Origin of the sequence: Bradyrhizobium liaoningense (assembly GCF_018130825.1) — a bacterium.
GTDB lineage: Bacteria > Pseudomonadota > Alphaproteobacteria > Rhizobiales > Xanthobacteraceae > Bradyrhizobium > Bradyrhizobium liaoningense_B.
Genome location: NZ_JAFCJS010000007.1, coordinates 227,803 through 341,275 on the forward strand (window position 1 = coordinate 227,803; position 113,473 = coordinate 341,275).

Below are 113,473 nucleotides of genomic sequence, written 5' to 3' on the forward strand. Positions count from 1 at the left end.
TTCCGACCAAGTTCGGCTTCGCCGTCGATGACGGCACCTCGCGCGTGCTTGCCGGCGATTCCGCGGATGTGCGGATCGAGCGCGACCGGGCCGGCGGGCTGCTGGTGCGGGCCAATGGCGCCGAGCTCGGCCGATCCGTCGCGCGCGGCGAGGCCGTGACCGCTGCGCTCGCGCTTGCAAACTGGTTCGTGATGTCAGGCGGCGCCACTGGCGGGCGAGGGCGCATGGCGGCGCATCTGGCCGCCGGCGCAATCTTGCCCAGGGCGCTGCGCGGCGAGGCCGAGCCGGCACCGATCATGGCCGCGGCGCGCCCCGGCCTCTATCCGCAGGGCGCGATGGTCGGCGTCGCGTTCGGGCAATTGCCCCATGCCACGCTCAACCAGTTTGCCGATTGTGGACATGCGCTGCGGATGACGCCGTGGCGGATGGTCTTGAGCGAAGACAAGCGCACGATGCCGACCGCGGCCGGCCTCATCACCGAGGCCTACGATCCGGCGCTACGCGTCATCGCCTGCAGCGGTGCGCCGCGCTGTCGCGAGGCCCACGCCGACACCCGCGCGCTGGCAGCCGCGCTTGCGCCGAACATCGGTGCGGCCGCGCGGCTTCACGTTTCCGGCTGCGCCAAGGGATGTGCGCATTCCGGCACTGCTGCGATCACGCTGGTCGCGACCGGCGCAGGATTCGATCTCGTGCGCGGTGGCTCGACGCGCGACGAGCCCGTTCTGCGTGGGCTTAACCGCGATGATATCGTCGGTAATCCCTCCATCCTGATGGGAGGGCATTGATGCCGCATGTTTACGAGACCGATGGCGCCGCGATCTACCGGCAGTCCTTTGCGACCATTCGCGCAGAAGCCGACCTTGCCCGCTTCACGCCCGATGAGGAGCAGGTCGTCGTGCGGATGATCCATGCCGCCGGCATGGTCGGCCTCGAAGCGCATATTCGCTTCACGCCAGGCATGGCGACCGCCGCGCGCGCCGCCCTGCAGAAGGGCGCGCCGATCCTGTGCGATGCGCGCATGGTCTCGGAAGGAATCACGCGGGCGAGACTGCCGGCGGACAATGCCGTGATCTGCACGCTCGGCGATCCCTCCGTTCCGTCGCTGGCGCAATCCATGCGCAACACCCGCTCGGCCGCGGCGCTGGAGCTGTGGCGGCCGCATCTCGATGGCGCGATTGTTGCGATCGGCAACGCACCGACAGCGCTGTTCCATCTCCTCAACATGCTGGAGGACCAAAACTGCCCGCGGCCGGCGGCGATTATCGGCTGCCCGGTCGGCTTCGTCGGTGCAGCCGAGTCCAAGGCGGCGCTGATGGCCGATCCGAAGGTCGCGACGCTGACGGTCGAGGGCCGCCTCGGCGGTTCGGCGATCACGGTGGCCGCCGTGAACGCGCTGGCGAGCCGGAGCGAATAGCGATGGGACGCATCATATGTTGCGGCCTCGGCCCCGGTGATCCCGATCTGATGAGCGTGCGCGCCGACCGCACCGTGCGCGCCGCGCAGCACGTTGCGTATTTCCGCAAGAAGGGTCGGCCTGGCCAGGCGCGCCGTATCGTCGAGGGCATGCTCGCCTCCGACGTCACCGAATATCCCATGGAATATCCGGTCACCACGGAGATTGCTTTCGACAGCCCCGAATACGTCCAGCTGCTCGCCGGCTTCTACGACGAATGGGCCGAGCGCTTGGCGCGGCTGGCGCGCGCGGTCGACGTCGTCGTGCTGTGCGAGGGCGATCCCTATTTCTACGGCTCCTTCATGCATCTGCACATGCGCCTGCAGGGGCGTGTCGAGATCGAGGTGATTGCCGGCATTCCCGGCATGGTTGGCTGCTGGAATGGCGTCGGCCAGCCGATCGCCCTCGGTGACGACGTTACGACGGTGCTGATGGGGACGCTTCCCGAAGACGACCTCGAACGCCGCATGCGCGATTCCGATGCGCTGGTCGTCATGAAGACCGGCCGCAATCTTGCGAAAGTACGCCGCGCGCTCGCATCCGCCGGTCGGCTTGAAGACGCCTGGCTGGTCGAGCGTGGCACCATGCCGGGCGAGCGCGTGGTGCGGCTCGCGGAGGTCGATGCCGCAGATTGTCCCTATTTCGCGATCGTGCTGGTGCACGGCAAGGGACGGCATCTGGACGCGGCCGAATGACGGGCACGCTGACCATTGCGGGTCTTGGCCCGGGCAGCGACGCGCTGGTAACGCCTGAGGTTTCCGCAGCGCTCGCCTCCGCGACCGATATTTTGGGCTATGCACCTTATGTCGCGCGTGTGTCACCGCGACCAGGTCTCACGCTGCACCCCTCCGACAACCGCGAAGAGCTGCAACGCGCGCGCGAGGCGTTGCGTCTGGCCGCCGAAGGCGGTCAGGTCGTCGTCGTGTCCTCCGGCGACCCCGGCGTCTTCGCCATGGCGTCCGCCGTGTTCGAGGCGCTCGAACAGGTGCCGCAATGGCAGGCGCTGCCGATCCGCGTGCTGCCGGGCATCACGGCGATGCTGGCGGCGGCTGCACGCGCGGGTGCGCCGCTCGGTCACGACTTCTGTGCGATCAATCTCTCCGACAATCTCAAGCCCTGGGCCGTGATCGAGAAACGGCTGCGGCTCGCGGCGGAAGCCGATTTTTCGATTGCGATGTACAACCCCCGTTCGGCAAACCGGCCGGAGGGTTTTGGACGTGCGCTGGCGCTACTCAAGGAAGCCGGTTGCGGCGAACGGCTCGTGATCTTCGCGCGCGCGATCAGCGCTGCCGACGAGACAATCGAGACCGTGACGCTGAACGAGGCGCGGTCCGAGATGGCCGACATGCGCACGCTGGTGATCGTCGGCAATTCGCAGACACGCCGCGTCGGCCGCTGGGTCTATGCACCGAGGCGGGTTGAATGACCGAGCCACTGCATCACTTCAGTGACGCTTTCAACGCGCGGACGCTCGGGCAGTTCTGGTCGCGAGATCATGACCACGGGCAGGCCGAGCGTACGGGCCGCGTCGATCTTGGCGCGCGCGCCGTCGCCGCCGGAATTGCGGGCGACGATCCATGCGATGCCGCGTGCGCGCATCATCTCGAGCTCGGCGTCGAACGTGAACGGCCCGCGGGACACGATCACGTCAGCCGGGAGGGGCAGGGGCGCTTCGGGAGAATCGACGAAGCGCAGCGTGTAGGCATGCTGCGGCTTGGTTGCGAACGGAGCGATATGCTGGCGACCGATGGCGAGGAAGACGTGTGCGGGCGTCTCGGGCAGCGCGGCGACCGCCGCGTCGACGTCCGCGACCTCGATCCAGTTGTCGCCTTGCGTCCTGACCCATGGCATGCGTTCGAGCGCGATCAACGGCGTATCGGCTTCGGCGCACGCCGCAACCGCATTGCGGCTCATCTCGGCAGCGAAGGGATGCGTCGCGTCGATCACGTGCGTGATGCCTTCGCGGCGGATGTAATCGGCAAGCCCGCTCGCGCCGCCAAAACCGCCGATGCGGGTCGGCAGCGGCTGGTCGGCGGGCGCGCGGGTGCGGCCGCCATAGGAGTAGACGGCATCGATGCGCGCATGCGCGATCTCCGCGGCGAGCAGGCTCGCATCGGCCGTTCCGCCCAGAATGAGGGCGCGCGTCATGGCTAATCCCTTGGCTGATCCCTGGCTGACCATCATCGGTATCGGCGAAGATGGCCTTGCCGGGCTGTCGGAAGCAAGCCGAAACGCACTTGCGAGGGCGGAAACCGTCTTCGGTGGTGAACGTCATCTCGCGCTGACAGACGTTGGCGGCCGCGGCCGTTCGTGGCCGGTGCCGTTCGATGCGGATGTCGTGCTGAGCTGCCGTGGCAGGCCGACGGTGGTGCTCGCCTCCGGTGATCCCTTCTGGCATGGCGCCGGCACGAGCCTTGCCGAGAAGCTGCAGACCGGCGAGTGGATCGCGCACTCCGCTCCGTCGACGTTTTCGCTTGCGGCCGCGCGGCTGGGCTGGCGAGTCGAATCCGCCGTTTGCCTCGGCTTGCACGCCGCGCCGTTCGAGCGTCTCGTGCCGCATCTTGCGAATGGTGCGCGCATCATTTGCCTCGTGCGCGATGGGAAAGCGGCAGGTGATCTCGCAACATGGTTGAGCGAGCGGGGATGGGGCGCCTCGTCCTTCTGGAAGCTCGCTGCGCTCGGCGGGCCGCGCGAGAGCATCAGGGAATATCGCGCCAACAGTTTTGCCGGTGGTCTCGCCGGAAACCTGGTCGCAGTCGCCGTCGAGGCGAAGGGCGCGCAGGGCGTGCCCCGCAGCTCGGGACTGTCAGACGATCTCTTCGTCCATGACGGCCAGATCACCAAGCGGCCGGTGCGCGCAATGGCGCTCTCGACGCTGGCGCCGCGCTCCGGCGAGCGATTGTGGGACATCGGCGCGGGCTCGGGTTCGATCTCGGTGGAATGGGCGCTATGCGGTGGAACGGCGACCGCCGTCGAAGCGCGAGAGGATCGCGCCGCGAATATCCGCAGGAATGCGGCAGCGTTCGGGCTGGCGCACCGGATCACTGTTGTTGAAGGGAAGGCGCCCGACGCTCTCGCGGCGCTTGACGCGCCGGACGCCGTCTTCATCGGTGGCGGTCTCGATAGCGCAATGTTCGACGCCATCTGGTCGCGGCTCGCGCCGGGCGCGCGGCTGGTCGCACATTCCGTGACGCTGGAGACGGAAGCGCTGCTCGGCGAATTGCACCAACGCCACGGCGGCGAGCTGATGCGAGTCGAGATCGCGCATGCTGCGCCGCTCGGCGGCTATCGCTCCTGGGAAGCGGCACGCCCGGTGGTGCAGTGGAGTGTAGACCGATGAAGGTCGCCGGACTCGGGTTCAAGAAGGATGTCACGCTGGCTTCGCTGCGCGAAGCGCTTCTGGCTGCCGGCGGTCCCGAAGGGCTTGCGGCAGTGGCGACCGTCAGCGACAAAGCTGATGCCGAGGCCCTGAAGCAACTCGCGCACGAATGCGGTGTGCCGATCAAGGCCGTTCCGGCCGAGACGCTGGCCGGCATCGACACGCTCACGCAATCGAAGCTCATCGCGGAGAAGTTCGGCACGGGATCAGTTGCCGAAGCTGCGGCGCTCGCCGCGGCCGGCCCTCGCGCGCGACTGATTGCGATGCGCGTGGTCTCGAGGGACCGCACGGCCACCGCCGCGATCGCGGAAGGAGACGGCCCATGACCGTGCATTTCATCGGCGCCGGGCCCGGCGCTCCCGATTTGCTGACGCTGCGCGGCCGCGACTTGATCGCGGCCTGTCCGGTCTGTCTCTATGCCGGCTCGCTGGTTCCCGAAGGCGTGCTGGCGCATTGCCCGCCCGGCGCGCGCATCGTCAACACCGCGCCGCTGTCGCTCGATGAGATCATTGCCGAGATCGCTGCCGCGCATGCGGAGGGCAAGGACGTCGCGCGGCTGCATTCCGGCGATCTCTCGATCTGGTCGGCGATGGGCGAACAACTCCGCCGCCTGCGCGCGCTCGGCATTCCCTATTCGGTGACGCCCGGCGTTCCCTCGTTCTCCGCTGCTGCGGCCGCGCTGGAAGCCGAGCTGACTTTGCCCGGCCTTGCCCAGACGGTGGTGTTGACGCGCACGCCCGGCCGCGCCAGCGCGATGCCTGAGGGCGAGAAGCTCGCCGCCTTCGCCGCGACCGGCGCGGTGCTCGCCATCCACCTCTCGATCCATCTGCTCGGCCAGGTCATCGCCGAGCTCACCCCGCATTACGGCGCGGACTGTCCCGTCGCCATCGTCTGGCGCGCGAGCTGGCCGGAGCAGCGTGTCGTGCGCGCGACGCTGGCGACGCTGAATGCCGCCGTTGGTACCGAGATGGAGCGCACCGCGCTGATCCTGGTCGGCAAGACCCTTGGCGCTGCGGATTTCGACGAGAGCCGCCTTTATGCCGCCGACTACGACCGCCGCTATCGGCCAATTGGCGCCGAGCCGCGCTTTCCGGAGGTCTCCTAATGCCGGCGGGCCTTGTCATCTCCGCGCCAGCCTCCGGCGTCGGCAAGACCACACTGACGCTGGCGCTCGCGCGCGCCTGGCGCAATCGTGGCCTCCAGGTGCAGTGCTTCAAGAGCGGGCCTGACTATATTGATCCCGCATTCCACGCGGCCGCCACGGGACGAGCCTCTGTCAACGTCGATAGCTGGGCGATGGACCGCGGAACGATCGCGCATCTCGTCAGCCGCGGCACGGATGCCGACATCGTCCTCGCCGAAGGCTCGATGGGTCTGTTCGATGGCGTGGCAGCGCGTGGCGTGTCCGGCACCGGTGCTTCGGCCGACATCGCGGAGATGCTGGGCTGGCCGGTGGTGCTGGTGATCGATCCATCGGGGCAGGCGCAGACGGCGGCTGCGATCGCCGCAGGCCTTCGCGACTATCGCCCGGGCGTGCGCCTTGCCGGCGTCGTGCTCAATCGCGTCGCCAGCCCGCGCCACGAAGACCTGGTGCGGCGTGCGCTCAACGAAGCCGGCATCGCCGTGTTCGGTGCGCTGCCGCGGCACGCGGAGATCAGCCTGCCGAAGCGGCATCTCGGCCTCGTGCAGGCGGAGGAGCAGGCCGAGATCGGCAAGCTGATCGACGAGGCCGCGCGCTTTGTCGCCGAGCACGTCGATCTCGACGCGGTGCTGCGAGCGGCCGCCGGCTGGTCGCCGCAACCTGACGCGAATGGCCTGAACGTGACGCCGCCCGGGCAGCGCATCGCGCTCGCCCGCGACGCCGCGTTTTCCTTCGTCTATCCGCACATGCTGGAAGCCTGGCGCGCGGCGGGCGCCGAAATCACGACATTCTCGCCGCTCGCCGATGAAGGCCCTGATACGAGCGCCGACGTTTGCTGGTTGCCCGGCGGCTATCCCGAGCTTCACGCAGGAAAGATCGCGGCCAATACGCGGTTTCGCACCGGCCTGCGCTCGTTCGCCGAGACGCGGCCGGTGCACGGCGAGTGCGGAGGCTATATGGTGCTGGGCGCAGGCCTCACCGACGCCGACGGTGTTCGTCATGAGATGACTGGCCTGCTTGGCCTGGAGACGAGCTTTGCCAAACGCCGCATGCATCTGGGCTATCGTCTTGCCGCCCTCGCGGCGCCTATGCCGGGGCATCAGGCGGGCGCGCGCTTGCGCGGTCATGAGTTCCACTATTCGACCATCCTTGCCCAGCCCGATACGCCGCTGGCGGTCGTGCATGATGCAACGGGCGCGGTCATCGCCGAGACCGGCTCGCAGCGCGGCCGTGCCACCGGCACCTTCTTCCATCTGATCGCGGAGGACCGGTGAGCGGTTTCGTCTCCTTCATCTCCGCCGGCCCCGGTGATCCCGAGCTCCTCACCGTGAAGGGCGCCACGCGGCTGCGCGAGGCCGACGTCGTGCTCTATGACGACCTTGCCTCCGGCGCGATCCTCGATCTCGCCCGGCCCGGCGCCAATCTCGTCGCAGTGGGGAAGCGGGCCGGGCGTCCCTCGACCAAGCAGCATCATGTCAACCGCCTCTTGGTCGACTACGCCGTCACAGGCGCGCGCGTCGTTCGCTTGAAGTCCGGCGATGCCGGCATTTTCGGCCGGCTCGAGGAGGAGATCGAGACGCTGCGCGAGGCCGGCATCGGCTACGAGATCGTTCCCGGCGTCACCTCGGCCTGCGTCGCTGCGGCGCAGGCGGGAATCCCGCTGACCCGACGGCACACCTCGCGCCGCGTGCAGTTCGTCACCGGGGCCGATGTCACCGGCGAGTTGCCGCCCAACCTGAATTGGGCGGCGCTGGCTGACCCCGAAGCGACCACCGTCGTCTATATGGGACGGCGCACCTTTCCGGCGCTTGCCGCAAAATTGATCGCCCACGGCCTCGCACCAACCACCCCGGCGCTGTTCGCCGAATCCCTCGGGCGACCCGACGAGCGGCTGGTCCGCACCACGATTGCCGAGCTTGCCGAGCAGCTTGCACGAGGCGGGGCGGCTTCGACGGCCGCCGTGATCCTGTTCGGCGCGCTGGCGGGGGAATATCCATCATGACGGCCACTGCCGCCGTTCGGCCCTTGACGCCTGCAATGCGAAAGGGGCACACAAGAGGGGCATGGTGCTCGACGCGGCGCAAAGCGCCGGAGCATAATCGGGAATGGGGATGGGCGGACCCAGTTGCGGCGCCCAAAACCCCAGCCGCCCCCGCGACTGTAAGCGGTGAGGGGCTCCGATCAGCCACTGGGCCGCAAGGTCCGGGAAGGCCGGAGAACCCCAGTGAACCGCGAGCCAGGAGACCGGCCGTGCATGTTTTGAGGCCAAGGCCGTCGGGTGTGACGGCAGGAAGGAACTGAGCCATGCATATCGAACCCGGCGTCGTGACGGGCGCCAAGCTCGTATTGAGTTACGCAACCGGCATCGCCGCAGGCGGCGTTGCCTTGAAGCTAGCGGCGGAGACCGTGCGCGAGCAGGGCATCACGTCGTTCGCGGCGCGGACGCTTGCCACCACCGGCCTCGTCTTCACCTTCTTCGAGATCCTGCCGCACTTCCCGGTCGGCGTCTCCGAGGTGCACTTCATCCTCGGCTCGACCCTATTCCTGCTGTTCGGCGCGGCGCCCGCGGCCTTCGGCCTCGCATTGGGCCTGCTGCTTCAAGGCGTGCTCTTCGAGCCGGCCGACCTGCCGCAATACGGCATGAACGTCACCACGCTTCTGGTGCCGCTGTTCGCGATCCAGGCGATCGCCACGCGGATTATTTCGCGCAACACCGCCTATGTCGATTTGAAGTATCGGCAAGCGCTGGCGCTCTCGACGACCTATCAGGCCGGCGTGATCGCCTGGGTGGCGTTCTGGGCGCTCTATGGCTCCGGCTTTGCCATGAGCAACCTCGCCAACATCGCGACCTTCGCGGCCTCCTACGCGCTCGTCATCGTGATCGAGCCGCTGGCCGATCTCGCCGTGCTGGCGCTGGCGAAGTCGCTGCGCGGTGTGACCGCGCCCGGCCTCGTCACCCCGCGCCTGCACAACGCGGCTTAAGAGACAAGGGGCGGCCGTCATGGCCGCCCCACACGCCCGATGCTCACACTCTCCCTGATAGGCATCGGTTGCGGCGATCCCGAGCAGCTCACGCGCGCCGCGATCCACGCCATCAACGCGGCCGATCTCGTCCTGATCCCGCGCAAGGGGAGCGCGAAATCCGATCTGGCCGATCTCAGGCGGACGATCTGCACTGACGTGCTCACGAACGACACGACGCGCATTGCCGAGTTCGATTTGCCGGTGCGCGACGCGACCGAAGCTGACTACCGAAAGGGCGTGGACGATTGGCACGACGCCGTGGCCGCCGCTTGGTCGCAGACGATCGCGAGCCATCTCGTCGGTGACGGCAGGGTCGCACTGCTGATCTGGGGCGATCCCTCGCTCTACGATTCTTCGCTGCGCATCGCGCGGCGGCTCAATCCCTTGCCGAAGATTGACGTCATTCCCGGCATCACCTCGATCCAGGCGCTGTGTGCGGCGCATGCGCTGCCGCTCAACGACATCGGCGAGCCGTTTCTGGTCACGACAGGCCGTCGCTTGCGCGAGGCCGGCTGGCCGCAGGGCGTCGACACGGTGGTGGTGATGCTCGACGGCGGCACCGCGTTCCAGTCGCTCGATCCGGCCGGGCTGTATATCTGGTGGGGCGCCTATCTCGGCATGCCCGACCAGATCATCATGTCCGGTCGGCTCGCAGACGTGAGCTCGCGCATCGTGACCGCGCGGCAAGAGGCGCGCGAGCGGCATGGCTGGATCATGGACAGCTACATTCTCAAGCGCAGGCCGTAAGCGAGGCAGCATGCTCCCCGACTGGGTCACCCGGAAATGCCCCGATGTCTCCGCGATCCATCGCGACGCGGCGATCGCGCGGCAGGCGCAACTGACAAAGCCGACCGGCGCGCTCGGCCGGCTCGAGCAACTCGCGATCGAGCTCGCCGGCCTGCAAGCGACCGAGCAGCCGCGCGCCGCGCGCGTGCCGATCATCATCTTCGCCGGCGATCACGGCATTGTCGCGCAGGGCGTCTCGGCCTATCCGCAAGCCGTGACCATCGCGATGATGGCGAATTTTGCCTCCGGCGGCGCTGCGATCTCGGTGCTCGCGCGCGAGCTGGGCTCGCGCCTGGAAGTCGTCGACGCCGGCACGCTGGCGCAGGAGGCGATGCCTGATATCATCACCGACAAGCCGCGCAATGGCACGCGCGATTTCAGCATCGAGGCTGCGCTCACGCCTGCAGAGCTGGCCTTCGCCTTCGAAGCCGGCCAGCGCGCGGTTGCGCGTGCCGAGGCCGGCCAGCCTGATCTCCTGATCTTCGGCGAAATGGGCATCGGCAACACCACGACATCAGCGGCGATCGCCGCGAGCCTGCTCGGGATCAGCGCCGAGGAGATCGCGGGCAGCGGCACCGGCGTCGATGCGGCCGGCCGGGCGCACAAGGCGCGCGTGATCGACGCGGCGATTGCGCGTCATGGCGTTGCGGGCGCGTCGCCCGAAACGATCCTGTGTGCCGTCGGCGGCCTCGAGATCGCGGCGATCTCGGGTGCCATCATTGCGGCCGCGCAGCGCCGCATCCCCGTGTTGATTGACGGCTTCATCGTGTCGGTCGCGGCGCTGGCGGCAGTGCGGCTCAATCCGTCGTGCCAGCCATTCCTGCTGCCCTCGCATCAATCGGCGGAGCAGGGGCATCGGCTGGTGCTGCGCGCATTGAACGTGCAGCCGCTGATCAGCCTCGATCTCAGGCTCGGGGAGGGATCGGGCGCCGCCATCGCTCTGCCGCTGGTGCGCTCGGCCTGCGCGCTCCATAACGGCATGGCGACCTTCGCGCAGGCCAATGTGCCTGACAGACCTAGCTGACCCGCTGATTGACGGACACCACCCGCCAGCCGGCCGCGAGCCGGTCGATCCGGGTCAGCGACAGCGGATCGATCACGAAGCGCAATGCCGCTTCCGGTGTGAGATCGAGCGCGATGCAGAGCGCGGCACGGATGGTGCCGGAATGCACGACGAGTGTTGCGGAGCCGGCTCCGATCCGCGACAGGCCCAGCCGGACGCGCGCGACCTGATCCCCAAAACTCTCGCCGCCCGGTGGTCTCAGGTGCGCAGGGTCGCTCCAGAATTGCGCATAGGCTTCGCCGCCGCTCGCTGCGAGCTCGTCATGTCGCCGGCCGGTCCAGTCGCCGAAATCCTGCTCGCCGAATTCACTCATCAACACCGGTTCGAGCCCCAGCGCGCGCGCTGTCTCGATCGTGCGCCGCGCAGGGCTCGCATAGCTCGCAGCATCCCGCGGCAGGCGCGGCCGCAGCGCCTCCAGTTGCGCGCGGTCGGTGAGGTCCGCCGGTGCATCGGCGGCATGGATCGTCCCTTTGACGCCGTCGACGGGTGCATGTCGGATCAGCCAGAGGAAGGTCGGGCCTTCCATACTTATCTCCAGGGAAGTTGGTCGCTGTGGCAATAACGCTGCAACTGGTACATTGACTCTGTCTTGCTGGTAATCCTAGATGCTCGCGACGGTTTCCCCGAGAGGGGATGAAAAGGGAATGCGGTGCGGGGAAATTGTCCCCAATGCCGTGGCTGCCCCCGCAACTGTGAGCGGATAATCCTTCGTCAGAAGCCACTGGGTCCTCGGTCCCGGGAAGGCGACGAAGCGGTCGTGACCCGCGAGCCAGGAGACCTGCCGTCAGCCGTGGTCACACGCGAAGATGTCGGTCGGGGAGTACAGACATTCGGCTTCATCGTAGGGCTGACAAGCCCGGGGTGAGACCTCGTTCGCTGTGACGTGCCACTGACGTCATACCGAGGTCTAGACCCGTGTCTTCCATCCGTATCGTACGACCGCGCAGCGTCCTGCTTGCCTCTGCCGCGCTCACGTCCTTTGCCGTTCTCGATGTGCCTGCTGCGCTGGCGCAGCAGGCCCGCGAAGCCCTGCCGCCGATCGAGGTATCGCCCCAATCTCGCAAGCCGGCCAAACCGGCCGCCCGGGAAGCCCAGAGCACGCGCCGCGCGGCAGCGCGCAGACCTGCGGCGGCATCGGCCGCGCCAAAACCCACCGTGCCGGCCGCAGCCGCGCAGACGCCGCTCAACACCAATGTGGTGGCGGAAAGCGCCTCGCGGCTTGGGCTGACCGTGCGGGAGATACCGGCGACCGTCGAAGTCATCTCGGCCCAGACCATGCGCGAGCAGGGCTATCGCACCGTGTCCGAGGTGGCGCAAGGAGCGGTCGGCGTGACTTCCGGCGACGCGCCGGGGGAGCCGGCGGGCTTCTCGATGCGCGGCTTCACCAACAGCCAGATCAACACGCTCTACAACGGCATCAAGATCGGCCCGCAGAACATGACCTCGCGGATCATGGACACGGCCAACCTGGAAGCCGTGGAATTCCTGAAGGGTCCGGCCTCGCTGATCTCGGGCGAGGGCGCCGCCGGCGGCGCGATCAACCTCGTCACCAAGCAACCGCACACCGGAGCGATCCGGAACGAAGCGGACGTCTCGTACGACTCCCTGAATTCGTTCCGTGCGCATTACGGCTCGGGCGGCAGCACCAACGTTCAAGGCCTCGACTACCGCTTCGACATCAGCCGCTCCTCGCTGAACGGTTTTGTCGACGACACCTATACCAAGACGCTCGACGTCTCCGGCCAGCTCAACTACCGCATCTCCGACAGCCTCAAGGTCTGGGGCGCGATCGAGTACCGCGAGGATCGCGGGAAGGCCTATTGGGGCGCGCCGCTGGTGCCGGTCGCCTTCAGCGGTTCGCACGCGACGGCAGGGATCGTCTCTGGCAATTACATCTCGAACTACAACAAAACCAATCTCGGTGCGGTCACCATCGACGATCGAACCTTCAACACCAACTACAACGTTCTCGACAACCGCAACGTGGGGCAGGAAGTCTGGCTGCGCGGCGGCTTTGAACTGAAGCTCGCGCCCGACCTGACCTTGAAGAGCCAGGCCTATGGCTACGGCGCAGAGCGCACCTGGTTCAATAACGAGGTCGAGGCATTCAACTCCGGTACGAACCTGGTCGATCGCGAGCGCTTCTATGTTGCGCATAGCCAGCGGCTGGTCGGCAACATCACCGACCTGATATGGGATGCGAACATCGCCGGCTTCGACAACCGGATGGTCACGACGCTGTCGTCGAGCTACCTCGATTTTGTCAGGCCGGGCGCCGCAAACTTCCCCGGCGACTCCGTTTCGCTGGTCCATCCTGACCGCGGCTTCTACGGCCTGCTCACGACGCAGCAGCAGACCGCGCGCATCGACAACGAGGCGCTGTCGTTCGAGGACCGGCTCAAGCTGACGCGCAGCTTCGCGCTGGTCGGCGGGCTGCGCGTCGAGCATATCGGGCTCGACCGCAACTCGACCGACGTCAACGGCCTGGTGAAGGCGGGCTTCCCGTTCACGAAAGACTGGGCGCCGGTGACGGGACGTATCGGCTACACCTGGGAGGCCGTGCCCGGCCTGACCTTCTTCAGCCAGTATGCGACCGGCGCCGACGTTTCCGCCAACAACATCTTCCTGTTGCTGCCGACCCAGCCGCTGGACCTGACGACGTCGCGCACCTACGAGACCGGCGTCAAGCATCTGTTCTGGGACAATAGGGCGGAGTGGTCGTTCTCGGCCTACGATATCCTGCGCAAGAACGTCTATGCGGCGGCCGGCGGGCAGGCGCTCAACATCGCCGGGCGGCAGGAATCGAAGGGCGTCGAGCTCGCCGCCGCGGTGCGGCCGATCGAACCTTTGCGGCTGTGGGGCAACATCGCCTATGTCGATGCGCGCTATGCCGACTACAATTTCGCCGGCGGCTCGTTCTCCGGCAACACGCCGCCGAACGTGCCGCGCATCGTCGCCAATGCCGGTGCGTCGTATCGCTTCTTCACGCCGTGGCCGGTGGAGCTCGGTATCGTCGGCCGTCACGTCGGCGATCGCTACAACACCGACGCCAACACCGTGACGATGAACGCCTATACGGTCGGCGACGTCTATGCCTTCGTCGACATCCCGAAGACCGTCTTCAATGCGGTCGACCAGGCCCGCCTGACCTTCCGGGTACGCAACTTCACCGACAAGCGCTACGCGATCTGGGGTGATCCGTTCTATCCCGACCAGATCCTCTTGGGCGCACCGCGCACCTACGAGATCTCGGCGGCGTTCAAATGGTAGGGCGCTGACCGCATGATGGGCGCGATCATCCTGCTGCATCGCTGGCTCGGGGTCGCGTTCTGTCTCCTGTTCGCGATGTGGTTCGCGACCGGAATCGTGATGCACTTCGCTCCGTTTCCGTCGCTGACGGAAGCGGAGCGGGTTGCCGGCCTGGCGCCGGTGGGGCGCGCGCAGGCGACCATGACGGTTGCCGATGCGATGACCGCGAGCGGGATCGTCGATGCTACGCGACTGCGCCTGATTCAGCGGAGCGATGGGCCGGTCTACATCGTGTCGGGGCCCTCGCGCCTCGGCGCCGTTCGCGCGACCGACGGGCAGGATGCCTCAGTGCGGTTGCCCGAGGTCGCGCTCGCCATCGCGGGTGCGCATGCGCGTCAACGCGGGCTCGATGCCGCGCATGCGGCGGTCGTTGCGCACGCCGACTACGACCAATGGAGCGTACCGAACGGCTTTGATCGACACCGGCCCTTGTTACGCGTGGCTCTCGGCGATGCGGCCGGCACGGAGGTCTACGTCTCGTCGCGCACCGGCGAGGTCGTGCTGGATACGACGCGAAGCGAGCGTGGCTGGAATCTCGCCGGCAGCGTGCTGCACTGGATCTATCCGACGATCCTGAGAAGCAATTGGAAGCTCTGGGATCGCGTAGTCTGGACGCTGTCGCTGCTGGCCCTGTTCGCAGCCTTGCTGGGTGCGGTGCTCGGGATCGTGCGTGTGAAGATGCGGGGACGCCAGCTCTCGTCGCCGTATCGCGGCTGGCACGCCCTGCATCATGTCATCGGCCTCGTGGCGACCGTCTTCGTGCTGACCTGGATCTTCAGCGGATGGCTCTCCATGGATCACGGCCGGCTGTTCTCGCGCGGACAGCTGACCTCGGCTGAAGCCGGCGTGATCAATGCTTCGCCGGACTGGACGATGGTCCCGTCACCCGATCGGAATCCCATCTCGTCCTTGACCCGCGAAGTCGAATGGTTCGCTTTCGACGGCAAGCTCTATCGACGCGAGCGGATTGATCTCGACACGCAGGTTGTGGTGCGGCCGGATGGTGCGGAGTCGCCGGTCCTCAGCGCACAGGAGATCGCGACTCTGACGATGCGGCTTGCGACGGGCTGCGACGCGCCCTCCATCCTCGCGGGTAACGACGACTATCCCGCACAGTCCGCCGTCCCCGGGGCGCCCGTCTACCGCTCGCGCTGCGGCGATGTCTGGTTCGATATCGACGCGGCCGACGGCCGTGTGCTGCAAAGGCTGGATGCCTCGCGGCGGGCCTATCGCTGGGCCTACGGCGCGCTCCACACGCTTGATTTTCCATTCCTCATGGCGCATCCGCGCCTCCGCGATATTCTGATCGTCGGCCTCTGCGCGCTCGGGCTGGTGTTCTCGATCACCGGAATTGTCATCGGCTGGCGGCGGTTGCGCCAGTCTTTCGCCGGCTAGGGACGCCCGACAAACACAAAGTGCGAAAACAACCCCATGCACAGTAGCCGGTGATAATGGAATCAACGGCTTACGCGGGCATCGCCGCGATTTGACCCGTCGGGCAAAACAGGGGTATATTGCTATTATTCCGAAATTGATGTGTTGCCCCAAAGCTACGCTGTCTACCTATGAGTCCGGCGGCACCACGTAACTGGTGACTACGTCCGCGTTGCTCCAATAGCGACCAAGTTCGTGAGGCAGCGCAGTATGTCACAATGGGCCAGAAGCAGAAGAAGACACTTCCCAAGTCACCTCAGACATCGCCCCACAACGTAGCAAGGCCGAAGGTGAACGCCCGAAAGACGAACTCATCGCGCTCGATGATCATTCGTGGGCCCATCATCCCCCAGTTTGAGTGACCGGAGACCTCAATGCTGTCGATGAAGTTGACCTGGGGCAAGCGTATGTAGGGAATGGACGGATGTGCGTTGGGATCGGAATACTCCACGCCGGTGGGGAACTCCGAGACCATAGGCCGGCAGTACCCAAATCCTCTAGTTGCTCCGTCGCGGAAATCGATACTTGCACCAACATGCGGCCCATTTCGAAGTAGAGTCTCCGCTCGTGTCGCGGCGTCTGGGGCCACGGCAAGGCAATCCAGCCGCCAATATCGGGGTAATAAGAAGGGGCAATGAACCGCGTGTGCTTTTCAGGTCGGTCTAAACCGCGTCGGGGCATCCCTAACGTCGGCACAAATTCATGCTGCATGACTTGATTGGCCGGATACGGCGTCGCCCCATCATGATCGGTCAGTACGGGCCGACCGTAAGTGAATGGATGGATCGCCTCGCTATCGTGCTGCGTCGCGGGCAGCCAGAACCGCGGCCTTTCGGCCGGCCAAAGTTCATGCGCACGGTCTTTCCCTTGCCCGAAGAGCCGATAGCGGGCGTAGCTAAAACAGACAACTCCCATTGGAATACGCGCTGCGGGTATTCCGCGGCTCTTGAGTGCCGCCGCGCCGGTCCGCGTCCAATACGAAGAACGTGTGATCAGATTGGCTTGCTCGCGACGAAATTGATCAAATCCCTTACGATCGGCGCGTTCGATCGTAGCGCCGCCAAACCTCAAGACTGATAGCGGACTGTCATACGCATCGTCCGACATATAGGCCGTGCCAAACGCCAGCGTCTCTGCATCATCAAAGACGATGACGGCCGGTAACAAGTCCTTAGCAACTCCGCCGTTCTCAGTTGTCTCACCGCGGCAGGCTTGTGGCGGAACAAGGACGAGCCCCTTGCCATCACTCATCCGCCGGCCGAACACGCTTGGCGTAACCCCAAGCTCTGACGTGCGACTACCATCCGCGTAATTGATTTGACGCCCCCCGCAAGTGACAACGATATCGAAGTCTTGCGGCTCGCCTTTATAGGTAAGCTTTACTTTCAGGCGATAGTAGGTCCCGGTTTCCTGCTGTACAGATTTTACAAAATCCCAGTTGCCGCGAAGCGCTTGGATGACCAGTGAATGCTTCGCAGCAACGATCGCCGCAACAGATGCGACCACTCCGACCAGGAACAGGAGAGCTATCTTAGCCTTCATACTCGCTTCAAGGGTTCCACTGATCACGACGGCCCAGCGTGCGACCGGGATAATCTTCTCCCCTACACGCAACACGATCGACGACCGCAACTTACGCAACCGAAGGTTAAGGCACAGTTTGCTCAAACTGCAACTTTGTTGACTTCCGCTTTGGGTCATTTTCGACGGTTTCAGCGCAGATTGTCAGCCGGCTGAGTTCCGCTTCTACCTCGTAAGCGTCCAACCGGAGCCTGTCCGGAAGCGTTGCGTCCGGCCAGACCCGTGTGATTCAAGCTTCCAAACTGAAGGTCGAATCATGCGCCACGAACTTGTCGATTATGAATGGCTTGCCATCAAGCCAACTGCGCCTCGATCTGCCGCGCCGCGCGCAGCAGCGTGCGGTCCTGACCGCGGCGGGCGATGATCTGGAGGCCGAACGGAAGCCCGTTTGCGTCGGTCCCGCAGGGGATCGAGATCGCGGGCAGGCGGGCATGATTGACGAACGGCGTGAACACGGCATGCGCACGCGGGCTCGCCGGGCGGCCGCCGATCGTGTCGGGCCCGAGCTGGGTGAACGGCCAGGCGACACAAGGGACGGTCGGCGTGAGCAGCAGGTCGACCTCGGTGAAGAAGGCCGCGAAGGCATTGGCGATCGCCGCGCTCGCGATCAACGCTCCCCCAACGTCTGTGCTCGTCCACGACAGTCCTCGCTCGATTTGCCTTGCGATGTCGGGATCGAAGATAGTCGCATCCTTGATGAAGGTGTCGCCATAGAGTGCAGCGAGGCCGGCATGCTGAAGCGGCATGATCGCCTCTTCCGTGGCGCCCGCCGGCCAGACGGGATCGCGCTGCATGATGCGCAGGCCGGCGGCGGAGAGACGGGCGATGACGGAAACGAGTCCATTGGCGACGACGTCGTCGACCGCAACGTCGAGCCCGAGGCGCGGCGAGAAGGCGATGCGAAGGCCGGCGACGTCGTCGGCCTCGCGTGAGATGACGGCCGAATCCGGGTCGCGCGGATCGATGCCGGCCATGGCCTCGAACGCCAGCGCGATGTCGGCGACATCGGCGGCGATCGGTGCGATCACGGAGAGGCCGAAGAACGGTTCGGCGAAGCCGGGCCCATAGGGGATTGCGCCGTAGGACGGCTTGAAGCCGGCGACGCCGACATGGGCCGGCGGCCTGCGGCTGGAGCCGCCGGCATCGGTGCCGATCGCGAGCGGCACGAGGCCGGCCGCAACCGCAGCGGCCGGGCCGCCCGATGAGCCGCCCGGTGTCAACGCGGGATCGAGCGGATGCCGCGTTGGTCCGAACAGCTGCGAGGTGGTGACGCCCTTGCTGGCGAATTCCGACGTCGCACCGATGCCGACGATGACAGCAGCGGCCTTGCGCAGGCGCTCGACCGCAATGGCATCGCGTGGCGCGATGAAATCGGCAAACAGGCGCGAGCCCTGCGTCACGCGCCAGCCGCCGACCCAGATGTTGTCCTTGACGATAACAGGGACGCCGGCGAGCGGCATGGTCTCGCCGGCGCGCAGGCGAGCATCGATCGCGGCGGCATCGGCGAGCGTGCGTTCGGGATCGATCGTGACGACCGCATTCAACGCCTTGGCTGCCTCGATCCGTGCGAGCGCGGCCTTTGCGGTCTCGCCGGCGCTGGTCCGTCCGGCCGCGACATCGGACGCGATCTCGCGGGCGCTATGTGCTGGCTTTGTCATGGCCTCCCCAGATCAGCGCCACTGTGCCACAGAGGGCGAGGCAAGCCAGGGCAAAGAACGCCGCGCCGAGGCCGGCCACACCATCGAAGATCGACACCAGCGCCGGCGCCGCCAGCAGGCCGGCATAGGACGCGGTCAGCACTGCGCCGGTGGTCTCGCCGATCCGGTCCTGTGGTGCCAGGCGGGCGATCTCGGCGATAAAGACGCCGTTCCAGCCCGACGCCGTCAGGCCGAACAGTGCGGCAACGATGAATTGCTCGCTGCGGCCGAGCGATGCGCCATCAAGGCCCAGCAGCGCGGCACAGAAGGCCATGCCGAGGCCGATGACGACGAGCACGGCGCGGGAGGCGTCGAGGCGCATCGCGACATAGCCCCAGCCGAGACGGCCGACCAGGCCGCCGGCCTGCGCGCAGGCGAGCGCCATGCCGGCCTCGATATGGCTGAGGCCGAGCTCGCGTGTGCCGAGCGTGACGAAGACCGTGTTGAGGGACACCTGCATCGCGCTGAACGGCATCGAGGCCAGCGCCAGCATCGCGATCCGCCGGTCCGCGGTCACCAGCGCCAGCCGGGCACGTAGATCGAGCTTGGGCGGCGGGGCGACCTTGCCGGCATAGGCCGGCCGCAACCATTCGAACATCACGATCGCGAGCAGCGCGCAGACGCCCACCAATGCATAGCACCAGGACGGCCCGAACGCGATGGCGATCGCGGGCAGGGCCAGCGAGCCGCAGACCGCGCCGATCTGGTTGCCGGTCTGGCGCACCGAGAACACGAAGGCGCGGCGCTCGGCGGTCACGAGCCGCGCCAGCAGCGCTGCGCTTGCGGGCGTCTCCGGCCCCATCGCGAGGCCGAGGCAGAGGCCCGCAGCCAGCAGGGCAGCGCTCGATCCGAGCGAAGCCAGCGCCATGCCGACGACGATGGCCGCCGCACAGAGACTTGCGATCCGCAGCGAGCCAAGGCGCGCGATGAAGCCGCCGCCCCAGAACGATGCGGGGATGCCGACCGCGAACACCGCGCAGGAGAACATCGAGAGCTGCCAGACCTCGATATGGGCGCGGGGCGCGACCACGCCGGGCGCGAACAAGGCGAGCGCGACGAGGGCCTGAAGCGCGGTCATCGCCCCCAGGGCCGGCAGCAACGCGGGTGCTGGCCGAGTGGCCGTATTTCCGTCTACCATGGCGGCGTGCTCATGGGAGGAACATTGTGGCAGGCGGCATTTCCATTCACGCGGTCGATGTGGCGAGCGGACGGCCCGCGCAGGGGCTGCGCGTCGAGATCTGGCGGATCGATCCGGATTCCCAGCGCATCGCCGACGGGCGGCTCGGTGCCAACGGCGTGCTTGATCATTCCGTTGCGCAAGGCGCGGGCGTGACGGCAGGAGAGTACGAGGTGCTGTTTCATCTCGGCGAGTTCTTTGGCGAGCAAGGCGGCTTCCTGACCGTGACGCCGTTCCGCTTCCGCATCAAGAACGTTGACGAGCATTTTCATCTGCCGCTGAAATTCACGCGCTGGGGTTATTCGCTGTTCCGCGGAGCCTAGAAAAACGTGGCGGGAAGCTTGCCTGCGGCCATCCTTCGAGACGCCCGCCTCCGGCGGGCCCTCAGGATGAGGACGGAGTACGTGGCGGTAATTCGGCAGGCAAAACTGCCGCCAAGCCTCATCCTGAGGAGACCGCGGAGCGGTCGTCTCGAAGGACGAGGCGCTTGCTCAGGCCTTACTAACTCATATGCGATAATCCTCCCCGGCGAGGCTCAGCCTATCAGCTCTTAGTTCGTCAGTCGCCGCGACAGCCCAGTGACGCGCTCCATCACCGCGACCAGCGCGACGGTGGCGATGATCAGCACGCCCGACAGCGCAGCGATGGTGACATCCAGCTTGCCTTCGAGATCCTGCCACATCCGGATCGGCAGCATGTCGGTGGCGGCATCGCGCAGGAACAGCGACACCGGCACGTTGTCGAAGGACGACATGAAGGCGATGAAGGCGCCGGCGATGATGCCGGGCCGGATCAGCGGCAGCACGATGCGTCGGAATGTGTAGAGGCGGCTCGCGCCGAGCACGGCCGAGCTTTCGAGCAGGGTCGGCTCGAGCTGGGCGAGCGCTGCGACCGTGTTGCGCACGACATAGGGTACGCAGACCACGGTGTGGCCGATCACCAGCGTCAGCGGCGATACCGGCAGGCCCACTAGCGAGAACAGCATCAGGGCAGCCAGACCGAAGGCCAGGGCCGGCAGCACCAGTGGCGACATGAAGAGGGAATCGAGCAGCCGCGCCGAAAGCGTCCGCGACCTGGAGATCGCGAGCGCCGCGGCGACGCCGAGGGTGACGGACAGGCCGGTCGCCCACAGCGCCACGATCAGGCTGTTCTTGGCCGCGAAATGCAGCTGCCAGGCATTCCAGAGCTCGGCGTACCAGCGCAGCGAATAGCCCGGCGGCGGGAAGCGCAGCGAGAAGCCGCTGGTGAAGGAGACGATGAGAACCACGAGCGACGGCGCGATGATGATGACAAGCGCGATCACCGCGATCACGGTCATCACGAGCTCGAAGCTGATGGCTTCAAGAGTGCGCTTGCGGCCGCTCATCATGCGCCTCCATAGCCGCGCGACATGCGGCCGAGCGTGGTGAAGACCGAGACGACCGCGAGCACGGCGAGCAGGAAGATGATCGAGATCGCGGCCGCAAACGGCCAGTTCTGCAAGGTCGAGGCCTGCTGGTAGAGATACATCGGCATGAACAGCATCTGCCCGCCGCCGACCAGCGACTGGGTGATGAAGGCGGTGATGGCGGCGGCATAGGTCAGCGTGCAGCCGGCAATGACGCCGGGCAGCGACAGCGGCAGCACGATCCGGAAGAAGGTGCGCCAGCTTCCGGCGCCGAGCGAGCAGGAGGCATCGTCGAGATTGGGATCGATGCGGCCGAGCGCGGTGATCAGCGGCAGCGTCATCAAGGGCATCTGCACCTGCGCCAGCGCGATCACCACGCCGAACTGGGTGTAGAGCAGTTTTAAGGGCGTATCGATGATGCCAAGGGATTGCAGCGTCGCGTTGATGATGCCTTGGCGCCCCAGGATGACAATCCAGGCGAAGGTGCGCACCACGACGCTGGTCAGAAGCGGCAGCAGCACGATCAGGATAATGATGGTCTGGAGCTTCGGTCCGACCCGCTGGTAGAGCCAGGCGATGGGAAAGCCGAGCACGAGGCACACCGCCGTCACCTCGGCGCCCAGCAGCAGCGTTGAGCCGAGCACGCCCAGGCTGAAGGGATCGGTGAGGAAGTGCAGGTACTGGCCGAGCCCCCAATGGAGCCCGGCCGTGTCGTTGTGCAGCGAGAGCCAGAGCAGTTGCAGCAGCGGCGCGACGAAGAAGAGCAGGAAGAACAGCGCCAGCGGCGCTGCCAATCCCATTCCGTAGGACGTGACGTCCCGTGATGCCGGTGCTGCGCCCATGATCTAGATCTTGATCTCGCGGTTGAAGCGCTCGATCCAGGCCGAGCGCTGCTCGTTGATCTTCTTCCAGTCCTGGAACACGAACTTCTTCTTCAGCTCGGCCGTGTCCTTGGCCAGCACGCGCGCGATCTCGCCGCCCATCGTCACCTTGGAATTGGTCGGCACGATCAGGTAGGGCGGGTTCATCAGCGTGGTCTGCACCTCCGGCGTCAGCGCCGCCTCGATCAGCTTGAAGGCGAGCTCGCGGTTGGGCGAGTTCTTGACGATGTGGATCGTGGTCTTGAAGGCGATGGCGCCTTCCTTCGGCGCCACGAACTCGACCGGCACGCCGCGGGCTTTGAGGATCTGGATGGCGTTGAAATTGCCGGGCGAGATGTCGATCTGGCCCTGCTGGAACAGGGTCGCGAGCGCGCCGGGATTGGCGGCGACGGCGGCGAGATTGGGTTTGAGCTCCTCCAGCGCCTTGAAGCCGGGATCGACATTGGCCTCCGAGCCGCCGCGCATCTTGGCGATCTCGACCAGCCAGCCGGTGCCGAGCGTCGAGTTGAGGTTGGTGATGCCGACGCGGCCCTTGAACTCGGGCTTCCAGAGATCGGCCCACGAGGTCGGCGGCGTCTTGACGGCTTCGGGATTGTAGGTGAGGCCGACGACCTGGAAGAACGGGGCGGGGCCCATCGGCTCCTGCGCTTCAGTGATCAGGTCCTTGTAATAGGCGCTCTTCTCGACCGGATAAGGCTCGACCAGATCCTGGCCGATGGCGACGAGGGCGGGGCCGGGATCGTGCAGCATGACGTCGATCGGCGGATTGGCCTTGGCGGCGTTGACCTTCGCGATCTGGTCGACCGAGAGCATGGGATCGAGCACCATCGCGGCGTCCGCATTGGCTTTCCGGAACGCCGGCACCAGCACGGCCTTGTGCGCTTCCTCCCAGCTTCCGGTGAAGGTCGCAAACACCAGCGGGCGGGCCTGGGCGTAGCTCAGGCGCGGAAACGCCTTCATGGCCCCGAGTGTGAGCGCCGTGGTTAGCAGGCTTCTGCGGTTCATGATCATGTCGAACTCCCCTCTGGACTGGATCTAAAGCGTTGCGGGAAAGGCGTTGGCGAGCGATGGCGCGAGCGGCGCAAGGCGCACGGCGGCGCCATTCTCCAGCGTGCGCGTCTCGCCGATGCGTGCCTGCGAGACCTTGACGCCGGAGCCGTCGGCGGTGGTGACCTCGTGCACGACGGTGGCGCCCAGCGGCAACGACATGCCGACGACGCCGGCAAAGCCGGTCTCGTCGCCGACGAATTGCAGATGCTCGGGGCGGATGCAGACGGTGACGCGGCCGCCTTCGCTGAGCGTACCGCCCGCAGGCCGCGCGATGATCTCCGCGCCGGCATCGAGCCGCACCTTCGCCGCCGTGCGGTCCGCCGAGACCACGACGCCCGGCATGCGGTTGGTGGAGCCGACGAAAGTGTTGACGAACAGCGTCTGCGGGCGGTCGTAGACGTCCGACGGCGAGCCGAACTGCTCGAGCTTGCCGTGGCTCAGCACGGCGACACGATCGGCCATCGACAGTGCTTCTTCCTGGTCGTGCGTCACGATCAGCGTGGTGATGCCGGACACGCGTTGCAGCCGCTTGACCTCGATCTGCATGTCGAGCCGCAGATTCTTGTCGAGCGCGGCGAAGGGCTCGTCGAGCAGCAGGATCGACGGCTTGATCGCGAGCGCGCGGGCGAGCGCAACGCGCTGCTGCTGGCCGCCGGAGAGCTGCCGCGGCAGCCGCTCGGCCATGGTCGGGAGCTGCACCAGCTCCAGCAGCCGCTGCGCCTCGCGCTGGCGCGCGGCCTTGTCGACGCCGCGGGCGGCGAGGCCGTAGGCGACGTTCTCGCTGATCGACAGGTGCGGAAACAGCGCGTAGTTCTGGAACACGATGCCGACCGCGCGCTTGTTTGGCGGCAGTGCATCGACGATGTCGTCGCCGATGATGATCCGCCCTTGCGTCTGCGCGATGAAGCCGGCGATGATGCGCAGGAGCGTGGTCTTGCCGCAGCCGGACGGGCCGAGCAGGGCGATGATCTCGCCGCCCTTGATGTCGAGATTGATGTTCTCGACCGCGAGCGCGCCACTTGGATACCGGTGGGTGACCGCGTCGACGACGAGCGATCGACCGCCTTGCGTTTCAGCCATGGTATTGCCTCCCGTTGCCCCAAAGGAGAAAGCAAGTCTCGTGCCCGCGCCTGTCGCTTTTCGGCGAGCGTTTTGGCATGGTGACCCCATGACATCCGACCGATCGATATGCGCCCTCACGGCCACAGGGCTTGCACGCGCCATTGCGAGGGGCGAAGTGTCCTCGCGCGAGGCCGTTGAGGCGCATCTTGCGCGGATTGCGAGCCTCGACACCCGATTGGCGGCATTCGTGACGGTCGATGCGGACGGCGCCCGCCGCGCCGCGCAGATCTGCGATGCGGCACCGGCGCCGATCGGTCCGCTGCATGGCGTGCCCATCGCGATCAAGGACCTCACCGACACTGCGGGACTTGCGACGACTTATGGATCCGTGCTGTTCCGTGATCACGTTCCGGCCGAGGACGATCTCGTCGTGGCGCGGCTGCGGCGCGCCGGCGCGATCATTTTGGGCAAGACCAACACACCGGAGTTCGGCTTCGGTGCGGTCTGTACCAACAGATTGCGCGGGCCGACGCGCAATCCGTTCGATCCCGCGCTGACCTCCGGGGGATCGTCCGGCGGCTCCGCCGTCGCGGTCGCGGCCGGCATGGTGCCGCTGGCGCACGGCACCGATTTCGGCGGCTCGGTACGCACGCCCGCCAGCTTCTGCGACGTCGCCTCGATCCGGCCGACACCAGGCCGCATCCCGTCGCCGCGCCGGCCGCTCGGCTGGGACATGCTCGCGACCCACGGTTTCCTCGCGCGCAGTGTCGACGATCTCGAATTCGCGCTGTCGGTTTGCGCCGGCAGCGATGCGGATGATCCACTCTCGCTCGGCGGCGCCGGTGATGATCGACCCATCGCCGATCGTCCCCGGATTGCTGTCACGCCCGATTTCGGCGTCGCCACGGTTGCGCGCGAGGTTCGTGGGCGCTTCGGTGCGGCTTGCGAGGCGCTCGCGCGCGTTGCCGATGTCGTGCCGTCCTCGCCCGATTGCGGCGGAGCGGTCGAAACCTTCCGCACGCTGCGCGCCGCGCACATCGCGAGCAGCTATGGCGAGTTGCTGAGGACGCGCCGCGCCGAGCTCACGCCGACGGTGATCTGGAATATCGAGGCCGGCGCAAACCTGTCCGCGGAGGACTATTTGAACGCCGAACGGCGCCGCACCGCGATCTACCGCAGCTTTCGCGAGCTGTTCAGCCGCACCGATTTCCTGGTCGCACCGGCCGCGTCCGTCTTTCCCTGGCCGAATGAGATCAGTGACGTCACCGCCATCGATGGGACGGCGATGGAAACGCCGATCGATTATCTCGCCGTCACCTTCATCGTGTCGCTGGTTGGTTTCCCGGTCCTGACTTTGCCGGTGCCGCGAGGGGAGAAGGAGCTGCCCTTCGGTATCCAGATCGTCGCGCCGCCGGGATGCGAATCCCGCTTGTTTGCCTTCGGCCGTATCCTCGAGAACGAACTGGGTTTTTCGCATCGCCGGCCGCCGCTCTGATCAGCTGTCGCGATGCTCGAGCCGGGCGGCAAGCGCGTCGGCAAGGCCGATGGTCGGTTTCGCAGCGGGCCGGCGGAACGTGCCCGCCGTTGCCTTGCGCAGGCGCAGCGCATGAAGCGCTTCGGCCTGCTTCACCGAGGCGATGACCTGATCGACCACGGGGACGGGGATCCGGTCGGCGACGCGCTCGGCGAGGCCCGAGAGCGGGGCGCCCGCAAAGATCAGCACATCGGCCTCGTCCTCGACGATGGCGCGCTGGGCGAGCTCGACCAGCACATCCTCCTTCTCGGTGCCGACCTCGGAGATCGCCTGAAACGGCGTATCGAGCATGCGGATGCCGGCGCAGCGCTCCCACAGTCCGTGGGCGCGGACGCATTCCTCGTACCAGGGACCCAGCGCCTGGGCAAAAGTGACGATGGCAAAGCGGCGCCCGGCCATGCACGCCGTCAGCATCGCCGCTTCCGCCATGCCGACCACGGGAATGTCGAACGTTTCGCGCGCGGCGAACAGGCCGGGATCACCGAACGCCGCGATGATCGCGGCGTCGACCTTCTGATGCTGCTCGGCCAGCATCTCCAGAGCGATGGCGCCGCCGATCTGCGCCTCCGTGCGCGTCGCGATATAGGGCACGCCACGGGTCGCGGTGCAGGGGATCAGCTCGGTGCCCGATGAGGCCGCGCGCTGCCCGACGCCCAGCATCAGCTGCGTGACGGCGGTGCTGGTGTTGGGGTTGAGCAGCAGCAGCTTCATGACTATGCCGCCGTCCGCTTGGCTTCTGAGGCGGCGAGCACTTCGAGCAGCGCCGTGCCGGTCCGCGCGACATGGGCGCCGAGCAGGCGGCCGGCCGCTTCGCCGTTGCGTGCCTCCAGCGCGGCCAGGATATCGGCGTGCTCGTCGACCGAATTGCTCCAGCGCCTGTCGGCGCCGAGCGCGAGATAACGTGCGCGTTCGGCGCGGGAGATCAGTGTCTCGTGCGCCTCGCGCAGCGGCGTGTTGCGCGCCATGCGGACGATGGTGTTGTGGATCTCGCCGTTGAGGGCGAAATAGTCGTCGAGCTTGCCGTTGCGGTGATGACCTTCCATGCGGGTCTGGAGCGTGCGCAAGCGCGCGAGGTCGCGCTCGGTGGCGCGCACTGCGGCAAGCTCAGCGGCGAGCCGCTCGATGCCGGCGAGGGCCTCGAACAATTCCGAGATGCCGTCGACCGCGATATCGGCAATGCGCGGGCTGCGGTTGGGGCGAAGCTCGATCAATCCTTCGGCGGCGAGCACCTTCATCGCCTCGCGCAAGGGGGTGCGCGACACACCGAGCTCCTTCGACAGTCTGGTTTCCTGGGTCTGCGATCCCGGCGGCAGCTCGCCGCGGATGATCATCGTCCGCATCCGCGCGGCGGCGCGCTCATGCAGGCCCATCCGCTTGAGTTTGGGCGACTTTCGTCCCTTCGGCGCTTCCGGTTTTGGCTGCACGCGTGCCTCGCTTCTCGGGTTGATCTTAGCCGTTTCCGGCCCTTTGGCTTGCCCAAAATATCGACGTATCTCGCTGAAAACAATGGCATAGAGCGCAAATTGTATGCAGCATGCAAAAACCGGATTGCGCCGCGGCGAAGGGCGGCGGATGATCGTTTCCGACGCGCGAGATCCCGCGCCTTCGAAACGGAGTAAGCGATGCGGACGAGTTTGCGACTGGGCCTCGTGGTGATGGCGGCAGTGCTTGGCGGAAGCGATCTCGCCTCGGCGCAAGTCGCGAAGATCAAGCTCGGCTACGCCAAATGCGCGCACTGCCTGCCGATGTCGCTGATCCCGGGCATGGCGAAGGGTGTCGAGGTCGAGGCCACCGGCTTCAACTCGGGCAATGACGTGCTCACCGCGCTGGTGTCGAAGAGCATCGACATCGCGCAGGTGACCTATCTCCACTACATCACCGCGCTCGACAAAGGTTTTGACGTCGTCGCCGTCTCGGGCCAGATCAACGGCGGCTCGGAATGTCTGTCGTCCGCGAAGCTGAGCCTGCCCCCTGAGGACTGGGCCACCTTCAAGACGACCGTTGCGAAGGCGAAGAGCGACGGCCAGCCGCTGAAGCTCGCGGCGTCCCGCGGCAATGCGCAGGACATCCACATGCGCGGCGCGTTCCTCAAGCAGGGCGTCGATCCCAACAAGGACATCCAGTTCATCAACATTCCCAATCCGTCCGACCATCTCGCAGCGCTCCAGCGCGGCGAGGTCGACATGATCTGCTCGGTCGAGCCGTTCGCCTCGCAGATTCGCCTCGCCGGCGCCGGCAAGCATTTTGTGCTGCCGTATGAGCAGGCTGCCGGAAATCTCACGAATCTGATCGTCACCCGTTCCGACGTGATCGCGAGCCAGCGCGCCGGCGTCCAGGGCGTCGTCAGCGCCGTGGTCGAGCTCGACAACAAGCTGATCGCCGACAAGGCGCCGTGGATCGACGTCATCAACAAGCTCACCGGCCTCGACAAGAATGTGGCGACCGAGGCGCTGAAGAATGCCTCGCCCGATCCCGCGATCCATCGCTCGCAGACGCTGGCGATCGCGGCGATGATGCGCGACCTCAAATACATCTCGAAGGACGTCTCCGCGGACGCGGAGAAGAACATGGACTATTCGTTCCTGGAGCAGGCCACGGGAAAGGCTAGGAATGACCTCGGTTACTGACGTCTCGCCCGCAAGACCGGCGTTTCGGCTGACGCGGGCGTTCCAGGGACTCGAACGCCTCGTCGTGCCCGCGCTGCTGATCGCGGGCTGGGAGGCCTTTGCCCGCAGCGGCATGCTGCCGCCCGCGCTGCTGCCGGCACCGAGCGCGGTGCTGCATGCGCTCGGCGACTGGGTGTTCGGCTTCGACGAGACCACGCAGACCTATTCCGGGCACTGGCTGCGCGACGCGCTCGCCAGCGCGCTGCGCGTGTTCGGCGGCTTTGCGCTGGCCAGCCTGCTCGGCATCCTCGCCGGGGTCGCCATCGGCTGGTCGCGGCTGTTCGAGAAGACGCTGGAGCCGACGCTGCAGATGCTGCGTCCGATTCCGCCGGTGTCCTGGATTCCGCTCGCGATCATCTGGTTCGGCATCGCCGACAAGCCGGCGATCTTCCTCGTCTTCCTCGGCGCCTTTTTTCCCGTGCTGATGAACAGCATCCATGGCGTCAAGACGGTGGACCATAATCTCGTGCGCGCCGGCGCGATGATGGGCGCCAATGGCCGGCAGATGCTGACCGATATCGTGCTGCCGGCGGCTTTGCCTTCCATCTTCGCCGGCCTGCGCATCGCGGTCGGCTCGGCCTGGATGCTGACTGTCACGGCCGAGATGGTCGCGGTGAAGAGCGGCCTCGGCTACGTCTTGTGGGATTCCTACTACTTCCTGCGCTACGACATCGTGCTCGCCGCGATGATCTCGATCGGGCTGCTCGGCTATCTCTCCGACCTTGGCCTCAAGGCGATCATGGCGCGCACGCTGCGCTGGCAGCAGACGACCACCGTGCAGGGCAGGGCGGGCTGATGGCGGCAATCGAGCTTCGCAACATCGTCAAAGTGTTTTCCGACAAGCGGCGCGGCCGTGACCTCTTGACGCTGGACAACATCAATCTCGACATCGAGGCCAATGATTTCGTCTGCCTGCTCGGCCCGTCCGGCTGCGGCAAGTCGACTCTGCTGAACATCATCGCCGGATTCGAGCAGGCAACAAGCGGCCGTACGCTGGTGGACGGCAAGCAGGTGGAGCGGCCGGGCTCGGATCGCGGAGTGGTGTTTCAGCAGCCGACCCTGATGCCGTGGCTGACGGCGATCGACAACATCGCCTTCCACCTCAAGCTCAAGGGCGTCGCCAAGGCCGAACGCTACGACAGGGCGATGGAGTTCATCGATCTCGTCGGCCTGCGCGGCTTCGAGCATCACCACCCTTCAGAGATGTCCGGCGGCATGAACCAGCGCGTCGGCATCGCCCGCGCCCTGCTAATGAACCCGAGCGTGATCCTGATGGACGAGCCGTTCGCGGCGCTGGACGCCCAGACCAAGCTCGAAATGCAGGAGGAGCTGGTCGCGATCTGGCAGAAGCGCCGCTCCACCATCGTGTTCGTCACCCACAGCGTCGACGAGGCGCTGGTGCTCGGCAACAAGATCGTGGTGATGACCAGGCGGCCGGGCCGGATCCGCGAGGCCGTCAATTTCGACCTGCCGCGCCCGCGCGACATCACCAGCCCCGAATTCAACGACGCCAAGCGCCACATCCTGGCTTTGATCCGGGAGGAGTCGACGCGCCTTGCGCAGGCGTCGTAAGGTATCGCCATGCGCAAACGCCTCGGCATGATCACGCCGTCCTCCAATTCGGTGCTCGAGCCCGTCACCAGCACGATGCTGCACGACGTTTCTGGCGTCACCGCGCATTTCTCGCGCTTCCGCGTCACCGAGATCGCGCTCGACGCCGCCGCGTTGAGCCAGTTCGATGCCTCCGCGATGCTGCCCGCGGCGGATCTGCTGGCCGATGCCAAGGTCGATGCGATCGCCTGGAATGGCACCTCCGCAAGCTGGCTCGGCATCGGCCGCGACCGCAGCTTGTGCGAGGCGATCACGGCACGCACCGGTGTGCCCGCGACGACGTCGACGCTCGCCTCTATCGACGCAGCCCGCGCGCTCGGCGCCAAGCGCGTCGGCCTGGTCTCGCCCTATACGGACGACGTGCAGCGGCGCATCGGCAATGTCTGGGCCGAGGAGGGGATCGCCCCGCACGCAGAGCGGCATCTCGGCTTGCGCGACAACTTTTCCTTTGGCGAGGTCGCGCCGGCGACGATCGCGGACATGATCCGCGCCGTGGCGGCGGAGGGCGCCGACGCCATCGTCATCCTCTGCACCAATCTCGACGGCGCGGCGCTTGCGGCCACGCTGGAGCGGGAGCTGGACATTGCCGTGCTCGACTCGGTCGCGGTGACGCTGTGGCGGACCCTCGGCCTCGCCGGCGGCGACGTTACGGCCCTTGCGGACTGGGGCCGAATATTCCAGACATCAGCGGTCATCAAGTGACGGAGACGCAAGTGACCCAGCTCGATCTCGCCATTCGCGGCGGCACCATCGTGACGGCCAGCGACGAGTTTCGCGCCGATATCGGCATTCGCGACGGCCGCATCGTCAGCATTGCCGAGCGCATCGAAGGCGCGGCGCGCGAGATCGACGCGACGGGGCTGCTGGCGCTGCCGGGCGGCATCGACAGCCACGTTCACATCTCGCAAGCCTCGGGCCCCGACGTGGTCATGGCCGACGACTTTGCCTCGGCGACGCGCTCGGCGGCGGCCGGCGGCAACACCATGGTGCTGCCCTTTGCGCTGCAGGAAAAGGGCACCTCGCTGCGGACCTGCGTCGAGAACTATCGCAAGCTCGCGGAGGGCGAATGCTATATCGACACCGCGTTCCACCTCATCATCTCCGACCCGACCGCGGCCGTGCTCGGGCAGGAGCTGCCGGCGCTGGTCAAGGACGGCTACACCTCGTTCAAGGTGTTCATGACCTATGACGACCTCGTGCTCAGCGACAAGCAGCTGCTCGAAGTGTTCGAGGTCGCGCGCCGCGAGGAGGCGCTGGTGATGGTCCATTGCGAGGGCTACGACGCCATCCGCTTCCTCACCAGCAAGCTGGAGCGCGAAGGCCATATTGCGCCCTATTATCACGGCACCTCGCGGCCCCAGGCGGTCGAGCGCGAGGCGACGCATCGGGCCATCAGCCATGCCGAGGTGATCGGCGTTCCCATCATGATCGTGCACGTCTCCGGACGCGAGGCGATGGAGCAGGTGCGCTGGGCCCAGCAGCGTGGCCTGCCGGTGCATGCGGAGACCTGTCCGCAATACATCACGCTGACGGCCGACGACATGAAGGGCCTCAACATAGACATCACGGGCGCGAAATATGTCTGCTCGCCGCCGCCGCGCGATGTCGAAAGCCAGCAGGCGATCTGGGAAGGCATCACGACAGGCGTGTTCCAGACCTTCTCGTCCGATCACTGCCCGTTCCGCTATGACGATCCCAAGGGCAAGTTGACGCCGAACGCCCGCACCTCGTTCCGCTGGGTGCCGAACGGCATTCCCGGTGTCGAGACGCGGCTGCCGATCCTGTTCTCGGAAGGTGTTTCGAAGGGCCGCATTACTTTGCAGAAATTCGTCGAGCTGACCGCGACCAACCACGCCCGCATCTACGGCCTCTATCCGCGCAAGGGCTCGATCGGTGTCGGCTTTGATGCGGACATTGTGCTGTGGGACCCGAAGCTGAAGAAAAAGATCCAGCAGGCCGATCTGCACCACGGTGCGGACTACACGCCGTGGGAAGGTTTTGACGTCACCGGATGGCCCGTCACGACCATCGCCCGCGGCCGCGTCGTCTACGAGCACGGCAGGATCGTCGGCGACAAGGGCGCAGGCGAGGTGCTGAGCCGCGGCAAGTCCAGCCTGGTGTGATCGGTCACATCGGCTCGATGCCGATCTTCTTGATGATCCCGGCCCATTTGGTGGTCTCGGCGGTCATGTAATTCGTCAGGCCTTTGGGGTCCATCACCAGCGGCTCGGCGCCCTGCTCGACGAAGAGGGCGCGCACCTTCGGATCGCTCACGGCTTCGATCATCGCCTTGTAGAGCTTGTCGATCACGGCCTTGTCGGTATTGGCCGGCGCCAGCATCGCAAGCCAGGCGGCGCTCTCGTAATTTTTTAGGCCGGCCTCGGCCGCGGTCGGCACATCCGGCAGCGCCGTCATGCGCTTGTCGCTGGCCACCGCGAGCGGGCGTGCATCGCCGCTCTTGATCAGGCCGAGGACGTTCGGCAGCAGCTGGAAGCCGAGCGGCACTTGCCCTGCGATGAAGTCCGGCGTGTAGGCGGCGATGTTGCGGTAGGGAACGTGCGTGAGCTCGGTGCCCGTGAGCTGCTCGAAATAGGCGGCCGACAAATGCTGCGACGAGCCGACGCCGACCGTGCCGTAGTTCAGCTCGCGGGGATGTCCTTTCGCGTAGTCGATCAGTTCGGCCAGCGATTTCGGCGGCAGCTTCGAATTGATGACGATGACATTGGGCATCGTGGCGAACAGGCCGATCGGGGCGAGATCCCTGAGCGGATCGTAAGGCAGCTCCTTGTAGAGCGACTTGTTCGCGGCCAGCGGGCCGGAGGTGCTCATCAGCAAGGTGTAACCGTCAGGGGCCGCATGCGCTGCGGCCGCGGTGCCGATATTGCCGCCGGCGCCGGGGCGATTGTCGACCACGAAGGCCTGTCCCAGTGACGGGGACATGCGGTTGAGCAGGATGCGCGTGATGACGTCGCTGGCACTGCCGCCGGCAAAGGGCACGAGCACCTGGACCGGGCGGGCGGGATAGTCCTGTGCGTTCGCGGTCCGCATTCCGGCGGCTGCGAGCAGGGCGCCGCCTCCGAGCGCGAGCAGCGATCTGCGATCGGGACGAAAGCCCTCGTTCTGCTGCTGAACGCTGTCCGTGATCTTGCTGCGATCGAACCGTGTCATCTCGGACTGAATCTCCCGATTGTCTCTTGTTCTGCGAGCCGTGGGATCGTCCGGGACGAGAATCGGGATGAAGCCAGGTCGCGATTTTCTGCGCCTGGATCGTAGTTAGCTCGTGAATACGACCGTCATGCCGGCTCGTCTCAAAACTTACCAACGCGTCTCATTCTGCGGCGAGCGCGACATCTTGTCCTGATAAGACGAGGCTTAATCCAGCCCGGTCTTGCCTGGCGCCCAGTAGGCTTTGGCCTTGATCCGCGATGACGCGACGCCTGCAGCTTTCAGGGCGCGGCTGAAGCGCTGGATCGAGGATGCCTTGCCGGTCAGGACGAACTGCGCTCCGTTTGCAGCAAGGCGCAGCATTTCCGCCTCGACGATTGAGAGATGCTCCTCGCCGGCGCTGCGCGCAATCAATCGCGCCTGGCCGAGGCTGACAGCATCCAGCACCTGCTGCGATTCCACGACATCAGTAACCTCGAACATGTGGAGCGCACCGCCTGCCTGCAGATTGTTGCGCAGAGCTGCAGCCAGGCCGAACGAGGTCTCGTCGCCGAACAGCACGACAGGCGCTTCAAGGCCGGCGAGATCGAGCGAGCGACGCGGTCCGAAGAATTGGCAAGTGTCGCCTTCGCGCAAGCTGCTGGCCCAGCGGCTGCCGGGACCGTCGCCATGCGCAAAGGCAAGGAGCCGTGTCCTGCCGCGGCCGGTGTCCCACGACATCGGCGTGTAGGTGCGTGCGCTCAGGCCGGCGCCGATCGCGACCTGGATTTTTTGCCCGGCGGTCCAGGCGACGTCCTTGAGGGCCTCGCCTTCGAGCTCGATCCGCGCAAAGCGCGGCGACAGCGTCTCGACCGTCACGACGAGTGCAGGGCGCATCAGCCATCGCAGCAACATGCGTGTGACGCGGCCTTGCGGGACCTGCGATGGTTCCGAGATTTCGGATGCTTGGCCGGGCTTATTCAAGGCTTGGCTCCCGGATTATCTGGTCTTGATCGCGAGTTCATTGCCGCGGCCGGGATCGAACTGCAGCGACAGCGAGAGGTAGCCATTCCGGGGATCTCTGACGTAGTCGAGATAGCCGGAGGCTTCCTCGAACGCGTTCTCGCCCACGATGATCGCGCCGGGCTTCAGCTGCGGCTCCAGCAATTTGAGAATGGAAAGATAGAGGGTGAAGGCGCCGTCGAGCATCACCATGTCGATGTCGCTGATGCCGGAGCTGAGCGTCTCGCGGGCATCGCCAAGCCTGAACTCGACGAGGTCGGATAGCCCCGCGGCCGCGACGTTGGCGCGGGCGCGCTCGATCTTGCCGGGTTCGAGATCGGTCCCGATCAGGTGGCCGCCGCCCATGTCGCGCAACGCTGCTGCCATGTAGATTGTGGAAATCCCCATCGAGGAGCCGAACTCGACGATGCGCTTCGCCTTGCTCGCGCGCGCACACATGTAGAGGAAGCGTCCAAACCGCGGCGAGACGCTCAGGAAGTTGTTCGCATAACGCTGGTAGACTTCGTTGAGATCGCGATTCTCGGCCGCGATGGCCTGGCTGATCATCTCTTCGCGGCTGTTTGCCTCACTCGCGAAGGCATGCATCAGTGGCGCGTCGGCCATCTCCGCTTCCTGGTGAAGACGATGAAGGACGTCCGCGACGAGTCCGCTGCTGATCGAATCCATGCATCCAGCTCCCTTGCAATGCGCCACCGGCGCTTCGGAGCCTGGATACGAAATCGCATCTGCAATCGCATTCCGCGAACGGGACAATCGATTGCGATTTCCGGTCAGTATGCGCGGCGTTCCGCCAGATATCGCGCCGGCGGCTTGCCCAGCGCCTTGCGGAACATGGTGACGAAGGCGCTGGCGCCCTCGTAGCCGAGATCGAGCGCCACAGCCTGGACCGAGGCGCCCTGGTCGAGCCGCTGAAGCGCGATGAGGATGTGGAGCTGCTGGCGCCAGCGGCCGAAGCTCATGCCCGTCTCGCGTTGCAGGATGCGGGTCAGCGTCCGCGGCGCAACGGCGATGCGCCGGCCCCAATCGTCGATCGTCGCACGGTCGGAGGGATCTTCGATCATCGCGCTCGCGATCCGGCGCAGCCTGGCATCCGCAGGCATCGGGAAGCGCAGCTCTTCGACGGGCGCGGCAGCGAGCTGGTCCAGCAGCACCGCGGCAATGCGGCCGTCGGCGCCGTCGAGATCGTACAGCGCCGGCATGTGCGTGGCATGCACCAGCAGGCGCTCCAGCAGCGGTGAGATCGTCAGCGTGCAGCATTGCCGGGGCAGCGTCGGTGCCGCATCCGGCTCGACGAACAGGCAGTAGACCTCGACGTCTCCCGCGACGGTTACGCTGTGCGCAACATTGCCGGGGATCCAGACCGCGCAGCGCGGCGGCACGATCCAGACGCTTTGCCCGGCTTCAAGCCTGACGACGCCGCGCAAGGACAGGACAAGTTCGTCCTTGCGATGCGCGTGCATGGCCACCTCCGTACCCTTTGTGACCATCTGGCCGCCGAAGGCGGCAATGGCGCGCGGCACGTCCTCCGGATTGAAGTCGATGGAGTCGTCGGGGCGAAGATCGCCGTCGTTGAGCCGGAAGAAGGGCATGGTGAGGCGAATAATCGGTCCGGATGCAATGGACGGGGCCTGACCAATATCTGGCCTGCCATTGCGACTTTCAACGCTGCTGGCTTGAATCTCGATCGGTTCTAATCAGCTCGCCTGTCGCCGCCTTGGACGCTTGCGGGAAGGTGAGGCCGCGCCATGTGAGCCCGGCTCCACGAACCCGCTCGCCACGGCGGCGGCCTGCGCAAGATCCTGGCTGATGACATCGAGCACGGCCTTGGCCGCGACCGACACCGCCCGCCGCGGATGGTGCACCCAGGCGATCGAGCGCACGATCCGCTGCGCGTCGAAGCGATGCGCCCGGATGGTGCCGCTCGCCAGCGATTGCCGGAGCGCGATGGTCGGCAGCACCGTCGCGAAATCGGTGGTCGCAATGACGTCGCAGAGCGCGGGCAGAGTGTCGAGCTCGAGCCGCGGCCGCAGGTCGATGCCGATTGCGGCAGCGTGCTCGTCGAGGATCAGCCGCAGGCCGTGGCGCTTGGACGGCAGCACGAGATCGAAATTCGCGATGTGGTCGAAACGCAGTTTTGCCGGCGGCCTGATCGGGCCGTCCTTGCGGCAGGCGAACACCATCTCCTCGTCCATGACGTGATGCGCGGCCAGCGGCGTCTTGCGGCGCGGCACGTTGATCAGGGCGAAATCGAGCTGGCCGGTGTTGACCCAGTCGACCAGCGTCTCGGTATAGCCCTCGCAGACTGACAGCGTGATCTCGGGATAGCGGCTGGCGACGATCGCCGATGACCTCGCCATCGTGCTTTGCGCGACCGAGGTGATGAGGCCGACCGAGACGCGGCCCGAGATGCGCCCGCCGAGCTGCGCCATCTCCTGCCGCGCATACTCGGCATCGCGCACGATCGGCGCCGTCAGTCGCACCAGGGCCTCGCCGGCGCTGGTCAGCGTCATGCCCTGGACACTGCGGTCGAACAGCTTCTGGCCGAGCTCGGCCTCGAGCTTGGCGATCTGCATGCTCAGCGCCGGCTGCACGATGTTGAGCTGGCGCGCCGCCCGGGTGACGTTCCTCTCCTCTGCCAGGCACAGGAAATATTGCATCTGCCTGAGTTCCACGGGCGTGTCCTTGCGGTCGCTGGTTTTGCTTGCGGGCCATCATCTCAGATGATCGATTATATAATCAATCATTATTTGTGATGATGGCTGCGATTGCCTAGTCTAGCCGCGGATGAACGTGGACCTCAGGGGGCGCGTGATCTACGGGAGCGAAACCAAAGACATGCATGACGCCACGCCCAAGCGGATGATCATCGGCATTTCCGGCGCCTCGGGCGTCACCTATGGTGTGCGCCTGCTGCAGCTGCTGCGCAATGCCGGCGTCGAGACGCATCTGGTGATGTCGAAGACCGCCGAGCAGACCTTTGCCTACGAGACCGACCTGAAGATCGCGGAGGTGAGGGCGCTCGCCAATGTCAACCATGCGATCGACGACATGGCCTCGGCAATCTCGAGCGGCTCGTTCCGTACCGCCGGCATGATCGTGGCGCCGTGCTCGATGCGCTCGATGTCCGAGATCGCCTCCGGCGTGACCACGACGCTGCTGACCCGGGCTGCCGACGTCGTGCTCAAGGAGCGCCGGCGCCTGGTGCTGATGGTGCGCGAGACGCCGCTGCACACCGGGCATCTCAGGACGATGACGGCACTCTCCGAGATGGGTGCGATCATCGCGCCGCCCGTGCCGGCCTTCTACGCCAAGCCCGAGAACCTCGACGACATGGTCGAGCACACCGTCGGCCGCGTGCTCGACCTCTACGACATCGATATCGGCGTTGTGCGCCGCTGGGGCGAGGACGAGGCGCTCAAGCGCCGCTCGCCATCGCTGCGCAAGATCGCGCCCTGACCTGAGACCTAGGAAAGACCCGTTACATGCAAATGGAAACTCCGGCCGGAAAGTGCGCCAAGGCGCAGGCTGATCTGCGCGGCTGGCTCGCTTATCTCGCCGAGCGCGGCAAGCTCGCGATCGCACGCGAGGGCGTTGCGCTGGCGGACGAGCTCGCCGCCATCGCCAAGCGGCTGGAGCGCGACAGCGCCGTGCTGTTTCCGCGCCCCGACGGGCACGCGATTCCTGTCGTCGCGAACCTCTTTGCCGGGCGCGACTGGGTCGCCGAGTCCCTCGGCGTGAGCGAGGACCAGCTGCTGCCGCGATTCCTCGCCGCCGCGAGCCATCCGCTGCCGACGCATGAGGTTGCGAGCGGGCCGGTGCAGGAGGTCGTCCATGACGACGTCGATCTGCTGCGCCAGCTTCCTGTCCCCAAGCACAATGAGCGCGACAGCGGCCCTTACATCACGGCCGGGCTGCTGATCGCCCGCAATCCCCAAACCGGCGTCCAGAACGTCTCGATCCACCGCTGCCAGATCTCCGGCAAGAACCGCATCGGCGTGCTGCTGCTGCCGCGGCATACCTTCTCCTACTATCGCCTTGCGGAAGAGCTGGGGCAGGCGCTGGAGATCGCGATCGTCATCGGCGCGCATCCCGCGCTGATGCTGGCATCCCAGGCGATCGCCGCGCTGGACGAAGACGAGATGGCGATTGCGGGTGCGCTGCTCGGCGCGCCCGTCGACGTCGTGAAGTGCCGCACCAATTCGGTCCGCGTGCCCGCGTATGCGGAGATCGTCATCGAGGGACGGATCTTGCAGGGCGTGCGCGAGCCGGAGGGGCCGTTCGGCGAATTCCCTCAATATTACGGCCCGCGCGCCAATCGCGAGGTGATCGAAGTCGACGCAATCACGCATCGCAAGGCGCCGATCTTCCACACCATCGTCGGCGGCGGCTTCGAGCACCTGATCCTCGGCGGCGTGCCGCGCGAGGCAACGCTGCTCCAGCATCTGCGCCGCAGCTTCCCCAATGTGCTCGACGTCCGCCTGACGCGCGGCGGCACCTGCCGCTATCACCTCGCGATCAAGATCGACAAGGCCAATGACGGCGAGCCCAAGAACATCATGATGTGCGCGTTCGGCGCGCATTACGACATCAAGCAGGTCGTGGTGGTCGACAAGGACGTCGACATCTCCTCGTCCGAGGAGATCGAATGGGCGGTGGCGACGCGCTTCCAGGCCGACCGCGACCTCATGGTCGTCGCCGGCGCGCTCGGCTCGAAGCTCGATCCGACCACCGACAACGGCATCAGCGCCAAGATGGGCCTCGATGCGACCGCGCCGCTCAGCGCGCCCGAGCTCGCCTTCAAGCGCATTCGCGTCAAGGGCGAGGAGGAGGTCGATCTCGCCACGGCATTGCAGGCCGACCCAAGCGCGGCGGTCGCGCGGTTGCTTGCGGAGGCGCGCGCATGAGCCGACTGGCGCCTCCGGGCACCTTGCGTCCGTTTGCGCGGTTGGAATATGAAGCTGACGCTGCTTATAGTGCCGCGCCAACAAGCCAATCGTTTTGCAGCGCAACGCCGGGAGGAAGGAACTGATGTCGACGGCCCTGCGCATCGCTCACGGCGCTTTCGGCAGGGTCGCTCTGCTCGACATGGACCGTTCGCTGGTCCGTCACGCTCATCATCATTGCCACGTCCTGCTCAAGGTCGAGGGCGCCGACACGCAGTTCCTGGTCGGCGACCAGGTCACGCCGCTGACGGATACCGCCGCGGTGCTGGTCGACGGCTGGAAGCCGCACGCTTATGTGCACGACGTCAACCGTCCGCGCACCCTCATCATGGCGCTCTATATCGAGCCGGAATGGCTGAAGGAGTTCCGACCGGGGTGGGCCGCAAGCGGCGCACCCGGCTTTTTCGAGCGACCCTCGGGCGAAGTCTCGCCGCGCATCCGCCAGCTCACGCTGCATCTGGCGGCCGAAATGATGGCGAATCCGGATGCGGTGCGGACCCACGAGCAGACGCTGTCGGATCTGATGATCGCAGTGATCGAGCGCTTTACGCCCTGGCGCAGCTTTCCGACCTCGATCCGCGGCATGAGCGCGGTGAGCTGCGACTGGCGCATCCGCCGTGCGATGGATGCGATGCGCGGGCAGGATTCCTATGGCAGCGTCGATCAGTTCGTGAAGGGCGCAGGGCTCTCGCGCGCGCAGTTCTTCCGCCTGTTCGAGACCTCGCTCGGCGTCTCGCCAAAGATCTATCTCAACGTTGTCCGCATGGAGCGCGCGCTCGATGCCGTGATGCGCGAGGATACGCCGCTCGGCGAGCTCAGCGAACGCTTTGGCTTTCCGGAGCCTGCGCATTTCACGCGCTTCTTCCGCGATCACGCCGGCGTCAGCCCGCGCGAGTTTCGCAACGTCTCGCGGCTTGCAGGTTGATTCTTGCGGGCTGATATTGCGCTGCACGCTCTCGAATGAGACGATTTGGTAAGTCGTGAGAGCGGGCGGTATGGCCCGCGCAGCCCCTGTCCTGACAAGTGTCACCGTCGCGTCAAAGAACGCGTCGGGAGGTATGCCGGGACATGTTGCAGGCGGTCAAATCCGCAAATCCGGGAAATGGCGATGAGCCGTGGGTCGGGCGCTCGATCGAGCGCGTCGAGGACGCCGCGCTGCTCTCCGGACGCGGTCGCTTCATCGACGATCTCGGCGTTGCGCCCGGCACGCTGCACGCGACCATTTTGCGTTCCCCGCATGCGCATGCCGATATTCTTTCCATCGATGCTGAAGCCTCCAAGCGCCTGCCGGGCGTCGCCGCGGTTCTAACCGGCAGCGACGTCAAGGCGGTCACGACGAGCCTCGTGGTCGGCGTGAAGGCGCCGGTCGAGTGCTGGCCGATCGCGCTGGATCGCGTGCGCTATGTCGGCGAGCCCGTCGCCGTGGTAGTCGCAACCGATCGTGCGCGCGCGGAAGATGCGGCCGAACTCATCAACGTCGAATATCGCCCGCGCGGCGCCGTCGTCGATCCGCTCGGCGCGATCACGCCCGGCGCGCCGGTGTTGCACGACGGCTTCCCCGGCAATCTCGCCAGCGACCGCGCGTTTCGTTACGGCGATCCCGAGAAGGCCTTTTTGGATGCGCCGCATCGTTTCTCGATCGACATCCGCTATCCCCGCAATTCCTGCACGCCGATCGAGACCTATGGCGTCGTCGCCTCGCACGATGCCGGCGAAGACGCCTATGAAGTGCTCGCCAACTTCCAGGGCCCGTTCAGCATCCACACCGTGATTGCGCGCGCGCTGAAAGTGCCCGGCAACCGGCTTCGGCTGCGCACGCCGCCGGATTCCGGCGGCAGCTTCGGCGTCAAGCAGGGCGTGTTTCCTTACATCGTGCTGATCGCCGCTGCTGCGCGCGTCACGGGACGGCCGGTCAAATGGATCGAGGACCGGCTCGAGCATCTCACGGCGTCGGTGTCGGCGACCAATCGCGCGACGACCTTGTCGGCGGCGGTTGCGGCGGATGGAAAGATCCTCGCGCTCGACTGGGACCAGGTCGAGGATTGCGGCGCTCATCTGCGCGCACCCGAGCCTGCCACGCTCTATCGCATGCACGGCAACCTGACCGGCGCCTACGACATCAGCCACGTCGCGGTCCGCAACCGCGTCGTCGTCACCAACAAGACGCCGACCGGCCTCAACCGCGGCTTTGGCGGGCCGCAGGTCTATTTTGCGCTCGAGCGGCTGGTGCAGCGCATCGCGATCGGGCTTGGCCTCGATCCGCTCGATGTCATCAAGCGAAACCTGATCGATGCGAACGGCTTTCCGTATCGCACCGCGACCGGCGCGCTCCTGGATTCCGGAAATTACCAGGAAGCCGTCGCGCGCGCGGTCGAGCAGGGCAGGCTAGCCGAACTGAAAGCGAAGCGCGACGAGGCGCGCGCACAGGGGCGGCTCTACGGCATCGGCTTCACCGCGGTGGTCGAGCCCAGCGTCTCCAACATGGGCTACATCACCACCGTGCTGACCGCGGCCGAGCGCCGCAAGGCAGGTCCCAAGAACGGTGCGCAGGCGACCGCGACCGTTGGCCTTGATCCCGTCGGCAGCGTCACCGTGCACGTGGCGTCCGTGCCGCAGGGGCAGGGGCATCGCACCGTGCTGTCGCAGGTCGTCGCCGACGTGTTCGGCCTGCAGCCCAGGGACATCCGCGTCAACACCGAGATCGACACGGCCAAGGACGCCTGGTCGATCGCTTCAGGGAATTACGCCAGCCGGTTCGCAGCAGCGGTGGCCGGCACGGCAAAGCTCGCGGCAGAACGCGTCGCCGGCCGTCTCGCCCGCATCGCCGCCAGCCAGCTCAACGTCGAAGCCGGCGACATCGTGTTCGCGAAGGGCTTCGTCGCCTCGAAGCATAACCCCGAGAACCGCATCGCATTCTCGCGCGTCGCCGCGCTCAGCCATTGGTCGCCGGGCTCGCTGCCTGACGATGCCGGCCAGACCATCCGCGAGACCGTGTTCTGGACGCCGCCCGAGCTGACGCCGCCTGATGAGGACGACCGCATCAACTCCTCGCTCTGCCACGGCTTCATCTTCGACTTCTGCGGCGTCGAGATCGATCGCACCACGCTGGAGACGCGGATCGACCGCTACGTCACCATGCACGATTGCGGCACTATTTTGCATCCCGGCATGGTCAACGGCCAGATCCGCGGCGGCTTCACCCAGGCGCTCGGCGCCGCGCTCCTTGAGGAATACGCCTATGCCGACGACGGCAGTTTTCTGACGGGAACGCTCGCCGACTATCTGCTGCCGACCACCACCGAGGTGCCGGAGCCCGAGATCTTCCACATGGAGACGCCGTCGCCGTTCACACCGCTCGGCGCGAAGGGCGTCGGCGAAGGCAATTGCATGTCGACGCCGGTGTGCCTCGCCAATGCGGTCGCGGATGCACTCGGCGTTGCCGACATCACTCTGCCGCTGGTGCCGGCGCGCCTCGCTGAGCTCGTGCGCGGTGCCGAGCCGCCGCCTCCCGCGGGTGGCGCAACCACCGCTCCTGCTCGCGAAGGCGATAGGCGACTGCGCGGCGAAGGGCAGGCCACGGTGAAGGGCGCGCCCGAACAGGTCTGGGCGATGCTGCTCGATCCCGCGACGCTGCAATCGGTCATTCCCGGCTGCCAGCGCGTCGACAAAATCACGGACACCCATTTCCGCGCCGACGTTACGCTCGGCATCGGCCCCGTCACCGGCCGCTACCGCGCTGATGTCGAGCTGTTCGATCTCGATCCGCCACGCGCCGTCACCTTGCGCGGCGGCGCCACCGGCGCGCTCGGCTTCGGCAGCGCGGAGGGGCGCATCACGCTCGCGCCCGATGACAATGGCGGAACGAAGCTGACCTACAGCTATGACGCCGCGATCGGCGGCAAGGTCGCCAGCATCGGCGGCCGTCTGCTCGATGGGGCGACGCGCGTGATCATCGGCCAGTTCTTCACCGCGCTCGCCCGCAAGGCCGGTGGTGGTGGCGCGGCAGGCGGTGGCTTCTCGCTGTTCGCGCTGCTGGCGAAGGCGGCCGGCCTGCTCGGGGTCGGCCGATGAAGCCGCCCGCGTTCGACTACCTCCGCGCCGAAAGCGTCGGCGATGTCCTCGAAGGGCTCGCGCAGCAGGGGGGCGATGCCCGTGTGCTCGCCGGCGGGCAGTCGCTGATGGCGATGCTCAACATGCGCCTCGCCAAGCCAAAACTGCTGATCGACATCATGCGGATCGGGGAGCTGCGCCAGATCGAACGCAAGGGTGATGCCGTCGTCGTCGGTGCTGGCGTGCGCCAGGCCGATCTGCTCGCATGGCCCGATCTTGCCGATACGCTGCCGCTGGTGGCGCTGGCGCTGCCCTGGGTCGGGCACATGCAGACCCGCAGCCGTGGCACCATCTGCGGCTCGCTCGCCCATGCCGATCCCAGCGCCGAGATGCCGCTGACGCTGGTCGCACTTGGTGGGGAAGTGTTGTTGCGCAACGCCAAGCGGCGCCGCCGCGTTGCCGCAAAAGACTTCTTTGCCGGCATGATGCTGACGGCGCGTGCCGATGATGAATTGATCGAAGGCATTTCGCTGCCCGTCATTAACGGATCGCGCGTCGCCTTCCGCGAGGTCGCGCGCCGGCACGGCGACTTCGCCATCGTCGCCTGCGCTGCGATGAAGACGCCGACGGGCGTACGTTTCGCCGTCGGCGGCGTCGCCGACGTTCCGACTGCGCGCGACTGGCCGCGGCTGGAGGGCAGTGCGCTCGACGATGCTCTCAACGCCTTTGCTTACGAGCTCGGCGCCCGTGACGACGTCCACGCCACCGCGCGCTACCGCCGCGACCTCGTGCGCATGATCGGCCGCGACCTGATCGGCGAGGTGCTGCAATGACCCGGCTCAAGGCAGATCAGCGCCACGCCGTCCGGTTCGCGCTCAACGGCAAGCCCGTCGACGGCGAAGCCGAGCCGCGCATGCTGCTGTCCGATTTCCTGCGCCATCAGCTGGGCGCGACCGGCACCCATGTCGGCTGCGAGCACGGCGTCTGCGGCGCCTGCACGGTCGTCGTCGACGGCATGCTGACGCGGTCCTGCCTGACGCTGGCGGCGCAGGTCGACGGCTGCGAGCTGAAGACCGTCGAAGGGCTTGCGCCCTCGGCCGACCGGCTCGGCGTGCTGCAGCAGGCGTTCCGCCGCAACCACGCGCTCCAGTGCGGCTTCTGCACTGCCGGCATCTTGATGTCGCTCGACCACTATCTCGCGAAGAACCCGGCGCCGACCGAGGTGGAAATCCGCGACCTCCTCAGCGGGCATATCTGCCGCTGCACCGGCTACACCCCGATCATCAAGGCGGCGTTAGATGCCGCCGCCGAGCTTGCTTCATCCAACAAAGAGACGTCCGATGCTTGATCTCGCCAGCAGCTTCATGGCCAGCGCCGCGCGCGATCCCAATTCCATTGCGCTGGTCGACGGCGATCTCCGCCTGACCTACCGGAAATGGTACGACAAGATCTCCGCGCTGGTGGCCTCATTCGACCGCCTTGGCCTCAAGCCCGGCGATCACGTCGTCACGCTGCTGCAGAACCGCTGGGAGGCGGCGACGCTGCATTGGGCCTGCCAGTTCGCCGGCCTCGTGATCACGCCGATCAACTGGCGCGCCAAGTCCGATGAGCTCGATTACTGCATCGAGAACGCCGAGGCCTGCGCGGTGTTCTACCAGGATATCTCTGCCGAGGCGGTGCAGGGCTCGGCGCTGGCAGGCAAGTTGCTGCGCGTGTCCGTCGATCCCGGGACGGGTGACGCCACCAACTTTTCCGACCTGATCAAGGACAGCGCACCGCATGCCGAGCCGCGCGTCGGCGCCGATGCCTGGTCGATCATGCTCTACACCTCGGGCACGACCTCGCGCCCCAAGGGCGTGCCGCGGCGGCACCGCGCCGAGCGCGCTGCGGCGATCGCCCATGTCGCGCAGAATCTCTACGGCCGCGGCGAGCGCACGCTCGGCGTCATGCCGCTCTATCACACCATGGGCGTCCGCTCGCTGCTGGCGATGTCGCTGATCGGCGGCAGCTTCATCTGCCTGCCACGCTATGACAGCCGCCAGGCGCTGGCGCTGATCGAGAAGGAGGAGATCTCCAACCTCTATCTGGTGCCGACGCTCTATCACGACCTCGTCCATCACGAGGCGTTTGCCGGGACCGACGTCTCCAGCGTGCGCAAGCTCGGCTTCGCCGGCGCGTCGATGACCGATGGCCTGCTGAAGAAGCTGAACGAGGCGTTCAAGCCAAACCTGTTCGTCAACCACTACGGCAGCTCGGAGATCTACACCTTCACGATCGATCAGAATGCGGCCGCAAAGCCCGGCTCGGCCGGCAAGGCGGGGCTGAACCAGCACGTCAAGGTCGTGCGCATCGGCGCGAAGTCGGTCGCGGAGCTTGCCGCGGTCGGCGAGGAGGGCGAGATCATCGCAACGCTCGCGGGCGACGAAGCTTTTGAAGGCTACTGGCGTCGTCCCGAGGCCGACGCAAAATCGCTGCGCGAGGGATGGTACTTTACCGGCGATACCGGCCTCATTGACCCCGACGGCGACCTGTTCGTCACCGGCCGCGTCGACGACATGATCATCACCGGCGGCGAGAACGTCTCGCCAGTCGAGATCGAGAGCTGCCTGTCGCTGCATTCGGCCGTTGATGAGGTCGCGGTGGTCGGCGTCACCGACGAGAAATGGGGCAAGGTCGTTGCCGCCTTCGTCAAGCGCAATCGCGCCGTCTCCGAGGTCGAGCTGGAGCAGTTCTGCCGTACCTCGGGCCTTGCCAATTTCAAGCGGCCACGCCGCTACGTCTTCGTCGACGCGATCCCGAAATCGCCGGTCGGCAAGCTGCTGCGGCGATTGCTCGTCGCCGGAGAATACGAGGCCGAGCGCCTGCCGCCGTCGGACGCGGCCTGATCATCACCCGTTCAACAGAAGGAAGCCAAAATGCCGTCACCCTATACGTTCGCCGATCCCCGGCTCACCAAGTTGGACGGGTTTAAGGTCGAGATCGACGAGGCGCACGAGCGCGCCGACATCATCCTGGGAAGGCCACCCTACAACGTCGTGGCGATGCCGCAGCGCTACCAGCTGCGGCTGACCTTCGAGACGCTGGACGAGGATCCGCGGGTCCGCATCATCGTGGTGCGCGGTGAGGGCGAGCATTTCTCCAGCGGCGGCAATATCGGCGGCTTCATGGAGGCGAGCCCGGAGCATGTCTCCAAGCTTGCCTGGAACATCGCTGCGCCCGCGCGTTGCGCCAAGCCCGTGATCGTCGCCAATCGCGGCTATTGCTTCGGCGTCGGCTTCGAGCTGTCGCTCGCCTGCGATTTCCGCATCGCCTCGGAGACCACGCAATACGCCCTGCCGGAGCAGAAGCTCGGACAGATCCCGGGCTCGGGCGGCTCGGCGCGCCTGCAGAAGATGGTCGGCATCACCCGCACCAAGGACATCGTGATGCGCTCCAAGCGCATCTCGGCGAAGCAGGCGTACGAGTGGGGCATCGCCACCGAATGCGTGCCGGATGCCGAACTGGAGAAGGCGACCGACAAGCTCGTCGACGAGCTCCGCACCTTCTCGCCGCTGGCGCAGCGCACGGCCAAGAAGCTGCTCAACGACACCGAGGATTCCACGCTCGCCATCGCCATCGAGCTCGAAGGCCATTGCTACAGCCGCCTGCGCCAGTCCGAGGACTTCAAGGAGGGTGTCGAGGCCTTCAATGCCAAGCGTCCGCCGAAATTCGTCGGCCGCTGATACGGGACTGAACTGTCGCGGTTCGCCATGGCGCGGACCGCGGCGCCATTCAAACGGGGGAGGTAAAACAACATGGCTGAGATGGATATGCCGGTCGCGGGTACGCACGCATCGGCCGATAACAAGCAGATGGTCAATGCGATCATCGCATCGGTGCTCGGATGGGCGCTCGATCTGTTCGATTTGTTCATTCTGCTCTACGTGGCGCCGGTCGTCGGCGCGCTGTTCTTTCCGTCGAGCAATGCGGCGCTGTCGCTGGCGGCGGTCTACGGCTCGTTCGCCGTGACGCTCTTGATGCGGCCGCTTGGCTCGGCGGTGTTCGGTCATTATGCCGACGTGCATGGCCGCAAGCAGGCCATGCTGATCGCCATCGTCGGCGTCGGTCTCAGCACGGCGGCGTTCGGCCTGCTGCCGACCATTGCGCAGGTCGGCGTGATCGCGCCGATCGTGTTCCTGGTCCTGCGACTGGTGCAGGGCGTGTTCGTCGGCGGCGTCGTGGCGTCGACCCACACGATCGGCACCGAGTCCGTGCCGCCGCAATGGCGCGGTGCGATGTCGGGCCTGGTCGGCGGTGGCGGTGCCGGCATCGGCGCGCTGCTGGCGTCCTTCATCTTCCTGATCACGTCCTCGGTGTTCCCCGGCGATGCCTTCGCGGTGTGGGGCTGGCGCTTCATGTTCTTCTCGGGCCTGCTGAGCTCGCTGCTCGGCTGGTTCATCTTCCGCAACCTCGAAGAATCTCCATATTTCAAGGAGCTCAAGCGCCAGCAGGGCAACAAGCAGGCGAAGGTCTCGAAGGCGCCGGTCAAGGACGTGTTCTCCGGCGAGTATCGCGGCGTGCTGCTGGTCAACCTGCTCATCACCTTCGGTGGCGGTGCCGGCTATTATCTCACCTCGGGCTATCTGCCGAGCTTTCTGAAAGTCATCAACGCGGTTCCGAACCAGACCTCGTCGCTGATCCTGATGGCGGCGAGCGTCTCGGCGTTCTTCTCGGCCGTTCTGGTCGGCGCGCTGAGTGACTGGATCGGCCGCAAGAAGACGTTCCTGCTGATCGGCGCGCTGGCGGCGGTGCTGTTGCCGCTGTGCTATCTCAACCTCGCCGCCAGCAAGGACACGACGCAGATCACGCTTCTTGCGCTCGCCATCGCCTTCATCGGCAATGCCGGATACGCGCCGGTGCTGATCTTCCTGAACGAGCGTTTCCCGACCGCGCTGCGCGCGAGCGGCACCGGCCTGTCCTGGAACATCGGCTTCGCGCTGGGCGGCATGATGCCGACCTTCGTCTCGCTGGTGAGCGCCAGCCCGGCGCAGATTCCGATGTCGCTGGCCTACTTCGCGGTCGGCGTGTTCGTGATCTATCTGATCGGGGCGATCGTGATCCCCGAGACCAAGGGCAACTTCCGCTGAGTCTTGAGCCGGCGCGGCTGCCTTGCCGCCGCGCCGGCTCGCTCGACGCATAACGAGACGGAAATGGATGAGCTGCATTTCGACGATGTGATCGTCGGCGGCGGGTCGGCGGGCTGCGTGCTGGCCAACAGGCTTTCCGCGGATGGACGTCGCCGCGTCCTGCTGATCGAAGCCGGGATGGACACCCCGCCCGAGGCAACACCGCCGGAAATTCTCGACAGCTATCCGATGCCGCTGTTCTTCGGCGACAGATACATCTGGCCGGGCCTGTCGGCGGCGGCCGGCCGCAATGCCGCGGGCAAGCCGGTCGTCCGCGGCTATGAGCAGGGCCGGGTGATGGGCGGCGGCTCCAGCATCAACGTCAGGGTGGGCTCGAGGCGATCGAGGGGTACCTCAACACGAAGTTCGCGACCCAAGCGAGCGCGTAAGCGAGATCTCGTAGGGTGGGTTAGCCCCGCGGCTGCGCAAAGCGCAGTCCGCGCGGCGTAACCCACCTCTTCTGTATCCGCGTAGAAAGACAGCGGTGGGTTACGCTTCGCTAACCCACCCTACGTTCTTGTGCCCCGGACGCAGCGCAGCGCTTCTTCAGCGGTGCGCTGCAGAGCCGGGGCCCATCTTGTCGCGCGTCGTGCCCCATCTCTGGGTCCCGGCTCTGCGCAGCAACGCTTGCGCGTTGCAGCGCGTCCGGGACACGAGATCGGGGGCTATCGTCAATTTGTCGGCCCATCCCCGCGAATGGCAAACGTCGTGGCCTTCAGCTTGGTCATGCCGAACTTGTCGAACAGCTTGTCATAGGTGCCATCAGTGCGGATCGCGGTGAGGGCGTCGGCGACGGCCTGGGCAAGCAGCTTGTCGCGGAAGGCGAAAGTGATGTCGGTGCCGGCGATGTCGCGAACCCAGATCTTTGCGATGCCCTTCTGCTCCAGCGAATTTGCGGTCTCGTTGATGTTCAGCGCGGCCTCGAGCTGTCCGGCGCGCAGCGCCGCCGAGGTGGCGGTGACGGTGGTGAAGGTGCGCAGCTCGATCGGCTTGAGGCCTTTGGCTTCCATCGCCGTGCTGAACTCGCGCGCCTTGCGCTCGGTGTAGGTCGCCGATTCCACGCCGACCACGCGGCCGGCGAGATCCTCGAACTTCTCCAGCTTCAGGCTGGAGGAGGGGTCGGTGTAGATGCTGATCGCCTGCTGCGCGTAAGGCACGAGGTAGAGCATCTTCGAGCGCTCCTCGGTCCAGAACAGGCCGGTGTTGATGGCATCGAAGCGGCCGGAGCGCAGCGCCGGGATCATCGGCGGGAAATCCATGCGCAGGAACACCGCCTCGACGCAGATGCGCTTGGCGATCTCGCGGGCGAGCTCGACATTGAGGCCCTGCAACTCGCCCTTGTCGTCGACGAATTGCTGCGGCGGCAGGGTCGGGTTGATCGACATCTGCCATTTCGGCGCCTCGATCAGGCTCGACGCCGGCACTTTCGGCGTGCAGGTCTGGGCAGCGGCGGCCTGCGTCAGGCCGACCAGCAGGGCGAGGGCGGAGAAAGTCTTGGGAAATCGCATCTGAATACTCCGATCAAATCGTGGGTGAGAGGGGAGCCGTTCTCCGGTCCGACGTCTTCTTCATTGTCTCGTCATGTGGCTGCCGCAGCGTCGGCTTGCCGGGTCAGGATCAGCGAGATGTGGCGGGCCGCGGTCACGACCTCGTCGCGCTGGTTGAGCAGGTCGAGCGTCTCGACGACGATGCCGCGCTCGGGGTTTTTGGTCGGCCGCTTCTCGACGAAGCGGAAGCGCACGCGCAAGCTGTCGCCGGCAACGATGGGGCCCTTGAATTTCACCTCGTCCCAGCCGAGCGAGGCGACGGAGGTCTCCTCGTACAGCTTCAATTCCGACTTCAGCCCTTCCATTAGCGACAGGCCGAACAGGCCATGGCCGATCACCGCGGGAAAGCCGCGCGAGCGCGCATAGGCGCCGTCGACGTGGAGCGGGTGGTGATCGCGCGTGACGTCGGCGAAGACTGCGATATCAGCCTCGGTCACGGTGTGCACCGCGGTCTCGAACTCCGCGCCGAGCGCGATGTCTTCGTAACGCAGATTGATCGGGGCGCTGGCGTTCATGCTGATCCCTCAGGCAACCTTCCGTGGCCGCGCCGGCAGCGCCTTGAAGCTCTGCGCGATCCCCATCGGCCCGGACCGGAAGATGCGCGGGTCCATGTCCTTCAGCTGCGGGCTGATGCGTGGGCGAAAGCCCATATGGGCGAGGATGTCCTCCTCGAGCCGCACGCCGGGGGCGATCTCGGTCAGGGTCACGTGGCCGTTCTCGAGCTCGAACACGGCGCGCTCGGTGACGTAGCTGACATGCTGGCCGCGCTGCGCCGCGAGCGAGGCGCTGAAGCTGATCTGGCCGACTTGTGGGACGAACTTGCGGAAGGCGCCGTCGCGCCGGATGGCGAGGCGGCCGTTCTCGACGCCAATGTCGAACTTGCCGCCGGTCATGGTGCCGCTGAAGATCAGCCGCTTGGCGTTCTGCGTGATGTCGATGAAGCCGCCGGAGCCGTCGCGGCGCTCGCCGAAACGGGTGACGTTGACGTTGCCGGCTTCATCGACTTCCGCGAAGGAGAGGAAGGCGCAGGAGAGGCCGCCGCCGTCGTAGAAGTCGAACTGATAGGCCTGGTCGAGAATGACGCGCGGATTGATCGCGGTGCCGAATTCGCGCGCATGCCCGGGCACGCCGCCGACGACGCCTGACTCCACCGTCAGCGTGATCAAGTCGGAGATGCCTTCCTCGGCCGCGACATTCGGGATCATCGCGGAGATGCCGACGCCGAGATTGACGACGTCGCGCGGGCGCAATTCGAAAGCGGCGCGGCGGGCGATCACCCGACGCTCGGTCAGAGGATCGGGCGTGATCATCGCCACCGGCACGCGCGTCTCGCCGCAGCGCGCGGGATCATAGGCGGTGCCGTAGGTCTGCATCTGCTCGGGCTCGAGCACGACGTGGTCGATCAGGAAGCCCGGGATCTTCACCATCTGCGGATGGATCGAGCCGCGCTTGACGATGCGCTTGACCTGGCAGATCACGGTGCCGCCGGCATTGTGCACGGCCTGCGCGATCGAGAGATCCTCGCGCGTCGTGCCCTCGTGCTCCATGCTGATATAGCCGTCCTCGTCGGCAGAGGTGCCGCGGATGATGGCGACATCGGGCGGATTGGGAACGCGGTAGAGCAGGTATGATTGGCCGTGCAGCTCGAGCAGGTCCACCAGCGGCGCGGTGGTGCGCTTGTTCATGCGGCCGCCGTCCTGGCGCGGGTCCATATAGGTGTTGAGGCCGACATGGGTGAGCACGCCGGGATGTTTCGCGGCCATGGCGCGGCAGAGCTGGCTCATCACGCCTTGCGGGAAATTATAGGCGTCGATCAGCTCGTCGCGGACGAGGCGCATGAACGGCACTTGGAGGCCGAAATTGCCGCCGATGACGCGCGCGATCAGGCCTTCATGGGCGAGATGGCAGAGGCCCTTCTCGGTCACGGCGCCGACGCCGGTGATGTTGATCAGCGTCAGATTGTGCGGGCCCTGGCCGCCGACGAAGCGCTGCTCCAGCGCGTCGAGAATGGCTTCGGCAGCGCCGGTGCCGCCGTTGCCGCCGACGATCAGCGTGTCGGTGTCGCGGATCAGGCCCGCTGCTTCTTTCGCGGTGATGATGCTCAGCATGCCCTCACGCGGCCTCCTTCTCGACCTGGCGGGCGATGATCAGCCGCTGGATCTGGTTGGTGCCCTCGTAGATCTGGGCGAGGCGGACGTCGCGGAAGATGCGCTCGATGCGGTACTCGCGCGAATAGCCGTTGCCGCCGTGGATCTGCAGTGCGTTGGAGACGTGCTTCATCGCCATGTCGGTGGTGAACAGCTTTGCCTGCGCCGCCTCCTTGGCAATCGGCTCACCGGCATCGTGCAGGCGCGCGGCGTGATGGATCAGGAGGCGCGCAGCCGCAATGTCGGTCGACATGTCCGCGAGCATGAATTGCACCGCCTGGAAGCCGATGATGGCCTGGCCGAACTGCTTGCGGTCCTTGGCATAGGCGGTCGCGTCCTCGAACGCGGCCTGCGCCATGCCGAGCGCCATCGAGGCCATCATCAGCCGGCTAAAGTTGAAATTGCTCATCGCCATCTTGAAGGCCTGGTTCTCCGGCCCCATCACGCTGTCCGAGGGCAGGCGCACATCGGAGAAGGTGATCTGGCAGTCGTCGAGGCCGTGCATGCCGAGCAGCTCCTCGTTCTTGCCGCGGGCGATGCCGGGCAGGGCGCCGTCGACGAGAAGACAGGAGATGGAGCGGTGGCCCGCCTCGGCGCCGGTGCGCGCGAACACCATGATGCGGTCGGCGACGCCGCCGAGCGTCACCCAGGCCTTGGTGCCGTTGAGCCGCCAGCCGTTGCCTTCGCGCACCGCGTTGGTGCGGATGCTAGCTACGTCGGAGCCGTGATCGGGCTCGGAGACGGCGGTGGCGGGAATGATGTCGCCGCTCAGGATCTTCGGGATCAGCGCCTTGTGCGCGTCGGTGCCGTGATGGTCGAAGAACAGCACGGCTTCGACGGGGATCGCGAAGGCGTTGGCGACCGCGCCGGAGCAGCGCGCCAGCTCCTCCATCGCGATGCAGGCCGCGACCGCGTCGAGACCGGCACCGCCGGCGCCTTCACGCAGGCAGATGCCGAACAGGCCGAGATCGGCCATGCCCTTGTAGAGGGTGCGGTCGAAGCGGTCCTCGCGATCGATCGCGGCGGCGCGCGGCAGGATCTCCGCTTCCGCGAAGCGGCGGGCGGTCTCGCGCAGGGCTTTCTGGTCTTGGCTGTAGAAGCGGTCCATGGCGTGCTCCCGTCAGTCGCTGGCGAGCTTGGAATCGTGGGAGACTTCGCTGCGGTCGCGGTCGCAGAAATAGACCGCGACGTCGTCGCCGGGCACGCCATAGGCGCTGCATACGGCGCGGGTCAGCGCGATGGCGGCGGCGCGGCGCTCGGCCTCGCTGCGGCGGAAGGCGTGGACCTTGAGCAGGATGCGCTGGCCGGTGGCCGGAGCGCCGAACGTGCCGGCATGGGCGTAGTCGTCGGGCGCAATGTTCAGGAAATAGAGCGTGACCGTATCAGCGGTGACGCCGAACGCCGACATCAGGCCGTCGGTCACCGACCGCGCCAGCGCGGCCTTGCGCTGGGATGGGACTTGCGGGGCGAGCACTTCGACATAGGGCATCGGTCAGACCTTCGCGGATTTGGCCGCAGATGATTTGGATGAAGAGGATTTGGACTTCGCGGGTTTTGCAGGGGCCGGGCCATCGATCTGGCGGCAGGAGTCGCGCTGGATCAGCTTGGCGCCGACGCGATATTCGCGCACGCCGTCATTGCCGTTACCCTTGCTGTTTCCCCTGGCATCCATGCGATGCAGCAGCCGGTCGACGGCGAGATTGGCAAGGTCCCGCGCGCCGTTGTCAACGATGCTGATCGCCGGGCGATGCCATTCGAACCACGGCATGTCCTCGTAGCAGAGCAGGGAGAGATCATCGGGAACGGCGATGTTCCGTTCCGCCGTGACGCGCAGCACACCGAGCGTGGCCTCATGATTGGCGACGAAGATCGCGCTGGGCGGGCGGGGGAGGTCGAGCAGCTTGCGGGCAAAGGTCGCGCCGGTCTCGGGCTCGAAATGGCCCGCGTGAATCAATGCGTCGTCCCTGGTGATCCCCGCCTCACGCAGCGCGCGGACATAGCCGGACAACCGTTCGCGGCCGGACGTGGTGTCCTGGCGGCCGACGATCAGCCCGATGCGCTTGTGCCCGAGCTCGATCAAATGGCGCGTGCCCAGATAAGCGCCTTGCGGATCGTCGGCGAGCACGGTCTCGAGATCGGTCGCGTCATCGCGCCGCACCAGGCAGACGATGGGCACGTCCTTGGAGAGCGTCTTGAGCTGCGCGCCGTTCTTGCCGGTGGGCACCACGATCAGCCCGTCGATGCGGTGGTCGACCAGCGTGGTGAGGGTGTCGCTCTCCTGCTGTGGATCGTCGCCGCCGATGCACAGAAGCATCTGATAACCCAGCGCCTTCAGGCGCGCCTGCACCACCTCGGCCATCACCTGGAACGAGGCGTTGGTGAGATTGTGGACGAGCAGCGCCACCAGCCGCGATTGTCCGGTCTTGAGGCCGCGCGCGATCGGGTTCGGCCGATAGCCGAGCTCGCGTGCGATGCGCACCAGGCGCTGCTGCGTACGCTCGCTAGTCAGGCCGGTTCCCGTCAGCGCTCGGGAAGCAGTGCTGACTGAAACGCGGGCCGCCTGTGCCACATCTTTGAGCGTGACGCTCATCAAACCTGCCGATAGACTGCAAACGATTGCAGAAACGCTATGAGCTTATTCCACGCGGATCAAGCTCAAAAAATGGATGGTGTTGCCCAATGCAGAGCCATTTATGCAAACGATTGCATAAAGCGTGCGGATATTCCGCAGGCAGCATCCATCGTCTGAATCCACCCGAGCACCCGGCAGTACCCTGATGAAGACGTTCCGCGGTACCTACACCGTCATGATCACCCCGTTCACGGCAGCGGGCGAGGTCGACGTCGCGGCCTTGCGCGCCTTCGTCGACTGGCAGATCGCAGAGGGCATTCACGGGCTGATCCCGCTCGGCTCGACCGGCGAGTTCCTGTCCATGGACGACGACGAGAAGGCGCTGGTGGCGGAGGTCGTCATTCGCCAGGCCGCGGGCCGCGTCCCCGTGCTGATCGGCACCGGCGCGGAGGATACGCGTGAGGTGGTGCGCCTCAGCCGCCGTGCCGAAAAACTGGGCGCTGATGGTGTGATGATCATCCCGCCGTTCTATTCGACGCCGACCGACGACGAGCTCGTCCATCATTACAAGACGGTGGCCGACGCGATCGCGCTGCCGATCATGGTCTACAACAATCCCGCGACCGCCAATGTCGATCTCAAGCCGCCGCTCGTGGCGCGCATCGCCGAGATCGACAACTGCCTTTATATCAAGGAGTCGACGCTGGAGGTGACGCGGGTGCGCGACATCATCCGGCTCTGCGGCGACAGGATGACGGTGTTCGGCGGCATCCTCGGTTTCGAATCCTTCGTCGAGGGCGCGCAGGGCTGGGTGGCCGTGGCCTCCAACGTGGTCCCGGCAGAGATGGCCCGCATCTTCAGCCTCGTTGCCGACCACGGCGCGATCAAGGAAGCGCGCGAGCTCTATCTCAAATACCTGCCGGTGATCGAATTCGTCGGCGGCCAGGCCTATGTCGCCGGCAGCAAGGCGCTGCTCAGTCATATGGGCTTTGCGGCCGGCCATCCGCGCCCGCCGCGTCTGCCGCTGCCGGCCGCGCAGGATGCGGCCGCGCGCGCCCTGGTCAAGACGTTTGATCTCGCCTGGCGCGGCGCGCCGGTTGCGGCTGCCTAGATTGAGGTGAACGGATGAACCTGCTCGACGGCGTCAAGATCCTCAGCTTCAACCACTATCTCGCGGGGCCCCTGGCGGCGCAGACGCTCGCCGATCTCGGTGCCGACGTCATCGCCGTCGAGCCGATCGAGGGCGCGTTCCAGCGCAACTGGGCGGTCGCCAATCATTTCGTTGCAGGCGACAGCGTCAATCATCTGGCGACCGGGCGCAACAAGCGCAGCATCGCGGTCGATCTCAAGCATCCCGACGGCATCGCCGCGGTGAAGAAGCTGGTCGCGACCGCCGATGTCGTGATGGAGAATTTTCGCCCCGGCACCATGGCCAAGCTCGGCCTCGGCTACGACACGCTCAAGGCGATCAACCCCGGCCTGATCTATGCGGTCGCGACCGGCTTCGGATCGGACGGGCCATACAAGGATCGCCCCGGCCAGGATCTGCTGCTCCAGGCGATGTCGGGCCTGGCGATGCGGACCGGGCGTGCGGACGGCGAACCGACCGCGGTCGGCGCCGTCATCGTCGATCAGCATGCCGCCTCGCTCTATGCCATGAGCATCCTCGCGGCGCTGTTCGCGCGAACGAAGACCGCAAAAGGCCGGCTCGTCGAGGTCAACCTCTATCAGGCCGCGCTCGATCTCCAGGTCGAGCCGCTGACGGCATGGCTCAACGGCGCGCCGTCGCCGACGTCGCGCGGTCCGGCCGGCATCGCGGCCTGGTTCAGCCCCGGGCCCTACGGCGTTCACGCCACGGCGGACGGTCATATGGCGATCTCCATGGCCGCGCCCAAGGCGCTCGCCGTTGCGCTCGAGAGCGAAGCGCTGAAGCAGTTCGGCGACACCGACAGTTTTTCGAAGCGCGAGGAGATCACGCGGATCGTCGCGGCGCGCCTGAAGCAGAAGTCGACGGCAGATTGGCTGCCCGCGCTGGAAGCCGCGAAGATCTGGCACGCGCCGGTGCAGGATTATCGCGACCTCGAGGCCGATCCCCAGCTCAGGCATCTCGGCGTGTTCAAGAGTGCCGAGAGTACGGGCGGCGCGCCGATCCGCATGGTCGCGCATCCCGCGCGCTATGACGGGCAGACGCCGGAGGTGCGGCTGGTGCCGCAGCGGCTGGGCGCGCAGACGCGCGAAGTGCTCGGCGAGATCGGCTACGGCGCCGCCGAGATTGACGCCATGGTTGCCGGCAAGGCTGTGGGGGTGGCGCGATGATCGATTTTTCACTCCCCGAAGAGACGCGCCTCCTGATCGACACCGTCCGCCGCTTCGTCGAGACGGAGGTGCAGCCGCTCGAAGACGTCGTCGAGCAGACGGCCAAGGTGCCGGCCGACGCGCTCGCGGTCACCAAGGCCAAGGCGCAGAAGCTCGGCCTTTACGCCATGAACATGCCGGCTGATGTCGGCGGCGGCGGGCTCACTTGCGTCGAGCACTGCCTGGTCGAGGAAGAATTCGGCAAGACGTCGGACGCGTTGATCCGCCGCGTGTTCGGCCAGGTCTATCCGATGCTGATGGCCTGCAAGGGCGATCAGGTCGAGCGCTATCTGCTGCCGACGGTGAAGGGCGACAAGATCTGCGCGATGGCGATCACCGAGCCGGGCGCCGGTTCCGACGCGGCGTCGATCAGCACCACGGCGCATCTCGACGGCGACGAATGGGTGCTGAACGGCACCAAGCATTTCATCAGCGACGGCGACATCGCCGATTATGTGATCCTGATGGCGCTGACTGACAAGGACAAGCGGGCGCGCGGCGGCATCACGCTGTTCCTGGTCGATCGCGGTACAGCCGGCTTCAAGGTCGCGCGCACCCAGCCGATGATGGGCCATCGCGGCTATGGCCATGCCGAGCTGAGCTTCGAGGATTGCCGCATTCCGAAGGCGGCGGTGCTCGGCGAGGTCGGCGGCGGCTTCAAGCTGATCATGCAGAGCGTGCTGCAGATCCGTCTCGCCCATATCGGCGCCCGCGCGGTCGGCATGGCGCAGCGCGCGCTCGAGATGATGCGCAAGCATGCCGGCGAACGGCGCCAGTTCGGCCAGCTCATCGGCGACTTCCAGATGGTGCAGAAGCTGATCGCCGATTCCGCCACCGAGATTTTTGGCGTCAAGATGATGGTGATGAACGCCGCGTGGGACATCGATCAAGGCAAGGATGCGCGCGACAAGGTCTCGATGATCAAGGTCGCGGCGTCCGAGATGCAGGGCCGCGTCGTCGATCGCGCCATCCAGGTGTTCGGCGGCATGGGATTCAGCAAGGACCTGCCGCTGGAGCGCATGTACCGCGATGCCCGCGTCACCCGCATCTATGACGGCACCTCCGAGATTCACCGCATGCTGGTCGCGCGCAGCACCATCAAGAACGGCTTGCAGCTCTAGGGAACGTCTCATGTCTCACGCACCTCTCAAGCCCGGCGCCGCCTTCGCCTTCCGCAAGACCATGACGGTCGCCGAGCAGGCGATGTTCACCGGCATCAGCGGCAATCTCGGCGGGCTCTATGTCGATGCCGTCCGCGCGAAGAAGGCGGGCGCGTCCAACATGGTGGCCTTCGAGCTCGCGGTCGGCGGTCTCGCCACCACCTGCCTCAGCCAGCTCGGTGGTCCCACACGGCGGATCGGCAGTATCGCGCTGACGTTCGCGGCGCCCGTGATTGTCGGCGACTCGGTCGAAGCCAGGGCCGAGATCGTCTCGGTTGCGGGCGATGACGCAGTCTGCCGCATCACCTGCACGCTGTCGCCCTCAGGCGCGACCGTGGTCGACGGCACCGCGACCCTGGTTCCCTTTGCCAAGGCCTGAGCCATGTACGAGCCAAAGTCCTTCGACGATCTCAAGGTGAATGACAGGGTCAGCCTGAGCAAGACCATCACCGAAGCCGATGGCGCGCTCTACATCGCCGCGACCGGCGATTTCGGCCCTGTTCATGTCGACGAGGTCTATGCCGGCGCGACGCGCTTCGGCCGCAGGCTGGCGCCGGGGATCATGGTCGCGGGCCTCTGCACCAGCATCCTCACCTCTGAGCTGGTCGGCACCATCGGCGTGTCGGTGGAGGACCGCTTCTGGTTTACCGGCCCCGTGTTCTACGGCGACACGCTCACCTTCGACGTCTGGATCGCCGAGCAGCACGAGGCGACCCGCACCATCATCTGGGAGGCGAGCGCGCGCAACGAGGGCGGCCTCGAAGTGCTGAAGGCGCGCGCGAGCCTGAAATTTCCGCGGCGGAAACCATCATGAGCAAGGCGATGAAGAAACCGGATTTGCGCGGCGTCACGGTCGCGACCGTGCTGCCCTTCAAGGACGACAGCTCGATCGATTGGGACGGCTATGCCCGCCTGCTGGACTATTGCGCGTGCCCGGACGGCATCGCGGCGGTGTTCGTCAATGGCCATGCCGGCGAGGGCGGGTCGCTCTCGGACGACGAGCGTCAGGCCGTGATCGAGCGGACACGCCGGCAGATCGGCGGCAAGCCTTTGCTGGCCGGCATCATCGCGCATTCCACCGCGGAAGCGATCCATCAGGCCCAGCTCGCGGAAGCTGCCGGCGCCGATTGCGCGGTGTTGTTCCCGCCCGCGCCGCTCGGCGGCGGCGCCTCGGCGACCTCGCGCGCGCCGGTGGCCTTCGTGCAGGCGGTCAGCTCCGCCATCGGCATTCCCGTGTCGATCTTCCAGTATCCGCTTGCGTCCGGCTTCGGCTATTCGCCGGAGACGCTGGCGAAGATCGCCGCGCTCGACAGCGTCATCGCCATCAAGGAAGGCAGCGACACCATGCTGGCCTATGACGAGAACCGGCGGGCGGTGAAGCAGGCCGATCCGTCTGTCGCGATCCTGCCGTCGAACTTCAACTGGTTCCTGCCGCAGCTCGCCGTCGGCGGCGACGGCATTCTCTCCGGCCTTGTCAGTCTCGCCCCGCATCTGTTCGCAGAACTGTGGCAGGCCTCGCTTGCCGACGACCTCAAGGCGATGCGCGCCGTCAACGAGCGGCTCTATCCGATCGTCCGCGCCATCTACGGACCTGCGCCGATCATGGACATGCACACCCGCATGAAGGTCGGGCTGAAGGCGCTCGGCCTGATCCGCAACGCCGATCCGCGGCCGCCGTTGCTGCCGGTTCTGCCTGCGCTGTGCGATGCCATTGCAACGACGGTCGGCGCGGCGCGCGCGGCCGGCGACATCCGCCTGGCATGAGGGACGAGACGATGCCGGACGGAGCCTTCATCCATATTGTGCGGGTCGACATCGATCCCGAGCACGAGGCTGCGTTCAACGCCTGGTACGAGCAAAAGCATTTCCCTGATCTGCTCGCTTGTCCCGGCTGGCTCTCGGCAAAACGCTTCGTCTCCATCGGCGACGGGCCGAAATATGCCGCGATGTACGAAGTCGCGGGACGATGGGCATTCGAGACGCCGGAATTCCTGAAGGTGAAGGGTTTTGGTCCGTTCGAATCCCTGGTGAAGAATTTCATGCGCATCCAGCTCAGGCCGATGTCGGGACCGGCTTGAGAGGATCGAAGACGATGCTGCCTGCCGTGTCGCGAGATCCGGCCGGCCGCATCCAAGAAACGTCAAAGGGGAATCCCGGACGAGGGACTGCATCGGTCATTGGCGTCTTACTGGAGGTATCCATGGTCTCGACACTGTTTCGCTTGAGTGCGGCCGCAGCACTCGTTCTCGCATCGACGGCGGTGCATGCCGCATGTACGCCCGCAATCACCGATGACAATCTGATTGCGCCCGGTAAACTGCAGCTCTCCATCAACCCGACCAATCCGCCGCAGCAATTCGTCGACAAGGACGGTCAGTTGCAGGGCCTCAACGTCGAGCTCGCCGCCGAGCTCGGCAAGCGGTTGTGTCTTCCGGTCGAACTCGTCCGGATGGATTTTCCGGCCATGATTCCTGCCTTGGGCGCAGCGCGCATCGACGGCGTCAATACCGGCATGTTCTGGACCGAGGAACGCTCGAAGCTGATGTACATGGTGCCGTACGCCATTCAGGCGATCTCGGTCGTGGTTGCGCCCGATAGCGGCACAAAACTTGCTACCGAGAACGATCTGATCGGAAAATCATCCGCGGTCGAGGTCAGCAGCTACCAGATGAACTGGCTCAAGAAACTCAGCGATGCGAGCGTGGCAAAGGGCGGCGCAGCCGTCGAGATGCGCACGTTCCCGACCGCGACGAACGTCGTGAGTGCGCTGCTTGCGGGGCAGGTGGATAACGCGCTGCTGGTCGACAGCGTGGCGCGCGATCTCGTCGGCCGTGGTCGCGTGAAGGAAGTTCTGAGCGGGCTCGGCACGGCCAGGACCACGCTTGGTTTCCGCAACAAGACTGTCGCCGATACCGTCGTCAAGGCGCTCAACGCGATGCGGGCCGACGGCTTTTATCAGGCGCTGTTCGACAAGTTCGGCCTGACCGCCATGCCGGCCGATCAGCCGCTTGCGATCGCCGGCCCCGGTCCGGCCTGAGATACGGAGACGAGCCGATGAGCCATTTCAGTCCGACGGCCGCCGTCAGCTACTTCTTCAACTACTTCCTGATGAAGGGAGTGCTCGTCACCATCGGCCTGACGGTGGCGGCGGTTGTCGGCGGATTGATTCTCGGCATGGGCATCGCGTTGCTGCGCATGTCGTCCAATCCGGTGCTCGCGGGTGCCGCGCGTTTCTACATCTGGTTCTTCCGCGGCACGCCGCTTCTGATCCAGCTGGTGGTGATCTACAGCGGCTTGCCGCAGCTGGGCATCAAGTTCAGCGTGATCACCTGCGCGCTCGTTGGCCTGATCCTCAACGAGGCGGCCTATCTCGCCGAGATCGTGCGCAGCGGCTTCATGGCGGTGTCGGCGGGGCAGCGCGAGGCCGCCTGGGCGCTCAGCCTGTCGCCCTGGGTCACGTTCCGTCGCGTCACCCTGCCGCAGGCGTTCCGGCTGATGATCCCGCCGCTCGGCAACTCCATCAACTCGCTCCTGAAGGCGACCTCGCTCGCCTCCGTAATCTCGGTCGAGGAGCTGATGCGCCGCAGTGACATGCTGATGCAGGAGCATTTCCAGATCCTTGAAGTCTATGCGGCGGCAACCGCGTATTACCTGATCCTCACCTCGGTCTGGGATGCGGTGCAGCGCCGGCTCGAGAAGCATTTCGGTCGATCGAGTGTTGCGAAATCCAGGAAGGTCGCGGCGAGGGCGCCGGTCGCACAGGCGAGCGTGGAGGCCCGGGCATGAGTGAGATGTCGATGACTACGGTCGAAAGTGCAACAGTCCGCGAGGTCCCCGCGGTTCGCATGGAGGCGGTCTACAAGCACTATGGCGACTTCACCGCGCTCGACCAGATCGATCTCAAGGTCGCCAAGGGCGAGAAGATCGTGGTCTGCGGGCCCTCCGGCTCGGGCAAGTCGACGCTCATCCGCTGCATCAACCACATCGAGAGGCACGACGAAGGACTGATCTACGTCAACGGCGTCGAGCTCGACCATCAGCGCAAGAACATCGATGCGGTCAGGCGCGACACCGGCATGGTGTTCCAGAGTTTTAATCTGTTCCCGCACATGACGGTGCTGGAGAACTGCACCCTGGCACCGATGACCGCGAACGGCATGAGTGAGGCGGAGGCCAAGGACCTCGCCATGCATTTTCTCACAAAAGTCCGGATTCCGGACCAGGCCGGAAAATTCCCGGGGCAGCTCTCCGGCGGCCAGCAGCAGCGCGTCGCCATCGCGCGGGCGCTGTGCATGCGTCCCAAGATCATGCTGTTCGACGAGCCGACCTCGGCGCTCGACCCTGAAATGGTCAAGGAGGTGCTGGAGACCATGAAGAAGCTCGCGGAGGAGGGCATGACCATGCTGTGCGTGACGCACGAGATGGGCTTTGCCCGCGAGGTCGCCGACCGCATCGTGTTCATGAACGAGGGCAAGGTGGTCGAGCAGGCCGCGCCGGAGGAGTTCTTCAAGAATCCGAAGTCCGAGCGGGCGCGGACTTTCCTCGACCAGATTATTCACTAGCCGATGTCGGCGGAGATGCGGACATTCAGCGACCGCCTGCGTGGCATCCACGCCGCCACGATCGTGCCGATGACGGCCGGTTTCGAGGTCGACGAAGCGAAGCTCTCGTCCCATCTCACCTCGGTCGCATCCACGCCCGGCATCAATGGTCTTCTCGTTAACGGCCATGCCGGCGAAAACTTCGTGCTGTCGCTGGCCGAGAAGCGGCGCGTGGTGGAGCTGGCGCGCCAGCACGCGCCAAGGGACTGCCTGATCGTCTCCGGGGTCAATCATGAATCGAGCCTGGAGGCCGCGCGCGAGGCGGCTGCGTTGCAGCAGGCCGGTGCGGACGGGCTGCTGGTGTTTCCGCCCAACAGCTGGGCGCTCGGCCATGCCGATGATTGTGTGATCGAGCATCACCGCCATATTCGCAATGCTACGACGGCGCCCTTGATGCTCTACGCCGCGCCCGTCGGTGCGGGCGCGATGGCCTATGCACCGCCGCTGCTGGAACGGCTCATCGCCGATCCCCGCTTCGTCGCGATCAAGGAGGGCAGCTGGGAGGTCGCGACGTACGAACAGAATCTGCGGCTGATCCGGAAACTGCGACCGGACTTCGTCGTGCTCGGCTCGGGCGACGAGCATCTGTTGACGAGCTATCTCGTGGGCTCGGCCGGTAGCCAGGTGAGCCTTGCGTGCGTCGTGCCGGAGCTCGTGGTGAGCCTTTGGAATGCCGCGGACGCCGGCGATTGGGAGCGGGCGCGCGCCGCGCACGAGAAACTGTATCCGCTCGCGGTCGCGATCTATCGCGACCCGCCCGGAGGACGCGCGACCGTGCGGCTCAAGGCCTGCCTGAAACTGCTCGGACGCCTGTCCTGCGACGCGGCGCGGCCGCCGCAGCCGGCGGCGACACGCGGCGAGTTGCAGGCGCTCGAGCAGGCGCTGCGCGTCGCCGGCGCGCTCTAAGCTGAGAAGAACGGATTGGCCGGCCGCGCGAGGCCGAGATGATCGCGCAATGTCGTACCCTCGTAATCCGCGCGGAACAGCCCGCGCTCCTGCAGGATAGGCACGACGAGCTGGACGAAGTCCTCGAACCCTTCGTGGAAGTAGGGCGGCATGACGTTGAAGCCGTCGGCGGCATGCTGCTCGAACCAGAGCTGGAGCGTGTCGGCGATGCGTTCGGCCGAGCCGCACAGCACCCAATGGCCGCGGGCGGCGGCGGTGAGGTTGTAGAGATCACGCAGCGTCATGTTTTCGCGGCGGCCCTTTGCAAGCATCACGCTGGCGAAGCTGTGATAGCTGTCTGATGGTGCGATGTCGGGGATCGGCCCGTCGAGATCGTAGGCCGACATGTCGCGCCCGAAGCGGTCGGACAGGATGGCGAGGGCGTTGCTGCCGCTGACGAAGCTCTGCAGCACGTTGAGCTTCTCGAACGCCTCCTTGTCGGTGCGGCCGACCACGGGCATCACGCCCGGCAGCACCGTGACGTCCTCGGCCCTGCGTCCGAATGCCGGCAGCCGCCTCTTCAATGAGGCGTAACCGGCCTTGGCTTCCTCGATGTCCTGCACCACTGAGAACACGATGTCGGCAGTGCGCGCGGCAAGCGCTTGGCCGGCCTCGGAGCCGCCGGCCTGCAACACGACAGGCTGACCTTGCGGGCTGCGGCCGATGTTGAGCGGGCCCTTCACCTTGAAGAAGGCGCCGTCATGGTCGATCGGGCGCAGCCTGGCCGGATCGATGTAGAGGCCGCTGCCGCGGTCGGCGACGATGGCATCATCAGACCAGCCGTCCCACAGGCCCTTGACCACGTCGAGGAACTCGCCGGCCATCTCGTAGCGGCGGGCGTGGTCGGGGTGCGTCGTGCCGAAATTCGCCGCCGTCGCCGGATTGGCCGTCGTCACCGCGTTCCACGCGGCGCGTCCTTTCGAGATGTGATCGAGCGAAGCGAACACGCGCGCGACCGAGAACGGATCGCTGTAGGTGGTGGAGACGGTGGCCCCGAGTCCGATATGGCTGGTCGAGGTCGAAAGCGCCGCCAGCATGGTCAGCGGCTCGAGCCGCAGCGTGTAGGAGGGATGAGCCGCAGCGTCGGCATAGAGATTGTCGCCCATGAAGATCAGGTCGAACTTGCCGCGCTCGGCGGTGCGGCCGATCTCCTGGATCGCCGCAAAGTCCTGAAAGCTGTCGACCGCGCCGGGATAGCGCCACCCCGCGACATGACTGCCGGTGCCGAGGATGAACAATCCGAGATGCATCTGTCGTTTCATGGCGTCATCTCCAGAACAGGATCTTTCGCTCGAGGAGGCCGACCAGGCCGAAGAAAGCGAGGCTCGCGGCGGAGGCCACGAAGATCGCCGACCAGACCTGGACGAAATCGATCTGGAGCACGGCCTGGTAGATCACCCAGCCGAGCCCGCCATGGGCCCCTAACATCTCGGTGACGATCGCCACGATCACGCTGCGCACGGTGGACACGCGCATCCCGGCGAGCAGCAGCGGCAGCGCGGTCGGCAGCCGCAATCGCCACAGCACGCCAAAGCGGCTCGCACCGAAACTCTTCATGAGATCGACGGCGCGGCGATCGACCCGGTCGAGCCCGGCCAGCATCGACAGCAGGATGGTGAAGCTCACCGCCATCGCCACCATCACGATCTTCGAGCTGACGCCGATGCCGAACCAGAGCAGGATCAGCGGCGAATAGCCGACCACGGGCACCGAATTGATCGCGGTTGCAAGCGGCAGGATCGCGCTGCGAAGCGCCGGCACCAATGCGATGGCGACGGCAAGGCCAATGCCGATCAGGCAGCCGAGCCCGTAGCCGACCAGGGCTTCGAGCAGCGTGTAGCCGGCGGCGTCGATGAGGATTGCGCGCTTGGACCAGAGGCCGAGGAGGATGTCGCTGACGGCCGGGAGAACGTAGGCCGGCAGATGCAGTCCGCGCGCCACGCCCTCCCAGCATGCGATCAGGAGGACGGCGCCGAGAACGCCGCGCTGGACGGCGAGCGAAGGAGAGGCGAGCGCCCGACTCATTGTTCGGCGCTCCAGAACACCAGCCGCCGCTCGACCGCGGCGACCACCGCATAGAAGCCGGTGCCGAGCAGGGCCGCGGCGAGCAGGGCGCCCCAGATCGCGACGACGTTCTCGGTGAACATGGCCTGGAGCAGCAGCACGCCGAGCCCGGTGGTGTCGCCGAACCATTCGCCGACGATGGCGCCGACGAGGCTCAGCGACGCCGCAAGCCGCAGCGCGACGAAGATCTGCGGCAGTGCGGTCGGCAGCTGGAGGCGCAGCAGGAGCTGGCGGTTGGAAGCGCCGAAACTGCGCATCAGCGCGACCTGCTTGGGATCGACGGTCTCGAGTCCCAGCAGCGTGTTCACCGTCACCGGAAAGAAGGTCAGGTAAAACGCGATGATCGCCTTGGCGAGCAGGGTGTTGCCGAACCACAGCACCACCAGCGCGCCGAAGGCGATGACCGGAATGGTCTGCGACACCACGAAGATCGGGAAGATCATCTCGCGCAGCGCGCGGACGCGAAAGAACAGGATGCCCATCAACACGCCGAACGCGCCGCCGGACGCAAAGCCGATCAGCGTCTCGGCGAGCGTGCGCAGGAAGCCGTCGACATAGGCGCGAGGCGTGGCCGCCATCGCCATCAGGATCGTACTGAGGCGCGGCAGATAGTAGGGACGGATGCCGAACAGCAGCACCGCGCCTTCCCAGATCACCGCCGCAATCGCGAGGCCGAGCAGGAGCCGGATCAGCTTGCGCAGCGAATCCGGCATCGTGATCGACCGCGCAGCCGCGCGGCCTTCACCAAGCGATGTCGCGGCAGGGCTGCTCACGGCAGCCGGTCCGCCACGGGGACGCTCTGGATGAAGCTTGCGTCATAGGCGGCGGCAAGATCCAGCGGCTTGGAGATCACGCCGTATTTCAGGAAGAAGTCGTGGGCGGTTTTCACTGCATCGGCATCGATCCAGAACATGCCGTTCTTCGCCGCGGCGCCCGCGGTCATCAGGCGCTTCACCTCGGTCAGCATGAACTCCTGCTGTGCGCGGTCGAGTGTCGGGGCTGCGGCCATCACGGTATCGACGGCACTCTTGGGATCGGAGAAGGCGTCCTTCCAGCCCTTCAGTGAGGCGCGCAGGAATGCCTTGACGAGCTCCGGCTTCTCCTTGGCGGTGGCTTCCGCCACGATCAGCGTGTCGCGCGGGAAGGTGATGCCGTAGTCTTCGGCGACGAAGGTCTTCAGGTTGTCCTTCGGCATGCGCGACTGGATGGTGTAGAACTCGTTGTAATAGGTCGCGGTGATGACATCGACGCTGCCGTCGACGAACGGCGTCACGGACACCTGCTGCGGCTGGATCTTCAGTTCATCCGGCTTGATGCCTTCCTTGGCGAGCATGCCGTTCAGCACATGGTTGGCGCCGGTGAACCAGGTGGTGACGGTCTTGCCCTTGAAGTCCTGGATCGTCTTCACCGGCCCGTCCTTGCGGGTGACGAAGATGAAGGGCGTGATCTGGTGCGAGACGCCGATGCAGACGATCGGCAGGCCCTTGTCGCGGGCGGCGAACACGCTGTCTGTGCCGCCGGAGAGGCCGAACGTGTCGGCGCCGGTCGCGACCATGTTCTCGGTGAGCAGATTGGGCCCGCCCGGATTGATGGTGAGATCGATGCCTTCGGCCTTGTAATAGCCCTTGGCGGCTGCGACGTAGAAACCTGCGAACTGCGCCTGCGGCAGCCATTTCAGGCGCAGGCTCGCCTTCTGCGGCTCGGCGGCAGGCGCGGCCGTGACGAGCGAGCCGGTCGCCAGTGCGATGGCGGAGAGGACGGAGAAGGCGTGGCGTCGGCTCAACATGGTCATACTCCAGGCGGTGAAAATCAATTGCGGTAAGACGGATCGGTGCGGTCGAGCTGGCGCATCAAGGCCGGCCATTCGCGCTCGCCGGGCACGAGGATGTCGCCCTGCAATTCCCAGAACTGGCGGGCGGCCTTCTCGCAGACCTCGTGCGGCGGCATCACCAGCGTGGCGCCGGCTGCGGCGGCCGCCTGCATCTGGAGCTGGATCCGCGCGGCGCGCTCGAAATAATAGAGCAGCATGAAGGCTTCGCCCGGCGTGCGGCCGACAGTGAGGATGCCGTGATTGCGCATCAGCATCACCTTGTGCGGGCCGAGATCGCGAACCAGGCGAACCTGCTCGTCGAGGTCGATGGCGACGCCTTCGTAATCGTGGAAGGCCTGCCGGTCGTAGAAGCGCATCGCGAACTGGCTGAGCGGCAGCAGGCCCTTCTCCTGCGCGGACACCGCGACGCTCGCGTCGGAATGGGTGTGCAGCACGCAGGCCGCGTCATGGTTCGAGGTGTGGATCGCGGCGTGGATCACGAAAGCGGCGACGTTGACGGCCTGCGGCGTGTCGTCGAGCTTGTTACCCCCGGTGTCGATCTTGACGAGGCTCGACGCCGTGATCTCGTCGAACAGCAGGCCATAGGGATTGATCAGGAACTGATCGTCGTGGCCGGGAACGCGCATGGAGATGTGATTGTAGATCAAATCGTCCATGCCGAGCTTGGCGACCATGCGATAGCAGGCCGCGAGCTTGACGCGGGCGTCCCACTCGGCCGGATCGATCCCGTGCGCTTCTCTCACTGACATCGCGTTCACTGCGGCTTCTCCTGCGCGATGGAGGACTGGAACGATTTCATGCTTTCCTCCTCGATCGCATCGAGCAGCGTGCGCTTGAGGCGCACGAATTCGGGGGAGGTGACGATCTCGGGCTTACGCGGGCGCGGCAGGTCGACGACCTGTTCCAGCTTCACCGAGCCGGGACGGGCGGTCATCACCAGCACGCGGTCGCCGAGGAAGATCGCCTCGTCGACGTCGTGGGTGATGAAGAGGATGGTGCGGCGGTATTTCTGCCAGACGTCGAGCAGCCAGCGCTGCATCATGGCACGCGTCAGCGCATCGAGCGCGCCGAACGGCTCGTCCAGCAGCATCAGGTCGCGCTCGAACAGGAAGGTGCGCATCAGGGCGACGCGCTGGCGCATGCCGCCGGACAATTGATTGGGATATTGCTTCTCGAAGCCGGCGAGGCCGAACTCGGGCAGCATCTTCAGCGCCTTGGCACGGGCCTGCTCGCGCTTCATGCCCTCGACCTCGAGCGCGAGGATGGCGTTGTCGACCACGTTGCGCCAGGGAAACAGCAAATCGCGCTGCGGCATGAAGGAGACGCGGCCGAGCAGGTCGGCGGAATGGCAGCTCTTGCCCTCGAAGCGCAGGATGCCGCCGGCATCGGGCTCTTCGAGGCCTGCGACGATGTTGAAGAGGGTGCTCTTGCCGCAGCCGCTGGGGCCGACGACCGTGACGAACTCGCCGGGGGCGATGCTGGCCTGGAGTTCCGATAGCGCCGCGACAGCACCGAATGTCTTGTTGATCGCGCGAAGTTCGAGCAGCGGCTCAGGGGTGGGCTGAGCCTGCAGGGCTTCGGTGGCCGGACCGGGATGGGGGAGGCGGGCAGCCTGCACCGGGATGTCCTTGTATAATGGCGGCGGTCATTCGCATACGGAAGCGGGGCCGCGTTGAAATCTCTTAGCAACTCGTGTGCCAGTGCGATTTTCCTGCAAATCAGGCATAAGACTTGCGAGATCGACGGCGAAAAGGTCGGAGAGACGCGCATCCCCGAGAGAGAACAGGTCGTTTCGCTGAGATATGAGTGCCAGTATGTATACTTATATTGGTGTCGGAGAAACATGATGGCGGATATTGGTGCACATACCAGAGGCAAGCGCGTTAAAAATGGGCACGAAACCCTCACCGCGAGCCCCGGCATGACGCTCGCCGAAAGCCTGCGCCAGAGGCTCGAGGGGGCGATCGCGGCCGGCCATCTGGAGCCGGGCAGCCGGCTCGACGAGCAGGAGATCGCCCAGCGTTTCGGCGTCTCGCGCACGCCGGTGCGGGAGGCGTTCCGCCTGATGGCCGCCAACAATCTCGTCGAGTTGCGCGGGCGGCAGGGGGCGACGGTCCGCAGCATCAAGGCGCAGGCGCTGATCGAGATGTTCCAGGTCATGGCGGAGCTCGAAGGGCTCTGCGCCCGGCTTGCCGCAAGGCGCGTGTCCCAGGCCTGGGGTGCGGAAATTGGCGAGATTCACCAGAGGCTTGTTGCGGCAGGCGAAACCGGCGACATCGACGTCTTCTACGACATCAACCAGGAATTCCACGAAGCGATCTATGAAGCTTCGCGCAACAGCTTCCTCGCCGATCAGACCCGCAGGCTGCGCAATCAGGTGGCGGCCTATCGCCGCCGGGTGACGCGGATGCCGAACCGGATCGCCGATACCGTCCGTGAGCACGAGGCGATCATGCAGGCGATCCTGGCTCATGATCCCGAGCGGGCGCACAGCGCCATGCGCGACCACGTCAACCTGCTCGGCGACAACCTGCTGGACTTCCTCGCCGCCTTCGAATGACCCCTCCGGCCTCTTGGTATGCAAATTGCTAGACCTTGTATATCTAGCTTGCATCCTGGAGACCCGGAGTGGACCTGAAGCTGACGAACAAGACCGCGCTCATTACCGGCGCGTCGAAAGGAATTGGACTAGCGGTGGCCGAGCTCTTCGCCGCGGAAGGGTGTCACCTGCATCTCGCCGCCCGCAACGGCGAGGCGATGCTGGAGGCCAAGAAGCAGCTCGAAGCCCGCCATGGCGTGAAGATCACGATCCATGCGCTCGACCTGTCGAGCACGTCCGCAATGGAGAAGCTCGCGGCCGAGGTCGGCGACATCGACATCCTCATCAACAATGCCGGCGACATCCCCGCCGGCTCGCTGGAAATTCTCGACGACGCCGCCTGGCGGCGCGGCTTCGATCTCAAGGTGTTCGGCTACATCACGCTGTCGCGCCTCTATTATCCGCGCATGAAGGGCAAGGACGGCGTCATCATCAACATCATCGGCAATTCCGGTGAGAACTGGGACGCGAGCTACATCGCGGGCTCGACCGGCAATGCGGCGCTGATGTCCTTCACCAAGGCGCTCGGCGGCCGCAGCCTCGATCACGGCGTGCGCGTCGTCGCCGTCAATCCGGGGCCGGTCGCCACCGATCGCATGCTCAAGATCATGAAGCGCAAGGCGATCGACATGCTCGGCGACGAAAGCCGCTGGGAGGAGCTTTTCGACAAATATCCGGGCAAGCGCCCGGCGACGTCGGAGGAGGTCGCCGATCTCGTCGCCTTCCTGTCCTCGCCGCGGTCCGGCTACATCACCGGCACGGTGGTGACGATCGACGGTGGCATTGCCGCGCGCGGCTCGGTGATCTGAGGCGCCGATGTCGAAGCCTCAATCCGCGGCGCTGGTCCGCAACCGCTATTTCGATGAGCTCTCGGCGACGCCGGGACTCTACTGGCTCGGCCAGAACACCAACCATATCGAGAGCCATCCCGCCGTGCGCGAGGCCATGCTGCGCTCGATCGAGGCTGGCGAGTTCAACGCCTATGCCCCGCCGCTCGGCTTCGAGGCGCTGCGTGCTGCGATCGTCGCCGATCTCGGCACGCCGGGTGCCGAGGCGCTGGTGACCGAGGGCGGCGTCAACGCGCTGGCAATGATTTGCCGCGCGCGTTGCAAGCCGGGGACCACGCTGGTCACGACCGATCCGACCTGGAAATGGCCGTGCCTGTTCGCGCGCCAGCAGGGCGCCGAGGTGATCGAGATCCCGATCTACGATCCCGCCTGCAACTATCGCCTGACGCCCGAGGCGTTGAAGGCGAATGTCGATGAGCGCACGGCGATCATCTATCTCGTCGATCCCAACAATCCGCTCGGCATCCGCTACACGCGCGAGGAGATCGAGAGCTTTGCCGCGATCGCGCGCGATTGCGGCGCGCTGCTGGTGCACGACTGCACCTATCGCGATTTCGCCGACGGCCACACGCCGGCGCTTGATGTCGCCCCGAAGGGCTCGGTGGTCTCGACCAGCTTTTCGAAATGGCTCGGGCTTGCCGGCCTGCGCATCGGCGCGCTGGTTGCGGCTCCCGATTTGTTCGAGGAACTGGCGCAGACCTCCACCAGCGTGCTCGGTGCCAGCGTCATCGCGCAGCGCGCGGCGCAGGCGGGGCTATCGGTCAAGGCCGAATGGATGAAGAAGGTCCGCAGCACCGACCGCGCCAACAAGGCGCTGATCCAGGAGGCGGCGGCCGCGATCGAGGGCCTGGCGCTGCCGATCATGCCCTCGCATGGCAACTTCCTGGTGCTGGAAACAATCGCGGCGGGCATCCGTCCCGAGGCGCTAGTCGAGTGCTATCGGCGGCAGGGCATCATGATCCGGCAGGGCACCTATCACACCCAGCGCTTCGGCGACCGTTTTGTGAAGATCAGCACCTCCGTGCCGCAGGCGTGGGTCGAAAAACTCTGCACGCTGTTGCCGGAGATGGTTGCGCAGGCGCGCACGCTCAACGACCTGCCGCCGCAATTCTAGGGACGATGCCGATGCCGATGACGATGATCACAGCGAAGGATGGCGTGAAGCTCCACGTGGAAGAGGCCGGCGAGGGCACGCCGATCCTCTTCATCCATGAATTCGGCGGCAATCACGACAGCTGGGAGCCGCAGCTGCGCTATTTCAGCCGGCGCCATCGCTGCATTACCTATGCTGCGCGCGGCTATCCGCCGTCGGACGTGCCTGAGAGCGTGGAGGCTTATTCGCAGGCGATCGCCGCTGATGATGCGGTCGCCGTGCTCGACGCGCTCGGAATCGATAAGGCGCATATCGTCGGCCTTTCCATGGGCGGCTTCTGCACGGTGCATTTCGGCCTGCGCACGCCGGAGCGGGCGCTGTCGCTGACGGTGGCCGGCGCCGGTTATGGCTGCGAGAAGGAGTTCGAGGAGTATTTTCGCGGCGTCTCGCTAGAGGTTGCCGATAATTTCGAGAAGCAGGGCGCGAAAGAGTTTTCCAAGATCTACGCGCTCGGCGCGAGCCGGGTGCAGTTCCAGAACAAGGATCCGCGCGGCTGGCAGGAATTCGCCGATCGCCTCGCCACCCATTCCGATCGCGGCGCCGCCAACACCATGCGCGGCGTCCAGGCGCGGCGGCCATCATTCTATGATCTCGAAGACGGTTTGAAAAAGATGATGGTGCCGACGCTGGTCGTCGTCGGCGACGAGGATGATCACTGCCTGCAGCCCGGCATCTTCCTGAAGAAGACCATTCCCGCCTGCGGCCTCTCGGTCTTCCCCAAGACCGGCCACACGCTCAATCTCGAAGAGCCGGCGGCATTCAACGCGCTGCTCGCCGAATTCATCGCCCAGGTCGAGGCCGGGCGCTGGCTGCCGCGCGATCCGCGCGCGCTGCCGGGCCAGATCATGCGCACGAAGTAGTCGATGACGAGTAAGCCCCTGATCAACGCCGACCGGCTCTGGACCCGTTTGATGGCGCTTGCCGAGATCGGCGCGACGCCGGCCGGCGGTGTCGACCGCCAGGCGCTGAGCGACGGCGAGATCGCCGCCTGGCACCGTGTCATCGGCTGGGCGCGCGAAGCGGGATTGACGCCGTCGACGGACGCTGCGGGAAACCTGTTCCTGGCGCTGGCGGGCCGTGATCGCGCCGCGCCGCCGCTGCTGCTCGGCAGTCATCTCGACAGCCAGCCGACCGGCGGGAAGTTCGACGGTGCGGCCGGCGTGATGGCCGCACTCGAAGCGGCCGTCTCGCTCGCCGAGCAAGGCGACAAGCCCGCGCGCGACCTCATCGTCGTCGCCTGGATGAACGAGGAAGGCTCGCGCTTCGCCCCGGGCATGATGGGCTCGGAGGCCTTCACCGGGGAACGCGGCATGGACGCGATCCGCGCCGCGCGCGATGCAGACGGCATCAGTGTCGGCAAGGCGCTCGACCGCCTCCACCAGGCTTTCCCCGATATGCCGCACAGGCCGCTCGGCTTTGCCGCCGGGGCCTATCTCGAACTGCACATCGAGCAGGGACCGCTGCTGGAGGCGGCCGGCTGCACGATCGGTGTCGTCACCGGCATCCAGGGCAAGAAGACCTTTCAGGTCGTCGTCGAGGGCGCCGAGGGGCATGCCGGCACGCTGGCGCAGCGGGAGCGGCGCGATGCGCTCGCGGCTTTTGCGCAGGTCGCGAGTGCGCTCCATACCGAGATCGGCGCCATCGATGCCGACATCAAGTTCACCATCGGCCGGGTTGCGGTCGTGCCGAACGCGCCGTCGGTGGTGCCGTCGCGCGTCAGCTTCAGCATCGATCTGCGCCACCCCGATAACGCGGTGCTCGACGCGGCCGGTGTGCGTATCACAACTCTTTGCCAGGAGAAGGCCCCGCCGTGCTCGGTTACGGTGACGCCGCTGGTCGATGCGCCGTCGAATGCCTTCGATGCGCGTCTGCGCGCGAGTATCGCGCAGGCCGCGCGTGAGCAGGGGCATTCGGCCATGGCCATCCTCTCCGCGGCCGGTCATGACGCTCGTCATCTCGCAAAAGTCTGTCCGGCCGCGATGATCTTCATCCCGTGCCGCGACGGGGCGAGCCATGTCGAGCACGAATGGGCCGAGCCCGATCATGTCGCCGCGGGAGCGTTCGTGCTGGCCCAGGTGCTGCGCGAACTCGCCTTCGCGCCTGACATCGAGGGGTGAGGACATCGATGCAGGATGTGGCCCCTCGGGACTACCGTGATGCGATGGCCTGTCTCGGCGCGGCCGTCAACATCGTCACGACCGACGGTGCCGCGGGCCGCGCCGGATTCACCGCATCCGCGATCTGCAGCGTCACCGACGATCCGCCGACGCTTCTGGTCTGCATCAACCGCGGCTCCTCCGCCTATGCCAGCGTGACGCGCAACAAGGTGGTGTGCGTCAATGTGCTCTCGGCGCGGCACGAGCAGCTCTCCCGCCTGTTCGGCGGCAAGGTGCCTGCCGAAGAGCGGTTCGCCGCCGCGGATTGGTCGACGCTTGCGACGGGCGCGCCGGTGCTGGTCGACTGTGCCGCCGCGTTCGACTGCCGGATTGCCGATGTCGTCAATGTCGGCACCCATGATGTGCTGTTCTGCCGGGTCGTCGCGCTGCAAAGATCCGGCTGCACCGACAATCTGATCTATTTGGGCCGCGCCTATCACACGGTCGGGATGACCGATCCCGCCGAGGCTGGACCCGAATCCGCTTCTGGCCCATCCTGAGGGAACGCTGGCGGCCATCGCCGGCCGTTCCAACAGCCACCTCTGCGCGATGGACAGAGATCGTCACCCGAGCAAGCGCGTCTCCCTTGCGGGAATGCATATCGACCGGACGTCGGCCGTGCCGCTGCATTTGCAGATCGCGGCCCACATCCGGGATTGCATTCTGCGCGGCGTCTTTCCGCCCGGAACGCAGTTCCTGGGCTCGCGCGAGATCGCGCGGGAATTGGGCTGCTCGCGCACGGTGGTGCTGACCGCGTGGGATCTGCTCTACGCCGAGGGCTATCTGGCATCGACGCCGCGCGGCAGCGTGATGGTGGCGTCCGTCGCGACCCCGCATGCGGAGCCGCCGTCGATTGCGCCGCCCGCCGCGCCCGCCCACATGTCGAAGCGTTGGCAATCACTGCTTGGCCTGGATTACGAGACCAATTGGCCGTCCGTGTTCGCACCCGGCGCGCCCGACATCTCGACCTTTCCCTTCAAGGAATGGTCGCGCCTGTTGCGCCAGACCTGGCAGAATCCGCGGGAGCAGGAGTGCCTCGATCTTCCGTCCGAAGGTCATCCGCGCTTGCGCAGCGAGATCGCGAACTTCCTCGGCTCTGTGCGCGGGCTCGTCTGTTCGCCGGACGAGGTCGTCGTCACATCGGGCACATCGGGCGCGCTGGATTTTTGCAGCCGGATGATCCTCGATCCCGGCGACGAGGTCTGGGTCGAGGAGCCCGGCTTCATTGAGGCGCGCTGGGCATTGACGGCTGCGGGCGCGAAGCTCGTTCCCATTCCCGTCGACGACAAGGGCCTCGTCGTCTCCGAAGGTATCAGGCGCGCGCCGGCTGCGCGGCTGATCGTGGTCACGCCCTCGCATCAATATCCGCTCGGCGTCAGCATGGGCCTGGAGCGGCGCCTCGAGCTGCTCGACTGGGCCAACAGGAACGACGTCTGGGTGATCGAGGACGATTACAATTCGGAGTTCAGGCACCAGGACAGCATGATCGCCTCCCTGCGCTCGCTCGACCGCGAGGGGCGGGTGATCTATTTCGGCACCTTCTCCAAGATCATGATGCCGAACCTGCGGCTCGGCTACATCGTCGCGAACAGGCAATTCATCGAGGGGTTCTCGAAGGGCCGCGCGCGGATCGACGTGCACACCTCCGGCATCGGACAGCTCGCTCTGGCCGAGTTCATGCGGGAGGGGCATTTGCTACGGCATCTGCGTGCGATGCGCCGGGTCTATGCGAGCAGGCGAAAGGCGCTGATCGATGCGATCGCAGCGCTGATGCCGGATGACCTGGTCGTCTCCGCGGCGGTCACGGGATTGCATCTGGTGGCGGAGTTCACCGAGGCGATGCGGGCGCGGATGAGCGACCGCGAGGCGGCTGCAAGCCTGAAGCAGGCCGGCATCCACGTCCAGCCGCTGTCGCAGAACTTTCTGGCGCAGCCGACACGACAGGGCCTGGTGTTCGGCTATGGGCGGCTGCGCGTCGAGGATGCCTCGTCGCTGCTTGCGAGAATCGCGGCTTGCATCGGAAGTGGCTCCCGCAACGCACCATCCGAGGCGGCAATCTCCTCTCGTACTGTTCGTACAATAAAGAGAGGCTGAGGCGACCGCCGTGCATAGCTCATAGGCAGGCGAATATCCCGCGGGGTCGATCGGTCGCCTGCAAATTAGACAGACGATTTGAAGTGTTCGGATTGCAGTGCAGCGGATATCGCGATTTGCGCGGAGAAATCCGTGGTGCACTGCACTTTTGCCGCGTGGAACGATCCACGCTCGCGTGCCGTCAGCGCGGGCAGCGCTGCACCAAAACGTGCAGCTTGTGGCGCGGCGCGCGGCCAAGGTCGCGCGCTGGTCTAGCGGTTTGCGACAACTCTGGCCCTATCCTGCGCCCATCGCTCTGTCGCACGCTCGTTCATGGTGGCATGACAGGGGATGCATCATGAGCGCTCTCGGTTCGGCATTGGACGTTGCGATGGACGGGAAGAACCCGGCGTCCGGTTCGGGCGTCATCCGTAGCTGATTGTGCAAATGAGCTACTCCGACAATCACTGGGAGGTCGGCACCGATATCGGTGGCACCTTCACCGACATCATCGCGATCCGGCGCGACTCCGCCGAGGCGCGGATCGCGAAGGTGCCGTCGCGTCCCGACGCGCCCGTTCAGGCGATGCTGGAGGCGATCGAGGCGGTGGGCCTGCGCAAGAGCGAGGTCAAGCGCTTCGTCCACGGCACCACGCGCGTCACCAACGCCATCGTCGAGAACAGGCTGCCGAAGGTGGCGCTGGTCGCGACCGAAGGCTTTGCCGATGTGCTGGAGATCGCGCGCTATCGCCGCAGGGATCTCTACCGTCTCGACATTCCCCCGAAATCGCCGCCCTTGGTGCCGCCCGAACGATGCTTTGGGCTCGCCGAGCGCCTCGATCACGAAGGCAGGGTGCTGAAGGCGCTGGATGAAGCCGAGATCGAGCGTCTGGTGGCGTGGGTGAAGGAGACCGGCGTGCAGAGTGTCGCCGTGGCCTTGCTTCACGCCTATGCCAATCCGGTGCATGAAAAGATGCTGGGCGAACGGCTCAGGGATGTCGTCGCCCATGTCTCGCTCTCGCACGAGGTCAATCCCGAGGCGCGCGAATACGAGCGGACCTCGGCGACCGTCTTCAACGCCGCCGCGATGCCGATCGCGGTTGAATATCTCAGTGAGCTGGAGCAGCGACTGCCGATCGGCCCCGGCCTGCAGGTGTTTCATTCCGCCGGCGCCATGATCCCGATTTCCGCCGTGAAGCGGCGGCCGCTGGTGATGGCGATGTCGGGTCCGGCGGCCGGCGTCTCGGCCTCCGTCAGCATCGCGCGCCAGCTCGGCACCTCGCGGATGCTGACCTTCGACATGGGCGGCACCACGACCGACGTCTGCCTGATCGTCGACGGCCAGGCCGAGATGACCGACGGCCGCATGCTCGGCGACAAGCCGCTGCGCCAGCCGATGCTCGCGGTGCATTCGATCGGTGCGGGCGGCGGTTCGATCGTGCGCAACGGTCCCGGCGGCCTCACGGTCGGGCCGGAGAGCGCCGGCTCCGAACCGGGCCCGGCCTGCTACGGCCGCGGCGGCCATGAACCGACGATTACCGATGCCAATGCCGTGCTCGGCTATCTCAATCCCGAGACCAAGCTTGGCGACCGCATCGGCATCGATATCGAAAGCGCGAAGCGCGTTATCGATCCGATCGCGCGCGCCCTCGGACTCAGCCTGACGGAAACAGCGCTCGGCATCATCAAGGTCGCCAACGCCACGATGGCGCGCGCGCTCCGCCGCGTCACGGTCGAGCGCGGTATCGACGGACGCGATTGCACGTTGCTCGCCTTCGGGGGCGGCGGCCCGATGCATGCCGCGGGTCTCGCCGATCTCTACGGGATCGCGCAGGTGGTCGTCCCGAGCGCGTCGAGTGCATTCTCGGCGCTGGGCTGTCTCACCGCCGATTTCAGCTTCCTTCAGCAGCAGACGCTGCGCGCCGCGCTCGACGGCATCGATCTTGCGCGGGTGTCGGAACGGATCGGCACGCTGATCGACGATGCTTCGGCGCCGTTGATCGCCAACGGCGTTGCGACGGCGGATATCCAGGTCGAGCTGGTGGCCTTGATGCGGTACGCCGCGCAGAACGATGCCATCCCGGTGCCGTTCGCGCTGCCGCTCAATATCGCCAGGCTGAAGCAGGATTTCCTGACGCGCCACCATGAGCTGTTCGGCTATGCGACCGGCGAGCCTTGCGTCATCGAATCCGTGCGTGTGCAGGCCCGCCGACCCTCGACAACGGTCGTCAGCCGGCCGGCGACGGCGGCGAGGGCGGTGTCGTCAGGTACGCGCATCTGCTCGTTCGACGGCTTCCACGATATCGCGACAGCAATCATCGACCGCGCCTCGCTCACGGAGACTGTCAGCGGCCCGGCCATCATCGAGGACGCATGGTCAACCGTGGTCGTCCCACCCGGCTGGCAAGCGAGGCCAGATGCCGCCGGAAATCTGTTCCTGACGCGGAGGGCGGCATGAAGCTCGATCCGTTCGTCGTCGAAGTCATCAGGCACGGCCTTTCGGCCGCGGCCGAGGAGATGAGCCTGGTGATGACGCGCTCGGCGCGCTCGCCGCTGCTCCGCGAGGCCGGCGACCTCTCGTCGGCGATCACGGATGGCCATGGTGGCCTGGTCGGGCAGGGCCGCGACATCCCGATCCATCTCGGCGCGATGGCCTACACCATCCCTGAATTGCTGAAGGTGATGCCGCGCGACAGCCTGAATGACGGCGACGTGGTGATCTACAATGTCGGCGCGCTCGGCGGCAATCATCTCAACGACGTCAAGGTCGTGCGTCCCGTCTTCGTCGACGGCGAGATCGTCGCCTTCGCGGTCAGCCTCGCGCACTGGCCCGATATCGGTGGCACCTGGCCCGGCAGCTATTTCGCCAAGGCCGTCGACACCTTCCAGGAGGCGTTGCGGATTCCGCCGGTGCTGATCGCAACCGCAGCCGGCCTCAACACGCCGATCGTGCAGCTGCTCAAGGCCAACGTCCGCGACCCCGAGTCCTGCGAGGGCGATCTTCTGGCGCAAATCGCGGCGACCAAGGCCGGCGAGAAGCGCATCGTCGAGCTCTGCCGCGAGCACGGCAAGGCCGTCTTCATGGCGACACAGTCGCGCCTGCACGATCTCTCCGAAATCGAGATGCGCGAGGCGCTGCGCGACCTTCCCGACGGCGTCTATGAGGGCGAGGATTACCTCGACGACGGCAGCGCGAACAACGCGCCGGCGCGCATCCATGTGAAGATCACCATTCGCGGCGACGAGGCGACCTTCGACCTTTCCGGAAGCTGTGATCGCGTCTCGAATTTCTGCAACACGACGCCGTTCATGGCGCGCTCGGCGGTGGCCTATGCCGCGCGCATCATGAGCGGACGCGACATGCAGCAGAACGCCGGCGCGCTGCGGCCGCTGACCATCATCACGCGCCCGGGCTCGATCCTGGAGCCGGGCTGGACCGCGTCCGTTGCCGCCGGCAACCACGAGACGTCCATGCGCATCGTCGATGCGATCTTTCGCGCGATGCAGGACACCATCCCGGAACGTTTGTCGGCTGGGGGCGCGACCACCGCGGGCGTGCTGTTCTTCGCCGAGCCGCGGCCGAACGGTTCGTGGAAGATGCTCTACGAGGTCCATGGCGGCGGCGAAGGCGCGCGGCATGACCGGGCCGGCACTTCCGCCACCCGGGTGCATCTGTCCAACACGTCGAACACGCCGGTCGAGGTGATCGAGGCGAATTATGCGATCCGGCTCGAGCAGCAGGCCATCCGGAGGCAGTCCGGCGGCGCGGGTGCGCATCGCGGCGGTGACGGCTCGGTCCGCACCTATCGCATCCTCGCGCCCTCGATGCACCTGACCACCTGCATCGAGCGCATGGTGATGGCGCCCTGGGGCATGCAGGGCGGCTATCCCGGCAAGGCCTGCCGCATCTCGCTGGTCAGACAGGGCGCCAACGTCGCGATCGACGGCAAGTCGAACCTGGTGTTGCAGCAAGGCGATCTCGTCACGATCGAGATGTGCGGCGGCGGTGGCTACGGCGCCGCGGCCGCGAAGTGAGGGGACCCGCGATGAGCAGATTGTTGCGAACCGGTTTGAATGCGGGCGAGGCCGCGCCGATGGCCGTGGTCGGCGGCGAGGGCGTCTACTTCCACCTGTCCGATGGGCGCAAGCTGATCGACGGCAGCAACACCGGCGGCGGTCTCGGCCATCGCCATCCCGCGATGGTCGAGGCGATCCGCCGTGCGGCGGATACGCCCGTCGTCAACGAGGGGTGGACCTGGGTCGGCCGCGAGCAGGCCGCCGACGACCTGATGGCGACCGCGTTCAAGGGCGAAGAGGATTGGGTCGGTGCGGTGCGCTTTTGCATCAGCGGCAGCGAGGCCAACGACATGGCGCTGTCGCTCTGCCAGGCGCTGACGCAGCGCTCGGCGCTGGCGACGCGCGAGCGCGCCTATCACGGCATCACCGGCCTATCGCGCAGTATGACAGTGCAGCCGCAATGGCACGGCGGGCTTGCGGTGCACGCCGGCGGCTCGAAGCTGCCGGCCCCGATGGCGCCGGTGCGGATTCTGCCGGCGCCGGATGGCGCGATCTATGGCGCGCCGGCCAACAACACGCCGCCGAGCGAATATCTCGCCGATGCCGCACGTCTGCTCTCGGACACAGCGGCAACCATCATCGACTATACCCAAGGAGGCATCTATTACGACGGCGCCTATCAGGACGAGGTTGCGCGCTATGCGCGGCAGGCCGGCTCGTACTGGATCGCCGACGAGGTGGTCACCGGTGCGGGCCGCGCCGGGCGCTGGTTCGCCTTCCAGGGCGCGCAGAGCCGGCCCGATATCGTGACGCTCGGAAAATCGCTCGGCGGCGGTGCGGCGGCGGTGGCGGCGGTCGTGGTGTCCAAGGACATCGTCGAGCGGCTCAAGGGCACGAGCTGGCAGAACTACGGCACGCTGCGCGGCCATCCGATCAGCATGGCCGCGGTGAGCGCCTACCTGAAGGTCGTCAGCGACGACAAGATTTTGGAACACGTGCAAAACCTGGAGAAGCTGTTCACCCGCCGCCTGCTGGCGATCGCGCAAAAGCATCGGAGCGTGCAGCGCGTGGCCGGGCAGGGGCTGCACTGGACGATCGAATTGCACGGCCCGGATTGGCGCACCTGGCATGCCGACACCACGGAGGTGCCGATCGCTTCGCGCGTCGCGGAGCGGGCGCTAGAGGCCGGTGCGGTGATCGGCACCAGCGGCGAGCAGACCTCGCTGTTCCTGGCGCCGCCGCTGGTGATCTCCGAGCGCGAAGCTACGCTGCTGCTTGATGCGCTCGACCACGGCCTCGATATCGCCGACAAGGAGCACGGGTGACCGCGGGCCGCGCAGCACCTCGTCGCTCGCCGGCCTGGCCGGCGGATGAGCCCTGGCATCTCGCGATGCCGGAGGGGACGCTGTATGACGCGCTGGTCCGCGCGGCGAATGATCGTCCCTCGCATCCGGCGACGGTGTTTTACGGCGCGAGCCTAGGCTATGCCGAGCTGCGCGACCGGGTCGATGCCATGGCCGGCTTCCTGCAAAGCGTTTGCGGCATCAAGCGCGGCGAACGCGTGATGATCGCGCTGCAGAACTCGCCGCAATATGTCATCGCCTATTATGCGGTGATGCGGGCGGACGCCGTGATCGTGCCCGTCAACCCCATGAACAGGACCGCCGAGATCGCGTATCTCGCCGCGGATAGCGGCGCCGGGGTCGCGATCATCGGCAGTGAGCTGAGCGATGTGTTTGCGCCGCTGGTCGGGGATGCCATCGCGCATGCAATTGTCGCGCAGTATCGCGACGAGGTTCCAGCCGCGACACCCTATACACTGCCATCCTGCGTGACCGAAGCGCCGTCGGAGGTGCCGTCGTCGCCGGGTTGGCATTCGTGGTCGCCCGCGATCGCGCAAGGCCTGCAGCCGGGTGCAATGGAGGCCGGGCCGGACGATCTGATGATCCTGCCCTATACCTCGGGGACGACAGGCAAGCCCAAGGCCTGCATGCATACCCATCGCAGCGCGCTGTTCACCGCCGTGTTGCAGGCGCGCTGGTATGGGCTCGATGGCAACGACGTGATGACCGGCTTCATGCCGCTGTTCCATGTTGCGGGCATGCAGGGCTCGATGAATGCCGCCATCGTGACGGGTGCCACGCTGCTGCTGATGGCGCGCTGGGACAAGGATCTGCTGCCCGACCTGTTCGAGACCTATGGCGTCACGTTCTGGAACGCCGCGCCGACCATGATCGTGGACGTGCTTGCAAGCGCCAGCTTCCGCGGCAGATGCTTTGCAAAACTCAAGGTGCTGACCGGCGGCGGCGCCGCGATGCCGACCGCCGTCGCCGAGCGGCTGAAGGGGCGCTTCGGCCTCGATTTCGTCGAGGGCTACGGCATGACTGAGACGATGTCGCCGACCCATCTCAACCCGATGGCCGCGCCGAAGCGGCAGTGCCTCGGCATTGCCGTGCAGGAGACCGACGCGAGGGTCGTCGATCCCGAGAGCCTGATCGAGCTGGCTGACAACGTGGTCGGCGAGATCGTCGTGCACGGGCCGCAGGTGCTGCAGGGTTACTGGAACAGGCTGCAGGCGGATGCCGAGGCCTTCATCCAGCTCGACGGCAAGCGGTTCCTCCGCACGGGCGATCTCGGCTATCGCGATGCCGAAGGCTATTTCTTCGCCGTCGACCGCCTGAAGCGGATGATCAATGTTAGCGGCTTCAAGGTGTGGCCGGCCGAGGTGGAGGCGGCGATGTACCAGAACCGCGCCATCCGCGAGTGCTGCATCGTCTCGGCGCCGGATGATTACCGGGGCGAGACCGTCAAGGCGCTGGTCGTGCTCGATGACGCCGCGCGTGCGACGACATCAGCGGACGACATCGTCGGCTGGGCCCGCAGCGCGATGGCGAGCTACAAGGCGCCGCGCGCCGTGGTCTTCGTCGAGTCCCTGCCGCGCACCGCCAGCAACAAGATCAACTGGCGGCTTTTGCAGGATGCCGAATGGGGGCGGACGGCATGAAAGCTGCTTGGCTGGAAAAGCGGTGCGAGGCTGCGTTATGCTGCGCGCGCCGGAACATCCCAGAAGCCGCCGCTTCCCCCGAGAGATCACCAGGAATTCGCTGATGCGTATCGTCAATGTCGCCGCCGCCCAGATGGGCCCGATCCAGAAAGCCGACAGCCGCGAGGCCGTGGTCAAGCGCATGATCGCGCTGATGGACGAGGCCAAGAGCAAGGGCGCCGATTTGATCGTCTATCCCGAGCTGGCACTGACGACGTTCTTCCCGCGCTGGTACGTCGAGGACCGCTCGGAGTTCGACAACTGGTTCGAGCGGGAGATGCCGAACGCGGCGACCAGGCCGCTGTTCGAGCGCGCGGCGCAGCACGGGATGGCGATGAATTTCGGCTATGCCGAGCTGACGCCTGATGGTCACCACTTCAACACCGCGATCCTCACCGACAAGTCCGGCAAGATCGTTGGCAAATACCGCAAGGTGCATTTGCCGGGCCACGTCGAATACGACACCAAGCGCTCGCACCAGCATCTGGAGAAGCGCTATTTCGAGCCGGGCGATCTCGGCTTCAACGTCTGGCGCGAGCTCGGCGGCATCATCGGCATGGCGATCTGCAACGATCGCCGCTGGCCCGAGACCTATCGCGTCATGGGCCTGCAGGGCGTCGAGATGGTGCTGATCGGCTACAACACGCCATCGGTAAATGCGGAGAAGAGCGAGGAGGGCATCGAAAAGCGCCTGTTCCATAATCGCCTCTCTGTGCAGGCGGGCGCCTATCAGAACGCGACCTGGGTGGTCGCCGTCGGCAAGGCGGGCAATGAGGACGGCCATCCGCTGTTCGGCGGCAGCCTGATCGTCGATCCCAACGGCGAGATCGTCGCCGAGGCCAAGACCGAGGACGACGAGGTGCTGGTTCACGCTTGCGACCTCGACGCCACGACCTTCGGCAAGACCACGATCTTCGATTTCGCCCGGCATCGCCGCATCGAGCATTACGGCCTGATCACCAGCCAGACCGGCGCGGTGCCGCCGCCGGAGAAGTGACGCCGATGGCGGACAAGGGCATATCACTGCGTGAACTCGATCCGCGCGACCGCTACAAGCTGCTCTGCGGCGTGGTGGTGCCGCGGCCGATCGCGCTGGTGACGACGCTGGACGAGAATGGCGCGGTCAATGCCGCGCCGTTCAGCTTCTTCAATGTCTTCTCGGAGAGCCCCGCGCTGATCGTGCTCGGGCTCCAGCACAAGCCGGATCACTCGCCGAAGGACACGACCCGCAACATCCATCGCGACGGCGAGTTCGTCGTGCACATGGTGGACGAGGCGCTGTCGGTCGCGATGAACGACTGTGCCGTCGACTTCCCCTCCGGCGACAGCGAGGTCGCCGCGACCGGGCTTGCCACGCTTCCCTCCGTCGACGTCAAAGTGCCGCGCCTTGCTGCTGCGCCCTTCGCGCTGGAATGCCGGCGTCATGTCGTGCTGAACTTCTCGCCGGATCGCGAGCTCTTAGTCGGTGAGGTGCTCAGGGTGCACGCCCGCGAGGGCCTCGTCGATGAAGCCAACATGTATGTCGATCTCGACGCCTACCGGCCGATCGGCCGCATGTTCGGCAATCTCTACACCACCCAGCGGGATACGTTTGCTTTGACGCGCGAGAGCCATGCGCAATGGCTCGCGCGCCAAGGCACAAAAGAGCTGAAGGACGCCTAGTGAGCCGAGAACTGCACCGTGCCCAGCGCCATGGTGACGGCCGCCTGTGTCGGGTCGATCACGGGAATGCGCAGCGCGTCTTCGAGCGGACGGCGGTGGCGCGCCATGCCGGCGCAGCCCATCACGATGGCGCGGGCACCGTCCTCGTCGCGCAGCGCGCGACCGATCTCGATCATCCTGGCGAGCGTGCCTTCGCCCGAAGCGGTTTCCGCAACGCTCATGTTGAGCGGCCGCTCGCCGGCAAGGCGTTCCGTCAGTCCCATCTGCCTGAGATAGCGCATGTGCCGCGGGATCGAGCGCTGCGCAATCGCGATGACACCAAAAGTCTCCGCCCGGGCGAGCGCCGTCAGCACGCCGCACTCGGCAATGCCGAACACGGGGCGATCGGTGCCTTCACGGCAGACCTGAAGCCCGGGATCGCTGTAGCAGGCGATGACGAAGGCGGCAAAACTGTTGTCGCTTTCGACCAGCTTTCGCAGCGGCATCGCAACGCTGTCGACGTCCGCCTGACTTTCAATGCCGAACGGACCCTCGGCCAGCGTCTGACAGACCACCTCCGGCCCGCCCTCGAAACCGAGCGGCTTCAGCGCATCCTCCAGCCCTTGCGTGACCTTTTGGTTGGAGTTCGGGTTGATGACGAGAATGCGCGGCCGGGACATGGTGGTCTTCCTGCGAATTTACGAGTACGTGCCTTGAGCCTATCACGGAGTGCCTCATGACTGAACCCGCTTACGACCTGATCATCCGCGGCGGCCGCGTCGCCACCACCACCGACGTCTTCGAGGCCGACGTCGCCATAACAGGCGAGACCATCGCCGCCATCGGCCGCGGGCTTCCCCCCGCCAAGCGCGAGATCGACGCGCGCGGCAAGCTGGTGCTGCCCGGCGGCGTCGACAGCCATGCCCATATCGAGCAGCTCTCGGCCGCCGGCATCATGAACGCCGACACGTTCGAGAGCGCGACGGTCTCCGCGGCGTTCGGCGGCACCACCACGGTGATTCCGTTCGCTGCCCAGCATGTCGGCATGAAGCTGCCGCAGGTGGTGGAGGATTATCACGCGCTGGCGAAGAAGGGCGCCGTGATCGACTACGCCTTTCACATGATCATCGCGGACGCGACCAAGGAGACGGTCGAGGAGCACATTCCCGCGCTGGTGAAGCAGGGGCACGCCTCGATCAAGATCTTCATGACCTACGACCGCCTCAAGGTCGACGACGAGCCGCTGCTCGACATCCTGCTCGCCGCGCGCCAGTCCGGCGCGATGCTGTGCGCCCATGCCGAGAACCACGGCATCATCGCATGGATGGTGAAGCGCTTGCTTTCGCGCGGCTACACCATGCCGAAATACCACGCCGTCAGTCATGCCCGCGTGTCGGAAGCCGAGGCCTTCACCCGCCTGATCGGAATGGCCGCGCTGATCGACCAGCCGATCATGATCTTCCATGTCTCGACCGCCGAAGGCGCCAAGGTGATCCGCGACTCGCGCGGGCAGGGGCTCAAGGTGTTCGCGGAGACCTGTCCGCAATACCTGTTCCTCACCGCCAATGATCTCGACAAGCCCGGATCCGAGGGCGCCAAGTGGATGTGCAGCCCGCCGCCGCGCACGCATGCCGACCAGGAGGCGTTGTGGCAGGCGCTGTCGCTCGGCGATCTCCAGACCATTTCGTCGGATCATGCCCCCTATCGCTATGACGAGACCGGCAAGCTGCGCGCCGGCCCCAATCCCAATTTCAAGCAGGTCGCCAACGGCCTGCCGGGACTGGAGCTGCGATTGCCGCTGCTGTTCGACGCGATGGTGTCGAAGGGGCGCTTGGGCCTGGAAAAATTCGTCGAGCTGACCGCGACCGCGCCGGCAAAGATCTACAATCTGCATCCGCGCAAGGGCTCGATCGCCGTCGGCGCCGATGCCGATATCGCGATCTGGGATCCCAACCGCGAGAAGGTGATCGCCGACGAGATGATGCACGATCTCACCGGCTACACGCCGTTCGCAGGCCGCAAGCTGAAGGGCTGGCCGGTGTCGGTGCTGTCGCGCGGACGCGTGATCGTCGAGGGCAACAAGTGTCTCGCGAGCGCCGGCAGCGGCAAATTCCTGGCGCGCAGCGGCGGCGAGGCGGCAAAGCCCACCGGCCGGCTCGTCGCCGACATGGATCCGGAACGGAATTTCGGAGCAAAACTGCTGTGACGGTGGATCGCGCGCGATGAAGGTTGTCATCTTCGGCGGTGCCGGGTTCGTCGGCCTCAACGTTGCGGAGGCGCTGCTCGCGCGCGGCCACGACGTGATGCTGCATGACCGCGCGGAGTTGCCGCCGACCGCGCGGCGATCTCTGGCCGACTACGGCACGCAGCTCCAGGCCGTGCAGGGTGACATCACCGACGCAGATGCCATCGATGCCCTCATCGCCAGCGGCTGCGACGCGATCGTGCTCGGCGCTGCGGTCACGGCCGGCGACGCGCTCGAGCGTGCCTCCACCGCGCGCGTTCTCGAAATCAATGTGATGGCGCAGATTCCGATCCTGCTCTCTGCGATCCGTCATGGCGTCCGCCGTGTCGTCAATCTCTCGTCGGCCTCGGCCTACGGCGCGGCTGGCGCGCGGGTCGACGTTCTGGACGAGGAGACGCCCTGTGATCCCGTCTCGTTCTACGCCATCAGCAAGTTCACCTCGGAACGATCGGTCGCGCGCCATGCTGAGCTCTTTGGCGGCGATTTCCTGAGCGTGCGGCTGACGGCGGTGTTCGGGCCGTGGGAACGCCCCGGTTCAGTGCGCGATACGCCGAGCCTCCAGTATCAGATCCTGGCCGCATTCGCTCGCGGTGAGCCGGCAATCATGCCGGAGCCGGGTCGGCGGGACTGGACCTACGCGCCGGACGCTGCCGAAGCTGTCGCCATCCTGGTCGAAGCCGAGCGTCCTCGTCACCGGCTGTACAACATTTCGAACGGTGCGGCGTGGCCCGCATTGCAATGGGGCGAGGCGTTCGCGGCGTTGCATCCTGGCCTTGAGTGCCGGCTCGCGGCGCCCGGCGAGAAGACGGCCATCAAGCTGCATGGGCCTTATCGCGCGCCACTTTCAGTGACGCGGATGGCGGATGAATTCGGCTGGCGCGCGCGGTTCGGCTGCGCCGAGTCTGCCGCGGCGATGAGCGCCTGGCTGAAGCAGCACAAGGAGTGGATCTGAGATGCGGCTGAAGGGGCGCACGGCCATCATCACGGGCGCAGGTTCCGGTATAGGCCGCGCCAGCGCAAAGCTGTTTGCAGAGGAGGGCGCTCGGCTCGCTCTGGTCGATCGCGATGCTGCGGGCCTTGCCGAGACGCACAGTCTGGTTGGCGACGCAACAACGCATGTCGGCGACGTCGGTGATGCCGCCTTCGCCGAGACCGTCGTCGGTGAAGTCATCGCACGATACGGCCGGCTCGACATCCTGATGACGGCGGCCGGCTTCTCCTGCGGCGGCACGGTGCTGACCACGAGCCCGGACGACTGGGACGCGGTGTTTCGCGCCAATGTCGGCGGCACCTGGTTGTGGGCGCGGGCGGCGGTGCCGCAGATGCAGCGGGCGAAGAGCGGCTCGATCATCACCTTGGCATCGCAGCTCGCGATTGCCGGAGGCAAGGGCAACAGCGCCTACATCGCTGCCAAGGGCGCGATCGTCAGCCTGACACGGACGATGGCGGTGGATTTCGCCACGGACGGCATTCGCGTCAATGCGATTGCGCCGGGCGCGATCGATACGCCGATGCTTCGCCGCAGCTTTGCCCGTCACGCCAATTCGGACGAGGTGCGCGAAGCCTCGCGCAACCGCCACGCCATGAAGCGGTTCGGCGCGGCCGAGGAGATCGCGCAGACCGCGCTGCATCTGGCCAGCGATGCGTCGTCCTTCACGACCGGCACCGTGATGGTGGTTGACGGAGGCTGGCTCGCGGCATGAGTGAGGCGCTCACCCAGCTCGAAGCCGATATTCGCACTGATCTTGCGATGATCGCGCATCCCCACGCTGCCTGGCTCGAACCCACGACCGGGCCGGATGGCAAGCCCGCGCTGGATGTCCTCATCATCGGTGCCGGCCAGTCCGGCATCGCCATCGGCTTCGGCCTGATGCGCTCCCGCGTCAGCAACATCCTGCTGCTCGACAAGGCCGAGGCGGGCAAGGAGGGGCCGTGGCTCACCTATGCCCGCATGCCGACGCTGCGCAGCCCGAAGGACTACACCGGTCCTGATCTCGATATCCCGAGCCTGACCTACCAGTCCTGGCATGAAGCCCGCTTCGGCAAGGAGAGCTGGCAGACGTTGAACCTGATCCTGAAAGAGCATTGGGCGGAGTACCTGCTGTGGCTGCGGCGCACGATCGGCCTGCCGGTGCGCAATGCTTGCGAGCTCCTGGAGATCGCGCCTGCATCTGACGGCTTGCTCGCCGCGCGCGTGAAGCGGGCGGGCGAGGTCGAGACCCTCTACGCCCGCAAGATCGTGCTGGCGACAGGGCAGGAGGGCATGGGCAACTGGATGATTCCGGAGCAGCTGGCGCATCTGCCGGCGAGCTCGGTCGCGACCGTCGCCGACGACATCGATTTCGAAAGCCTTCGCGGCAAGCGCGTCGCCGTCATCGGCGCCGGCGCTTCCGCCTTCGACAATGCGGCAACCGCGCTGGAGGCGGGCGCCGCCGAGGTGCACCTGCTGTGCCGCCGTGCGCAGATCCAGGTGATCCAGCCCTATCGCTGGCTGACGTTCCGCGGGTTCCTGCGCCATCTCAGCGATCTCGACGATGCCTGGCGCTGGCGCTTCATGCGAAAAATCCTCGAGATGCGCGAGGGATTTCCGCAACCGACCTATGACCGCTGCGCGCGTCACGCCAGTTTCACATTGCACGAGGGCGCGCCGGTCGAAGCCGCGCGTGAGACCGGCAAGGGTGTTGAACTGCAGACGCCGCGCGGCGCCATCACCGCCGATTTCATCATCTGCGGCACCGGCATCGACATGAACTTTGCCGGCCGCGGCGAGCTCTCCAATTTCGCCGGCAACGTCGCCACCTGGGCCGACCGCTATCATCCGCCGGAGGACGAGCGCAACGAACGGCTCGGCCGCTTTCCCTATCTTGCCGATGATTATGCCTTCACCGAGCGCGTGCCGGGAGAGACACCCTGGATCTCCGACATCCATCTCTTTGCCATCGCCTCCACCATGAGCTTCGGTCCGTCGGGATCGTCGATCAATGCGATGACGACCGCCGTTCCAAAGCTGGTCCACGGCCTGACGCGCGGCCTGTTCCGCGCCGATATCGCGCGCCACTGGGACTCGCTCAGCGCCTATGACGTGCCACAGGCCGTGGTCGCGCGGCCGGCGCGAAAAATGGAGGAATCGCTGTGATCATCCATGCGCCGCCGCGACGACGCGTCCCCAAAAACGCCCCATGAGACTGGCGCGCAACTTGCTTCTTTCTTCACCTGCCTTGCTGGCGTTCTCGTTCGAAATTCAGGGAAAAACCAATGCGTTTTGTGTCTTTCAGACCGGCGACCTCAGTCCTCGCTGTCACTGCGCTGTTGCTCATCGCCACCGCGCCGTCGCAAGCGCAAACCAGGGCGGAGACATTGCGCTATGTGACGGGCGCATCCGTCAACACGCTCGATCCCAACATCCCCGGCTCGACCCGCGAGTCCTTCGCGCTGAGCATGAGCACCTATGACCGGCTGGTCGCGTTCGGCCGCAAGCAGCTCAACGGCAAATGGGTGTTCGATCTCGACACGATCACCGGCGAACTCGCCGAATCCTACGAGGTCAGCCCCGACGGTTTGAAGCTCACCTTCCGCCTGCGCAAGGATGCAAAATTCCAGGATGGCTCGCCCGTCACCGCCGAGGACGTCAAATGGTCGCTCGATCGCTGCGTCACCGCGCCGATCCTCGGCAAGGCGCAGCTGCTGACGGGCTCGCTGACGTCGGCCGATCAGTTCAAGGTGATCGATCCCCTCACCATCGAGGTGACGCTGCCAAAGCCGGACAAGCTTGCGCTGCCTAATCTCGCCACTGTCTACCCGATGATCATCAACTCGAAGGTCGCGAAAGAGCACGCGACGGCAGATGACCCCTGGGCGACGGCCTGGCTGAAGGAGCACACCGCCGGCAGCGGCGCCTATGCGGTCGAGAGCTTCAAGCCCGGCGAGCAGGTCATCCTCAAGCGTGACGAGAGCTGGAACCGCGGCTCGGCCAACAAGCCGGCGTTCTTCAAGCGCGTCATCGTGCAATCGGTGCCAGAGCCCGCGACCCGCGCCAACCTCGTCGAGCGCGGCGATGCTGATCTCGTGCTCGATCTGCAGGCCAGCGACGTGCAATCGTTGGAAGGCAAGGGCAAGCTCAAGGTGATCTCGACGCCGCAATACAATGCGATCACCTTTGTCTCCATGAACAACCAGATCCCGCCGTTCGACAACGTCAATGTCCGCCGCGCCATCGCTTACGCGCTGCCCTATGAGGACATGTTCAAGGCCGCCCTGTTCGGCCGCGGTTCGCCGCTGTTCGGCGCGAGCTGGGCGGACGGCAAGCCGGCGAACGGAATCTACCCGTTCCAGCAGCCGGTGAAGCTCGACCTCGACAAGGCCAGGGAATATCTGAAGGCCGCAGGTCTCCCCGAGGGCTTCTCGACCACCTTCAGCTTCAACGTCGGCCAGGCCTCGACCGCCGAGCCGATGGCGGCTCTGGTGAAGGAATCGCTCGGCAAGATCGGGATCAAAGTCGACATCCAGAAGCTGCCGGATGCGCAGATGTCGACGCAGATCAACGAGAAGAAGCTTCCCTTCTACACCGAAGGCATCGTCGCCTGGCTGCCGTCGACCGATTACTTCTACCGCAACTTCTACACCGGCAACCAGCGCTGGAACTACTCTTCGATCAACAATCCGGACCTTGCCGCGATCGCGCAGGAAGCGCGCTTCGAGCCGGACAAGGCCAAGTATGAGGAAGCCGGCCGCAAGCTCAACGCGATGCACTTTGATCTGATGCCACAGATCATGCTGTGGCAGCCGAACCAGGACGCTGTCATGGCGCCCTCGATCGAAGGCTACACCTACGAGTTCCATCGCCAGGTCGACTATCGCGACGTCAGCCGCAAGTGATATCGGGAAACGAGGGAGGCTCTGAAAGGTGACGACCGGTCTTGGCGCAACGATGGTGCGGGCGGGCAGGCGGCTCTTGTCGTCGCTGCCGGCGCTGTTCGGTGTGCTGGTCTTTACCTTTCTTTTGATGCGGGTCCTGCCGGGCGACCCCGCGGTGTTCTTCGCCTCGGGGCCCAATGCGGGCAAGGAGGAGATCGAGCTGATCCGCAAGCAGATGGGCCTCGACAAATCGGTGCCGGAGCAGCTCGTGTTCTATCTCTCCGACATCGGCCACGGCAATCTCGGCCGCTCCATGATGACCGGGCAACCGGTGCTGAAGGATCTGCGCGAGCGGCTGCCGGCCTCGCTCGAGCTCACCTTCACCGCGCTGCTGATCGCGCTGATTGCGGCGGTGCCGCTCGGCGTCATCGCGGCGCTGCGGCCGGGGTCGGTCGTCGATCACGGCGTGCGGCTGTTCTGCGCCCTCGGCGTCTGCGTGCCGACCTTCGTCTCGGGCCTGCTGCTCATCTACGTCTTCTACTATCTGCTCGGGCTCGCGCCTGATCCGACCGGGCGGATCGACGTCTTCACCTCGCTGCCGCCGTCACGCACCGGCTTCCTCTCGATCGACTTCCTGCTTGCCGGCGACTTCGAGGGCTGGTGGGCGGCCTGCAAGCAGCTGATCCTGCCGGCGGTCAGCATGGCGCTGTTCGTGATCGCGCCGCTGGCGCGGATCACGCGCGCATCGATGCTGGTGTCGCTCGGCAGCGATTTCGTGCGCACCGCGCGCTCCGTCGGATTGTCCTGGCGCAAGGTCGTCGTCACCTACGCGCTGCGTAACGCGATACTACCCGTCATCACCATCGCCGGCATCGTGTTCTCGACCATGCTGGGCGCCAATGTGCTTGTGGAGAAGGTGTTCTCCTGGCCGGGCGTTGCCTCCTATGCGCTCGATGCGCTGCTGTCGTCCGACTATGCGCCGGTGCAAGGTTTCGTGCTGCTGATGGCGAGCTTGTTCGTGCTGGTCAATCTCGTGGTCGATATCTGCTATGGCATCGCCGATCCCAGGGTGTCGATCGAATGACCAGCGCAACCCTCCGCCATTCGGTCTGGATCCTGCGAGGCAACCCGCTGACGGCCGTGGCCGCAGCCGGGGTGACGGTGTTCGTCCTGCTCGCGATCTTCGGCCCCTGGATCGTGCCCTATGATCCCGTGGTCTCCAATGTCTCGGAGGCATTGCAGCCGCCAAGCGCGGCGCATCTCGCCGGCACCGACCAGCTCGGGCGCGATGTGTTCAGTCGGCTCATCATCGCCGCGCGGCTTGATCTGGCCATCGCCGTCTCCGCGGTCGGCATCTCCTTCGTGATCGGCGCCGTGGTCGGTTCCTTCTGCGGCTATGCCGGCGGCCGGCTCGATCGCGCGGTCGGCCGCTTCGTCGACGTGATGATGGCTTTTCCGCTGTTCGTGCTGGCGATGGCGATGGTCGCGGCGCTCGGCAACCGGATCGAGAACATCGTGATCGCGACCGCGATCATCAATCTTCCCTTCTACATCCGTTTCGCGCGCGCCGAGGTCAATGTCCGCCGCAATGTCGGCTGGGTCGAGGCCGCGCGCGCCTGCGGCGAGAGCCATTTCTCGGTGGTGCTGCGTTTCCTGCTGCCGAACATCCTGCCGGCGATGGCGGTGCAGATCTCGCTCAATCTCGGCTGGGCCATTCTCAATGCCGCGGGCCTGTCCTTCATCGGCCTCGGCGTCAAGCCGCCGACGCCGGAATGGGGCATCATGGTCGCGGAGGGCGCGCGCTTCATTTCGACGGGACGCTGGTGGCTGGTGGCCTTTCCGGGCCTTGCGCTGATGATGGCCGTGCTGTGCTTCAACCTGCTCGGGGACGGGATGCGGGATATTCTCGATCCCCGCATGCGCACATGAGCGAGGAACTGCTCAGGATCGAGGACCTCCACGTCTCGTTCTCGACGCGGCGCGGTATGGTCGAGGCCGTGCGCGGCGTGACGCTCTCGGTCGGGCAGGGCGAGATGCTCGGCCTTGTCGGCGAGAGCGGCTCGGGCAAGTCGGTGACCGGCTTTGCGACGACGCGGCTGCTCGATGCCGCCGGCCGCGTCACCGGCGGCAAGATCCTGTTTCGCGGGCAGGACGTGACGAAGCTCCGGGGCGACGACCTTCGTCATCTCCAGGGCGCCGCGATGTCGATGATCTTCCAGAATCCGCGGGCGGCGCTCAATCCGATCCGGGCGATCGGCCTGCAGATCGCGGACGCGATCCTCACCCACAAGCGGATTTCCAAGGACGCCGCGCGCGCCGAGGCGCTGGACCTGCTGCGCGCGGTCCAGATCCGCGATCCGGAGGCGCGGATGAATGCCTATCCGCACGAGCTGTCCGGCGGCATGTGCCAGCGCGTCATGATCGCGATCGCGATCTCCTGCAATCCCGCACTCCTGATCGCGGACGAGCCGACCACCGGTCTGGACGTCACCACGCAGAAGGTGGTGATGGATCTGCTCGCGGACATCGCCGCCGCGCGCGGCATGGCGACGATCCTGATCACGCACGATCTCGGGCTCGCCGCACGCTATTGCCGCCGCATCGCGGTGATGGAGCGCGGCCGCATCGTCGAGGAGGCGAGCCCCAGGACGCTCTTCAGCGCGCCGCAGCACGCCTATACGAGGCGGCTCGTCGCGGCATCGCCGACCGCGACGTCCCGGATCGGGGATCTCGTGACCGAGGAGGAGCGGGAGCGTTACGCGACCGTTGTCAGCAAGCCCAGGCAGGAGCCAGCACACGGGACGCCGCCGCTGCTGGAGGTGCGCAAGCTCGCGAAGCGCTTCGACCAGGGCTCTGCTGCGGTTGCCGACTTCTCGATGACGATGGCCGGCGGCGAGAGCGTCGGGCTCGTCGGCGAGTCCGGCTCCGGCAAGAGCACGACGTCGCGGATGATCTGCCGTCTGATCGATCCGAGCGAGGGCGACATCGTGTTCGACGGGCAGTCGATCGGCCACGTGGCGGCGCGCGACTTCCATCGCTCGCGCTTTCGCAAAGACATCCAGATGGTGTTCCAGGATCCGAACGAAAGCCTCAATCCGCGCTACACGGCGTTCGACTGTATCGCCCATCCCCTGATGCGGCTCGACGGCATGCGCGCCGGCGATGCGCTGCGCAAGCGGGTGGAAGAATGCGCCGAGCGGGTGGGCTTGCCGCTCGACCTGTTGCCGCGTTTCCCGCACCAGCTCTCCGGCGGCCAGAAGGCCCGCGTCGGCATTGCCCGCGCCATCGCCTGCCGGCCGCGGCTCCTCGTGCTGGACGAGCCGACCGCCGCACTCGACGTCTCCGTGCAGGCGGTTGTGCTGCAGCTGCTCGATCGCCTCAGGCGCGAGAACGACATCGCGCTACTGTTCGTCAGCCACGATCTCAACGTCGTGCGCATGCTGTGCGACCGCACCATCGTGCTCCGCAATGGCGGCATCGTGGAGCAGGGGGAGAGCCGGGCGCTGTTCGACAATCCGAAGACCGACTACACCCGCAAGCTGGTCGAGGCGATTCCGCATATCGAGACCGGCGAGGTGCTCGCGGCTGCCCTCTAGGGACGTGCAAGTCAACGTGGGTCAGCCAAAAAGTCGGTGAGATCCCGGCTGGCGAAGGGGCATTGAGTGGCATACCATTTGCTTGCAAATGGGCTCGGTTTCACTTGCCCTTGGCCAATGAACAGCTGGCATCGCGGCACTATCGGGAGGACTTCATGGATCGCAGGACGGTATTGAAGGGATTGGCTGGCGCGGGCGGTCTGGCATTGACGGGCGGCCTGTCGGCCCCGGCGATCGCACAGGGCGCGGCGGCCCGCACCCTGCGTTTCGTGCCGCAGGCCAATCTCGCCAATTTCGATCCGATCTGGGGTACCCAATATGTCGTGCGCAATGCGGCCGCGATGGTCTGGGACACGCTCTACGGCATCGATTCCTCGTTCCAGCCGCAGCGGCAGATGGTCGAGTCCGAGGAAGTGACGGACGACGGTACGACCTGGACGTTCAAGCTGCGCCCGGGCCTCAAATTCCACGACGGCGAGCCGGTGCGGAGCAAGGACGTCGTCGCGAGCCTCACCCGCTGGGCGGCGCGCGATCCGATGGGCCTGATGATCAAGGCGCTCCAGCAGGAGCTCACGGCCGTCGACGACCGCACCTTCAAATGGGTGCTGAAGCAGCCTTTCCCGAAAATGCTCTATGCGCTGGGCAAGAACAATTCGCCATGCGCCTTCATCATGCCCGAGCGCATCGCGCAGACCGACCCGTTCAAGCAGATCTCGGAATATGTCGGCTCTGGTCCGCTGAAGTTCGCCAAGAGCGAATGGGTCCCCGGCGCCAAGGCGGTGTTCGAGAAGTTCGCGGACTATTCGCCGCGGCAGGAGAAGTCGTCCTGGCTGGCCGGCGGCAAGCAGGTGATGGTCGATCGCGTCGAGTGGGTGATCATGCCGGATCCGGCAACGGCTGCAGCCGCATTGCAGAACGGCGAGATCGACTGGTGGGAGAATCCGATCGCGGATCTCGTTCCGGTTCTGAAGAAGAACAAGAACATCAGCGTCGATATCGGCGATCCTCTCGGCAATATCGGCTCCTTCCGCATGAACTTCCTCTACCCGCCGTTCAACGACGTCAAGGCGCGGCGTGCGGTGCTCATGGCGCTGAGCCAGGAAGACTACATGCGCGCGATCGTCGGCGACGACAATTCGCTGTGGAAGCCGCTGCCCGGTTACTTCACGCCGGATACGCCGCTCTACACCGAAGTGGGTGGAGAGATTCTGAAGGGCAAGCGCGATCTGGACGCCGCCAAGAAGCTGCTCGCCGAGAGCGGCTATTCCGGCCAGCCGGTGACGTGTCTCGTCGCGCAGGACCAGCCGATCACCAAGGCGATGGGCGACGTGACCGCCGACCTCCTCAAGAAGCTCGGCATGAATGTCGACTTCGTGGCGACCGATTGGGGCACGGTCGGCTCCCGCCGCGCGCAGAAGACACCGCCCGGACAGGGCGGCTGGAACATGTTCCACACTTGGCATGCGGGTGCGGATTGCGTCAATCCGGCCCCCTACACCGCCATTCGCGCCAATGGCGACAAGGCCTGGTTCGGCTGGCCGACCAGCGCAGGCACCGAAAAGGAGGTCACGTCGTGGTTCGAGGCCAAGAATGCCGACGAGGAGAAGGCCGCCATCGGCCGTCTCAACAAGGCGGCGATCGATGACGTCGTCTACGCTCCGACCGGCTTCTTCCTGAGCTACACCGCGTGGCGCAAGAACGTGTCGGGCGTCACCAAGGGACCGTTGCCCTTGTTCTGGGGCGTGTCGAAGTCCGCTTGATCGTGCGTTGAGGCCAGATGCTCTCCTACATCCTCCGTCGCATCGTCGCGACCTTGCCGGTCATGGCAATCGTCGCGCTGTTCGTGTTCAGCCTGCTTTACATCGCGCCCGGTGATCCGGCCGTGGTGATCGCGGGCGATCAGGCAAGCCCGGAGGATGTGGAACGCATCCGCCAGAGCCTCGGCCTCGACCGGCCCTTCCTGGTCCAGTTCGGAAGCTGGGTCTGGCGCATCCTGCATGGTGATCTCGGCACCTCGATCTTCACCAATCTGCCGGTCTCGGCGATGATCGGGCAGCGTCTCGGACCGACGCTGTCGCTGATGATCGTCACGCTGCTGCTCACGATCGTGGTGGCGGTGCCGCTCGGCGTGGTGGCGGCGTGGAAGGCCGGCAGCCTGATCGACCGCGTCATCATGGGCTTTGCCGTGTTCGGCTTCTCGCTGCCCGTCTTCGTGGTCGGCTACATGCTCGCCTACATTTTCGCGCTCGAGCTCGAATGGCTCCCGGTGCAGGGCTACACGCCGCTGACCCAGGGTTTCTGGCCGTGGCTGGAAAACCTGATCCTGCCGGCGATCGCGCTCGGCTGTGTCTACATCGCGCTGGTCGCGCGCATCACGCGCGCCGCCATGCTCGAAGTCCTGCAGCAGGATTATATCCGCACCGCCAAGGCCAAGGGCCTGGGGCAGGGCGGCATCCTGTTCATTCATGCGCTGAAGAACGCTGCGGTGCCGATCGTGACCGTGATCGGGATCGGCATCGCGCTGCTGATCGGCGGCGCGGTCGTCACCGAAAGCGTGTTCGCGATTCCCGGCCTCGGCCGGCTCACGATCGATGCGATCCTGCGCCGCGACTATCCCGTCATCCAGGGCATCGTGCTGCTGTTCAGCTTCGTCTACGTCCTCGTCAATCTGATGATCGACGTCACCTATACGCTCGTTGACCCGAGGATCCGCTATTGACCGACACCACCGTCAATCCGCAATCGCTTCCGGCCGGCCTCGTTCTCGCGCCGCAACTGCCGGAGATCCTCCGGCCGGTCAAGATCCGGCGCGGCTTCATCGGCCTGTTGCGCGGCCATCCGACGGTCGCGATCGGCGGCGCGCTGCTGCTGAGCCTGGTGCTGATCGCGATCTTCGCGCCCTATCTCGGAACCGTCGATCCGACCGCGCTTGCGCCGGCAAAACGTACGCGCGCGCCGTCGGCCGATTTCTGGTTCGGCACCGATGTGCTCGGCCGCGACATCTATTCGCGCGTGCTGTTTGGCGCCCGGGTCTCGCTGACGGTCGGCCTGTCGGTCGCGATCTTCGCGTCCGCCGCCGGTCTCGCCATCGGCATCGTCTCCGGCTTCATCCGCTGGGCCGATGGCATTTTGATGCGCTTCATGGACGGCCTGATGTCGATCCCGCCGATCCTGCTGGCGATCGCGCTGATGGCGTTGACGCGCGGCAGCGTCGGCAACGTCATCCTCGCGATCACCATCGCCGAGATTCCGCGCGTCTCGCGCCTCGTCCGCAGCGTCGTGCTGTCGCTGCGCGAGCAGCCTTATGTGGACGCGGCGGTCGCCTGCGGCACACGCACGCCGATGATCATCATCCGCCACATCCTGCCCAACACGCTCGCGCCGATGCTGGTGCAGGCGACCTATATCTGCGCCAGCGCCATGATCACGGAGGCGATCCTGTCCTTCATCGGCGCCGGCACGCCGCCCACCATTCCCTCCTGGGGCAACATCATGGCCGAGGGCCGCGCGCTGTGGCAGGTCAAGCCCTACATCGTGTTCTTCCCTGCGGTGTTCCTGTCCGTCACCGTGCTCGCGGTGAACCTGCTCGGCGACGGCCTTCGCGATGCGCTCGATCCGCGCATGGCCAAGAGCCTGTGATAGTGCGGGGCTGATCAGATGGCATTGCTCGAAGTCGAGAACCTCCAGACCCATTTCCGCACCCCCGGTGGCATCAACCGCGCGGTCGACGGTGTGTCCTTCCACGTCAACGAGGGCGAGACGCTCGCCATCGTCGGCGAATCCGGCTGCGGCAAGTCGGTGACCTCGATGTCGCTGATGCGGCTGGTCCCGGAGCCGCCGGGCCGGATCGCCGGCAGCATCCGCTTTGCCGGCAAGGATCTCCTGAAGCTGTCCGATCGCGAGATGCGCGCGATCCGCGGCAACGACATTTCGATGATCTTCCAGGAACCGATGACCAGCCTCAATCCGGTGCTGACCGTCGGCCGCCAGATCCGCGAGACCTTGATGATCCATCAGGGCCTCGACAAGCAGGCCGCCGAGGCGCACGCGATCGAGATGCTGACGCTGGTCGGCATTCCCGAGCCGAAGCGGCGCGTGCGCGAATATCCGCACCAGCTCTCCGGCGGCATGCGCCAGCGCGTGATGATCGCGGTGGCGCTGGCCTGCAATCCAAAACTGCTGATCGCGGACGAGCCGACCACGGCGCTCGACGTCACCATCCAGGCGCAGATCCTCAAGCTGATGCTGGATCTCAAGCGCCGGGTCGGCGCGGCCATCATCCTGATCACCCATGATCTCGGCGTCGTCGCCGAGATCGCCGAGCGCGTCATGGTCATGTACGCCGGCCGCAAGGTCGAGGAAGCGCCGGTTGCGGAACTGTTCCGCTCGCCGCGTCATCCCTATACGCAAGGTCTGCTCGGCGCGGTGCCGAAGCTCGGCTCCTCGCTCGCGGGCACCGCGACGCGGCTCGCCGAGATTCCAGGGCAGGTGCCGGATCTCCGCAAGCCGATCACCGGCTGCGTCTTTGCCGGGCGCTGTGCGCTCGCGACCGATCTCTGCCGCCAACATGCGCCGGGGCTGGAAGAGAAGGGCCCCCGTCACATCGCGGCCTGTCATTACGCCGCCAAGGGAGCGATCGCGGCATGAGTCCTCCGCTGCTCCAGGTCAACGACCTCAAGAAGCATTTTCCGATCAACAAGGGCCTGTTCGGGCGACAAACCGAATTCGTCTATGCAGTCGACGGCGTGTCGTTCGAGATCGCCCGCGGCGAGACCTTGTCGCTGGTCGGCGAATCCGGCTGCGGCAAATCGACGGTCGGCCGCGCCATCCTGCGGCTGTTCGAGATCACTTCGGGTCAGGTCATCCTCGACGGCCAGAGGATCGACGACGCGCATCCGAGCACGATGCGCCAGATGCGCCGCCGTGTGCAGGTCGTGTTCCAGGACCCGTTCTCCAGCCTCAACCCGCGCATGCGCGTGCGCGACATCCTGGCTGAGCCGATCCGCAATTTCGGCCTCGCCAAATCCAAGGAGGATCTCGAGGTTCGCGTCACGGAGCTGATGGACACCGTACGTTTGCCGCGCGAGGCGCTGAACCGCCGACCGCACGAATTCTCCGGCGGCCAGCGCCAGCGCATCGGCATCGCGCGCGCGCTCGCGGCCGAGCCCGAGCTGATCGTGTGCGACGAGGCGGTCTCGGCGCTCGACGTCTCGGTCAAGGCGCAGGTCGTCAATCTGCTGCAGGACCTTCAGCAGAAATTCGGCCTCGCGCTGCTGTTCATCAGCCATGACCTCGCCATCGTCGAGCACATGACCCATCGCGTCGCGGTGATGTATCTCGGCAAGATCGTCGAGGTGGCGCCGCGCCGCGAGATCTTTGCCGCGCCGAGGCATCCCTACACCAAGGCGCTGCTCTCGGCGGTGCCGCTGCCCGAGCCCGGCGCCCAGCGCAATCCGATCATCCTCGGCGGCGACGTGCCGAGCCCGATCAATCCGCCGAAGGGATGCCGCTTCCACACCCGCTGCCCGTTCGTGTTCGACCGGTGCCGGACCGAGGAGCCGACGCTCCGCGCGGCCGGAGACGAGCAGTGGGTGGCGTGCCACCTCGATGCATTGCCGGCGGGGTGAGGCCCGGCTGCGCCGCTAGCTGATGGCGGTCAAGGCGCGGCGGATGGAAGCAAAAATGTCGCCGATCTGCTCCTCGGTGATGATCAGGGGCGGCGAGATCAGCAGTGTGTCGCCGCTGCCGCGGATCAGGATGCCATCCTCATAGCAGCGATTGGCGCATTCGCTGCCGCGCGCGCCCGGTGCGCCCTCGCGCGGTTTCAGGTCGATCGCGGCGAGCAGCCCGATGTTGCGGATGTCGATGACATAAGGGAGGTCGCGCAAGCCGTGCGCGTGGTTTTCCCACACCGGTGCGAGGCGGCGCGCCCGCTCGAACAGGCCGAGATCCTGATACACGTCGAGCGCGGCAAGGCCGGCCGCGCAGGCCAGCGGATGTGCCGAATAGGTGTAGCCGTGGAACAGCTCGATCGCGTTGTCCGGCCCCTGCATCAGCGCGTCATAGACGTTGCCGCTGACGATGACGCCGCCCATCGGCACGGCGGCGTTGGTCATGCCCTTGGCGCAGGTGATGAGGTCAGGTGTCACGCCGAAGGCATTGGCGCCGAACGCCGCGCCGAGGCGCCCGAAGCCGGTGATGACCTCGTCGAAGATCAGGAGAATGCCGTGCTGGTCGCAGATCTGGCGCAGCCGCTCGAGATAGCCGACCGGTGGCGGCAGCACGCCGCCGGAGCCGGTGACAGGCTCGACGATGACGGCGGCGATGGTCGAGGGATCGTGGATCTGCAGCAGCTTTGACAGCTCGTCGGCGAGATGCGCGCCCCATTGCGGCTGGCCGCGCGAGAACGCGGCATGCTCGGGATCATGGGTGTGCGGGAGGTGGTCGACCTCCGGCAGCAGCGGGCCGAAATCCCTGCGGTGGCGGACGATGCCGCTGACCGAGAGACCGCCCCAGCCCATGCCGTGATAGGCTTTTGCGCGCGAGATGAAACGGATGCGGCTGGCTTCGCCGCGGGCGCGGTGATAGCCGCGCGCGATCTTCAGGGCGGTATCGACCGATTCCGAGCCGGAATTGGTGAAGAAGACGTGGTCGAGGCCGGCGGGCGCGATCTCGGTGATGCGGCGGGCGAGCTCGAAGGCGGCTGGATGGCTCATCTGGAACGAGGAGACGAAGTCGAGCTTCGCCGCCTGCGCCTGGATCGCCTCGACGATGCGCCTTTGCGCATGTCCCGCGTTCACGCACCACAGCCCCGCCATGCCGTCGAGAATGCGCCGGTTGTCGTCGGTGAGGTAGTGCATGCCTTCGGCGCCGACGAAGATGCGCGGCTTCGACTTGAACTGCCGGTTTGGCGTCATCGGCAGCCAGAACGGCTCCATGGCCTCGCGGGTGAGGGGGCTGTTGGAAGCGAAGGCATTCATGGTCATGGCAACTCTTGCAAACGTCAGGAGGCTTTGGATGGCGTGTTGGAATTGGCGGGGCTGCGCTTGAGCTTTGCCGCGCCCTCGAGATGCCGGCGCAGTAGCGCAGCTGCGGCCTCGTTCTGGCCGGCTTCGAGCTGGTCGAGGATGGCGAGATGCTCGCGGCAGTTCACGATCACGCGCTCATGGCCGAAGGTCCAGTCGTAGTTGCCGAAGCGCCGCAGCCGGTTCTGCTGTTGAACCGCGACCAGCAGATAGCGGTTGCCCGATGCAGCGGCGAGGCCTTCGTGAAAGGCCGCGTTCATCTCGTAGAGCGCGATGCTGGCGGTATCGCTCCACGGCATCGCCAGCATCTCCTGATGACGGCGGCGCATCTCGGCCGCCCAGGCCGGATCGAGCTTGAATCCCGGTTCGAGCAGAGCGGCCGGCTCGATCAGCAGACGGTATCGGTAACTCTCGTCGCGCGCCTGCGTATCGGCGAGCGTCGGCTGGAAGCGCCAGCCATGGCCGGGCTTGCGCTGGACCGCGGCGACCTCGGCAAGCTTGCTGAGCACGCGCTGCACGATCGGCCGCGTCGCATCGTAGCGCTGCATCAGGTCGCGCTCGGACACTTCCTCCGGCAGCCGGCCGGCGCGGCGGTCGCGCGCGATGGCGAGGAACAGCCGATCGGTATCGTCGGGACTGGGCTTCGGCGGTGCCTTGTGGGAGGCGGGGGCGGCCTCGGCGACGAAATAGCCGCGGCTGGCACCGGCATGCACGAGCTTGCGCCGCGCCAGCAGCTTCAGCGCAGCGCGCACCGGCGTGCGTGAGACATGGAGGCGCTCGGCGAGCGCGACTTCGGCAAGGCGCGTGCCGGGCGCGAGCCCTTCACTCCGGATCAGGTCCATGATCCCGGCCGACAGTTCCCGCTGAAGACGGCTTGGCGACGCTTTTTCCACGGCGGATTTCGCGGTCGAAGATTTTTGTTTCATGTCATCACAAAATACATTAGGCTTCATGAGAAAGCAAAAGGAACTTCAAGAAGGAATTTGGCGTCCCATGGTCGAGCCCTTTCCCCTGATCGAAATCTCCGGCCCTCCGCGCGAGCGTGGCCGTCAGTACGGGCAGAAGGCGGCGGGCCGCATCAAGAAGGGGACGACGCACTACTTCGCGCAGTTGAAGGAGCTCTCGCTCGATGCGAAGGGCGTGTCCGAGCTGGTGCGGGACTATCTGCCCGTCATCGAGGGCTTCGAGCCGACCTATATCGAGGAGATGCGCGGTATCGCCGAGGGCGCCGACGTCCCGTTCGAGGATGTCGTCTTGCTCAACGCCCGCACGGAGATCCTCAAGCTTGCCAATCCAAAGATCCGCGCGCGCCTGAAGACGCCCGACGAGCCCGATGGCTGCACCGGCGTCGTCGTGATGCCGCAGGCGACCGGCAACGGTCGCCTGATCCATGCCCAGAACTGGGACTGGAAGCGCGAGTGCGCGGAGACCGCGGTGGTGCTGAAGGTGCGTCGCGATGACGGTCCTGATCTCATGACCTTCACCGAGGCCGGCGCCCTCGGTCGCTGTGGCTTCAACGCGGTCGGCATCGCGATCACCGCGAACTATCTCCAAAGTGACCGTGACTATCGCCAGGTCGGCGTGCCGCTGGCACTGATCCGCCGCAAGGTGCTGGAGCAGGAGCATGTCGCGCTTGCCATGCGTGCGGTCTATTGCACCAAGAAATCCGCGGCCAACAACATGATCGTCAGCCATCGCGAGGGCGTGGCGATCGATTTCGAATGTGCGCCGGATGAGACCTTTCAGGTGCATCCGCAGAACGGCCTGCTGGTGCACGCCAATCACTTCGTGAGCCCGGTTGCGCTCGGCAAGCTCAAGGACGCCGGCATCCAGGATACGCCTGACAGTCTCTACCGCGACATTCGCGTTCGCGATCTGCTTCAGCCGCACATCGGCAGCATCACCTTCGACAACGTCAAGAATGCGCTGTTCGACGAGTTCGCCTATCCCTGGTCGGTGTGCCGCCCGCCGCGCCGCAATCTCAGCAACAATCTCAGCGCCACCGTGGCGATGATCCTGATGGAGCCGGCGAGCGGTTTGATGCAGGCGGCGCCGCTGCCGGCGCTCAATCGCGAGTTCACCACTTACCGGCTCGAGATCGACGAGATCGGGCGGGCCGCGTACGAGCGGTCTGCCGCCGCGGGGGCTGCGTGATGCGGCGGCGTCGGCCATCGCCGGCATGGGCGGTCGGTCTGGCCGCGCTCGCCCTGTGGGCCATGCTGGGAAAGGCCGGCGCCGAGACATTGTTGCGGACGCGGCTCAATGCCGACATCCGCTCCACCGATCCCGGCACCAATCGCGACGCCAACACCGATGGCGTGATCGCGCATGTGGTGGAGGGGCTGGTCGCCTTCCGTGACGACACGTCGATCGGCCCGATGCTGGCCGAGAGCTGGACCGTCTCGAACGAAGGCAAGACCTACACGTTCCGCCTGCGCCAGGGCGTCAAGTTCCACAATGGCGCGACCATGACAGCGGACGACGTGGTCTGGTCGCTGAAACGCTGGCTCGATCCGGCGACGCAATGGCGTTGCCTCTCCGAATTCAGCGCCACCGGCATCGCGCGGATCGAGAAGATCGAGGCGCTGGATCCGCTCACCGTCGCCATTGCGCTTGATCAGCCGAGCGCCTTGTTCCTGCCGACGCTGGCGCGGCCCGATTGCGGCCAGACCGCGATCATTCACCGCGACTCCGTCGGCGCCGACGGCAAGTGGATCGCCCCTGTTGGCACCGGCCCGTTCAAGCTCGGCGAGTGGAAGCGGGGACAATATGTCGATGTCATCCGCTTCGACGGCTATGCCTCGCGCAGCGAGCCCCGCACCGGCTACACCGGCGCCAAGGACGCCAAGGTCGATCGCGTCCGCTTCAACGTGATCCCCGACAGTTCCGCGGCGAAGGCGGGACTGCTTAGCGGCTCGCTCGACGTCATCATGAGCCTGTCGATCCCCGATCTCGAAGAACTCAAATCGCGTCCCGAGGTGCAGCTCAGCATCACGCCCGCGCTCGGCCTCACCGGCATCCTGTTCCAGACCAAGGACCCGCTGCTGAAGGACGTGCGCATCCGTCGCGCCATTGCGCTGTCGATCGACACCGCGCAGATCGTCGATGCCGTGATGATGGGCACCGCGCGCCCCAACAATTCTGCGCTGCCGCTCGGCGGCCCCTTCTACAGCGAGGCACAGTCGCACGGCTACACGCAGAACATTGCGGAAGCCAAGAAGCTGCTGCTGGAGGCCGGCTACCGCGGCCAGTCGATCAAGATGATCACCAACAAGCGCTACAGCTTCGTGTTCGATTCCTCCGTTCTGGTGCAGGCGATGGCGCAGACCGTTGGGATCAATATCGAGCTGGAGGTGATGGACTGGGCGGCGCAGCTCGACCGCTACAACCGTGGCGACTACCAGTCGATGGCCTTTACCTATTCGGCGCGGCTCGATCCCTCCCTAAGCTTCGAGATGCTGACCGGACCGAAGGCGACGCAGCCGCGCAAGGTCTGGGACAATCCGGAGGCGCAGGACATGCTGCGCCAGTCGATGATGATCGACGACGCCGCCAAGCGGCAGGCGCTGTTCGACGAGATGCACAAGCGCTTCATCGCCGACGTGCCGATGATCGTGCTGTTCAATGGCGCCGAGCTGACGGCGCTGCGCAAGGGCATCAAGGGCTATGCCGGTTGGCTTTATCCGCAGCCGCGGTTCTGGGGCGTCACGGTCGAGTAGGGCGGCGCCATGTTGAGTTACCTCGCCAGACGATTGGCAATGACGATCCCGACGCTGCTGCTCGTCGCCGTCGGCGTCTTTGCGCTGGTCCGGCTCATTCCCGGCGATCCGGTTCAGGTGATGCTCGGCGATGCCGCCGATCCCGCGCAGGCGGCGCAGCTCCGCGCCCAGCTGGGGCTCGACCAACCGATCCCGGTCCAGTTCATGCACTGGATCGCCAAGCTTGCCGCCGGCGATTTCGGCCACTCCATCACCAACAACCTGGCGGTGCTGCCGCTGATCCTGGACCGCTTCCAGGTCAGCGCCGTCATCGTGCTGGTGGCGGTCGCGGCGGCGGCCTCGATCGCCGTTCCGGCCGGCCTCGTCGCCGCCTGGAAGCAGAACAGCCTGCTCGACCTCTCCGTCGTCGGCGGCGCCACGCTGCTGCTGTCGATCCCGAGCTTCTGGCTCGGCCTGCTGCTGCTACTGCTGTTCGGCCTCAAGCTGAAATGGCTGCCGGTGATCGGCTATGTGCCGTTCGCAGAAAGCTTCTGGCAGGCGGCGACCTTCATCGTGCTGCCGATCGCGACGCTGACCATGGTCGAGATCGGCGTCCTCACCCGCATGGCACGCGCCGCCTCGATCGAGGTGCTCAGGCTCGAATATGTCACTCACGCCCGCGCCAAGGGCGTGCCGGAATGGCGCGTTCTCGCCCGGCACGTGCTGCCGAACGCGTTCGCGCCGACCTGGACGCTGATCGGCCTCGTGCTCGGCCATCTCCTCGGCGGCATTGCCGTGATCGAGACCGTGTTCACGCTGCCGGGGCTCGGCCGGCTCCTGGTCGATTCGATCTTCGCGCGCGACTATCCCGTGGTGCAGGGCTGCCTGCTGTTTACGGCGGTGATCTACGTCGTGGTCAATCTGATCGTTGATCTCTGCTATCCCTTGTTCGATCCGAGGGTGACGGTGGCATGAGGATGCGCGCCAACACCGCGATTGGCGGCACTCTCATCGCGCTCCTGCTCGGCGCGGCGCTCACAGGCGCGTTCTGGACGCCGTTCGACCCGCTGCGGATCAATCTGCGCGCGCGCTTGCAGGCGCCGTCGCCACTGCATTGGTTCGGGACGGATGAATTCGGCCGCGACGTGCTCAGCCGCATCATGGTCGGAGCAGGTGCGAGCGTCGTGATTGCTCTGATCACGGTGCTGCTTGCGGTGACCGCCGGCATGGTGATCGGCTGCGCGGCCGGTTACATCCGCGGCTGGGCCGATCGCATCATCATGGCGGTCAACGACGCGCTGCTCGCATTTCCCGGCATTCTGCTCGCACTCGCAGTGATGATCGTGGTTGGTGCCAACAAGGCCGGGCTGATCCTGGCGCTCGGGCTCGCCTACATCCCCTCCGTGGTCCGCGTCGTGCGCGGCACCGTGCTGTCGATCCGCGAGAAGGAATATGTCGAGGCCTCGCGCGTCATCGGCAATTCGGAAGCCTATTCGATGTTCCGCCACGTGATGCCGAACGCGATTGCGCCCGTTGCGGTGCTCGCGACCAGCATGTTCGGCTGGGTGCTGCTCGCCGAGAGCGCGCTGAGCTTTCTCGGTCTCGGCGTGCCTCCGCCGGCTCCGACCTGGGGCAACATGCTGGCGGCGAGCCGTCCGTTCATGGAGACGGCGGCCTGGCTCTCGATCGCGCCGGGCCTGTGCATCGCGCTGACGCTGCTCGGCATCAACCTGCTCGGCGATTCCCTGCGCGATCGCCTCGATCCCAGGATGGCGCACGGATGACGCTGCTCTCGGTCGAGAACCTGCGCATCGAGGTCGCCACCAGCAAGGCGGCGATCGTTGAGGACGTCTCCTTCGCCGTCGAGCGCGGCGAGTTCCTGGCCGTCGTCGGCGAATCCGGCAGCGGCAAGACCGCCGCGGCACGCGCGGTGCTCGGCCTGTTGCCGCCGGGGCTGCGCAAGGCCGGCGGCCGCATCGTGCTCGACGGCGTCGATCTCGCCAACGTCTCGGCGCGGCGGATGCGGACGCTGCGCGGGCCTGTCGTCGGCATGGTGTTCCAGGAGCCAATGGTTTCGCTCAATCCCGCCATCAGCGTCGGAGCTCAGATGGCGGAGGGGCTCGGTTTGCACGAGCGGCTTGGCAGGCGCGAGATCAAGGGCCGCTGTCTCGACATGCTCGCGCGCGTGCAGATCCGCGATCCCGAGCGGACGTTCGATGCCTATCCGCACGAATTCTCCGGCGGCATGCGCCAGCGCATCATGCTGGCCTCGGTGATGCTGCTGAAGCCGAAGCTTCTGATCGCGGACGAGCCGACCACGGCGCTCGATACGCTGACTCAGCGCGAGGTGCTCGACCTCATGGTCGGGCTTGCGCGCGACCACGGCACGTCGGTGATGCTGATCACCCACAATCTCGGCCTCGTCTCGCGCTATGCGCAGCGCGCGCTGGTGCTGCGCCAGGGCAGGATGGTCGAAACCGGCACGAGCCGGCAGATCCTGCTCTCGCCGCGCGAGGCCTATACCAAACGGCTCGTCGAGGCCCTGCCGCGCCGGGGCGCCACCTCGAAAGCGCGAGAGGGCGGTGAGCCTCTCGTCAGCGTGCGCGGTCTCAAGGTCGGATTTGCCGGACGGCAGCGGCTGTTCCGCCGCGATAGCGGCGTCTCCGCCGTCAATGGCGTCGATCTCGACATCGCTGCGGGAGAGACCGTTGCCGTGGTCGGCGGCAGCGGCTCCGGCAAGACCACGCTCGGCCGCGCCATGCTGCGGCTGATCCCGACCTCGGGCGGCGAGATCAGGTTCCGGGGCAGGGACGTGACGTCGACCGTCGATCGCGACTTCCGTCTCGCCTCGCAGCTCGTGTTCCAGGATCCTTACTCCTCGCTCGATCCGCGCATGCGCGTCGGAGAGATCGTCGCCGAGCCCCTGCGTCATGTGCCGCAGCTGACGACAGCCGAGCGCGACAGGCGCGTCGAGACGATGCTCGACGAGGTCGGGCTTGCCGGTCTCGGCAAGCGCTGGCCGCATGAATTGTCTGGCGGCCAGCGGCAGCGCATCGCGATTGCGCGCGCCATCGTGCGCGAGCCGGCTTTCGTGGTTGCCGACGAGCCGGTCTCCGCGCTCGACATGACCATCCAGGCGCAGGTGCTGAAACTGTTCGAGCGGCTGCAGGCGCAATACGGTTTTGCCTGCCTGTTCATCAGCCATGATCTCGCCGCGGTCGAGCAGGTCGCCGATCGCGTCGTGGTGATGCAGGGCGGCAAGATCGTCGAGCAGGGCTCGCGTGACGACATCTTTGATCGCCCCCGGCATGACTACACCAAGGCGCTGCTCGCGGCCGCGCCGGTCCTGGACTTCGCCGGTGCGACGGCGGAGCGTGCCTCGGGTTAATCAGGATCTTGCGTATGAGACGGTTTGTCGTTGCGTTGTGCCTGATGCTTGCGCCGTTATCCGCGGCCCAGGCCGAGAGTGTCCTGCGCAGCATGGTCACCACCGACATCCGCGGCCTGATGCCGGGCAACAGCCCTGATGACAACACCGGCCTCGTGCTGCAGCAGATCTACGAAGGCCTCGTCGCCTGGCGCGGCGACGGCACCGTCGCCCCGATGCTGGCGAAGGCGGTCGAGACGTCGGCGGATGGCCGCACCTACACCTTCACGCTGCGCGAAGGCGTAACATTCCACAACGGCGCGCCGCTGACCTCGCGGGAGGTGGCCTGGACCTGGGAGCGCTTCCTCGATCCGAAATCCGCCTGGCCATGCCGGACCAATTTCGACGGCACGCGCAAGACCAAGATTGTCGAGATCACCGCGCCATCGCCGGAGCAGGTCGTCTTCCGGCTCGCAGAGCCGAGCGGCGCGTTCCTCAGCACGATGGCGCGGGCCGATTGCGACGGCACCGGCATCGCGCATCCGGACTCGGTCGGTGCGGACGGGACGTGGCAGAAGGCGATTGGCACCGGCCCGTTTAGGCTTGCCGAATGGCGCCGCGGCCAGTTCATCGAGCTCGCCCGCAACGAGGCCTATGCGCCGCGCAGCGAGCCGGCCGACGGCCTCGCAGGCGCCAAGGCGCCCAAGGTCGATCGCGTCAGGCTGTCGATCGTGCCCGATCCTGCGGCGGCAAAGGCCGCAATCCAGTCCGGCAATCTCGACCTCTGGCCGTCAGCCGATCCGAAATTCGCGGGCGAGCTGAAGTCGGCGGGCCTCGTGATCGCATCGGCGCCGGTGGCCTCGCTGAACGCGATCGTGATGCAGACCAACGATCCGCTCTTGAAAGACAAGCGTTTGCGCGAGGCCATTGCGGCCTCGCTCGACTATCCCGGCATGAGCGACAGTCTCACCGACGGCTACGCCAAGCCGAGCACGTCTCTGGTGCCGCTGTCGAGCCGCTATTATGGCGCGGTGGAGCAGGCCGGCCAAAACCTCGACATTGCGCGCGCAAAGAAGCTGCTGATTGAGGCGGGCTACAAGGGCGAGCCGATCAAGATCACCACCAATTCGCGCTTTCCGGTCATGAACGACGTCGCCGTGATGGCGCAGGCGATGGCGCAGCAGGCGGGCCTTAACCTCACGGTCGAGGTCGTCGAGTTCGCGGCCCAGCTCAGCCGCTACAACAAGGGCGACTATCAGCTCATGGTGTGGAACTACACGCCCTATCTCGATCCCGCTTTCGGCCTCGACCGCTTCATCGGCGACAAGGCCGCGCAGCCGGATCGCGTCTGGGGCAATCGCGATGCGATCGAGCTGCTGGCTAAGCTGATGGAAACGCCCGCGCCGGAGGCGCGCCAGCCGCTGTTCGATGCGCTCCACAGACTGTTCGTCGACGATGCGCCGATGATCGTGTGGAGCTCCGGCGTCAATGTGTCGGCGGTCTCGCCCAAAGTGCGCGGTTATGCGCCGTGGGCCGGCCGCAAACCCCGCTTCTGGAACGTCGAGGTTGTCAGATGATCTCCCTTGCGCAGCGCAGGCAACATGCCTGGCCGGACGGCGCCCGCTGCGTCGTCGGCCTCACGCTCGATTTCGACGGCACCTCGCTCGAACGCGGCCGCGGCCAGCTGCCGCTTGGAGCGCGCTCGCACGGACGCTATTCCGCCAAATGCGGCATCCCGCGCTTCATCGACATGTTTTCGCGGCACAACGTGCCCTGGACCTTCTATGTCTCCGGCTATGATGCCGAGGAGAGCCCGGACCTCGTCCGCAACATCTCGCGCTCGGGCATCGAGATCGGCTCGCACGGCTATTTTCACGAGGGCGTCGACCCTGGAGATGCCGAGCCGGAGCTCCTGGAACGGACGCACCGGCTGCTCACCGAGATCACCGGCATCGCGCCGCGGGGATGGCGCTCGCCGTCCGGACACAAGACGGCGCGCACGCTGCGCAAGCTCCGCGAGCTCGGCTATGTCTACGATTCCAGCGACAAGGATTTCGACCTGCCATATCTCGCCCGCTACGACGGCGAGGAGCGCAGCGATTATGTCTGCCTGCCCAACAACACCTCGAGCCTCGACGATTTCCCGTTCTACCGCGTCAGCTATACGCCGCCGTCGGAAGTGCTGACGCATTGGGAGCAGGAGTTCGACGCGATCTACGCCGAGGGCGGCTACTACAACCTGACCTTCCACCCGCGCGTCGGCTATGGCTCCGGCTCGCCCGCGCGCGTCGCGGCGGTCGAAGGGCTCATCAAATATGCCAAGCGCCACGAGGGCGTGCGCTTCGTCGGCATGCTCGAACTCGCCGAATGGTGCCTGAAGCGTCCGACCGATTGGCGGCGGGACTGGAGCGGACAATGACGAAGCCGATCATTCCCATTGTCGTCACCGTCAATCTCCAGGGCAAGACGGTGGAGCTGACGCAAGCTCACGAGGACGCGCTGTTCGGCCGCGCTTCCTACGGAAAATACGCCTATGCGGTCGGTTGCGAACGGCTGTTCGGACTGCTCGATCGCCACGGCATCAAATCCACCGTGTTCGTGCCGGGTGCTGAAGCAGAAGCCAATCCCGCCTATGTCGCCGCGCTCGCCGGCCGCGGTCATGAGATCGCCGCGCATGGCTGGGCGATGGAAGAGATGGACGCGGCTGGCGTCGACGAGCGGGCGCTGCTGGAGCGCACGCATGCCACGCTGTCGCGGATCGTCGGCCGTGCGCCGCGCGGTTTCCGGGCCCCACACGGCCGACTGACGGAACGTACCCTCGGCCATCTCGCCGATCTCGGCTATCGCTATGATTCGAGCTTCCAGGATGACGACCATCCGTACCGGCTTGATGCCGATGGCGGCCGCGGCATGGTCGAGGTGCCGCATGCGGAGATCCTGATCGACGCGACGCTCTACGCCCAACGCCAGACCCATGATCGCGTCATCAAGATGTGGCGCGAGGAGATCGATGCGATGCATCGCGAGCGCTGCCTGATCACGCTGACCCTGCATCCGCGCAGCGACTATGGCAGCGCGCGGGCGAGCCGCGTCGCCGCGCTCGACGGCCTGCTGAGCTGGCTGCGCGGTCTCGATGGTGTCGCGTTTATGACCTGCGAAGAGGTCGCTCAGTCGCTCGCCTGACCGCCACCGCATCCCCGCGAGAACTCGCCGCCGATAGGGCCCCCCAGCCCGCAGGTCGCGCTTGTGCCGTTCATCGGAATAAGCGGCAAATCGCCGCGCGATGCATCATTCCGGCCGATGGATGCCATCAGGAAAATGCCCAATCGGGCCGGAAAGCCATGTGCTAACAGAACGCAATCGCGTTTCGGCAAGAT

At 66.1% G+C, this 113,473-nt stretch carries 106 protein-coding genes, 1 pseudogene and 2 riboswitches (1 of these 109 cut by a window edge); of the genes and pseudogenes, 76 read left to right on the top strand and 31 right to left on the bottom strand.

Translation table 11 applies throughout. The features are described 5' to 3' along the window. The 4 genes in view from cobG to cobJ are tightly spaced (at most 2 nt apart) and all read left to right on the top strand, a layout consistent with a single transcriptional unit that may run on beyond the window. Positions 1–785: the 3' portion of a precorrin-3B synthase gene (cobG, locus tag JQ603_RS28565; RefSeq protein ID WP_212344219.1), read on the top strand. It extends 379 nt beyond the left edge of the window; the window shows 785 of its 1,164 coding nt (coding positions 380–1,164); the start codon falls outside the window, past its left edge; its stop codon occupies positions 783–785. After that, entirely contained in the window at positions 785–1,414 is a 630-nt protein-coding gene (locus JQ603_RS28570; protein ID WP_212344220.1) for a precorrin-8X methylmutase, read from the top strand. The genes cobG and JQ603_RS28570 overlap by 1 nt, the downstream gene beginning before the upstream one ends. A gap of 2 nt (positions 1,415–1,416) precedes the next feature. Beyond that, positions 1,417–2,148 carry a precorrin-2 C(20)-methyltransferase gene (locus JQ603_RS28575; RefSeq protein WP_212344231.1) on the top strand — a complete coding sequence of 244 codons (732 nt, stop codon included), beginning with the start codon at positions 1,417–1,419 and terminating at the stop codon, positions 2,146–2,148. Further along, the gene (gene cobJ, locus JQ603_RS28580) at positions 2,145–2,879 is read left to right on the top strand and encodes a precorrin-3B C(17)-methyltransferase (protein ID WP_212344233.1); all 735 of its coding nucleotides are present in this window, start codon (positions 2,145–2,147) and stop codon (positions 2,877–2,879) included. The genes JQ603_RS28575 and cobJ overlap by 4 nt, the downstream gene beginning before the upstream one ends. On the opposite strand, the gene JQ603_RS28585 is transcribed toward cobJ, so the two are convergent. After that, on the bottom strand, positions 2,855–3,601 hold the full coding sequence (locus JQ603_RS28585; protein WP_212344235.1) for a cobalt-precorrin-6A reductase: 747 nt from the start codon (positions 3,599–3,601) through the stop codon (positions 2,855–2,857). The genes cobJ and JQ603_RS28585 overlap by 25 nt on opposite strands. A 10-nt stretch (positions 3,602–3,611) precedes the next feature. On the opposite strand from JQ603_RS28585, the gene cbiT reads away from it, so the two are divergent. The 8 genes from cbiT (at position 3,612) to cobT (ending at position 10,807) form a co-directional block, all read left to right on the top strand. Further along, positions 3,612–4,793, top strand: coding sequence for a precorrin-6Y C5,15-methyltransferase (decarboxylating) subunit CbiT (cbiT, locus tag JQ603_RS28590; RefSeq protein WP_212344656.1), 1,182 nt, complete (start codon positions 3,612–3,614; stop codon positions 4,791–4,793). Continuing rightward, positions 4,790–5,158, top strand: coding sequence for a cobalamin biosynthesis protein (locus JQ603_RS28595; RefSeq protein WP_212344238.1), 369 nt, complete (start codon positions 4,790–4,792; stop codon positions 5,156–5,158). The genes cbiT and JQ603_RS28595 overlap by 4 nt, the downstream gene beginning before the upstream one ends. Next, positions 5,155–5,937, top strand: coding sequence for a precorrin-4 C(11)-methyltransferase (gene cobM / locus JQ603_RS28600; RefSeq protein ID WP_212344241.1), 783 nt, complete (start codon positions 5,155–5,157; stop codon positions 5,935–5,937). The genes JQ603_RS28595 and cobM overlap by 4 nt, the downstream gene beginning before the upstream one ends. After that, complete coding sequence (locus tag JQ603_RS28605) at positions 5,937–7,247, top strand: cobyrinate a,c-diamide synthase (RefSeq protein ID WP_212344243.1); 1,311 nt, start codon at positions 5,937–5,939, stop codon at positions 7,245–7,247. The genes cobM and JQ603_RS28605 overlap by 1 nt, the downstream gene beginning before the upstream one ends. Beyond that, positions 7,244–7,975 (top strand): uroporphyrinogen-III C-methyltransferase, encoded by a 732-nt coding sequence (cobA, locus tag JQ603_RS28610; protein WP_212344245.1) that lies wholly within the window; start codon positions 7,244–7,246, stop codon positions 7,973–7,975. The genes JQ603_RS28605 and cobA overlap by 4 nt, the downstream gene beginning before the upstream one ends. A 45-nt stretch (positions 7,976–8,020) precedes the next feature. Next, positions 8,021–8,240, top strand: a riboswitch (cobalamin riboswitch). Between the two features lie 37 nt (positions 8,241–8,277). Then, positions 8,278–8,955, top strand: coding sequence for an energy-coupling factor ABC transporter permease (locus JQ603_RS28615; protein ID WP_212344257.1), 678 nt, complete (start codon positions 8,278–8,280; stop codon positions 8,953–8,955). Positions 8,956–8,994: 39 nt separating this feature from the next. Next, the gene (cobF, locus tag JQ603_RS28620; RefSeq protein ID WP_212344261.1) at positions 8,995–9,744 is read left to right on the top strand and encodes a precorrin-6A synthase (deacetylating); all 750 of its coding nucleotides are present in this window, start codon (positions 8,995–8,997) and stop codon (positions 9,742–9,744) included. A gap of 10 nt (positions 9,745–9,754) precedes the next feature. Next, positions 9,755–10,807 (top strand): nicotinate-nucleotide--dimethylbenzimidazole phosphoribosyltransferase, encoded by a 1,053-nt coding sequence (gene cobT / locus JQ603_RS28625; protein ID WP_212344264.1) that lies wholly within the window; start codon positions 9,755–9,757, stop codon positions 10,805–10,807. Here the strand turns inward: cobT and JQ603_RS28630 are convergent. Further along, a complete protein-coding gene (locus JQ603_RS28630) occupies positions 10,800–11,372 on the bottom strand; it encodes a histidine phosphatase family protein (protein WP_212344266.1) in 573 nt (190 codons plus the stop codon). The two genes, cobT and JQ603_RS28630, sit on opposite strands and share 8 nt — an antisense overlap. A 72-nt stretch (positions 11,373–11,444) precedes the next feature. Then, positions 11,445–11,646, top strand: a riboswitch (cobalamin riboswitch). Between the two features lie 115 nt (positions 11,647–11,761). Between JQ603_RS28630 and JQ603_RS28635 the strand changes: the two genes are divergently transcribed. After that, positions 11,762–14,116, top strand: a complete 2,355-nt coding sequence (locus tag JQ603_RS28635) for a TonB-dependent receptor (protein WP_212344268.1) — start codon at positions 11,762–11,764, stop codon at positions 14,114–14,116. Positions 14,117–14,128: 12 nt separating this feature from the next. Continuing rightward, positions 14,129–15,550 (top strand): PepSY domain-containing protein, encoded by a 1,422-nt coding sequence (locus tag JQ603_RS28640; protein ID WP_212344272.1) that lies wholly within the window; start codon positions 14,129–14,131, stop codon positions 15,548–15,550. A gap of 381 nt (positions 15,551–15,931) precedes the next feature. On the opposite strand, the gene JQ603_RS28645 is transcribed toward JQ603_RS28640, so the two are convergent. From JQ603_RS28645 to JQ603_RS28655, 3 genes are all read right to left on the bottom strand, one after another. Then, entirely contained in the window at positions 15,932–17,221 is a 1,290-nt protein-coding gene (locus tag JQ603_RS28645; protein ID WP_212344275.1) for a hypothetical protein, read from the bottom strand. A gap of 242 nt (positions 17,222–17,463) precedes the next feature. Next, the gene (locus JQ603_RS28650) at positions 17,464–18,828 is read right to left on the bottom strand and encodes an amidase (protein ID WP_212344278.1); all 1,365 of its coding nucleotides are present in this window, start codon (positions 18,826–18,828) and stop codon (positions 17,464–17,466) included. Next, a complete protein-coding gene (locus JQ603_RS28655; protein WP_212344282.1) occupies positions 18,809–20,005 on the bottom strand; it encodes an MFS transporter in 1,197 nt (398 codons plus the stop codon). The genes JQ603_RS28650 and JQ603_RS28655 overlap by 20 nt, the downstream gene beginning before the upstream one ends. 26 nt (positions 20,006–20,031) lie before the next feature. On the opposite strand from JQ603_RS28655, the gene JQ603_RS28660 reads away from it, so the two are divergent. Further along, positions 20,032–20,367, top strand: a complete 336-nt coding sequence (locus tag JQ603_RS28660; protein WP_212344285.1) for a hydroxyisourate hydrolase — start codon at positions 20,032–20,034, stop codon at positions 20,365–20,367. 227 nt (positions 20,368–20,594) lie between these two features. Here the strand turns inward: JQ603_RS28660 and JQ603_RS28665 are convergent, their stop codons facing one another. From JQ603_RS28665 to JQ603_RS28680, 4 genes are read right to left on the bottom strand one after another with little or no spacing between them, the layout of a single operon-like run. Next, the gene (locus JQ603_RS28665) at positions 20,595–21,410 is read right to left on the bottom strand and encodes an ABC transporter permease (RefSeq protein ID WP_212344288.1); all 816 of its coding nucleotides are present in this window, start codon (positions 21,408–21,410) and stop codon (positions 20,595–20,597) included. Continuing rightward, a complete protein-coding gene (locus tag JQ603_RS28670; protein WP_212344292.1) occupies positions 21,410–22,273 on the bottom strand; it encodes an ABC transporter permease in 864 nt (287 codons plus the stop codon). Before JQ603_RS28670 ends, JQ603_RS28665 begins: the two co-directional genes overlap by 1 nt. 3 nt (positions 22,274–22,276) lie before the next feature. Continuing rightward, positions 22,277–23,323, bottom strand: a complete 1,047-nt coding sequence (locus JQ603_RS28675; RefSeq protein WP_212344294.1) for an ABC transporter substrate-binding protein — start codon at positions 23,321–23,323, stop codon at positions 22,277–22,279. Positions 23,324–23,347: 24 nt separating this feature from the next. Then, a complete protein-coding gene (locus JQ603_RS28680) occupies positions 23,348–24,442 on the bottom strand; it encodes an ABC transporter ATP-binding protein (RefSeq protein ID WP_212344296.1) in 1,095 nt (364 codons plus the stop codon). Between the two features lie 88 nt (positions 24,443–24,530). Between JQ603_RS28680 and JQ603_RS28685 the strand changes: the two genes are divergently transcribed. Further along, positions 24,531–25,919 (top strand): amidase, encoded by a 1,389-nt coding sequence (locus JQ603_RS28685; protein WP_212344298.1) that lies wholly within the window; start codon positions 24,531–24,533, stop codon positions 25,917–25,919. Here the strand turns inward: JQ603_RS28685 and JQ603_RS28690 are convergent, their stop codons facing one another. Together JQ603_RS28690 and JQ603_RS28695 are read right to left on the bottom strand one after the other, a co-directional pair. Continuing rightward, complete coding sequence (locus JQ603_RS28690) at positions 25,920–26,669, bottom strand: aspartate/glutamate racemase family protein (RefSeq protein WP_212344306.1); 750 nt, start codon at positions 26,667–26,669, stop codon at positions 25,920–25,922. Positions 26,670–26,671: 2 nt separating this feature from the next. Further along, on the bottom strand, positions 26,672–27,451 hold the full coding sequence (locus JQ603_RS28695; RefSeq protein WP_212344658.1) for a GntR family transcriptional regulator: 780 nt from the start codon (positions 27,449–27,451) through the stop codon (positions 26,672–26,674). Positions 27,452–27,580: 129 nt separating this feature from the next. Here JQ603_RS28695 and JQ603_RS28700 point away from each other — a divergent pair, with 129 nt between their 5' ends. Genes JQ603_RS28700 through hydA (JQ603_RS28720) form a run of 5 tightly spaced genes read left to right on the top strand, consistent with a single transcriptional unit; the run spans position 27,581 to position 32,358 of the window. Beyond that, positions 27,581–28,585 carry an ABC transporter substrate-binding protein gene (locus JQ603_RS28700; protein ID WP_212344308.1) on the top strand — a complete coding sequence of 335 codons (1,005 nt, stop codon included), beginning with the start codon at positions 27,581–27,583 and terminating at the stop codon, positions 28,583–28,585. Next, complete coding sequence (locus JQ603_RS28705; protein ID WP_135170818.1) at positions 28,569–29,420, top strand: ABC transporter permease; 852 nt, start codon at positions 28,569–28,571, stop codon at positions 29,418–29,420. Before JQ603_RS28700 ends, JQ603_RS28705 begins: the two co-directional genes overlap by 17 nt. Then, positions 29,420–30,196 (top strand): ABC transporter ATP-binding protein, encoded by a 777-nt coding sequence (locus JQ603_RS28710; protein ID WP_212344311.1) that lies wholly within the window; start codon positions 29,420–29,422, stop codon positions 30,194–30,196. Before JQ603_RS28705 ends, JQ603_RS28710 begins: the two co-directional genes overlap by 1 nt. A 9-nt stretch (positions 30,197–30,205) precedes the next feature. After that, positions 30,206–30,937 carry a maleate cis-trans isomerase family protein gene (locus JQ603_RS28715; protein ID WP_212344319.1) on the top strand — a complete coding sequence of 244 codons (732 nt, stop codon included), beginning with the start codon at positions 30,206–30,208 and terminating at the stop codon, positions 30,935–30,937. Positions 30,938–30,948: 11 nt separating this feature from the next. After that, positions 30,949–32,358: a dihydropyrimidinase gene (gene hydA, locus JQ603_RS28720; RefSeq protein WP_212344321.1), complete on the top strand. Its 1,410-nt coding sequence runs from the start codon at positions 30,949–30,951 to the stop codon at positions 32,356–32,358. A gap of 4 nt (positions 32,359–32,362) precedes the next feature. Here hydA (JQ603_RS28720) and JQ603_RS28725 read toward each other — a convergent pair whose 3' ends face one another. From JQ603_RS28725 to JQ603_RS28745, 5 genes are all read right to left on the bottom strand, one after another. Beyond that, on the bottom strand, positions 32,363–33,403 hold the full coding sequence (locus JQ603_RS28725; RefSeq protein ID WP_212344324.1) for a Bug family tripartite tricarboxylate transporter substrate binding protein: 1,041 nt from the start codon (positions 33,401–33,403) through the stop codon (positions 32,363–32,365). A 204-nt stretch (positions 33,404–33,607) separates the two neighbouring features. Beyond that, complete coding sequence (locus JQ603_RS28730; RefSeq protein ID WP_245003910.1) at positions 33,608–34,276, bottom strand: siderophore-interacting protein; 669 nt, start codon at positions 34,274–34,276, stop codon at positions 33,608–33,610. A gap of 102 nt (positions 34,277–34,378) precedes the next feature. Then, positions 34,379–35,068, bottom strand: a complete 690-nt coding sequence (locus JQ603_RS28735; RefSeq protein WP_212344326.1) for an O-methyltransferase — start codon at positions 35,066–35,068, stop codon at positions 34,379–34,381. Positions 35,069–35,172: 104 nt separating this feature from the next. After that, the gene (locus tag JQ603_RS28740) at positions 35,173–35,991 is read right to left on the bottom strand and encodes an AraC family transcriptional regulator (protein WP_212344328.1); all 819 of its coding nucleotides are present in this window, start codon (positions 35,989–35,991) and stop codon (positions 35,173–35,175) included. A 105-nt stretch (positions 35,992–36,096) separates the two neighbouring features. After that, complete coding sequence (locus tag JQ603_RS28745; RefSeq protein WP_212344662.1) at positions 36,097–37,059, bottom strand: LysR family transcriptional regulator; 963 nt, start codon at positions 37,057–37,059, stop codon at positions 36,097–36,099. A gap of 178 nt (positions 37,060–37,237) precedes the next feature. Between JQ603_RS28745 and JQ603_RS28750 the strand changes: the two genes are divergently transcribed. From JQ603_RS28750 to JQ603_RS28795, 10 genes and pseudogenes are all read left to right on the top strand, one after another. After that, entirely contained in the window at positions 37,238–37,858 is a 621-nt protein-coding gene (locus JQ603_RS28750; protein ID WP_212344330.1) for a UbiX family flavin prenyltransferase, read from the top strand. 26 nt (positions 37,859–37,884) lie between these two features. After that, entirely contained in the window at positions 37,885–39,306 is a 1,422-nt protein-coding gene (locus tag JQ603_RS28755; RefSeq protein ID WP_212344333.1) for a UbiD family decarboxylase, read from the top strand. A gap of 124 nt (positions 39,307–39,430) precedes the next feature. Next, positions 39,431–40,270 (top strand): helix-turn-helix transcriptional regulator, encoded by an 840-nt coding sequence (locus tag JQ603_RS28760; protein ID WP_212344343.1) that lies wholly within the window; start codon positions 39,431–39,433, stop codon positions 40,268–40,270. A 143-nt stretch (positions 40,271–40,413) separates the two neighbouring features. Then, positions 40,414–43,416 carry a xanthine dehydrogenase family protein molybdopterin-binding subunit gene (locus JQ603_RS28765; protein ID WP_212344348.1) on the top strand — a complete coding sequence of 1,001 codons (3,003 nt, stop codon included), beginning with the start codon at positions 40,414–40,416 and terminating at the stop codon, positions 43,414–43,416. Then, positions 43,413–44,228 (top strand): FAD binding domain-containing protein, encoded by an 816-nt coding sequence (locus tag JQ603_RS28770; protein ID WP_212344350.1) that lies wholly within the window; start codon positions 43,413–43,415, stop codon positions 44,226–44,228. Before JQ603_RS28765 ends, JQ603_RS28770 begins: the two co-directional genes overlap by 4 nt. Further along, positions 44,225–44,743 carry a (2Fe-2S)-binding protein gene (locus JQ603_RS28775; protein WP_212344352.1) on the top strand — a complete coding sequence of 173 codons (519 nt, stop codon included), beginning with the start codon at positions 44,225–44,227 and terminating at the stop codon, positions 44,741–44,743. Before JQ603_RS28770 ends, JQ603_RS28775 begins: the two co-directional genes overlap by 4 nt. Beyond that, positions 44,736–46,280 carry an AMP-binding protein gene (locus tag JQ603_RS28780; protein ID WP_212344354.1) on the top strand — a complete coding sequence of 515 codons (1,545 nt, stop codon included), beginning with the start codon at positions 44,736–44,738 and terminating at the stop codon, positions 46,278–46,280. Before JQ603_RS28775 ends, JQ603_RS28780 begins: the two co-directional genes overlap by 8 nt. 30 nt (positions 46,281–46,310) lie before the next feature. After that, positions 46,311–47,117, top strand: coding sequence for an enoyl-CoA hydratase/isomerase family protein (locus JQ603_RS28785; protein WP_212344357.1), 807 nt, complete (start codon positions 46,311–46,313; stop codon positions 47,115–47,117). Between the two features lie 72 nt (positions 47,118–47,189). Continuing rightward, positions 47,190–48,521 carry an MFS transporter gene (locus JQ603_RS28790; RefSeq protein WP_212344360.1) on the top strand — a complete coding sequence of 444 codons (1,332 nt, stop codon included), beginning with the start codon at positions 47,190–47,192 and terminating at the stop codon, positions 48,519–48,521. Between the two features lie 63 nt (positions 48,522–48,584). After that, positions 48,585–48,899, top strand: a pseudogene (locus tag JQ603_RS28795) (NAD(P)-binding protein); the annotation flags it as partial. A 332-nt stretch (positions 48,900–49,231) separates the two neighbouring features. Here JQ603_RS28795 and JQ603_RS28800 read toward each other — a convergent pair. The 6 genes from JQ603_RS28800 to JQ603_RS28825 form a co-directional block, all read right to left on the bottom strand. Continuing rightward, complete coding sequence (locus JQ603_RS28800; RefSeq protein ID WP_212344363.1) at positions 49,232–50,068, bottom strand: ABC transporter substrate-binding protein; 837 nt, start codon at positions 50,066–50,068, stop codon at positions 49,232–49,234. A 71-nt stretch (positions 50,069–50,139) separates the two neighbouring features. Beyond that, positions 50,140–50,622, bottom strand: a complete 483-nt coding sequence (locus JQ603_RS28805; RefSeq protein ID WP_212344366.1) for a MaoC family dehydratase — start codon at positions 50,620–50,622, stop codon at positions 50,140–50,142. 9 nt (positions 50,623–50,631) lie between these two features. Beyond that, complete coding sequence (locus JQ603_RS28810; protein ID WP_212344369.1) at positions 50,632–52,215, bottom strand: acyl CoA:acetate/3-ketoacid CoA transferase; 1,584 nt, start codon at positions 52,213–52,215, stop codon at positions 50,632–50,634. A 4-nt stretch (positions 52,216–52,219) separates the two neighbouring features. Further along, positions 52,220–53,362 carry an acyl-CoA dehydrogenase family protein gene (locus JQ603_RS28815; protein ID WP_212344372.1) on the bottom strand — a complete coding sequence of 381 codons (1,143 nt, stop codon included), beginning with the start codon at positions 53,360–53,362 and terminating at the stop codon, positions 52,220–52,222. 12 nt (positions 53,363–53,374) lie between these two features. Continuing rightward, positions 53,375–53,743, bottom strand: coding sequence for a tautomerase family protein (locus JQ603_RS28820; protein WP_212344374.1), 369 nt, complete (start codon positions 53,741–53,743; stop codon positions 53,375–53,377). Positions 53,744–53,746: 3 nt separating this feature from the next. Next, positions 53,747–54,844, bottom strand: coding sequence for a LacI family DNA-binding transcriptional regulator (locus JQ603_RS28825; protein WP_212344376.1), 1,098 nt, complete (start codon positions 54,842–54,844; stop codon positions 53,747–53,749). 184 nt (positions 54,845–55,028) lie between these two features. Between JQ603_RS28825 and dapA the strand changes: the two genes are divergently transcribed. From dapA to JQ603_RS28880, 11 genes are read left to right on the top strand one after another with little or no spacing between them, the layout of a single operon-like run. Further along, positions 55,029–55,937 carry a 4-hydroxy-tetrahydrodipicolinate synthase gene (dapA, locus tag JQ603_RS28830; RefSeq protein ID WP_212344664.1) on the top strand — a complete coding sequence of 303 codons (909 nt, stop codon included), beginning with the start codon at positions 55,029–55,031 and terminating at the stop codon, positions 55,935–55,937. Positions 55,938–55,951: 14 nt separating this feature from the next. Then, a complete protein-coding gene (locus tag JQ603_RS28835) occupies positions 55,952–57,142 on the top strand; it encodes a CaiB/BaiF CoA transferase family protein (RefSeq protein ID WP_212344378.1) in 1,191 nt (396 codons plus the stop codon). Further along, a complete protein-coding gene (locus JQ603_RS28840; protein ID WP_212344380.1) occupies positions 57,139–58,302 on the top strand; it encodes an acyl-CoA dehydrogenase family protein in 1,164 nt (387 codons plus the stop codon). Before JQ603_RS28835 ends, JQ603_RS28840 begins: the two co-directional genes overlap by 4 nt. Before the next feature lie 10 nt (positions 58,303–58,312). Next, positions 58,313–58,720, top strand: a complete 408-nt coding sequence (locus JQ603_RS28845) for a MaoC/PaaZ C-terminal domain-containing protein (protein WP_212344382.1) — start codon at positions 58,313–58,315, stop codon at positions 58,718–58,720. Between the two features lie 3 nt (positions 58,721–58,723). Then, the gene (locus JQ603_RS28850) at positions 58,724–59,155 is read left to right on the top strand and encodes a MaoC family dehydratase (RefSeq protein WP_212344384.1); all 432 of its coding nucleotides are present in this window, start codon (positions 58,724–58,726) and stop codon (positions 59,153–59,155) included. Beyond that, positions 59,152–60,105, top strand: a complete 954-nt coding sequence (locus JQ603_RS28855; protein WP_212344386.1) for a dihydrodipicolinate synthase family protein — start codon at positions 59,152–59,154, stop codon at positions 60,103–60,105. The genes JQ603_RS28850 and JQ603_RS28855 overlap by 4 nt, the downstream gene beginning before the upstream one ends. 11 nt (positions 60,106–60,116) lie before the next feature. Further along, positions 60,117–60,419 (top strand): DUF4286 family protein, encoded by a 303-nt coding sequence (locus JQ603_RS28860; RefSeq protein WP_245003912.1) that lies wholly within the window; start codon positions 60,117–60,119, stop codon positions 60,417–60,419. 14 nt (positions 60,420–60,433) lie between these two features. Further along, positions 60,434–61,378 carry an ABC transporter substrate-binding protein gene (locus JQ603_RS28865; protein ID WP_245003913.1) on the top strand — a complete coding sequence of 315 codons (945 nt, stop codon included), beginning with the start codon at positions 60,434–60,436 and terminating at the stop codon, positions 61,376–61,378. Between the two features lie 17 nt (positions 61,379–61,395). Further along, complete coding sequence (locus JQ603_RS28870; protein WP_212344392.1) at positions 61,396–62,127, top strand: amino acid ABC transporter permease; 732 nt, start codon at positions 61,396–61,398, stop codon at positions 62,125–62,127. Then, a complete protein-coding gene (locus tag JQ603_RS28875) occupies positions 62,124–62,903 on the top strand; it encodes an amino acid ABC transporter ATP-binding protein (RefSeq protein WP_212344395.1) in 780 nt (259 codons plus the stop codon). The genes JQ603_RS28870 and JQ603_RS28875 overlap by 4 nt, the downstream gene beginning before the upstream one ends. Before the next feature lie 15 nt (positions 62,904–62,918). Next, complete coding sequence (locus JQ603_RS28880; protein ID WP_245003914.1) at positions 62,919–63,848, top strand: dihydrodipicolinate synthase family protein; 930 nt, start codon at positions 62,919–62,921, stop codon at positions 63,846–63,848. On the opposite strand, the gene JQ603_RS28885 is transcribed toward JQ603_RS28880, so the two are convergent. From JQ603_RS28885 to JQ603_RS28910, 6 genes are read right to left on the bottom strand one after another with little or no spacing between them, the layout of a single operon-like run. Further along, a complete protein-coding gene (locus JQ603_RS28885; RefSeq protein WP_212344402.1) occupies positions 63,845–65,149 on the bottom strand; it encodes an LLM class flavin-dependent oxidoreductase in 1,305 nt (434 codons plus the stop codon). The genes JQ603_RS28880 and JQ603_RS28885 overlap by 4 nt on opposite strands. Before the next feature lie 4 nt (positions 65,150–65,153). Beyond that, positions 65,154–65,912, bottom strand: a complete 759-nt coding sequence (locus JQ603_RS28890) for an ABC transporter permease (protein ID WP_212344405.1) — start codon at positions 65,910–65,912, stop codon at positions 65,154–65,156. After that, positions 65,909–66,724, bottom strand: coding sequence for an ABC transporter permease (locus tag JQ603_RS28895; RefSeq protein ID WP_212344408.1), 816 nt, complete (start codon positions 66,722–66,724; stop codon positions 65,909–65,911). The genes JQ603_RS28890 and JQ603_RS28895 overlap by 4 nt, the downstream gene beginning before the upstream one ends. Next, positions 66,721–67,737, bottom strand: a complete 1,017-nt coding sequence (locus JQ603_RS28900; RefSeq protein ID WP_212344411.1) for an ABC transporter substrate-binding protein — start codon at positions 67,735–67,737, stop codon at positions 66,721–66,723. The genes JQ603_RS28895 and JQ603_RS28900 overlap by 4 nt, the downstream gene beginning before the upstream one ends. Positions 67,738–67,760: 23 nt before the next feature. Further along, positions 67,761–68,540: a class II aldolase/adducin family protein gene (locus JQ603_RS28905; protein ID WP_212344414.1), complete on the bottom strand. Its 780-nt coding sequence runs from the start codon at positions 68,538–68,540 to the stop codon at positions 67,761–67,763. Further along, on the bottom strand, positions 68,537–69,400 hold the full coding sequence (locus JQ603_RS28910) for an ABC transporter ATP-binding protein (protein ID WP_212344416.1): 864 nt from the start codon (positions 69,398–69,400) through the stop codon (positions 68,537–68,539). The genes JQ603_RS28905 and JQ603_RS28910 overlap by 4 nt, the downstream gene beginning before the upstream one ends. Positions 69,401–69,703: 303 nt before the next feature. Here JQ603_RS28910 and JQ603_RS28915 point away from each other — a divergent pair, with 303 nt between their 5' ends. The 13 genes from JQ603_RS28915 (at position 69,704) to JQ603_RS28975 (ending at position 85,332) form a co-directional block, all read left to right on the top strand. Further along, positions 69,704–70,342, top strand: a complete 639-nt coding sequence (locus JQ603_RS28915; protein WP_212344418.1) for a GntR family transcriptional regulator — start codon at positions 69,704–69,706, stop codon at positions 70,340–70,342. 68 nt (positions 70,343–70,410) lie between these two features. Then, positions 70,411–71,190, top strand: coding sequence for an SDR family oxidoreductase (locus JQ603_RS28920; protein ID WP_183241431.1), 780 nt, complete (start codon positions 70,411–70,413; stop codon positions 71,188–71,190). Positions 71,191–71,197: 7 nt separating this feature from the next. Next, the gene (locus JQ603_RS28925) at positions 71,198–72,343 is read left to right on the top strand and encodes a pyridoxal phosphate-dependent aminotransferase (RefSeq protein ID WP_212344420.1); all 1,146 of its coding nucleotides are present in this window, start codon (positions 71,198–71,200) and stop codon (positions 72,341–72,343) included. A gap of 17 nt (positions 72,344–72,360) precedes the next feature. After that, positions 72,361–73,242: an alpha/beta fold hydrolase gene (locus tag JQ603_RS28930; protein ID WP_212344424.1), complete on the top strand. Its 882-nt coding sequence runs from the start codon at positions 72,361–72,363 to the stop codon at positions 73,240–73,242. Positions 73,243–73,245: 3 nt separating this feature from the next. Next, positions 73,246–74,499, top strand: a complete 1,254-nt coding sequence (locus JQ603_RS28935; RefSeq protein ID WP_212344435.1) for a Zn-dependent hydrolase — start codon at positions 73,246–73,248, stop codon at positions 74,497–74,499. Between the two features lie 8 nt (positions 74,500–74,507). After that, complete coding sequence (locus JQ603_RS28940; RefSeq protein WP_212344438.1) at positions 74,508–75,038, top strand: flavin reductase; 531 nt, start codon at positions 74,508–74,510, stop codon at positions 75,036–75,038. A gap of 49 nt (positions 75,039–75,087) precedes the next feature. Beyond that, a complete protein-coding gene (locus JQ603_RS28945) occupies positions 75,088–76,632 on the top strand; it encodes a PLP-dependent aminotransferase family protein (protein ID WP_212344441.1) in 1,545 nt (514 codons plus the stop codon). Positions 76,633–77,058: 426 nt separating this feature from the next. After that, positions 77,059–79,068, top strand: coding sequence for a hydantoinase/oxoprolinase family protein (locus JQ603_RS28950; protein ID WP_212344443.1), 2,010 nt, complete (start codon positions 77,059–77,061; stop codon positions 79,066–79,068). Then, positions 79,065–80,645 carry a hydantoinase B/oxoprolinase family protein gene (locus tag JQ603_RS28955; RefSeq protein WP_212344445.1) on the top strand — a complete coding sequence of 527 codons (1,581 nt, stop codon included), beginning with the start codon at positions 79,065–79,067 and terminating at the stop codon, positions 80,643–80,645. The genes JQ603_RS28950 and JQ603_RS28955 overlap by 4 nt, the downstream gene beginning before the upstream one ends. An 11-nt stretch (positions 80,646–80,656) precedes the next feature. After that, positions 80,657–81,952, top strand: coding sequence for an aminotransferase class III-fold pyridoxal phosphate-dependent enzyme (locus tag JQ603_RS28960; RefSeq protein WP_212344447.1), 1,296 nt, complete (start codon positions 80,657–80,659; stop codon positions 81,950–81,952). Next, positions 81,949–83,631, top strand: coding sequence for a long-chain-fatty-acid--CoA ligase (locus JQ603_RS28965; protein ID WP_212344449.1), 1,683 nt, complete (start codon positions 81,949–81,951; stop codon positions 83,629–83,631). Before JQ603_RS28960 ends, JQ603_RS28965 begins: the two co-directional genes overlap by 4 nt. Positions 83,632–83,734: 103 nt before the next feature. After that, on the top strand, positions 83,735–84,667 hold the full coding sequence (locus JQ603_RS28970; protein ID WP_212344451.1) for an N-carbamoyl-D-amino-acid hydrolase: 933 nt from the start codon (positions 83,735–83,737) through the stop codon (positions 84,665–84,667). Between the two features lie 5 nt (positions 84,668–84,672). Next, positions 84,673–85,332: a flavin reductase family protein gene (locus JQ603_RS28975; RefSeq protein ID WP_212344454.1), complete on the top strand. Its 660-nt coding sequence runs from the start codon at positions 84,673–84,675 to the stop codon at positions 85,330–85,332. Here the strand turns inward: JQ603_RS28975 and JQ603_RS28980 are convergent. After that, on the bottom strand, positions 85,329–85,991 hold the full coding sequence (locus tag JQ603_RS28980) for an aspartate/glutamate racemase family protein (RefSeq protein ID WP_212344456.1): 663 nt from the start codon (positions 85,989–85,991) through the stop codon (positions 85,329–85,331). The two genes, JQ603_RS28975 and JQ603_RS28980, sit on opposite strands and share 4 nt — an antisense overlap. Positions 85,992–86,047: 56 nt before the next feature. On the opposite strand from JQ603_RS28980, the gene hydA (JQ603_RS28985) reads away from it, so the two are divergent. The 13 genes from hydA (JQ603_RS28985) to JQ603_RS29045 all read left to right on the top strand — a co-directional run bounded on the left by hydA (JQ603_RS28985) (position 86,048) and on the right by JQ603_RS29045 (position 101,633). Next, complete coding sequence (gene hydA, locus JQ603_RS28985) at positions 86,048–87,517, top strand: dihydropyrimidinase (protein ID WP_212344461.1); 1,470 nt, start codon at positions 86,048–86,050, stop codon at positions 87,515–87,517. Between the two features lie 16 nt (positions 87,518–87,533). Then, positions 87,534–88,508: an NAD-dependent epimerase/dehydratase family protein gene (locus tag JQ603_RS28990; RefSeq protein WP_212344463.1), complete on the top strand. Its 975-nt coding sequence runs from the start codon at positions 87,534–87,536 to the stop codon at positions 88,506–88,508. Between the two features lies 1 nt (position 88,509). Further along, positions 88,510–89,259: an SDR family oxidoreductase gene (locus JQ603_RS28995; RefSeq protein WP_212344466.1), complete on the top strand. Its 750-nt coding sequence runs from the start codon at positions 88,510–88,512 to the stop codon at positions 89,257–89,259. Continuing rightward, entirely contained in the window at positions 89,256–90,692 is a 1,437-nt protein-coding gene (locus tag JQ603_RS29000; protein ID WP_212344469.1) for an NAD(P)-binding domain-containing protein, read from the top strand. The genes JQ603_RS28995 and JQ603_RS29000 overlap by 4 nt, the downstream gene beginning before the upstream one ends. A 119-nt stretch (positions 90,693–90,811) precedes the next feature. Continuing rightward, positions 90,812–92,431 carry an ABC transporter substrate-binding protein gene (locus JQ603_RS29005; RefSeq protein WP_212344470.1) on the top strand — a complete coding sequence of 540 codons (1,620 nt, stop codon included), beginning with the start codon at positions 90,812–90,814 and terminating at the stop codon, positions 92,429–92,431. A gap of 28 nt (positions 92,432–92,459) precedes the next feature. Continuing rightward, a complete protein-coding gene (locus JQ603_RS29010) occupies positions 92,460–93,494 on the top strand; it encodes an ABC transporter permease (protein WP_212344472.1) in 1,035 nt (344 codons plus the stop codon). Then, entirely contained in the window at positions 93,491–94,339 is an 849-nt protein-coding gene (locus JQ603_RS29015) for an ABC transporter permease (RefSeq protein ID WP_212344475.1), read from the top strand. Before JQ603_RS29010 ends, JQ603_RS29015 begins: the two co-directional genes overlap by 4 nt. Continuing rightward, entirely contained in the window at positions 94,336–96,006 is a 1,671-nt protein-coding gene (gene nikE / locus JQ603_RS29020) for a nickel ABC transporter ATP-binding protein NikE (RefSeq protein WP_212344478.1), read from the top strand. Before JQ603_RS29015 ends, nikE begins: the two co-directional genes overlap by 4 nt. Positions 96,007–96,161: 155 nt before the next feature. Next, complete coding sequence (locus JQ603_RS29025) at positions 96,162–97,766, top strand: ABC transporter substrate-binding protein (RefSeq protein ID WP_212344481.1); 1,605 nt, start codon at positions 96,162–96,164, stop codon at positions 97,764–97,766. A gap of 17 nt (positions 97,767–97,783) precedes the next feature. Continuing rightward, complete coding sequence (locus JQ603_RS29030) at positions 97,784–98,725, top strand: ABC transporter permease (RefSeq protein ID WP_211400951.1); 942 nt, start codon at positions 97,784–97,786, stop codon at positions 98,723–98,725. Beyond that, positions 98,722–99,645 carry an ABC transporter permease gene (locus JQ603_RS29035; protein WP_212344484.1) on the top strand — a complete coding sequence of 308 codons (924 nt, stop codon included), beginning with the start codon at positions 98,722–98,724 and terminating at the stop codon, positions 99,643–99,645. Before JQ603_RS29030 ends, JQ603_RS29035 begins: the two co-directional genes overlap by 4 nt. An 18-nt stretch (positions 99,646–99,663) precedes the next feature. Then, positions 99,664–100,653, top strand: a complete 990-nt coding sequence (locus JQ603_RS29040) for an ABC transporter ATP-binding protein (RefSeq protein ID WP_212344486.1) — start codon at positions 99,664–99,666, stop codon at positions 100,651–100,653. Further along, positions 100,650–101,633 carry an ABC transporter ATP-binding protein gene (locus JQ603_RS29045; protein WP_211410786.1) on the top strand — a complete coding sequence of 328 codons (984 nt, stop codon included), beginning with the start codon at positions 100,650–100,652 and terminating at the stop codon, positions 101,631–101,633. The genes JQ603_RS29040 and JQ603_RS29045 overlap by 4 nt, the downstream gene beginning before the upstream one ends. A 15-nt stretch (positions 101,634–101,648) precedes the next feature. Here the strand turns inward: JQ603_RS29045 and JQ603_RS29050 are convergent, their stop codons facing one another. Together JQ603_RS29050 and JQ603_RS29055 are read right to left on the bottom strand one after the other, a co-directional pair. After that, the gene (locus JQ603_RS29050; protein WP_212344494.1) at positions 101,649–102,992 is read right to left on the bottom strand and encodes an aspartate aminotransferase family protein; all 1,344 of its coding nucleotides are present in this window, start codon (positions 102,990–102,992) and stop codon (positions 101,649–101,651) included. A gap of 17 nt (positions 102,993–103,009) precedes the next feature. Beyond that, entirely contained in the window at positions 103,010–103,984 is a 975-nt protein-coding gene (locus JQ603_RS29055; RefSeq protein ID WP_349630762.1) for a GntR family transcriptional regulator, read from the bottom strand. Between the two features lie 40 nt (positions 103,985–104,024). Here JQ603_RS29055 and JQ603_RS29060 point away from each other — a divergent pair, with 40 nt between their 5' ends. The 8 genes from JQ603_RS29060 to JQ603_RS29095 are packed head-to-tail and all read left to right on the top strand — an operon-like array spanning position 104,025 to position 113,279. Beyond that, entirely contained in the window at positions 104,025–105,185 is a 1,161-nt protein-coding gene (locus JQ603_RS29060; protein WP_212344499.1) for a C45 family autoproteolytic acyltransferase/hydolase, read from the top strand. Then, a complete protein-coding gene (locus tag JQ603_RS29065; protein WP_245003917.1) occupies positions 105,185–106,750 on the top strand; it encodes an ABC transporter substrate-binding protein in 1,566 nt (521 codons plus the stop codon). Before JQ603_RS29060 ends, JQ603_RS29065 begins: the two co-directional genes overlap by 1 nt. A 9-nt stretch (positions 106,751–106,759) precedes the next feature. After that, positions 106,760–107,704 (top strand): ABC transporter permease, encoded by a 945-nt coding sequence (locus JQ603_RS29070; RefSeq protein ID WP_212344502.1) that lies wholly within the window; start codon positions 106,760–106,762, stop codon positions 107,702–107,704. After that, a complete protein-coding gene (locus tag JQ603_RS29075; RefSeq protein WP_212344505.1) occupies positions 107,701–108,513 on the top strand; it encodes an ABC transporter permease in 813 nt (270 codons plus the stop codon). The genes JQ603_RS29070 and JQ603_RS29075 overlap by 4 nt, the downstream gene beginning before the upstream one ends. Continuing rightward, positions 108,510–110,117 carry an ABC transporter ATP-binding protein gene (locus JQ603_RS29080; protein WP_212344508.1) on the top strand — a complete coding sequence of 536 codons (1,608 nt, stop codon included), beginning with the start codon at positions 108,510–108,512 and terminating at the stop codon, positions 110,115–110,117. Before JQ603_RS29075 ends, JQ603_RS29080 begins: the two co-directional genes overlap by 4 nt. 14 nt (positions 110,118–110,131) lie before the next feature. After that, on the top strand, positions 110,132–111,673 hold the full coding sequence (locus JQ603_RS29085; protein WP_212344511.1) for an ABC transporter substrate-binding protein: 1,542 nt from the start codon (positions 110,132–110,134) through the stop codon (positions 111,671–111,673). Beyond that, on the top strand, positions 111,670–112,515 hold the full coding sequence (locus JQ603_RS29090) for a polysaccharide deacetylase family protein (protein ID WP_212344518.1): 846 nt from the start codon (positions 111,670–111,672) through the stop codon (positions 112,513–112,515). Before JQ603_RS29085 ends, JQ603_RS29090 begins: the two co-directional genes overlap by 4 nt. Next, a complete protein-coding gene (locus JQ603_RS29095; RefSeq protein WP_212344529.1) occupies positions 112,512–113,279 on the top strand; it encodes a polysaccharide deacetylase family protein in 768 nt (255 codons plus the stop codon). The genes JQ603_RS29090 and JQ603_RS29095 overlap by 4 nt, the downstream gene beginning before the upstream one ends. Positions 113,280–113,473 lie beyond the last annotated feature (194 nt).

What these genes read in the sequence shown, in the direction of transcription:
- JQ603_RS29095 (WP_212344529.1), top strand. Translation starts at nt 112,512, where the DNA reads ATGACGAAGCCGATCATTCCCATTGTCGTCACCGTCAATCTCCAGGGC.
- JQ603_RS29085 (WP_212344511.1), top strand. Translation starts at nt 110,132, where the DNA reads ATGAGACGGTTTGTCGTTGCGTTGTGCCTGATGCTTGCGCCGTTATCC.
- JQ603_RS28655 (WP_212344282.1), bottom strand. Translation starts at nt 20,005, where the DNA reads ATGGTAGACGGAAATACGGCCACTCGGCCAGCACCCGCGTTGCTGCCG.
- JQ603_RS28675 (WP_212344294.1), bottom strand. Translation starts at nt 23,323, where the DNA reads ATGATCATGAACCGCAGAAGCCTGCTAACCACGGCGCTCACACTCGGG.
- JQ603_RS28605 (WP_212344243.1), top strand. Translation starts at nt 5,937, where the DNA reads ATGCCGGCGGGCCTTGTCATCTCCGCGCCAGCCTCCGGCGTCGGCAAG.
- JQ603_RS28765 (WP_212344348.1), top strand. Translation starts at nt 40,414, where the DNA reads ATGTTGCAGGCGGTCAAATCCGCAAATCCGGGAAATGGCGATGAGCCG.
- JQ603_RS28755 (WP_212344333.1), top strand. Translation starts at nt 37,885, where the DNA reads ATGCAAATGGAAACTCCGGCCGGAAAGTGCGCCAAGGCGCAGGCTGAT.
- JQ603_RS29060 (WP_212344499.1), top strand. Translation starts at nt 104,025, where the DNA reads ATGGTCGAGCCCTTTCCCCTGATCGAAATCTCCGGCCCTCCGCGCGAG.
- JQ603_RS29030 (WP_211400951.1), top strand. Translation starts at nt 97,784, where the DNA reads ATGCTCTCCTACATCCTCCGTCGCATCGTCGCGACCTTGCCGGTCATG.
- JQ603_RS28940 (WP_212344438.1), top strand. Translation starts at nt 74,508, where the DNA reads ATGCAGGATGTGGCCCCTCGGGACTACCGTGATGCGATGGCCTGTCTC.
- JQ603_RS28740 (WP_212344328.1), bottom strand. Translation starts at nt 35,991, where the DNA reads ATGCCCTTCTTCCGGCTCAACGACGGCGATCTTCGCCCCGACGACTCC.
- JQ603_RS28745 (WP_212344662.1), bottom strand. Translation starts at nt 37,059, where the DNA reads ATGCAATATTTCCTGTGCCTGGCAGAGGAGAGGAACGTCACCCGGGCG.
- JQ603_RS28995 (WP_212344466.1), top strand. Translation starts at nt 88,510, where the DNA reads ATGCGGCTGAAGGGGCGCACGGCCATCATCACGGGCGCAGGTTCCGGT.
- JQ603_RS28760 (WP_212344343.1), top strand. Translation starts at nt 39,431, where the DNA reads ATGTCGACGGCCCTGCGCATCGCTCACGGCGCTTTCGGCAGGGTCGCT.
- JQ603_RS28860 (WP_245003912.1), top strand. Translation starts at nt 60,117, where the DNA reads ATGCCGGACGGAGCCTTCATCCATATTGTGCGGGTCGACATCGATCCC.
- JQ603_RS29075 (WP_212344505.1), top strand. Translation starts at nt 107,701, where the DNA reads ATGAGGATGCGCGCCAACACCGCGATTGGCGGCACTCTCATCGCGCTC.
- JQ603_RS29025 (WP_212344481.1), top strand. Translation starts at nt 96,162, where the DNA reads ATGGATCGCAGGACGGTATTGAAGGGATTGGCTGGCGCGGGCGGTCTG.
- JQ603_RS28815 (WP_212344372.1), bottom strand. Translation starts at nt 53,362, where the DNA reads ATGGACCGCTTCTACAGCCAAGACCAGAAAGCCCTGCGCGAGACCGCC.
- JQ603_RS28680 (WP_212344296.1), bottom strand. Translation starts at nt 24,442, where the DNA reads ATGGCTGAAACGCAAGGCGGTCGATCGCTCGTCGTCGACGCGGTCACC.
- JQ603_RS28990 (WP_212344463.1), top strand. Translation starts at nt 87,534, where the DNA reads ATGAAGGTTGTCATCTTCGGCGGTGCCGGGTTCGTCGGCCTCAACGTT.
- JQ603_RS28805 (WP_212344366.1), bottom strand. Translation starts at nt 50,622, where the DNA reads ATGAACGCCAGCGCCCCGATCAATCTGCGTTACGAAGACATCGCGCTC.
- JQ603_RS28970 (WP_212344451.1), top strand. Translation starts at nt 83,735, where the DNA reads ATGCGTATCGTCAATGTCGCCGCCGCCCAGATGGGCCCGATCCAGAAA.
- JQ603_RS28915 (WP_212344418.1), top strand. Translation starts at nt 69,704, where the DNA reads ATGACGCTCGCCGAAAGCCTGCGCCAGAGGCTCGAGGGGGCGATCGCG.
- hydA (WP_212344461.1), top strand. Translation starts at nt 86,048, where the DNA reads ATGACTGAACCCGCTTACGACCTGATCATCCGCGGCGGCCGCGTCGCC.
- JQ603_RS28700 (WP_212344308.1), top strand. Translation starts at nt 27,581, where the DNA reads ATGCGGACGAGTTTGCGACTGGGCCTCGTGGTGATGGCGGCAGTGCTT.
- JQ603_RS28585 (WP_212344235.1), bottom strand. Translation starts at nt 3,601, where the DNA reads ATGACGCGCGCCCTCATTCTGGGCGGAACGGCCGATGCGAGCCTGCTC.
- JQ603_RS28725 (WP_212344324.1), bottom strand. Translation starts at nt 33,403, where the DNA reads ATGACACGGTTCGATCGCAGCAAGATCACGGACAGCGTTCAGCAGCAG.
- JQ603_RS28650 (WP_212344278.1), bottom strand. Translation starts at nt 18,828, where the DNA reads ATGACAAAGCCAGCACATAGCGCCCGCGAGATCGCGTCCGATGTCGCG.
- JQ603_RS28885 (WP_212344402.1), bottom strand. Translation starts at nt 65,149, where the DNA reads ATGAAACGACAGATGCATCTCGGATTGTTCATCCTCGGCACCGGCAGT.
- JQ603_RS28575 (WP_212344231.1), top strand. Translation starts at nt 1,417, where the DNA reads ATGGGACGCATCATATGTTGCGGCCTCGGCCCCGGTGATCCCGATCTG.
- JQ603_RS28825 (WP_212344376.1), bottom strand. Translation starts at nt 54,844, where the DNA reads ATGAGCGTCACGCTCAAAGATGTGGCACAGGCGGCCCGCGTTTCAGTC.
- JQ603_RS29070 (WP_212344502.1), top strand. Translation starts at nt 106,760, where the DNA reads ATGTTGAGTTACCTCGCCAGACGATTGGCAATGACGATCCCGACGCTG.
- JQ603_RS28810 (WP_212344369.1), bottom strand. Translation starts at nt 52,215, where the DNA reads ATGCTGAGCATCATCACCGCGAAAGAAGCAGCGGGCCTGATCCGCGAC.
- JQ603_RS28685 (WP_212344298.1), top strand. Translation starts at nt 24,531, where the DNA reads ATGACATCCGACCGATCGATATGCGCCCTCACGGCCACAGGGCTTGCA.
- JQ603_RS28950 (WP_212344443.1), top strand. Translation starts at nt 77,059, where the DNA reads ATGAGCTACTCCGACAATCACTGGGAGGTCGGCACCGATATCGGTGGC.
- JQ603_RS28570 (WP_212344220.1), top strand. Translation starts at nt 785, where the DNA reads ATGCCGCATGTTTACGAGACCGATGGCGCCGCGATCTACCGGCAGTCC.
- JQ603_RS28775 (WP_212344352.1), top strand. Translation starts at nt 44,225, where the DNA reads ATGACCCGGCTCAAGGCAGATCAGCGCCACGCCGTCCGGTTCGCGCTC.
- JQ603_RS28790 (WP_212344360.1), top strand. Translation starts at nt 47,190, where the DNA reads ATGGCTGAGATGGATATGCCGGTCGCGGGTACGCACGCATCGGCCGAT.
- JQ603_RS28875 (WP_212344395.1), top strand. Translation starts at nt 62,124, where the DNA reads ATGAGTGAGATGTCGATGACTACGGTCGAAAGTGCAACAGTCCGCGAG.
- JQ603_RS28615 (WP_212344257.1), top strand. Translation starts at nt 8,278, where the DNA reads ATGCATATCGAACCCGGCGTCGTGACGGGCGCCAAGCTCGTATTGAGT.
- JQ603_RS28595 (WP_212344238.1), top strand. Translation starts at nt 4,790, where the DNA reads ATGAAGGTCGCCGGACTCGGGTTCAAGAAGGATGTCACGCTGGCTTCG.
- JQ603_RS28865 (WP_245003913.1), top strand. Translation starts at nt 60,434, where the DNA reads ATGCTGCCTGCCGTGTCGCGAGATCCGGCCGGCCGCATCCAAGAAACG.
- JQ603_RS28850 (WP_212344384.1), top strand. Translation starts at nt 58,724, where the DNA reads ATGTACGAGCCAAAGTCCTTCGACGATCTCAAGGTGAATGACAGGGTC.
- JQ603_RS28955 (WP_212344445.1), top strand. Translation starts at nt 79,065, where the DNA reads ATGAAGCTCGATCCGTTCGTCGTCGAAGTCATCAGGCACGGCCTTTCG.
- JQ603_RS28840 (WP_212344380.1), top strand. Translation starts at nt 57,139, where the DNA reads ATGATCGATTTTTCACTCCCCGAAGAGACGCGCCTCCTGATCGACACC.
- JQ603_RS28780 (WP_212344354.1), top strand. Translation starts at nt 44,736, where the DNA reads ATGCTTGATCTCGCCAGCAGCTTCATGGCCAGCGCCGCGCGCGATCCC.
- JQ603_RS28735 (WP_212344326.1), bottom strand. Translation starts at nt 35,068, where the DNA reads ATGGATTCGATCAGCAGCGGACTCGTCGCGGACGTCCTTCATCGTCTT.
- JQ603_RS29040 (WP_212344486.1), top strand. Translation starts at nt 99,664, where the DNA reads ATGGCATTGCTCGAAGTCGAGAACCTCCAGACCCATTTCCGCACCCCC.
- JQ603_RS28710 (WP_212344311.1), top strand. Translation starts at nt 29,420, where the DNA reads ATGGCGGCAATCGAGCTTCGCAACATCGTCAAAGTGTTTTCCGACAAG.
- JQ603_RS29050 (WP_212344494.1), bottom strand. Translation starts at nt 102,992, where the DNA reads ATGACCATGAATGCCTTCGCTTCCAACAGCCCCCTCACCCGCGAGGCC.
- JQ603_RS28800 (WP_212344363.1), bottom strand. Translation starts at nt 50,068, where the DNA reads ATGCGATTTCCCAAGACTTTCTCCGCCCTCGCCCTGCTGGTCGGCCTG.
- JQ603_RS28630 (WP_212344266.1), bottom strand. Translation starts at nt 11,372, where the DNA reads ATGGAAGGCCCGACCTTCCTCTGGCTGATCCGACATGCACCCGTCGAC.
- JQ603_RS28670 (WP_212344292.1), bottom strand. Translation starts at nt 22,273, where the DNA reads ATGGGCGCAGCACCGGCATCACGGGACGTCACGTCCTACGGAATGGGA.
- JQ603_RS29080 (WP_212344508.1), top strand. Translation starts at nt 108,510, where the DNA reads ATGACGCTGCTCTCGGTCGAGAACCTGCGCATCGAGGTCGCCACCAGC.
- JQ603_RS28925 (WP_212344420.1), top strand. Translation starts at nt 71,198, where the DNA reads ATGTCGAAGCCTCAATCCGCGGCGCTGGTCCGCAACCGCTATTTCGAT.
- JQ603_RS28890 (WP_212344405.1), bottom strand. Translation starts at nt 65,912, where the DNA reads ATGAGTCGGGCGCTCGCCTCTCCTTCGCTCGCCGTCCAGCGCGGCGTT.
- nikE (WP_212344478.1), top strand. Translation starts at nt 94,336, where the DNA reads ATGAGCGAGGAACTGCTCAGGATCGAGGACCTCCACGTCTCGTTCTCG.
- JQ603_RS28820 (WP_212344374.1), bottom strand. Translation starts at nt 53,743, where the DNA reads ATGCCCTATGTCGAAGTGCTCGCCCCGCAAGTCCCATCCCAGCGCAAG.
- JQ603_RS29090 (WP_212344518.1), top strand. Translation starts at nt 111,670, where the DNA reads ATGATCTCCCTTGCGCAGCGCAGGCAACATGCCTGGCCGGACGGCGCC.
- JQ603_RS28640 (WP_212344272.1), top strand. Translation starts at nt 14,129, where the DNA reads ATGATGGGCGCGATCATCCTGCTGCATCGCTGGCTCGGGGTCGCGTTC.
- JQ603_RS28690 (WP_212344306.1), bottom strand. Translation starts at nt 26,669, where the DNA reads ATGAAGCTGCTGCTGCTCAACCCCAACACCAGCACCGCCGTCACGCAG.
- JQ603_RS29065 (WP_245003917.1), top strand. Translation starts at nt 105,185, where the DNA reads ATGCGGCGGCGTCGGCCATCGCCGGCATGGGCGGTCGGTCTGGCCGCG.
- JQ603_RS28705 (WP_135170818.1), top strand. Translation starts at nt 28,569, where the DNA reads ATGACCTCGGTTACTGACGTCTCGCCCGCAAGACCGGCGTTTCGGCTG.
- JQ603_RS29015 (WP_212344475.1), top strand. Translation starts at nt 93,491, where the DNA reads ATGACCAGCGCAACCCTCCGCCATTCGGTCTGGATCCTGCGAGGCAAC.
- JQ603_RS29005 (WP_212344470.1), top strand. Translation starts at nt 90,812, where the DNA reads ATGCGTTTTGTGTCTTTCAGACCGGCGACCTCAGTCCTCGCTGTCACT.
- cobT (WP_212344264.1), top strand. Translation starts at nt 9,755, where the DNA reads ATGCTCCCCGACTGGGTCACCCGGAAATGCCCCGATGTCTCCGCGATC.
- JQ603_RS28845 (WP_212344382.1), top strand. Translation starts at nt 58,313, where the DNA reads ATGTCTCACGCACCTCTCAAGCCCGGCGCCGCCTTCGCCTTCCGCAAG.
- JQ603_RS29045 (WP_211410786.1), top strand. Translation starts at nt 100,650, where the DNA reads ATGAGTCCTCCGCTGCTCCAGGTCAACGACCTCAAGAAGCATTTTCCG.
- cobM (WP_212344241.1), top strand. Translation starts at nt 5,155, where the DNA reads ATGACCGTGCATTTCATCGGCGCCGGGCCCGGCGCTCCCGATTTGCTG.
- JQ603_RS28855 (WP_212344386.1), top strand. Translation starts at nt 59,152, where the DNA reads ATGAGCAAGGCGATGAAGAAACCGGATTTGCGCGGCGTCACGGTCGCG.
- JQ603_RS28665 (WP_212344288.1), bottom strand. Translation starts at nt 21,410, where the DNA reads ATGAGCGGCCGCAAGCGCACTCTTGAAGCCATCAGCTTCGAGCTCGTG.
- JQ603_RS28870 (WP_212344392.1), top strand. Translation starts at nt 61,396, where the DNA reads ATGAGCCATTTCAGTCCGACGGCCGCCGTCAGCTACTTCTTCAACTAC.
- cobJ (WP_212344233.1), top strand. Translation starts at nt 2,145, where the DNA reads ATGACGGGCACGCTGACCATTGCGGGTCTTGGCCCGGGCAGCGACGCG.
- JQ603_RS28730 (WP_245003910.1), bottom strand. Translation starts at nt 34,276, where the DNA reads ATGCGCCCTGCACTCGTCGTGACGGTCGAGACGCTGTCGCCGCGCTTT.
- JQ603_RS28880 (WP_245003914.1), top strand. Translation starts at nt 62,919, where the DNA reads ATGCGGACATTCAGCGACCGCCTGCGTGGCATCCACGCCGCCACGATC.
- JQ603_RS28715 (WP_212344319.1), top strand. Translation starts at nt 30,206, where the DNA reads ATGCGCAAACGCCTCGGCATGATCACGCCGTCCTCCAATTCGGTGCTC.
- JQ603_RS28975 (WP_212344454.1), top strand. Translation starts at nt 84,673, where the DNA reads ATGGCGGACAAGGGCATATCACTGCGTGAACTCGATCCGCGCGACCGC.
- JQ603_RS28945 (WP_212344441.1), top strand. Translation starts at nt 75,088, where the DNA reads ATGGACAGAGATCGTCACCCGAGCAAGCGCGTCTCCCTTGCGGGAATG.
- JQ603_RS28785 (WP_212344357.1), top strand. Translation starts at nt 46,311, where the DNA reads ATGCCGTCACCCTATACGTTCGCCGATCCCCGGCTCACCAAGTTGGAC.
- JQ603_RS29055 (WP_349630762.1), bottom strand. Translation starts at nt 103,984, where the DNA reads ATGAAGCCTAATGTATTTTGTGATGACATGAAACAAAAATCTTCGACC.
- JQ603_RS28930 (WP_212344424.1), top strand. Translation starts at nt 72,361, where the DNA reads ATGACGATGATCACAGCGAAGGATGGCGTGAAGCTCCACGTGGAAGAG.
- JQ603_RS29000 (WP_212344469.1), top strand. Translation starts at nt 89,256, where the DNA reads ATGAGTGAGGCGCTCACCCAGCTCGAAGCCGATATTCGCACTGATCTT.
- JQ603_RS28900 (WP_212344411.1), bottom strand. Translation starts at nt 67,737, where the DNA reads ATGTTGAGCCGACGCCACGCCTTCTCCGTCCTCTCCGCCATCGCACTG.
- JQ603_RS28960 (WP_212344447.1), top strand. Translation starts at nt 80,657, where the DNA reads ATGAGCAGATTGTTGCGAACCGGTTTGAATGCGGGCGAGGCCGCGCCG.
- JQ603_RS28835 (WP_212344378.1), top strand. Translation starts at nt 55,952, where the DNA reads ATGAACCTGCTCGACGGCGTCAAGATCCTCAGCTTCAACCACTATCTC.
- JQ603_RS28980 (WP_212344456.1), bottom strand. Translation starts at nt 85,991, where the DNA reads ATGTCCCGGCCGCGCATTCTCGTCATCAACCCGAACTCCAACCAAAAG.
- cobF (WP_212344261.1), top strand. Translation starts at nt 8,995, where the DNA reads ATGCTCACACTCTCCCTGATAGGCATCGGTTGCGGCGATCCCGAGCAG.
- JQ603_RS28750 (WP_212344330.1), top strand. Translation starts at nt 37,238, where the DNA reads ATGCATGACGCCACGCCCAAGCGGATGATCATCGGCATTTCCGGCGCC.
- JQ603_RS28935 (WP_212344435.1), top strand. Translation starts at nt 73,246, where the DNA reads ATGACGAGTAAGCCCCTGATCAACGCCGACCGGCTCTGGACCCGTTTG.
- JQ603_RS28770 (WP_212344350.1), top strand. Translation starts at nt 43,413, where the DNA reads ATGAAGCCGCCCGCGTTCGACTACCTCCGCGCCGAAAGCGTCGGCGAT.